This is a genomic window from Rhodococcus sp. F64268 (genome assembly GCF_023015605.1).
Lineage (GTDB): Bacteria > Actinomycetota > Actinomycetes > Mycobacteriales > Mycobacteriaceae > Rhodococcus.
This window is the reverse complement of sequence record NZ_JALKAI010000002.1, coordinates 572585-685285: the sequence shown is the minus strand read 5'-3', so window position 1 is coordinate 685285 and position 112701 is coordinate 572585. Positions and strand designations below refer to the sequence as shown.

Annotated in this window: 112 protein-coding genes, 1 tRNA gene and 4 pseudogenes (1 of these 117 running past the window's edge); 65 read left to right on the top strand and 52 right to left on the bottom strand. The window is 65.0% G+C overall.

The window, feature by feature from the left end:
* The first annotated feature begins 93 nt into the window (after positions 1-93).
* The 3 genes from MWU77_RS07540 to MWU77_RS07530 all read left to right on the top strand — a co-directional run bounded on the left by MWU77_RS07540 (position 94) and on the right by MWU77_RS07530 (position 4243).
* Positions 94-1116, top strand: coding sequence for a beta-ketoacyl-ACP synthase III (locus tag MWU77_RS07540; protein ID WP_169687256.1), 1023 nt, complete (start codon positions 94-96; stop codon positions 1114-1116).
* A gap of 3 nt (positions 1117-1119) precedes the next feature.
* Positions 1120-1845 (top strand): HNH endonuclease family protein, encoded by a 726-nt coding sequence (locus MWU77_RS07535; protein ID WP_308198775.1) that lies wholly within the window; start codon positions 1120-1122, stop codon positions 1843-1845.
* Positions 1846-2005: 160 nt separating this feature from the next.
* On the top strand, positions 2006-4243 hold the full coding sequence (locus tag MWU77_RS07530; protein WP_247273334.1) for an NADP-dependent isocitrate dehydrogenase: 2238 nt from the start codon (positions 2006-2008) through the stop codon (positions 4241-4243).
* 108 nt (positions 4244-4351) lie between these two features.
* Here MWU77_RS07530 and MWU77_RS07525 read toward each other — a convergent pair whose 3' ends face one another.
* Both MWU77_RS07525 and MWU77_RS07520 read right to left on the bottom strand, forming a co-directional pair.
* Positions 4352-6460, bottom strand: coding sequence for a thiamine pyrophosphate-dependent enzyme (locus tag MWU77_RS07525; RefSeq protein ID WP_247273333.1), 2109 nt, complete (start codon positions 6458-6460; stop codon positions 4352-4354).
* A 21-nt stretch (positions 6461-6481) separates the two neighbouring features.
* Positions 6482-7828 (bottom strand): cytochrome P450, encoded by a 1347-nt coding sequence (locus tag MWU77_RS07520; RefSeq protein WP_374229835.1) that lies wholly within the window; start codon positions 7826-7828, stop codon positions 6482-6484.
* A gap of 160 nt (positions 7829-7988) precedes the next feature.
* Here MWU77_RS07520 and MWU77_RS07515 point away from each other — a divergent pair, with 160 nt between their 5' ends.
* Positions 7989-8897, top strand: coding sequence for an alpha/beta fold hydrolase (locus MWU77_RS07515; RefSeq protein WP_240958968.1), 909 nt, complete (start codon positions 7989-7991; stop codon positions 8895-8897).
* A gap of 18 nt (positions 8898-8915) precedes the next feature.
* On the opposite strand, the gene aroD is transcribed toward MWU77_RS07515, so the two are convergent.
* From aroD to MWU77_RS07495, 4 genes are all read right to left on the bottom strand, one after another.
* Positions 8916-9686 (bottom strand): type I 3-dehydroquinate dehydratase, encoded by a 771-nt coding sequence (aroD, locus tag MWU77_RS07510; RefSeq protein WP_169687251.1) that lies wholly within the window; start codon positions 9684-9686, stop codon positions 8916-8918.
* A gap of 62 nt (positions 9687-9748) precedes the next feature.
* Positions 9749-11401, bottom strand: coding sequence for an MDR family MFS transporter (locus MWU77_RS07505; protein ID WP_169687250.1), 1653 nt, complete (start codon positions 11399-11401; stop codon positions 9749-9751).
* On the bottom strand, positions 11398-12012 hold the full coding sequence (locus MWU77_RS07500) for a TetR/AcrR family transcriptional regulator (RefSeq protein ID WP_169687249.1): 615 nt from the start codon (positions 12010-12012) through the stop codon (positions 11398-11400). Before MWU77_RS07500 ends, MWU77_RS07505 begins: the two co-directional genes overlap by 4 nt.
* A 92-nt stretch (positions 12013-12104) precedes the next feature.
* Positions 12105-12428, bottom strand: coding sequence for a hypothetical protein (locus MWU77_RS07495; RefSeq protein ID WP_169687248.1), 324 nt, complete (start codon positions 12426-12428; stop codon positions 12105-12107).
* Between the two features lie 98 nt (positions 12429-12526).
* On the opposite strand from MWU77_RS07495, the gene MWU77_RS07490 reads away from it, so the two are divergent.
* The 6 genes and pseudogenes from MWU77_RS07490 to MWU77_RS07465 all read left to right on the top strand — a co-directional run.
* Positions 12527-14107, top strand: coding sequence for a hypothetical protein (locus MWU77_RS07490; RefSeq protein WP_169687247.1), 1581 nt, complete (start codon positions 12527-12529; stop codon positions 14105-14107).
* Positions 14108-14220: 113 nt separating this feature from the next.
* On the top strand, positions 14221-14652 hold the full coding sequence (locus MWU77_RS07485) for a YciI family protein (RefSeq protein ID WP_169687246.1): 432 nt from the start codon (positions 14221-14223) through the stop codon (positions 14650-14652).
* 18 nt (positions 14653-14670) lie between these two features.
* Entirely contained in the window at positions 14671-15975 is a 1305-nt protein-coding gene (locus MWU77_RS07480) for an RNA polymerase sigma factor (RefSeq protein ID WP_374229834.1), read from the top strand.
* Between the two features lie 126 nt (positions 15976-16101).
* A complete protein-coding gene (locus tag MWU77_RS07475; protein ID WP_247273330.1) occupies positions 16102-17010 on the top strand; it encodes an IS5 family transposase in 909 nt (302 codons plus the stop codon).
* Positions 17011-17152: 142 nt separating this feature from the next.
* A complete protein-coding gene (locus MWU77_RS07470) occupies positions 17153-17857 on the top strand; it encodes a DUF3800 domain-containing protein (protein WP_247273329.1) in 705 nt (234 codons plus the stop codon).
* 175 nt (positions 17858-18032) lie between these two features.
* Positions 18033-18262: pseudogene (locus MWU77_RS07465) on the top strand (IS630 family transposase); the annotation flags it as partial.
* Positions 18263-18273: 11 nt separating this feature from the next.
* Here the strand turns inward: MWU77_RS07465 and MWU77_RS07460 are convergent.
* From MWU77_RS07460 to MWU77_RS07440, 5 genes and pseudogenes are all read right to left on the bottom strand, one after another.
* The gene (locus MWU77_RS07460; RefSeq protein WP_169687242.1) at positions 18274-18654 is read right to left on the bottom strand and encodes a hypothetical protein; all 381 of its coding nucleotides are present in this window, start codon (positions 18652-18654) and stop codon (positions 18274-18276) included.
* A gap of 122 nt (positions 18655-18776) precedes the next feature.
* Positions 18777-19181, bottom strand: a complete 405-nt coding sequence (locus MWU77_RS07455; RefSeq protein WP_169687241.1) for a hypothetical protein — start codon at positions 19179-19181, stop codon at positions 18777-18779.
* Between the two features lie 38 nt (positions 19182-19219).
* Positions 19220-19630 carry a hypothetical protein gene (locus MWU77_RS07450; protein WP_169687240.1) on the bottom strand — a complete coding sequence of 137 codons (411 nt, stop codon included), beginning with the start codon at positions 19628-19630 and terminating at the stop codon, positions 19220-19222.
* A gap of 173 nt (positions 19631-19803) precedes the next feature.
* Positions 19804-20256, bottom strand: a pseudogene (locus tag MWU77_RS07445) (glyoxalase); the annotation flags it as partial.
* An 18-nt stretch (positions 20257-20274) separates the two neighbouring features.
* On the bottom strand, positions 20275-20547 hold the full coding sequence (locus MWU77_RS07440; RefSeq protein ID WP_169687238.1) for a DUF2510 domain-containing protein: 273 nt from the start codon (positions 20545-20547) through the stop codon (positions 20275-20277).
* A gap of 140 nt (positions 20548-20687) precedes the next feature.
* On the opposite strand from MWU77_RS07440, the gene MWU77_RS07435 reads away from it, so the two are divergent.
* Both MWU77_RS07435 and MWU77_RS07430 read left to right on the top strand, forming a co-directional pair.
* The gene (locus MWU77_RS07435; protein WP_169687237.1) at positions 20688-21029 is read left to right on the top strand and encodes a metalloregulator ArsR/SmtB family transcription factor; all 342 of its coding nucleotides are present in this window, start codon (positions 20688-20690) and stop codon (positions 21027-21029) included.
* A gap of 3 nt (positions 21030-21032) precedes the next feature.
* Positions 21033-21521 carry an SRPBCC domain-containing protein gene (locus MWU77_RS07430; RefSeq protein WP_247273328.1) on the top strand — a complete coding sequence of 163 codons (489 nt, stop codon included), beginning with the start codon at positions 21033-21035 and terminating at the stop codon, positions 21519-21521.
* Here MWU77_RS07430 and MWU77_RS25100 read toward each other — a convergent pair.
* Positions 21419-21877, bottom strand: coding sequence for an FCD domain-containing protein (locus tag MWU77_RS25100; RefSeq protein ID WP_374229822.1), 459 nt, complete (start codon positions 21875-21877; stop codon positions 21419-21421). The genes MWU77_RS07430 and MWU77_RS25100 overlap by 103 nt on opposite strands.
* A 14-nt stretch (positions 21878-21891) precedes the next feature.
* Here MWU77_RS25100 and MWU77_RS07425 point away from each other — a divergent pair, with 14 nt between their 5' ends.
* Positions 21892-23106: a winged helix-turn-helix domain-containing protein gene (locus MWU77_RS07425; protein WP_247273327.1), complete on the top strand. Its 1215-nt coding sequence runs from the start codon at positions 21892-21894 to the stop codon at positions 23104-23106.
* A gap of 72 nt (positions 23107-23178) precedes the next feature.
* Here the strand turns inward: MWU77_RS07425 and MWU77_RS07420 are convergent, their stop codons facing one another.
* Entirely contained in the window at positions 23179-23346 is a 168-nt protein-coding gene (locus MWU77_RS07420; RefSeq protein ID WP_169687233.1) for a hypothetical protein, read from the bottom strand.
* Between the two features lie 92 nt (positions 23347-23438).
* Between MWU77_RS07420 and MWU77_RS07415 the strand changes: the two genes are divergently transcribed.
* Positions 23439-23993, top strand: a complete 555-nt coding sequence (locus tag MWU77_RS07415; RefSeq protein ID WP_169687232.1) for a signal peptidase II — start codon at positions 23439-23441, stop codon at positions 23991-23993.
* A 448-nt stretch (positions 23994-24441) separates the two neighbouring features.
* Positions 24442-24735 (top strand): hypothetical protein, encoded by a 294-nt coding sequence (locus MWU77_RS07410; protein WP_247273326.1) that lies wholly within the window; start codon positions 24442-24444, stop codon positions 24733-24735.
* On the opposite strand, the gene MWU77_RS07405 is transcribed toward MWU77_RS07410, so the two are convergent.
* The 4 genes from MWU77_RS07405 to MWU77_RS07390 all read right to left on the bottom strand — a co-directional run bounded on the left by MWU77_RS07405 (position 24728) and on the right by MWU77_RS07390 (position 28620).
* Positions 24728-25132 (bottom strand): helix-turn-helix domain-containing protein, encoded by a 405-nt coding sequence (locus MWU77_RS07405; RefSeq protein ID WP_169687231.1) that lies wholly within the window; start codon positions 25130-25132, stop codon positions 24728-24730. The two genes, MWU77_RS07410 and MWU77_RS07405, sit on opposite strands and share 8 nt — an antisense overlap.
* Before the next feature lie 135 nt (positions 25133-25267).
* A complete protein-coding gene (locus MWU77_RS07400) occupies positions 25268-25522 on the bottom strand; it encodes an ATP-binding domain-containing protein (RefSeq protein WP_169687230.1) in 255 nt (84 codons plus the stop codon).
* A gap of 269 nt (positions 25523-25791) precedes the next feature.
* Positions 25792-27936, bottom strand: coding sequence for a copper-translocating P-type ATPase (locus MWU77_RS07395; protein WP_169687229.1), 2145 nt, complete (start codon positions 27934-27936; stop codon positions 25792-25794).
* A 48-nt stretch (positions 27937-27984) separates the two neighbouring features.
* Positions 27985-28620, bottom strand: a complete 636-nt coding sequence (locus tag MWU77_RS07390; protein WP_169687228.1) for a DUF305 domain-containing protein — start codon at positions 28618-28620, stop codon at positions 27985-27987.
* Positions 28621-28870: 250 nt separating this feature from the next.
* Here MWU77_RS07390 and MWU77_RS07385 point away from each other — a divergent pair, with 250 nt between their 5' ends.
* Complete coding sequence (locus tag MWU77_RS07385; protein WP_247273442.1) at positions 28871-29560, top strand: response regulator transcription factor; 690 nt, start codon at positions 28871-28873, stop codon at positions 29558-29560.
* Positions 29557-30708: a cell wall metabolism sensor histidine kinase WalK gene (locus MWU77_RS07380; protein WP_247273325.1), complete on the top strand. Its 1152-nt coding sequence runs from the start codon at positions 29557-29559 to the stop codon at positions 30706-30708. Before MWU77_RS07385 ends, MWU77_RS07380 begins: the two co-directional genes overlap by 4 nt.
* Before the next feature lie 518 nt (positions 30709-31226).
* On the opposite strand, the gene MWU77_RS07375 is transcribed toward MWU77_RS07380, so the two are convergent.
* The 7 genes and pseudogenes from MWU77_RS07375 to MWU77_RS07345 all read right to left on the bottom strand — a co-directional run bounded on the left by MWU77_RS07375 (position 31227) and on the right by MWU77_RS07345 (position 37004).
* The gene (locus MWU77_RS07375) at positions 31227-32366 is read right to left on the bottom strand and encodes a Fic family protein (RefSeq protein WP_247273324.1); all 1140 of its coding nucleotides are present in this window, start codon (positions 32364-32366) and stop codon (positions 31227-31229) included.
* A gap of 1231 nt (positions 32367-33597) precedes the next feature.
* Complete coding sequence (locus tag MWU77_RS24940; RefSeq protein ID WP_247273456.1) at positions 33598-33948, bottom strand: helix-turn-helix domain-containing protein; 351 nt, start codon at positions 33946-33948, stop codon at positions 33598-33600.
* A 177-nt stretch (positions 33949-34125) separates the two neighbouring features.
* Positions 34126-34404, bottom strand: a pseudogene (locus MWU77_RS24935) (Fic family protein); the annotation flags it as partial.
* Between the two features lie 198 nt (positions 34405-34602).
* The gene (locus MWU77_RS07360) at positions 34603-35193 is read right to left on the bottom strand and encodes a hypothetical protein (RefSeq protein ID WP_169687226.1); all 591 of its coding nucleotides are present in this window, start codon (positions 35191-35193) and stop codon (positions 34603-34605) included.
* A gap of 280 nt (positions 35194-35473) precedes the next feature.
* Positions 35474-35704 (bottom strand): hypothetical protein, encoded by a 231-nt coding sequence (locus tag MWU77_RS07355; protein ID WP_169687225.1) that lies wholly within the window; start codon positions 35702-35704, stop codon positions 35474-35476.
* Between the two features lie 319 nt (positions 35705-36023).
* A tRNA-Gly gene (locus tag MWU77_RS07350) sits at positions 36024-36097 on the bottom strand.
* Positions 36098-36182: 85 nt separating this feature from the next.
* Positions 36183-37004: an oxygenase MpaB family protein gene (locus MWU77_RS07345; RefSeq protein WP_247273323.1), complete on the bottom strand. Its 822-nt coding sequence runs from the start codon at positions 37002-37004 to the stop codon at positions 36183-36185.
* An 89-nt stretch (positions 37005-37093) separates the two neighbouring features.
* Here MWU77_RS07345 and MWU77_RS07340 point away from each other — a divergent pair, with 89 nt between their 5' ends.
* Both MWU77_RS07340 and dcd read left to right on the top strand, forming a co-directional pair.
* Complete coding sequence (locus tag MWU77_RS07340; RefSeq protein ID WP_247273322.1) at positions 37094-37717, top strand: TetR/AcrR family transcriptional regulator; 624 nt, start codon at positions 37094-37096, stop codon at positions 37715-37717.
* Between the two features lie 32 nt (positions 37718-37749).
* A complete protein-coding gene (gene dcd / locus MWU77_RS07335) occupies positions 37750-38340 on the top strand; it encodes a dCTP deaminase (protein ID WP_169687222.1) in 591 nt (196 codons plus the stop codon).
* A gap of 225 nt (positions 38341-38565) precedes the next feature.
* On the opposite strand, the gene MWU77_RS07325 is transcribed toward dcd, so the two are convergent.
* On the bottom strand, positions 38566-38763 hold the full coding sequence (locus MWU77_RS07325) for a hypothetical protein (protein WP_247273455.1): 198 nt from the start codon (positions 38761-38763) through the stop codon (positions 38566-38568).
* A 1113-nt stretch (positions 38764-39876) separates the two neighbouring features.
* Between MWU77_RS07325 and MWU77_RS07320 the strand changes: the two genes are divergently transcribed.
* The 12 genes from MWU77_RS07320 to MWU77_RS07265 all read left to right on the top strand — a co-directional run bounded on the left by MWU77_RS07320 (position 39877) and on the right by MWU77_RS07265 (position 51861).
* Positions 39877-40620, top strand: a complete 744-nt coding sequence (locus tag MWU77_RS07320) for a GntR family transcriptional regulator (protein WP_247273321.1) — start codon at positions 39877-39879, stop codon at positions 40618-40620.
* Positions 40620-41057, top strand: a complete 438-nt coding sequence (locus MWU77_RS07315) for a phosphonate C-P lyase system protein PhnG (RefSeq protein ID WP_169687219.1) — start codon at positions 40620-40622, stop codon at positions 41055-41057. Before MWU77_RS07320 ends, MWU77_RS07315 begins: the two co-directional genes overlap by 1 nt.
* The gene (gene phnH, locus MWU77_RS07310) at positions 41054-41656 is read left to right on the top strand and encodes a phosphonate C-P lyase system protein PhnH (RefSeq protein ID WP_169687218.1); all 603 of its coding nucleotides are present in this window, start codon (positions 41054-41056) and stop codon (positions 41654-41656) included. Before MWU77_RS07315 ends, phnH begins: the two co-directional genes overlap by 4 nt.
* 1 nt (position 41657) lies before the next feature.
* The gene (locus tag MWU77_RS07305) at positions 41658-42767 is read left to right on the top strand and encodes a carbon-phosphorus lyase complex subunit PhnI (protein ID WP_169687217.1); all 1110 of its coding nucleotides are present in this window, start codon (positions 41658-41660) and stop codon (positions 42765-42767) included.
* Positions 42767-44632, top strand: a complete 1866-nt coding sequence (locus MWU77_RS07300; protein ID WP_247273320.1) for an alpha-D-ribose 1-methylphosphonate 5-phosphate C-P-lyase PhnJ — start codon at positions 42767-42769, stop codon at positions 44630-44632. Before MWU77_RS07305 ends, MWU77_RS07300 begins: the two co-directional genes overlap by 1 nt.
* Positions 44633-44634: 2 nt before the next feature.
* Positions 44635-45387, top strand: coding sequence for a phosphonate C-P lyase system protein PhnL (locus MWU77_RS07295; RefSeq protein ID WP_247273319.1), 753 nt, complete (start codon positions 44635-44637; stop codon positions 45385-45387).
* Positions 45384-46613 (top strand): alpha-D-ribose 1-methylphosphonate 5-triphosphate diphosphatase, encoded by a 1230-nt coding sequence (locus tag MWU77_RS07290; RefSeq protein WP_169687215.1) that lies wholly within the window; start codon positions 45384-45386, stop codon positions 46611-46613. Before MWU77_RS07295 ends, MWU77_RS07290 begins: the two co-directional genes overlap by 4 nt.
* Positions 46614-46823: 210 nt before the next feature.
* Positions 46824-47786, top strand: coding sequence for a phosphate/phosphite/phosphonate ABC transporter substrate-binding protein (locus tag MWU77_RS07285; RefSeq protein ID WP_247273318.1), 963 nt, complete (start codon positions 46824-46826; stop codon positions 47784-47786).
* A 36-nt stretch (positions 47787-47822) separates the two neighbouring features.
* The gene (phnC, locus tag MWU77_RS07280; RefSeq protein WP_247273317.1) at positions 47823-48653 is read left to right on the top strand and encodes a phosphonate ABC transporter ATP-binding protein; all 831 of its coding nucleotides are present in this window, start codon (positions 47823-47825) and stop codon (positions 48651-48653) included.
* Complete coding sequence (gene phnE / locus MWU77_RS07275) at positions 48650-50365, top strand: phosphonate ABC transporter, permease protein PhnE (RefSeq protein ID WP_247273316.1); 1716 nt, start codon at positions 48650-48652, stop codon at positions 50363-50365. The genes phnC and phnE overlap by 4 nt, the downstream gene beginning before the upstream one ends.
* A gap of 111 nt (positions 50366-50476) precedes the next feature.
* The gene (locus MWU77_RS07270; protein ID WP_169687211.1) at positions 50477-51271 is read left to right on the top strand and encodes an inositol monophosphatase family protein; all 795 of its coding nucleotides are present in this window, start codon (positions 50477-50479) and stop codon (positions 51269-51271) included.
* A 35-nt stretch (positions 51272-51306) separates the two neighbouring features.
* Entirely contained in the window at positions 51307-51861 is a 555-nt protein-coding gene (locus tag MWU77_RS07265) for a sugar O-acetyltransferase (RefSeq protein ID WP_169687210.1), read from the top strand.
* A gap of 9 nt (positions 51862-51870) precedes the next feature.
* On the opposite strand, the gene MWU77_RS07260 is transcribed toward MWU77_RS07265, so the two are convergent.
* Complete coding sequence (locus MWU77_RS07260) at positions 51871-52221, bottom strand: PLDc N-terminal domain-containing protein (protein WP_169687209.1); 351 nt, start codon at positions 52219-52221, stop codon at positions 51871-51873.
* 317 nt (positions 52222-52538) lie between these two features.
* On the opposite strand from MWU77_RS07260, the gene MWU77_RS07255 reads away from it, so the two are divergent.
* The gene (locus tag MWU77_RS07255; RefSeq protein ID WP_169687208.1) at positions 52539-53576 is read left to right on the top strand and encodes a beta-ketoacyl-ACP synthase III; all 1038 of its coding nucleotides are present in this window, start codon (positions 52539-52541) and stop codon (positions 53574-53576) included.
* Here the strand turns inward: MWU77_RS07255 and MWU77_RS07250 are convergent.
* Positions 53508-54326: an MHYT domain-containing protein gene (locus MWU77_RS07250; protein WP_169687207.1), complete on the bottom strand. Its 819-nt coding sequence runs from the start codon at positions 54324-54326 to the stop codon at positions 53508-53510. The two genes, MWU77_RS07255 and MWU77_RS07250, sit on opposite strands and share 69 nt — an antisense overlap.
* Positions 54327-54415: 89 nt before the next feature.
* Complete coding sequence (locus MWU77_RS07245) at positions 54416-55336, bottom strand: alpha/beta fold hydrolase (RefSeq protein ID WP_247273315.1); 921 nt, start codon at positions 55334-55336, stop codon at positions 54416-54418.
* Between the two features lie 78 nt (positions 55337-55414).
* On the opposite strand from MWU77_RS07245, the gene MWU77_RS07240 reads away from it, so the two are divergent.
* Both MWU77_RS07240 and MWU77_RS07230 read left to right on the top strand, forming a co-directional pair.
* A complete protein-coding gene (locus MWU77_RS07240) occupies positions 55415-56098 on the top strand; it encodes a TetR/AcrR family transcriptional regulator (protein ID WP_169687205.1) in 684 nt (227 codons plus the stop codon).
* A gap of 425 nt (positions 56099-56523) precedes the next feature.
* Positions 56524-57654 (top strand): Rieske 2Fe-2S domain-containing protein, encoded by a 1131-nt coding sequence (locus MWU77_RS07230; RefSeq protein ID WP_169687204.1) that lies wholly within the window; start codon positions 56524-56526, stop codon positions 57652-57654.
* 39 nt (positions 57655-57693) lie between these two features.
* On the opposite strand, the gene MWU77_RS07225 is transcribed toward MWU77_RS07230, so the two are convergent.
* Complete coding sequence (locus tag MWU77_RS07225) at positions 57694-58281, bottom strand: TetR/AcrR family transcriptional regulator (protein ID WP_169687203.1); 588 nt, start codon at positions 58279-58281, stop codon at positions 57694-57696.
* 109 nt (positions 58282-58390) lie between these two features.
* Here MWU77_RS07225 and MWU77_RS07220 point away from each other — a divergent pair, with 109 nt between their 5' ends.
* Entirely contained in the window at positions 58391-59161 is a 771-nt protein-coding gene (locus MWU77_RS07220; protein WP_169687461.1) for an SDR family NAD(P)-dependent oxidoreductase, read from the top strand.
* On the opposite strand, the gene MWU77_RS07215 is transcribed toward MWU77_RS07220, so the two are convergent.
* The 4 genes from MWU77_RS07215 to MWU77_RS07200 form a co-directional block, all read right to left on the bottom strand.
* Complete coding sequence (locus MWU77_RS07215; protein ID WP_247273314.1) at positions 59143-59883, bottom strand: IclR family transcriptional regulator; 741 nt, start codon at positions 59881-59883, stop codon at positions 59143-59145. The genes MWU77_RS07220 and MWU77_RS07215 overlap by 19 nt on opposite strands.
* An 86-nt stretch (positions 59884-59969) precedes the next feature.
* Entirely contained in the window at positions 59970-60602 is a 633-nt protein-coding gene (locus tag MWU77_RS07210; protein ID WP_247273313.1) for an IclR family transcriptional regulator, read from the bottom strand.
* Between the two features lie 177 nt (positions 60603-60779).
* Positions 60780-61688: a biphenyl-2,3-diol 1,2-dioxygenase gene (gene bphC / locus MWU77_RS07205; RefSeq protein WP_247273312.1), complete on the bottom strand. Its 909-nt coding sequence runs from the start codon at positions 61686-61688 to the stop codon at positions 60780-60782.
* A gap of 29 nt (positions 61689-61717) precedes the next feature.
* The gene (locus MWU77_RS07200; protein ID WP_169687200.1) at positions 61718-62890 is read right to left on the bottom strand and encodes an acyl-CoA dehydrogenase family protein; all 1173 of its coding nucleotides are present in this window, start codon (positions 62888-62890) and stop codon (positions 61718-61720) included.
* A gap of 204 nt (positions 62891-63094) precedes the next feature.
* Between MWU77_RS07200 and MWU77_RS07195 the strand changes: the two genes are divergently transcribed.
* The 3 genes from MWU77_RS07195 to MWU77_RS07185 all read left to right on the top strand — a co-directional run bounded on the left by MWU77_RS07195 (position 63095) and on the right by MWU77_RS07185 (position 64731).
* Positions 63095-63580, top strand: coding sequence for a nuclear transport factor 2 family protein (locus MWU77_RS07195; RefSeq protein WP_169687199.1), 486 nt, complete (start codon positions 63095-63097; stop codon positions 63578-63580).
* Between the two features lie 52 nt (positions 63581-63632).
* Positions 63633-64490 (top strand): alpha/beta fold hydrolase, encoded by an 858-nt coding sequence (locus tag MWU77_RS07190; protein ID WP_169687198.1) that lies wholly within the window; start codon positions 63633-63635, stop codon positions 64488-64490.
* 94 nt (positions 64491-64584) lie between these two features.
* Entirely contained in the window at positions 64585-64731 is a 147-nt protein-coding gene (locus MWU77_RS07185; RefSeq protein ID WP_169687197.1) for a hypothetical protein, read from the top strand.
* 93 nt (positions 64732-64824) lie between these two features.
* On the opposite strand, the pseudogene mhpB reads toward MWU77_RS07185, so the two are convergent.
* From mhpB to MWU77_RS07170, 3 genes and pseudogenes are all read right to left on the bottom strand, one after another.
* Positions 64825-65025 (bottom strand): annotated as a pseudogene (mhpB, locus tag MWU77_RS07180) (3-carboxyethylcatechol 2,3-dioxygenase); the annotation flags it as partial.
* A 96-nt stretch (positions 65026-65121) separates the two neighbouring features.
* On the bottom strand, positions 65122-66975 hold the full coding sequence (gene nhaA / locus MWU77_RS07175; protein ID WP_247273311.1) for a Na+/H+ antiporter NhaA: 1854 nt from the start codon (positions 66973-66975) through the stop codon (positions 65122-65124).
* Positions 66930-67721 carry a 1-acyl-sn-glycerol-3-phosphate acyltransferase gene (locus MWU77_RS07170; RefSeq protein ID WP_247273310.1) on the bottom strand — a complete coding sequence of 264 codons (792 nt, stop codon included), beginning with the start codon at positions 67719-67721 and terminating at the stop codon, positions 66930-66932. The genes nhaA and MWU77_RS07170 overlap by 46 nt, the downstream gene beginning before the upstream one ends.
* A gap of 43 nt (positions 67722-67764) precedes the next feature.
* Between MWU77_RS07170 and MWU77_RS07165 the strand changes: the two genes are divergently transcribed.
* The gene (locus MWU77_RS07165; protein WP_169687194.1) at positions 67765-68304 is read left to right on the top strand and encodes a TetR/AcrR family transcriptional regulator; all 540 of its coding nucleotides are present in this window, start codon (positions 67765-67767) and stop codon (positions 68302-68304) included.
* A 45-nt stretch (positions 68305-68349) separates the two neighbouring features.
* Positions 68350-68793: a hypothetical protein gene (locus MWU77_RS07160; RefSeq protein WP_169687193.1), complete on the top strand. Its 444-nt coding sequence runs from the start codon at positions 68350-68352 to the stop codon at positions 68791-68793.
* An 11-nt stretch (positions 68794-68804) separates the two neighbouring features.
* Here the strand turns inward: MWU77_RS07160 and MWU77_RS07155 are convergent, their stop codons facing one another.
* Complete coding sequence (locus tag MWU77_RS07155; protein WP_247273309.1) at positions 68805-70004, bottom strand: flavin reductase family protein; 1200 nt, start codon at positions 70002-70004, stop codon at positions 68805-68807.
* A 25-nt stretch (positions 70005-70029) separates the two neighbouring features.
* A complete protein-coding gene (locus MWU77_RS07150; protein ID WP_247273308.1) occupies positions 70030-71451 on the bottom strand; it encodes an MFS transporter in 1422 nt (473 codons plus the stop codon).
* Positions 71452-71640: 189 nt separating this feature from the next.
* Here MWU77_RS07150 and MWU77_RS07145 point away from each other — a divergent pair, with 189 nt between their 5' ends.
* The 3 genes from MWU77_RS07145 to MWU77_RS07135 all read left to right on the top strand — a co-directional run bounded on the left by MWU77_RS07145 (position 71641) and on the right by MWU77_RS07135 (position 73999).
* Positions 71641-72933 carry an amidase gene (locus MWU77_RS07145; RefSeq protein ID WP_247273307.1) on the top strand — a complete coding sequence of 431 codons (1293 nt, stop codon included), beginning with the start codon at positions 71641-71643 and terminating at the stop codon, positions 72931-72933.
* Between the two features lie 92 nt (positions 72934-73025).
* Complete coding sequence (locus MWU77_RS07140; RefSeq protein WP_247273306.1) at positions 73026-73346, top strand: hypothetical protein; 321 nt, start codon at positions 73026-73028, stop codon at positions 73344-73346.
* Positions 73346-73999, top strand: coding sequence for a response regulator transcription factor (locus MWU77_RS07135; protein WP_247273305.1), 654 nt, complete (start codon positions 73346-73348; stop codon positions 73997-73999). Before MWU77_RS07140 ends, MWU77_RS07135 begins: the two co-directional genes overlap by 1 nt.
* Positions 74000-74007: 8 nt before the next feature.
* Here the strand turns inward: MWU77_RS07135 and MWU77_RS07130 are convergent, their stop codons facing one another.
* From MWU77_RS07130 to MWU77_RS07100, 7 genes are read right to left on the bottom strand one after another with little or no spacing between them, the layout of a single operon-like run.
* Complete coding sequence (locus MWU77_RS07130; RefSeq protein WP_169687188.1) at positions 74008-74958, bottom strand: PDR/VanB family oxidoreductase; 951 nt, start codon at positions 74956-74958, stop codon at positions 74008-74010.
* A gap of 26 nt (positions 74959-74984) precedes the next feature.
* The gene (locus MWU77_RS07125; RefSeq protein ID WP_247273304.1) at positions 74985-75734 is read right to left on the bottom strand and encodes an SDR family NAD(P)-dependent oxidoreductase; all 750 of its coding nucleotides are present in this window, start codon (positions 75732-75734) and stop codon (positions 74985-74987) included.
* Between the two features lie 9 nt (positions 75735-75743).
* Positions 75744-76238 carry an aromatic-ring-hydroxylating dioxygenase subunit beta gene (locus MWU77_RS07120; RefSeq protein WP_247273303.1) on the bottom strand — a complete coding sequence of 165 codons (495 nt, stop codon included), beginning with the start codon at positions 76236-76238 and terminating at the stop codon, positions 75744-75746.
* Positions 76231-77511, bottom strand: coding sequence for a Rieske 2Fe-2S domain-containing protein (locus MWU77_RS07115; RefSeq protein ID WP_247273302.1), 1281 nt, complete (start codon positions 77509-77511; stop codon positions 76231-76233). Before MWU77_RS07115 ends, MWU77_RS07120 begins: the two co-directional genes overlap by 8 nt.
* A 41-nt stretch (positions 77512-77552) precedes the next feature.
* The gene (locus MWU77_RS07110; RefSeq protein ID WP_247273301.1) at positions 77553-78050 is read right to left on the bottom strand and encodes a nuclear transport factor 2 family protein; all 498 of its coding nucleotides are present in this window, start codon (positions 78048-78050) and stop codon (positions 77553-77555) included.
* Between the two features lie 4 nt (positions 78051-78054).
* The gene (locus tag MWU77_RS07105; RefSeq protein ID WP_169687183.1) at positions 78055-78414 is read right to left on the bottom strand and encodes a hypothetical protein; all 360 of its coding nucleotides are present in this window, start codon (positions 78412-78414) and stop codon (positions 78055-78057) included.
* 33 nt (positions 78415-78447) lie between these two features.
* Complete coding sequence (locus MWU77_RS07100; protein WP_169687182.1) at positions 78448-79620, bottom strand: acyl-CoA dehydrogenase family protein; 1173 nt, start codon at positions 79618-79620, stop codon at positions 78448-78450.
* A gap of 161 nt (positions 79621-79781) precedes the next feature.
* On the opposite strand from MWU77_RS07100, the gene MWU77_RS07095 reads away from it, so the two are divergent.
* The 6 genes from MWU77_RS07095 (at position 79782) to MWU77_RS07070 (ending at position 84877) form a co-directional block, all read left to right on the top strand.
* The gene (locus MWU77_RS07095) at positions 79782-81260 is read left to right on the top strand and encodes an ATP-binding protein (RefSeq protein WP_206039678.1); all 1479 of its coding nucleotides are present in this window, start codon (positions 79782-79784) and stop codon (positions 81258-81260) included.
* 174 nt (positions 81261-81434) lie between these two features.
* Complete coding sequence (locus MWU77_RS07090; protein ID WP_169687181.1) at positions 81435-81575, top strand: CopG family transcriptional regulator; 141 nt, start codon at positions 81435-81437, stop codon at positions 81573-81575.
* A 30-nt stretch (positions 81576-81605) separates the two neighbouring features.
* Entirely contained in the window at positions 81606-81980 is a 375-nt protein-coding gene (locus MWU77_RS07085) for a glyoxalase/bleomycin resistance/extradiol dioxygenase family protein (RefSeq protein ID WP_169687180.1), read from the top strand.
* Positions 81970-82827: a class I SAM-dependent methyltransferase gene (locus MWU77_RS07080; RefSeq protein ID WP_247273300.1), complete on the top strand. Its 858-nt coding sequence runs from the start codon at positions 81970-81972 to the stop codon at positions 82825-82827. Before MWU77_RS07085 ends, MWU77_RS07080 begins: the two co-directional genes overlap by 11 nt.
* Before the next feature lie 194 nt (positions 82828-83021).
* On the top strand, positions 83022-84032 hold the full coding sequence (locus tag MWU77_RS07075) for a 3-carboxyethylcatechol 2,3-dioxygenase (RefSeq protein WP_247273441.1): 1011 nt from the start codon (positions 83022-83024) through the stop codon (positions 84030-84032).
* Positions 84029-84877, top strand: coding sequence for an alpha/beta fold hydrolase (locus MWU77_RS07070; RefSeq protein WP_247273299.1), 849 nt, complete (start codon positions 84029-84031; stop codon positions 84875-84877). Before MWU77_RS07075 ends, MWU77_RS07070 begins: the two co-directional genes overlap by 4 nt.
* 6 nt (positions 84878-84883) lie before the next feature.
* Here MWU77_RS07070 and MWU77_RS07065 read toward each other — a convergent pair whose 3' ends face one another.
* Positions 84884-85585, bottom strand: a complete 702-nt coding sequence (locus tag MWU77_RS07065; protein WP_247273298.1) for an IclR family transcriptional regulator — start codon at positions 85583-85585, stop codon at positions 84884-84886.
* Between the two features lie 162 nt (positions 85586-85747).
* Here MWU77_RS07065 and MWU77_RS07060 point away from each other — a divergent pair, with 162 nt between their 5' ends.
* The 4 genes from MWU77_RS07060 to MWU77_RS07045 all read left to right on the top strand — a co-directional run bounded on the left by MWU77_RS07060 (position 85748) and on the right by MWU77_RS07045 (position 91543).
* On the top strand, positions 85748-87397 hold the full coding sequence (locus MWU77_RS07060) for a bifunctional 3-(3-hydroxy-phenyl)propionate/3-hydroxycinnamic acid hydroxylase (RefSeq protein WP_308198774.1): 1650 nt from the start codon (positions 85748-85750) through the stop codon (positions 87395-87397).
* 137 nt (positions 87398-87534) lie between these two features.
* Positions 87535-89943: a CaiB/BaiF CoA-transferase family protein gene (locus tag MWU77_RS07055; RefSeq protein WP_247273297.1), complete on the top strand. Its 2409-nt coding sequence runs from the start codon at positions 87535-87537 to the stop codon at positions 89941-89943.
* A gap of 27 nt (positions 89944-89970) precedes the next feature.
* Positions 89971-90930, top strand: a complete 960-nt coding sequence (locus MWU77_RS07050) for an enoyl-CoA hydratase/isomerase family protein (RefSeq protein WP_247273296.1) — start codon at positions 89971-89973, stop codon at positions 90928-90930.
* A gap of 34 nt (positions 90931-90964) precedes the next feature.
* Positions 90965-91543 (top strand): TetR/AcrR family transcriptional regulator, encoded by a 579-nt coding sequence (locus MWU77_RS07045; protein WP_247273295.1) that lies wholly within the window; start codon positions 90965-90967, stop codon positions 91541-91543.
* 2 nt (positions 91544-91545) lie between these two features.
* Here MWU77_RS07045 and MWU77_RS07040 read toward each other — a convergent pair whose 3' ends face one another.
* Positions 91546-92952: an alpha/beta hydrolase gene (locus MWU77_RS07040; protein ID WP_247273294.1), complete on the bottom strand. Its 1407-nt coding sequence runs from the start codon at positions 92950-92952 to the stop codon at positions 91546-91548.
* Between the two features lie 176 nt (positions 92953-93128).
* On the opposite strand from MWU77_RS07040, the gene MWU77_RS07035 reads away from it, so the two are divergent.
* Positions 93129-94955, top strand: a complete 1827-nt coding sequence (locus tag MWU77_RS07035) for an NAD(P)-binding domain-containing protein (protein ID WP_247273293.1) — start codon at positions 93129-93131, stop codon at positions 94953-94955.
* 59 nt (positions 94956-95014) lie between these two features.
* On the opposite strand, the gene MWU77_RS07030 is transcribed toward MWU77_RS07035, so the two are convergent.
* The gene (locus MWU77_RS07030) at positions 95015-96598 is read right to left on the bottom strand and encodes a class I adenylate-forming enzyme family protein (protein ID WP_247273292.1); all 1584 of its coding nucleotides are present in this window, start codon (positions 96596-96598) and stop codon (positions 95015-95017) included.
* Entirely contained in the window at positions 96595-98220 is a 1626-nt protein-coding gene (locus MWU77_RS07025; protein ID WP_247273291.1) for an FAD-dependent oxidoreductase, read from the bottom strand. The genes MWU77_RS07030 and MWU77_RS07025 overlap by 4 nt, the downstream gene beginning before the upstream one ends.
* Before the next feature lie 130 nt (positions 98221-98350).
* Between MWU77_RS07025 and MWU77_RS07020 the strand changes: the two genes are divergently transcribed.
* The 5 genes from MWU77_RS07020 to MWU77_RS07000 all read left to right on the top strand — a co-directional run bounded on the left by MWU77_RS07020 (position 98351) and on the right by MWU77_RS07000 (position 104777).
* Positions 98351-99994, top strand: coding sequence for an FAD-dependent oxidoreductase (locus MWU77_RS07020; protein WP_247273290.1), 1644 nt, complete (start codon positions 98351-98353; stop codon positions 99992-99994).
* Between the two features lie 130 nt (positions 99995-100124).
* The gene (locus MWU77_RS07015; RefSeq protein ID WP_247273289.1) at positions 100125-101435 is read left to right on the top strand and encodes an NtaA/DmoA family FMN-dependent monooxygenase; all 1311 of its coding nucleotides are present in this window, start codon (positions 100125-100127) and stop codon (positions 101433-101435) included.
* A gap of 34 nt (positions 101436-101469) precedes the next feature.
* On the top strand, positions 101470-103296 hold the full coding sequence (locus MWU77_RS07010; RefSeq protein ID WP_247273288.1) for an NAD(P)/FAD-dependent oxidoreductase: 1827 nt from the start codon (positions 101470-101472) through the stop codon (positions 103294-103296).
* 40 nt (positions 103297-103336) lie between these two features.
* Positions 103337-103531, top strand: a complete 195-nt coding sequence (locus MWU77_RS07005) for a ferredoxin (protein ID WP_247273287.1) — start codon at positions 103337-103339, stop codon at positions 103529-103531.
* Between the two features lie 7 nt (positions 103532-103538).
* Complete coding sequence (locus MWU77_RS07000; protein WP_247273286.1) at positions 103539-104777, top strand: cytochrome P450; 1239 nt, start codon at positions 103539-103541, stop codon at positions 104775-104777.
* Positions 104778-104806: 29 nt separating this feature from the next.
* Here the strand turns inward: MWU77_RS07000 and MWU77_RS06995 are convergent, their stop codons facing one another.
* Both MWU77_RS06995 and MWU77_RS06990 read right to left on the bottom strand, forming a co-directional pair.
* Positions 104807-105616 carry an SDR family NAD(P)-dependent oxidoreductase gene (locus tag MWU77_RS06995; protein ID WP_247273285.1) on the bottom strand — a complete coding sequence of 270 codons (810 nt, stop codon included), beginning with the start codon at positions 105614-105616 and terminating at the stop codon, positions 104807-104809.
* Positions 105617-106105: 489 nt separating this feature from the next.
* Positions 106106-106525: a MarR family winged helix-turn-helix transcriptional regulator gene (locus MWU77_RS06990; RefSeq protein ID WP_247273284.1), complete on the bottom strand. Its 420-nt coding sequence runs from the start codon at positions 106523-106525 to the stop codon at positions 106106-106108.
* A gap of 75 nt (positions 106526-106600) precedes the next feature.
* On the opposite strand from MWU77_RS06990, the gene MWU77_RS06985 reads away from it, so the two are divergent.
* The 3 genes from MWU77_RS06985 (at position 106601) to MWU77_RS06975 (ending at position 109994) form a co-directional block, all read left to right on the top strand.
* On the top strand, positions 106601-107695 hold the full coding sequence (locus MWU77_RS06985; protein ID WP_247273283.1) for an acetylserotonin O-methyltransferase: 1095 nt from the start codon (positions 106601-106603) through the stop codon (positions 107693-107695).
* Complete coding sequence (locus tag MWU77_RS06980; protein WP_247273282.1) at positions 107692-108090, top strand: DUF1304 family protein; 399 nt, start codon at positions 107692-107694, stop codon at positions 108088-108090. The genes MWU77_RS06985 and MWU77_RS06980 overlap by 4 nt, the downstream gene beginning before the upstream one ends.
* Positions 108091-108386: 296 nt before the next feature.
* Complete coding sequence (locus tag MWU77_RS06975) at positions 108387-109994, top strand: AMP-binding protein (protein WP_247273281.1); 1608 nt, start codon at positions 108387-108389, stop codon at positions 109992-109994.
* A gap of 86 nt (positions 109995-110080) precedes the next feature.
* On the opposite strand, the gene MWU77_RS06970 is transcribed toward MWU77_RS06975, so the two are convergent.
* Entirely contained in the window at positions 110081-110467 is a 387-nt protein-coding gene (locus MWU77_RS06970) for a hypothetical protein (RefSeq protein ID WP_169687178.1), read from the bottom strand.
* A gap of 177 nt (positions 110468-110644) precedes the next feature.
* Here MWU77_RS06970 and MWU77_RS06965 point away from each other — a divergent pair, with 177 nt between their 5' ends.
* The 3 genes in view from MWU77_RS06965 to MWU77_RS06955 are tightly spaced (at most 46 nt apart) and all read left to right on the top strand, a layout consistent with a single transcriptional unit that may run on beyond the window.
* Positions 110645-111445: a HugZ family protein gene (locus MWU77_RS06965; RefSeq protein ID WP_247273280.1), complete on the top strand. Its 801-nt coding sequence runs from the start codon at positions 110645-110647 to the stop codon at positions 111443-111445.
* Between the two features lie 11 nt (positions 111446-111456).
* Positions 111457-111858, top strand: coding sequence for a TIGR03668 family PPOX class F420-dependent oxidoreductase (locus MWU77_RS06960; protein WP_169687176.1), 402 nt, complete (start codon positions 111457-111459; stop codon positions 111856-111858).
* 46 nt (positions 111859-111904) lie between these two features.
* On the top strand, positions 111905-112701 hold the 5' portion of the coding sequence (locus MWU77_RS06955; protein ID WP_169687175.1) for a Gfo/Idh/MocA family protein. It continues 262 nt past the right edge of the window; 797 of the gene's 1059 nt are visible here — the first part of the coding sequence; it begins with the start codon at positions 111905-111907; the stop codon falls past the right edge of the window.

The following is a 112701-nucleotide window of genomic DNA, read 5'->3' as shown; positions in this document are numbered from 1 at the left end:
GGGTGTCGCGGACGGTTTTCTCGACCCGCGATACCGTGTCCCGACGGCGATGCTAGGGCAGCAGCGCCACGACGATGTAGAGGAGTTTTCGGGATGGGTGCACAGATCGCCGCTCCAGCGCCGTTGCGGAACAGTGTGCTGCTCGGGCTGGGTGTCCACCGCCCGGAGCGTGTCGTCACGAACGAGGAGATCTGCCGGCTGATCGATTCGAGCGACGAGTGGATCCAGTCGCGCTCCGGCATCAAGGAGCGTCGATTCGCGAAGGCGCACCCCGAGGAAACGATCGTCGAGATGTCGGTCTCCGCCGCAGAGAAGGCTCTAGAGGCCGCGAAGCTGACCGGTGCGCAGATCGATACCGTGATCGTCGCGTGCTCCACCTACGGTTTCCAGACTCCGCAGGCCGCTGCGCTCGTCGCCGACAAGATCGGCACGAACGGCGCCGCGGCGCTCGATATCCAGGCAGGCTGTGCAGGCTTCTGCTACGCGTTGGGTGTCGCATCCGACCTGGTCCGCGCGGGATCGGCGACGAACGTGCTCGTCGTCGGCGTCGAGCGGATGAGCGACGCCACCAACCCCACCGACCGCTCCGTACGATTCATCTTCGGTGACGGTGCGGGCGCCGTGGTCGTCGGCGCGTCCGACGAAGTGGGCATCGGCCCCACCGTGTGGGGATCCGACGGATCCCAGGGCAACGCGATTCGGCAGGAACCCGACTGGGTCGACTTCGCACAGAACCCCACCCAGCCGCGTCCGTGGATCATCATGGAGGGCACCGCGGTGTTCCGCTGGGCCGCCTTCGAGATGAGCAAGTACGTGCGTCAGGTCGCCGACAAGGCAGGTGTCGCGCTCGCAGATCTCGACGCCTTCGTGCCGCACCAGGCGAACCTGCGGATCAACGACGTCATCGTCCGTCAGCTCGAACTGCCCGACAGTGTGGCCGTCGCCGACGACATCATCGAGACCGGCAACACCTCGGCGGCCTCCATCCCGCTCGCCATGGAGAAGATGCTGCGCACCGGGCAGGTCGAGCCGGGCGCCACCGCGCTGCTGCTCGCCTTCGGCGCAGGTCTGTCCTTCGCGGGCCAGGTCGTCAAGATGCCGCCACTGGCCCAGTAGTCCATGGCGGGTAAGAAGAAGCCATCGATCCCTCGGTGGCTCTGGTTGCTGTGTTTCGTCGTGGTCTCCGTGGCGATGGTTCTTCTCGAACCGTACGACTCCGACTCGTCGGGGGCTGTCACCTCGCCGGGTGGCCCAGGTCCATCCTCGACCTACAGTGCTTCCTCCGCGCTGCAGGCGCTCGCCGCGCTTCCGGTGCGTGATGCAGCCTCGCAGTCCGGCTACGAACGGGAAGCGTTCGGCTCCGCGTGGACCGACAGCGTCACCGTCGAGTTCGGCAAGAACGGCTGCGACACGCGCAACGACATCCTCAAACGCGACCTCGTGCACATCTCCCTCGAGCCTGCCACCAAGGACTGCACCGTGCGCACGGGCACACTCCACGACCCGTACACCGGCAACGAGATCTTCTTCCGGCGCGGTAGCGACACCTCGTCGCAGGTCCAGATCGATCACGTCGTTGCGCTGTCGAACGCGTGGAAGACGGGCGCGCAGCAGCTCGATGAGCAGCAACGTCGCAATCTCGCCAACGATCCCCGCAATCTGATCGCGGTCGACGGCCCGACCAACCAGTCGAAGGGCGACGCCGACGCCGCACAGTGGCTCCCGCCCAATGCGGGCTACCACTGCGACTACGTGGCGCAGCAGATCGAGGTCAAGAGCGTCTACAAGCTGTGGGTCACGCCCGCCGAGCACGAGGCGATGTCGAGGGTCCTTTCGGCCTGCTGAATCGGTCGCCGGCAAGGGGGGGAGCGCAGACGGCCCTGAACCACGTCAACGGCTCTTGAATATCATCGTTGTGTCGCACGTAACCTGAGACGCGACGCGATTCCGGTGGCCACACCCGGTGCTGTTCGGAATCGGACCGATACGACGTGGGAGAACCGCCATGAGCGCCGATAAACCGAAGATCATCTACACGTTGACAGACGAGGCGCCGCTACTCGCGACGCACGCCTTCCTGCCCATCGTGCGCACCTTCGCCGGTGCCGCGGGCATCGAGGTCGAGTCGAGCGACATTTCGGTGTCGGCGCGGATCCTGGCCGCGTTCCCCGACCGCCTCACCGAGGAGCAGCGCGTTCCGGACACCCTTGCAGAGCTGGGACGTCTGACGCAGCTGCCCGAAACCAACATCATCAAACTGCCCAACATCAGCGCCTCCGTGCCGCAGCTCCTCGCCGCGATCAAGGAACTGCAGGGCAAGGGATACGCGATTCCGGACTTCCCGGAAGACCCCAAGACCGACGAAGAGCGCGACATCCGCGAGCGCTACGGCAAGATCCTCGGCAGCGCCGTCAACCCGGTCCTGCGTGAAGGCAACTCCGACCGGCGTGCACCCCGCGCGGTGAAGGAATACGCCCGCAAGCACCCGCACAGCATGGGTGAGTGGTCGATGGCGTCGCGCAGCCACGTCGCGCACATGCAGCACGGAGACTTCTACCACGGTGAGAAGTCCATGACGCTGGACAAGGCACGCAAGGTCCGCATGGAGCTGGTGACCAAGGGTGGCGAGACCATCGTTCTCAAGCCCGAGGTGAGCCTCGGCGAGGGCGACATCATGGACAGCATGTTCATGAGCAAGAAGGCTCTGCTCGAGTTCTACGAGGCGCAGATGGAGGATGCACGCAAGACCGGCGTGATGTTCTCCCTGCACGTCAAGGCAACGATGATGAAGGTCTCGCACCCCATCGTCTTCGGTCACGCAGTGAAGGTCTTCTACAAGGAAGCCTTCGCCAAGCACCAGGCACTGTTCGACGAACTGGGCGTCAACGTCAACAACGGCCTCGTCGACCTCTACGACAAGATCGAGACGCTGCCGAGCACTCAGCGTGAAGAGATCATCAAGGACCTGCACGAGTGCCACGAGCACCGTCCCGAGTTGGCGATGGTCGACTCGGCCAACGGCATCTCGAACTTCCATTCGCCCAGCGATGTCATCGTCGATGCTTCGATGCCTGCGATGATCCGTATGGGCGGCAAGATGTACGGTGCCGACGGCCGGCCGAAGGACGCAAAGGCAGTGATGCCGGAGTCCACCTTCGCGCGCATCTACCAGGAGATCATCAACTTCTGCAAGACCAACGGTGCGTTCGACCCCACCACGATGGGTACCGTCCCCAACGTCGGGCTCATGGCGCAGAAGGCCGAGGAGTACGGCTCGCACGACAAGACCTTCGAGGTCCCGGAGGAGGGCGAGGCCAACTTCGTGGACGCCGACACCGGCGAGGTGCTCCTCACCCAGCACGTCGAGGCAGGCGACATCTGGCGCATGTGCACCGTCAAGGACGCGCCGATCCGCGACTGGGTCAAGCTCGCGGTCACTCGTGCACGCAACTCCGGCATGCCGGTGCTGTTCTGGCTCGACCCGTACCGCCCGCACGAGAACGAGCTGATCAAGAAGGTCGAGCTGTACCTGAAGGACCACGACACCGAGGGCCTCGACATCCAGATCATGTCGCAGGTGCGCTCGATGCGGTACACGCTGGAACGGGTGATCCGCGGGCTGGACACCATCGCCGCGACCGGCAACATCCTGCGCGACTACCTCACCGATCTGTTCCCGATCCTGGAACTCGGCACCAGCGCGAAGATGCTGTCCGTAGTCCCGCTGATGGCAGGCGGCGGTATGTACGAGACAGGCGCGGGCGGCTCGGCTCCCAAGCACGTCAAGCAGCTCGTCGAGGAGAATCACCTGCGTTGGGATTCGCTCGGTGAGTTCCTGGCGCTTGCTGTCAGCCTCGAAGACCTCGGCATCAAGAACGACAACGAGCACGCCAAGATCCTGGCGGACGCACTCGACGCCGCGACCGGCAAGCTGCTGGACGAGAACAAGAACCCGTCCCGCAAGACCGGCGAGCTCGACAACCGGGGCAGCCAGTACTACCTCGCGCTGTACTGGGCACAGGAACTCGCTGCGCAGACCGAGGACAAGGAGCTCGCGGAGCGCTTCGCTCCGCTCGCCCGGACCTTGGCCGAGAACGAGGACACCATCGTGCGCGAGCTCCTCGAGGTACAGGGTTCCCCGGTCGACATCGGTGGTTACTACCAGCTCGACCGTGAGAAGGCAGACTCTGTGATGCGGCCGAGCAAGACCCTCAACGACGCGCTGGCGTCCGTGCAGGTCTGATCTCCTCCGGCAGAACGAACTGTGACACCCATTGCGGACCTTTCGCAGTCCGCGATGGGTGTCTTTCGTTCAGGGCCGCTACCGGTTGCCTCCCGAGCCGGGCCGCGATCAATCGAGAAGCGCGTCGACGATCTCGTCCTCCGACAGCAGCACATGTGTAGCCGCCGGACCCAGCGGCACGAAACTGTCGCGGCTCGTGACGCGGGTGATCTTTCCGGGATAGCGCGCGTCGATGAGCGCCGCGATCACCGATTCCGAGACCGATCCACTGCGACGCGTCTCGTCGACGACCAGGACTCGCGGGAACCGCATCGCGTGCTCGGTGAGCGCTGTCAGAGGCAGCGGCGCAAGCCACTGAAGATCGAGTACCGTCACGCAGATCCGCGGCGTGCGGCGTGCGGCGCGCAGGCTCATCCGCACACCGTTGCCGAATGTCACCACCAGGACGACCCGGCCATCACCGTAGGTCCGCACCGTGCCCGGCGCGATCGGTGCGGGGTCGGGGAACTGCTGCCACAGTCCGTCGTTCTCGTCGTACAGGTCGCGCTGATGGTAGAGCGCAATCGGTTCGACGAACACGCACACGCGATCTTCTGTGCGAGCCAAGGAGATACAGGCGCGCAGCAGCCCGCCCGCCGTCGCGGGATCGGACGGAACCGCGAGAACCAGGCCCGGAATGTCGCGCAGCGCCGCGACGGAATTGTCGTTGTGGAAGTGGCCGCCGAATCCGCGCTGATACGGCAGACCGGCGATACGCACCACCATCGGATTTCCGAAACAGCTGTCGGAGAAGAATTTCAGGGTTGCTGCCTCGCCGCGTAGCTGATCCTCTGCATTGTGTAGATAGGCGAGATACTGGATTTCGGGGATCGGGAGCATCCCGGCCACCGCGAACCCGAGTGCGGTGCCCAGGATCGTCTGTTCGTCGAGCAATGTGTCGAACACCCGGACCGCACCGAAATGCTCCTGCATACCGCGTGTCACCCCGTACACACCGCCCTTGGTACCCACATCCTCACCGAACACGCATGCCTGCGGGTGTTCCTCGAGGATGTGTCCGAGAGTGCGATTGACGGACTGTGCGAGCGTGAGCGGTTCCGGTGGCAGCGGGTGCGGGTCGTCGACCGTGTGCCCCCGCCCGTGGATGTGCAGCGGCCGCATCACCTGTGCTGCGGATTCGAGGCGCGGGGGATGGTGCAGTGTGTCGGCGACCTCGGCAACCTCGGCGCGCACCGATTCGTAGCGTTCTACGATCTCGTCGGAGGTGAAGAGATCCCGGGCGATGAGTTCGGCGGCGGTCGCGAGTAGCGGGTCGCGTGCGTAGTCGGCGACGATCTCGTCGCGACTGCGGTAGGCGCTTTCGACGTCCGATCCGGCATGGCCGAGGAACCGCACCGTTTTCAGGTGCAGGATCGCGGGGGAGCGTGTCGCGCGGACCTGCTCGACGAGTTCGCCGACGGTGACGAGTGTGGAGACCGCGTCGGCGCCGTCGACCGCGCGGTACTCGATGCCCGGATACCGCGAGAGCGCTCGCTCGATCCATCCGTCGGGGCTGCGCACGCTGATTCCGAGGCCGTTGTCCTCGCACACCAGCAGCAGCGGCACCGGCAGGCCGCGATACGTGCAGTACGCGGCGGCATTGACTGCCCCCGTCGCCGTCGAGTGGTTCGCCGACGCGTCGCCGAAACTGCACACCACCACCGAGTCCGTCGGCCAGGGGCAGCCGAGGCCGAGTTTCTGCACGCGTCCCAGTGCCAGCGCGAGGCCGAGGGAACGCGGCAGATGCGACGCGATCGTCGAGGTCTGCGGCAGGATGCTCAGCGAGGGATTGCCGAACACCTTGTGCCGTCCCGCGGAGATCGGATCGAGAGTGGATGCGGCGCACCCCGCGAGCACGTCGCGGATCGGCGTCGTGCCGTCTTTACGCGACGCGCGCGCAGCATAGAATCCGCCCGAACGGTAGTGCAGCAGAGCGGGATCGGTGAGGCGGGTGAGCAGGCCGAGCGCGGCATTCGATTCGTGCCCCGCGGAACCGATCGTGTAGAAACCCGCACCGCGCCGCTGCATCTCGCGTGCCGCGAAGTCGAGGTGCCGCGACTGCAGTTGCGCGTCGAAACAGTCGAGCACCAGCGCGTCGTCGACCCTGCGATCGGGAGCCCTCGTCGGGAGAGCCCGGAGCGCCGTGAGGAAATGGTCGTCGAGCGGCTCTGCCGTCATGCCTTATGTTCTACGCCGACCTCAGCGCGCTCGGAGGTCGATCGGTTGACCGTCGTTAGGAAAGGGCAACGACGTGAAGTTCATCGGCGCGACGTAATCGGCGGGCACATGCCATCGGTAGCGCAACAACAGGTGATGCAGCACCGTTTTGATCTCGGCTCCGGAGAAATGCATGCCGAGGCAGCGGTGGGCGCCCCCGCCGAACGGCGACCACGCGTACTTGTGTACGCGATCCTCGCGGCGCTCCGGGGAGAACCGTCCCGGGTCGAAGTGTTCGGGATCGGGCCACAGGTCGGGCATGTGGTGGCTGTAGTGCAGGCCGACGTTCATCAGCGTGCCCTTCGGAATGAAATGTCCGAGGATCTCGGTGTCGGCGACCGCGCGGCGCACGATGCCGGGCACGGGGGTGACGAGACGCTGACATTCCTTGATGACGAGATCGAGCGTGGTGAGCTGGTCGAGTTGCTCGAATGTCGGGGTCCTCGTGCCGAGGGCTTCCGACTCGTCGCGGCACGCCTGCTGCCACTGCGGGAACTGACCGAGATATTGCAGTGCGGTCGACAAGGTGATCGTCGACGTGTCGTGCGCCGCCATCATCAGAAAGATCATGTGGTTGACGACGTCGTCGTCCGAGAACCGTTCTCCGTCTTCGGATTCGACGTGGCACAGCACCGAGAACAGATCGTCGCCCGCATCTGTGCGCCGCGCGGGCAGGTAGCGTCGGAAGAACTCTTCGAGTCGTGCGCGGCCCTGGACCCCTCGCCGCCACCGGCTGCCGGGCAGCGCATAACGCACGATGGCCGTCGATGCCTGGACACACCCGATGAATGCCTTGTTGACCTCGTCCATCTCGCGGGCCGACGAGCCTTCGGCGCCGCCCATGAAGATCGACGTGGCGAGGCCGAGAGTGAGTTCTTTGATGGCGGGATAGGCGCGGAAGTCCTCTCGGGGTGTCCAGGTGTCGAGTGTCTTCTCGATTGCCGGGTGCATCGCCTCGGTGTACCGGGCGATGCGGTCGCGAGTGAAGGCCTGCGACATGATCCGTCGGTGCGCGGTGTGTTCGTCGCCGTCGAGCAGCATCAGACCCCGGTCGAAGAATGGTCCGATGAGCACGCGCCATCCGGCACCGTTGACGAGCGCGCGGTCGCGGTTCTGGAGAGCGGCGCCGCACGCGTCGGGCCCGAGGAGCACGACCCACGGGTTGCCTGCGAAGTGGAACCACGACACGGGCCCGTGCTCGCGGTAGCGCTTGTCGTACGCCTTCAGCGGGTTGCGCATGTAGTCGAGGGCGTACCCGATGTACGGCAGTCCTTTGTCGCCGGGGACGGGCGTGAGGCCGGGAGGTGCGGGGGCAAGCGTCTTGGTCACGGTCGACTCCACGGTTGGCATCTGACATAGCATGTTGTCAGATAACTGTAACTCGAATCACATCTACCTGAGGGCATTTGCTCGCCATCGGAGATGCAGCACGAGCGACAGGCGCGCCCCGTCGCATCCGTGATGCAGGGCACATGACATGCTGACCGGCATGGTCGACGTCGCACGTCCGAAGCTGGAAGGCACCGTCGCGGTTGGGGGAGGACGCAGGCTCGGCTTCGCAGAATTCGGGTCCCCGCAGGGCCGTGCCGTGTTCTGGCTACACGGCACCCCGGGTGCACGCAGGCAGATTCCGATCGAGGCCAGGGCATACGCCGAACGGGAGAACGTACGGCTGATCGGGTTGGATCGTCCCGGAATCGGCTCGTCGACACCCCACACCTACGACCGCGTGCTCTCGTTCGCCGACGACCTCCGGATCGTCGCCGACACCCTCGGTGTCGACCGCATGGGCATCGTCGGTCTCTCCGGCGGTGGCCCCTACACACTCGCGTCGGCCTACGCGATGCCCGAACGTGTCGTCGGGGTCGCGGTGCTCGGCGGGGTCGCGCCGGTCGTCGGTCCCGACGCGATGTCGGGTGGTCTGATGCAACTCGGCTCCCTCCTCGCGCCGCTGCTTGCGAGGGGCGGGGTGCCCATCGGCGCGGCGACGAGCGCCGCGATCCGCGTTGTCAGACCGTTCGCGTCGCCGATCATCGACCTGTACGGGCGGCTGTCGCCGGAAGCCGATCGACGGTTACTGGCACGCCCCGAGTTCAAGGCGATGTTCCTCGACGACCTGCTCAACGGCAGTCGGAAGCAGATGGCGGCACCCTTCGCCGACATCGTCGCGTTCACCCGTGACTGGGGCTTCCGGGTGCCCGACGTGAAGGCTCCGGTGCGGTGGTGGCACGGCGACACAGACCACATAATCCCCTTCGAGCACGGTCTGCACATGGTGGATCTGCTGCCCGATGCCGAGTTCCATCATCTGCCCGGCGAGAGTCATCTCGGTGGGCTCGGTGCGTCGGAGGAGATCCTCACGACCGTGCTGAAACTGTGGGACGCCGCCGAGCACTGATCCGCTGCGTCGCCCGCCCTACCGCGACCGATCGAGCAGAGCGAGCACCGCCTTCAGTTCGGTGGCATCGACCTGCCCGGGCGCTGACGGCGTCCCCACCATCCCGAACGTCGCGGCCGACCCGAACACTTGACCCGCCAGCCGTGAGATCACGCCGAGCCCACCCATCGACATGGTGATGATCGGGCGGTTCGCGTGCTTTTCGTGCATGAGCCGGGTGGCGTCGAGCAGCGTCAGGACATCCGCGGTGGACGTCGGCATCACCGCCATCTTGCAGATGTCGGCGCCCAGATCCTGCATTGCGCACAGTCGCGCGACGATGTCGTCGCGCTCGGGGGTGCCGTCGAAGTCGTGGTTCGACGCGACCACCGCGACACCGCGCGCGTGGGCGGCCTCGATGACCCGTCGCACGGCGGCAGGGTCGCGGCGATACTCGACGTCGACGAGATCGACCGCCCCCGACGCCGCGAGCGCGACATTCAGTGCCGAGTAATCGTCGTCGCTGATCGCGGCCTCACCACCCTCGTGCGCGGTGCGGAACGTCGCCAGCAGCGGCATGCCGTCGAGTTGTTCGGCGAGGGCACGTGCCTGCGCGACGACGGCATCCGGATCTTCGAAAGCGGTGAAGAAGTCGACACGCCACTCGACGAGGTCGGTGCGGCCGGTGAGGGCGTCGACCTGGCCGCGGAGCGCATCGGGGGCGGATCCGGTGATCGGCACGAACACCTTGGGGGTGCCTTCGCCGATCGTCACACCTTTGACACGGACCGGTGTGATCGCTTCACCCATCATCGACTCCTGCGCTGGTTGCCTGTGACGGAAGCCTAGTTCGGCCGCAGGCAACCGGGACGTCAGGGTCTGCGCTCCTGCACATCCGTGTCGTGGGCGGTCCGCGCAACCTCGGTGTGCACGGTTTCCGCCGCAGCACCGGGGGCATGGACCTTGTTCGGGTCGGCCACGGCCTCCCCGCGCGCGATCATGCCCGCCTCGTCGGACAGCGGGATCTCCTTGATGAGCCACGCGAGCAGGAACGCGATGACCAGGAACGGCACCAGGTACCAGAACACGGGTGCCAGCGAGTCGGCGTAGGCGCTGACGATGCCGTCCCTGATCGGCTCGGGAAGCTGTTTCATGATCGCGGGGTCGAGCGTTGCGGTGGCCTGACCTGCCTGCTCGGGGTCGGCGCCGGCCTCGGTGAACACTGTGGTCAGGTTCTCCGCGAGCTTGTTGGTGAAGATCGTGCCGAAGATCGCGACACCCAGCGCGCCGCCCACCTCGCGGAAGTAGTTGTTGGTGCTGGTGGCGGTGCCGATCTCGTCGACGGGCACGGCGTTCTGCACGACGAGCACCACGACCTGCATGACCAGGCCCAGGCCGACGCCGAAGACGAAGAGCATTGCGCACACGACCCACAGCGGGGTGTTGCCCTGCAGGGTCGTCAGCCACAGCATCCCGCCCACCATGACCGCGGTGCCGACGATCGGATAGATCTTGTATCGCTGAGTCTTCGTGATCGCGAGACCCGACGCGATGGTCGTCAGCATCATGCCTCCCATCATCGGAAGCAACAGCAGGCCTGACACCGCCGCAGAGGTACCGGACGACATCTGCAGGAACGTCGGCATGAATGCGAGCGCCGCGAACATGCCGAGGCCGATGACGAATCCGATCGCCGTGGCGTTGACGAAGATCGAGTTGCGGAACAGCGACAGCGGGATGATCGGGTCTTCTGCGCGCGACTCGATGAGCACGAACAGGCACACGGCGATGACGAGGCCGGCCCCGAACATCCACGTCATCGGATCGGTCCAGCCTCGATCTGCGCTGCCGCCGAAGTCGGTGAAGAAGATCAAGCAGGTCGTCGCGACGGAGAGCGCCACGATACCGGGAATGTCGATCTTCTTGGTGGGCTTCTTGACAGGCAGAGTGAGCATGAACCACGAGATGAGGAACGCGATGATGCCGATCGGGATGTTGATGTAGAAGCACCACTCCCATGACAGATGGTCGACGAAGAACCCGCCGAGCAGTGGTCCGCCGACAGCGGCGAGACCGAAGATCGCGCCGAGGGGGCCCATGTACTTGCCGCGTTCGCTCGCCGGAACGATGTCGGCGATGATCGCCTGCGACAGGATCATCAGACCGCCGCCACCGAGCCCCTGCATGGCGCGGAACACCACGAAGGTCCAGAAGTCGTCGGTGAACGCGCAACCCACCGAGGCGAGTGTGAAGACCGCGATCGCAATGAGGAACAGGTGGCGGCGACCGAAGACGTCGCCGAGCTTGCCGTATACGGGCATGACGATCGTGGTGGCGAGCAGATACGCGGTGGTGATCCACGCCTGGTGCTCGACTCCGCCGAGTTGACCGACGATCGTCGGCATCGCGGTGGAGACGATGGTCTGGTCGAGGCTCGCCAGGAGCATGCCGGCGATCAGCGCGCTGAAGATGATCCAGATGCGTCTCTGGGTCAGAACCAATGGTTCGTCGGTGGTGGTGGTCACGGGGTTCCTGTCGAATCGGCGAGGTCGAGCGGTTGTCCGAAGAGCTGTGCGGCAATGGAGATGTTGTGTAACAGCAGTTCTTCGAAAGATCGGGTGTTGTCGTCGCTGAAGAATTCGTCGACGGTATTGAAGGTGAGTGAGAGGGTGACGCCCACGATCGCGCGGGGGAGCGGATCGTCTGGCAGGAGGCCTTCTCTCCGGGCCACGAGAAGTGCGAACTCGCGCTGCTGCGTTTCGCTGACGGCCAGGAGCTTGGCCAGCAGTTGCGGCTCGGTGCGGACGATGTCCCGGAACAGCTGGTGTCTTTGCCGGGTGAAGTCGTTGTGGCGGGCGCGGGTGAGTACGAGCCGGGTGATGTCACTGAGCAGGGTCGGGGACAATCCGGTGTGATCGCCTGCCCCGCGTGCGACGAAGCGGTCCTGCTCCTCCTCGGGGAATCCCACTTCGTGTTCGCCGAAGACGGCGTCTTCTTTGGTGGGGAAATAGTTGAAGAAGGTGCGCCGTGAGATACCGACGTGATCGCAGAGTTCCTCGACCGTGAACCCCGAAAGACCTCGGTCGGCCGTGAGTGCGCGTGCGTGTGAGACGAGGGCGTCGTAGGTCCGTTGCATACGCGGGCTCCGCGGACCGCTCGTCAATGTTGCACCTTCGCTCACAGGGTGCAATTTTGCACTCACTTGCTATGGAGTGCAAAAAGCGGACATCAGGTGAACCACGACCGGGTCGGAGGCTTGACCCACATGATCCGTTCGTCGAGATGGTCGCGTGCCGCCGACGGATGATCCGCATGCGTCCGAGCCCACGCGGCTTTCTCGTCGAGCAACGCCGCCACCAGTGTCCACGTCTCCATCGAGCGCGGCGGATGCGCCTCGGCGGCACGGGCCAACCTGCGGCGGTTGTCGTCGGTCATCGCGAGCAGGTCGGCGCCGGTGATACCCCGATGCCACGCGAACCGCGCGAGCCCCAGCGCCTTGTCCCGACGATTCTTCTCCGCCCGATCGGTGTGGGCGAAGTCGGCGTCGTTCATGTCTGCACCTCCTGTGTCCTTCACCATGATCCGTCGTCGGCGCCTCGATCCGCCCACCGACCGTTGACACAGCCCGCTGGACCGCTCACGCTCGTGGTGTGGGGTTTCCCGAGGGAACACCGAAAGAGGTTGTCTCGCAGGCAACCGAACCGCCGCGTGTGCCCGAATTCGATCCCACCGTCGGAGTGTCGGTGAGCGGCGCATTCCATGGCACGCCGCCGCACAAGTTCGTGGCGATCGGCGACTCGCTTCTACAAGGATTCCAGAGCGGTGCCGTCTACCGGACCGAGGTGTCGGTGCCCGCGATCGTGGCATACGAACTCGGAGTCCTCGACACCTTCCGATACCCGCGATACGGCGGACCGGGCGGGCTGCCGCTGAACATCGAACTCATGTTGCGCCGCCTCGAAGAACGTTACGGCCCGCAGTTGAAGCCGTGGGAGATTCCGCCAGCACTGTTCACACTGCGTAGTTTCATGGACGAGGTCGAGGACTACTGGGAACGCGGTCCGGGTGCGATCGCGCCGGTCATCGGCACCTACAACGACAATCTGTCGTGCTACGGGTGGGATCTGCGCGACGCCCTCGAGAAAACCGCAGCCTACTGTGCAGCCCGCATCGCGACACCCAGCGACAGCTTCCTCGACGAGATCGTGGAGAACAACGGTGACCGCGCCGCGATGCGGGTCTACCCGCACTGGGCGTCCGAGCAAGAATCGATGACGTTGTTCGATGCTGCCACAGCCCTCGGTGACGACCACGGCGACGACACCGACAGCGGTATCGAAACACTCGTCGTCTTCCTCGGTTCCAACAACGCTCTGGGTACCGTCACCGAACTGCGTGTCGCGTGGAGCGACGCCGATTACAAGGACCTCGACCGCAAGAACTCCTACACGATCTGGCGTCCCGAGCATTTCGACGCCGAGTTCGCGGCGGTCGTCGAGCAGGTGCGCCGCATCTCCGCGCGACACGTCATCCTCTGCACGATTCCGCACGTGACGATCGCGCCGATCGCACGGGGCCTCGGCGGCAAGAGCGGCTCACGTTACTTCACCTACTACACGCGCCCGTGGATCGACGAGAAACACTTCGACGCGGCACGCGACGAACACATCACCGGCGAACAAGCATGGGCGGTCGACACCGCGATCGACCACTACAACAACACCATTCAGCGGGCTGTTGCCGATGCGCGACGAGGTGGGCGCGATTGGTACCTGCTGGATGTCGCGGGTGTCCTCGAACGTCTCGCCGCCCGCCGCTATCACGACGACCTGCAGGCTCGGCCCGCCTGGTGGACGCCGTACCCGCTTCCCCCGGTCCTCGCGGCGCTCGACCCTGTGCCCGACACCCGTTTCCTCACCGCCGACGGGAAAGGCGGGCGAGCGACCGGTGGGTTGTTCTCACTCGACGGCGTCCACCCCACCACCGTCGGGTACGGAATCCTCGCGCAGGAGATCGTCTCCATCATGGTTCGCGCCGGAGTCGAGTTCCGCCATCCGAACGGGGCGGTGCGCACCGACGCGGCGGTCGATTTCGAACGCCTCATTCGTCAGGACTCGCTGGTGCAGAGTCCGCCGCAGAACATCGACAGCGCGCTGTCGATCCTCGGGTGGGCAGACGAGATTCTCGACGTGTTCCGCCACCTTCTCCGCGGTGGTGTGTCCGTGCCCTGAAAACTTTCTCGAAGTTTTTTCGCTGTCGTGTCGATCGGTGTCTGCGTTGTTCGACGTGTAGGTATAGGGACCGAAACGCGGGCCCGGGGATTCACGGAACGAGGGAGATTCTCATGAAGTACATGCTGATCATGCGCGACACCGACGCCGCCATCGAGGCGTCGAAGAACATGGATTTCACCGAGATCATCAACGCGATGGGCCGGTACAACGAGTCGCTCATCAAGGCAGGCGTCCTGCTCGGTGGTGAAGGGCTCACCGAGGCGGAGGAGGGCTTCGTCGTCGATTTCGACTCCGAGACACCGCTCGTCACCGACGGTCCCTACGGTGAGACGAAAGAACTGTTCAACGGATTCTGGCTCATCCAGACCTCCACCAAGGAGGAAGCTGCCGAGTGGGCGAAGCGGTGTCCCCTCGGTCCGGGCAGCAAGCTCGAGGTACGTCGAGTGCACGAGACCGCGGAGTTCGACCAGGACAACGAGTACGTCCAGAAGGAGCACGTCTGGCGCGAGGAACTCGGCACCGATCGCCCGGTCGTCGGCTGAGTGACGACCGGCCGAATGATGGCGGATGAGGCGACGCTTCGCGCACGACGTGCGGTGGACGCGGTGTGGCGGATCGAATCGGCGAAGATCATCGCGACTCTCACCCGCAAGGTCGGGGATCTCGATCTCGCCGAGGATCTCGCGGGGCAGGCCCTGCTCGAAGCAATCGAGCAGTGGCCCGCCGCGGGAGTGCCACGTAACCCGGCCGCGTGGTTGACCTCCGTCGCCACTCGTCGCGCCATCGACACGTGGAGACGACAGGAACGTCTCGACGAACGCCACGCGCACATGGCGCGGGAACTCGAGAACGATGCGTCGCACTTCGACGATCCGTCGTGGGATCCCGATCGGATCGACGACGACGTCCTGCGCCTGATGTTCATGACGTGCCACCCGGTACTGGGACGGAAAGCGCAAGTGGCATTGACGCTTCGTCTCGTCGGCGGTTTGACGACCGAACAGATCGGTAGCGCGTTCCTGACACCGACGTCGACGGTGCAGCAGCGGATCGTCCGCGCGAAGAAGACACTCACGGCCGCGAAGGCCGCGTTCGAGGTGCCGGGACGCGACGAATTCGCGACCAGACTCTCGGCGGTGCTCGGCGTGCTGTATCTGGTGTTCAACGAGGGATACGCGGCCAGCTCGGGCGACGAATGGCTCCGCCCCGACATCAGCGCGGAGGCGTTGCGGATCGGCAGGATCCTCGCCGAGCTCGTCCCGAACGAGCCGGAAGCCCACGGACTGGTCGCGCTCATGGAGCTCACCGCATCGCGGTTCCCCGCACGAACCACGACGTCGGGAGAACCGATTCTGCTGGCGGATCAGGACCGCACCAAGTGGGACCGCGGGCAGATCACCCGCGGTCTCGCGGCATTGGACCGCGCCGATGCGATCGGTCGTGGTCGCGGACCCTACGGCCTGCAGGCGGCGATCGCGGAATGCCACGCGCGCGCGGCAGAATTCTCGGAGACCGACTGGAAACGGATCGTGCTGCTGTACGAGGCGCTGCAGCGTCTGGCGCCGTCGCCGGTGGTGGATCTCAACCATGCGGCGGCGGTCTCGATGGCGTACGGGCCGGGGCCCGCGCTCGAGTACGTCGACAAGATAGTTGCGTCGGGGAAACTTGCTGGATATCACCTGCTTCCGAGCGTGCGGGGGGATCTTCTCGCACAGCTGGGGAGGACTACGGAGGCCAGGGCAGAACTGCTCGCTGCGGCCGAGGCAACGGGGAACGAGCGCGAACGCGCCGTGCTCCTGGCGAAGGTGGATGATCTGGACCTGAGGTCGCTCGGGTCCGGGTCGCCAGGTGGAGGTAGCTACTAGGCCGTGTTTCAAATGTGGATCTGCCGAGGGATTCACTGCCCCGTCTGGCGTGTCATGACAACTGAATGAGCGAGGTCTCCGGTAGAGGGTTAATCGACCAAGACAAACCTGAATACCGGAGACCTCGTGCCCAGCGTAGCGGTACCGGGGCGGGCGGATCTGACCGACGCGCAGTGGGCGCGGTTGGAGCCGTTGCTGCCTCGCGGAAAGAAGGCGGGCCGGCCGCCGAAGTGGACGAAACGCCAGCTCATCGACGGGATCCGGTGGCGCATCCGCACAGGATGCCCGTGGCGGGACATTCCGGACCGATACGGACCGTGGCAGACGGTGTACGGACTGTTCCGGCGCTGGCAACGCGCAGGGGTGTGGGCGCAGATGCTCACCCGAGTGCAGGCGCTCGCCGACGCGGCCGGCGCGATCGTGTGGGATGTCAGCGTCGATTCGACCATCGCCCGGGCACACCAGCACGCAGCCGGTGCCCGCACAGACGGTGATCAGCAGGCCGAGCCACCGGGCGGTGTCGACACCGAGCCCGATGATCGTGCGTTGGGACGTTCACGCGGCGGTTGGACAACCAAGATGCATCTGGCATGCGAGCAGGGCCGCAAGGTCCTTTCACTCATCGTCACTGCAGGTCAGTGCGGTGACAGTCCGCAGTTCGAGGCCGTGCTCGACGCGATTCGGGTGCCGCGGCGCGGTCGTGGTCGACCGCGCCGCCGTCCTGATGCGGTCCTGGCGGATAAGGCGTACAGCAGTGCCGCCAACCGCGCCTACCTGCGCACGCGAGGAATCAGGGCGACGATCCCGACCAAGACCGACCAGGTTGCGAATCGGAAGAAGAAGGGCTCGTCCGGTGGTCGCCCACCCGTCTTCGACGCCGAGCACTACAAGCAGCGCCACGCCGTCGAGTGCGGCATCAACCTGCTCAAGCAGAACCGTGCTGTGGCAACGCGATACGACAAACTCGCGGTCCGCTACACCGCCACCGTGCGTATCGCCGCTATCAATCTGTGGCTGCGATCAGCCACCTTTTGAAACACGGCCTAGTGTGCCGCGCCGCTAATTCGTTGCAATAGTCGCCCGATGGATTCGAGCAGATCTCGTCTGCTGTCTCGGCCCAGGCGACGCGAAAGGACCTGCCGGGGTGCGTGTCCGAGGCGTGCTCCATCATCAGCTCATGCCCCCGCATCTCGATCGCATGATCTATGTCGACGACTCCGGTCATCCACAGTCCGGACTGGCGGTCTACGGGTGGATTGAGTTCCGTCCGGACCAGTGGCGCTCGGTGCTGCGCGCATGGCTCGACACCCGTAAGGCGTTGTGGCGCGAATTCGGGGTGCCGGTGACCCGAGAGCTGCACACCACCGAGTACGTCAACGGGCGCGGCCGGATCTCGAAGAACATCCCGCAGCGGCACATCCATGACGGCCGCGAGTACTGGAAGGACTTCGGCCGCGAAGTCGCGCATGATTGTCTGGAGACGCTGCGCTGTACCGAAGGCTTGATCGTCGGGTCGGTCTATCGGCGGGGTAAGCCCAACGAGCTGGCGCGCACCAAGATGGAGTTGTACGCCGATCTCGTTGCCCGGTTCGAGACCGAACTGGCCGACAGCGATTCGCTGGGGTTGATCTTCATGGACGGGGATGGCAGCGACAGCTCGTATCGCAGCACCCACCGCGGTTTGGCCTTGGCGCAGCGGCGGGTGATCGAAGACGCCATTCACCTCGACTCGTCCGGTTCTCAGTTGGTGCAGATGGCCGATCTGGTGGCGTGGTCGGCCACCGCCATGATCGATCAACATCCGAAGAACGAATTCGCTGCCCAGTGGTATCGCGACTATTTGGCCGAGCGGGATCCTCGTCGGGCACCGTGGGAACTGTAGGGAAACCCCTACAAACAGCTAGACCCCCTGATCCACGGGTGTGGGGGGGTCTGCGCCGACAGCTTAGCACGCTCTCGGACTCGGTGAGATGGTCGAGAGGGCACGGTTGTTCTCCCGGCCCGCGAGAAAACAGGCGCGAGGCGCTCCCGCCGATAACGGTTCACCTACGGGGACGCTCAGTGTCGACGAGAAGAGTCAGATGCAGGCGTTGGACCGCTCGCAGCCGGCGTTTCCGATGATGCCGGGCATGCCGGAAAAGCGCACCCACGACTACGTCCGGCACGGCACCACCAGTTTGTTCGCCGCGATGAACGTCGAGGACGGCACCGCGAGCGCCTCTCCCATCGCCGTCACCGGGCGGGGGAGTTCACGAAGTTCCTGGCCAAGATCGACCAGAACGTCCCTGGGAATTACGGCTAGGTCAGGGTGACGATGTGTTCGTGCCCCGCGACTGCAGTCTGCAGCTTCTTGCGAGAGAGTGTGCGCGGCCCACATCCGCAGCCTGCGGGAAGTTCGTCGTCCTCGAACTGGGTGGCTTCGACGGTGTCGACGAACTTGTCGTCGAGTGAGTCGTTGCCACGGTTGTTGGCTTCGCGGTCGCGGGAGCCGTGGCCGCCCGGTCCGACTCCGCACACCACCACTGGGCCTTCGTCCGTCTTGTAGACGGCGGCGACGGTGTGGCTCTTGGGGCATCGAACCTTCAGGACAGCGTGATCGCTGCGTTGTCGCCCGAGTTCCTTGATGGCCTGGAGTGCCTTTCGGCGTCGTTCGGTGGGAGGCGTTTCAGCGATGTTCATCGCTCCATTTCACCGTAGATGGAGACATTTAACCACCGTTCCGCAGAACCGATCTTGATCGATATCCGGACGTAACCAACGATCCTCTGAAAGTGCTGCAGCGGTGACACTTTCGATCAGTATTACTTCCGGATCCCGTCGAGGAGCAGGGTCAGCCCGGCGCCGAGCAGCCAGGAGTCCTTCGCGAGTGCCGTACCGTCCTGAGTGGGCTTCGGAGAGCCGTCTTCGTGCATGCCCGGCGTCCGCCAGTACATCGTCATCATCCCGCCGCCGAATGCAGTCAGTGCGGCGCCGGCAACGAACGGCGGCACGACCGGAGCGAGGAGCGCGGCACCGATTCCGATTTCGGATGTACTCAGAAACGTACCGAACGTCTTGGAATCCATCTGCTTCAAGAACGGAAATGCATTTCCTGCCATGTTCTGCAGGGCGGTCGCGTTCTCGGCAGGGAGGTTCCGTTTACCCAGACCCGAGTTGAGGATGAATGCTCCCGTCGCAACGCGGAGCGGAATGTGGTGCAGTCGCACGTTGTACCTCTTTCGACCCTTGGCTGGTTCAGTGACGGTCAATCGATGATGGCGTGCTGGGTACGGACCAGATGCCACTTGTCCGGGCCCGGCAAGTGGAAGAGGATGCGTCCGACACTACGCTGACTTCCGCTCTCGTTCTCGCACGTTGCACTCACGGTGTGGGTCCCCTCGGTGACCCCCGTGAACTCGACCGTGCCGTACGTGACCGCATTCATGTCGACGGATTGTTTCGTTCCGACGATGTCGGCTATGCATGTGTAGGGCGCGTCCCGGTCGGGGGCATCGTGATAGTTGAACCGCACCAGTACCGAGTCGTTTCTGGTGAAGACCGACCAGCTCACGGTCGTATCGTCGTCATCCGCGGTTGCGATCGGCGCCATGCTCGCCAACAGTGCACAGGGTGCAATGAGCGTGATCAGTCCGCGCAGAATCCGTCGTGCATCCATGGTGTTCCTCCGGTCCGGCTTGCTCCGACCCGTTTCCATCATGGGTGGTGCGACCGGAGGCCGGTGTTGCGAACTCGTGGGTTCGCAAGGGACCTGTGACCGGAGGGCCTGCGCGGTGTCTCTGCTGTGATCCCGCGGGTTACGGAAGTGCAACGACGGTCACGGAATTCCAACTACGGGGATTCCCAGCAGAACCCGTCGGGGTCGGTGAAGGGCGCGGCTGCACTGCGGATGGCGACACGGTGCGATCCGGTCCCCTCGAGGGAGACGCCTGCGTTCTTCGCCAGCGCCTTGCGTCCCAGCAACGTCAACGTCGCTGGTGTACCGGGCATATCGAATTCCACGTACTTGCCACCGAAACTCTTCGCGACAGTGAGGCCTCGGTCGACATAGAACTGTTTGCTCGCCTTGACGTCTTCGACTCCGAGTTGCAGTACAAGTTCGTCGACTTTTCGTTCGGCCGAGCCCGTGTCCTTCTTCGAAGACGCCGCCAGCGTGCAGATCGTCCCATCCGGGGCTTGCACGACTCCGCCGTAGCCCCAGAGGCTCTTCTTGACGGGTTTCACTTCCGTCGCTCCGGTGTCGAGTGCGTCGGCGACCAGGTAGTCGACGGCACTCGGCTGTGCCTGGCGCGCGACAGGCCGTCAGGGAATCGTGAGAGGGCCGAGGGTGAGGTTGTCGCACGCGGCAAGAGTCAGGTACATGACGAAGAGCCCGCCGACGAGCTTCGTGGCCGTGATCAGCCAGCCACGAGGGTTGTCGTCGATGGTCGGCGGCGCTTGCGTCTGGACCACTGCTGCCGGCGGCCCCGAACTGGTGGCGAGGTGCGTATGAGCGGTCCACTGTTCGCCGTCCCACCAGCGGATGAGGCGTGCGGTCTCGGGGTCGGAATACCAGCCGGGCGGCGGGGTGGTCATGGGCTCTGGATCCTTTCGTCCGATAACTATCCGGTCTCGATCCGGCGGCGTTACACCGAAAAATTGAGGTGTGCGTCACTCCCCGAACGGGCCGTCAGGACCCTTGACGACGTACAACCAATTGATTGTATATTGGGGTCGTGAACGGAGATGACGAGGACCGGGCCGACGCCCTGTTCCATGCTCTTGCCGACCGGACGCGACGCGACATCATGCGCCGGGTGCTGGCGGGGGAGAGCTCGGTTTCCGCGCTCGCGGCGAACTACGAGATGAGCTTCGCTGCGGTTCAGAAGCACGTTGCCGTGCTGGAGAAGGCAGGGCTGCTGACCAAGCGACGCAGTGGTCGCGAGCAGTTGGCGAGCGGCGACGTGGAGGCGGTGCGATCGGTGGCGTCCATGCTCACCGAGCTCGAACAAGTGTGGCGTGGCCGCATCGCGCGCATCGACGAACTCATCGCATCCGACTCGACCAAGGAGGGCTGAATCATGCCTGTTACCGACGTCAAGCAAGATCTCGACAACCTGACCCTGACCATCATCGCCGACTTCGCCGCACCCGTGGAGCGCGTATGGCAGGTCTACGCCGACCCGCGTCAGCTGGAGAAGATCTGGGGCCCGCCCGGATACCCCGCGACCGTGGTCGACCACGATCTGAGGCCCGGTGGCCGGACGACCTACTACATGACCGGCCCCGAGGGCGAGAAATACGCCGGGTACTGGCAGGTCACGGCAGTCGACCGGCCGCGGAGTTTCTCGTTCGCCGACGGATTTGCCGACGAGGATTTCAATCCGACTCCGGATCTGCCGGTGTCCGAGAACCACTACACCTTCGTCGAGCACGAAGGCGGCACCCGAGCGACGTACGTGGGCATCTACGAATCGGCAGATGCATTGCAGAAGGTGCTGGACATGGGTGTGGTCGAGGGGTCCACGTCGGCGATCGGCCAGATCGACGAGCTTCTCGCTTCCTCGTAGCGGCGCGCGAGTGGAGGCGGTCGGGCCATCAGCCGGGTGGCACGGCCGCCTTCACCGACTCGATCAGCTTCGGCCACCGCGGCATGGAGGCGAGCGAGTAGCGGATTTCCGCTGGCGTGGACGACCGCACGGTGAAAGTCGGTGTCGGCCTTGGTGTATGCGTCGAGATCGCCGACCTCGTGCGCACGTGTGCGTGCACCCGAGTGTCGCTGACATTGCCGCGCGCGCTTCGGGCGTGGAGTGTTGTGCGGCCAGCCGCGCACTGATGGGCCTCGAGTCCCGCTCGCGCGCCTCGATGCAGTACTGCGTTCGGCTCGGGCTGGACCGACACCAGAGGACGGCTGTCGGTGGCGCATGGCACGGTTGGTCCATGCTCGAGATGACTGCCGTAGCGGCACGGCGCACCGCCGTTGCCGCCCAGGGCTTTGCAGACCCGCATCCAGCCGGGTCGACCACCCGACGGCACGTGCTCCGGACCGTCGACCGGACAGCCCTCCTGCAGATCGACTCCGTCTCCGTGGCTGTTCGCGCGCACTACATGCCGGTGTTCAGCCGGATCGGTGCCTACGACCGCGAGGTCCTCGACGCCGCAGCATGGCGCCACAGTGCGCGAGCGCCGCGAGCTCTCGTCGAGTACTGGGCGCACGAAGCAGCGCTGATCCCGGTCGACGATTGGCCGCTGATGCGGTGGCGGATGCAGCGTTACTCCGGGGGCCGATGGGCAGGCGAACGTCGTGTTCTCGAACGCAACCCCACCCTGGGCAGAGACATCCTCGACGTGATCACCGCGGTCGGTGCCGCCTCGGCGGGCGAGATCGAGAAGCACCTCCGGATCGAACCATCGGGCGGCCGCGGACCCTGGTGGGGACGCAGCGACGTGAAGGTGGTCTGCGAGCAACTGTTCGCAGTGGGCGAGTTGTCGGTGGACCGGCGGGTCGCGTTCAGCCGCTACTACGACCTCGCCGAGCGGGTGCTGCCGGCCGACGTGCTCGCCGCACGAATCGACGAGGAGGATGCCGTCCGGGAGCTGCTTCGCAGATCTGCGCGGGCGCTCGGCATTGCGACAGCCGCCGACCTGCGCGACTACTACCGGCTCTCCGCCGATCAGACGAAACCCGCTGTGGCAGACCTCGTCGACGAGGGAACTCTCGTCCCCACCACGGTCCGTGGATGGAAGGACCCCGCCTACCTGTACGCGGGTACGTCCATCCCGCGCCGCGCACGCGGCACCGCGCTTCTGTGCCCGTTCGACCCATTGGTGTTCTACCGGCCCCGCACGGAGCGGATCTTCGGCTTCCGGTACCGCCTCGAGATCTATACTCCGGCACACAAACGCGTGCACGGCTATTACGTCTTCCCGTTTCTCATGGGCGGTGAACTCGTTGCGCGCGTGGATCTCAAGGCCGACAGAGCAAAGGATGCGCTCTGTGTTCCAGGTGCCTTCGCCGAGGAAGGTGTGGAGTCCGGCGCCGTGGCAGAGGCGCTCGCGGTCGAGTTGCGCGCGATGGCGAACTGGCTCGGGCTCTCCGACGTCGTGGTCGGGGAGCGCGGCGACCTGGCCCCGAAACTCACAGCTCAGTTGTGAGGCCGATACCGTCCTGCTGTGTCGGCGGCCGACTCATGGTTCATCACCCGCACTGGCAGGACTGATCCGCCTTCATCCGGCCAGCTCATCCGGACCGATCGGATCGGTCTCCCATTCGACGGCACCGACTGCCGGACCGGAATCGAGCCGTTGCCGTACCCACGCCCCGACTACCAGCAGAGAGCCGAACGCCGCGCCTGCGACGATCTTCGCGACGGTACTCCACTTCCTCGTTGCCATCCGAAGATGATGGCACGTGCCTGCGAAGCAATCTCGGCCGGGAGAAAGCGGTCCGATCGCTAGGACAGTCGGAGTTCGGGGACCATGGCTTCATGACCTCTGCATGCCCGTCCGGTAATCCGGTATCACCACCTCGACGCCGGTATCTGCCGTGGATTCTTGCGGTGGCTACCACGACGGTGGTGCTGGATCAGCTCACCAAGTGGTGGGCCGAGTCGACCTTGAACGACGGCCGGACGATATCGGTTGTCGGGGAGCTCCTCCAGTTCGGACTCGTCTACAACCCGGGGGCCGCCTTCGGTATCGGCGGGCAGTTCACGTGGATTCTGACCGCGATCGCGGCCGTAGCCGTCGTCGCGCTCTGCATTCTTGCCACCCGGGTGCTCAATCCGCTCTGGGCGCTCGGTGTCGGAGCACTTTTAGGAGGCGCAATCAGTCATCTCGGCGACCGCGTGTTTCGCACACCAGGGTTCGCGAGAGGACACGTCGTAGATTTCATCGATTACAACGGATACTTCGTCGGCAATGTGGCCGACATAGCCCTCGTCGGAGGCGCGGGACTACTGATCGTGCTGACGTTTTCGGGGGTCGACGTCCGACCCCGAGCCGATACCGGCGCCCCTGGGGAGGGCGAACCCCCGGCCTGACGGCACGGCCCCGGCCGAGGCGGCAGCGATGCACAGTGCCGAGGAGTGGCAACCCGGCTGCGTTCTGGTGAACTGGACTTATATCGAAATTAGGTGCGGTGCGATACAGGAAGGAGAAGCGCAATTTTGACGCAGATACGCCGAGGGTGGACGAGCACGCCTGGACTGCTCCGGCAGAGTGGGTCCCTGTGCGACGGCCGGCGCCGCCCCAATCTACGAGTCGGCACACAATCGCAGGAGCGGATGGAGAACAATGTCGCCCGATAAGCGATCGCGTCGCAGTCGTACGCCCAGGTCTCGCGATATTCTCCCTGCGCAGAGTCGACCGTCGTCCGATGATCCTCACCGCATCGTCTACTTCCGTCGATCCGATGGATCCGGCTCGAGTCCGGGCCGCGAGTTTCTTCGAGGACTGCCGCCCAAAGTCCGCGCGACGATGAACGCGTGTGTGATCGCCGTTGCGAAGGCGCCGCCGAAACGGTTTGCCGGCGGCGGTTATTGGGAAGCTATGCATGGCGAGATGACCGGATGGTTCGAGGTGCGCGTCGATGGGCCCGGTCGCGTCCATCACCGGTTGTTCTGCCGTCTGGACTATGAGGCCGAGGACAGCGATCAGCCCTTGCTCGTGATTATCACAGGGATGAGCAAGCCGTTTCGAACGACGTTCAGTGACAAGGACTATGCGGTTGTACGGGCGCTGGGTGAGGAATACTTTGCCAAGAATCCACGCTCGATCATTTGACGCCGATTCGACCGAACTCGTTGATGGCAGCATGAAGTGCGGGAAGGTCCTGGACTTCGCCCGCGACCAGGGTGCTCGCCAGTGCTGAGCCGTGTCGGTCATCGAGAGGTTCGAGGGTCAGTCGGAAACCCAGTGCAGCGGCTAATTCGGACACTGTTCCCAGCGTCGGGTTCGAGCCCGTGGTGCTCAACAGGCGACGCACGGTCGCAGGCTCTGTGGACACTGCCCTGGCTAGAGCTGCCTTGCTCAGATGGGCAGCTTCGCGCGCCTCGTCGAGCTCGTTGATGATCGAATCAACGGTCGTGATGCGCACGGATTCCAGTAGGAATGCGCGTAGGAACTCGGGATCTTCGAGATCCTCTGCCAGGTCGTCCCAGAAGACGCTGTCGGCTCCCATGGGTGCCTCCCATCCAATACAGAAAACGTATCATTTATGTTACACAGGATGGGCTTCGTGCGCCAAACTACGACACGGCATATCGGTCGACATGATGTGCCTGGGAGATGTGCTGCCGCGCATTTGTGCACTCCGTCATGCTGGCGGCGTTAACAGCAGCACACCGATAGGGCGGACCAGCACCACTAGATGGCGCGCCCGGGTGATTGCCACCCGCAACAGGCGCCTGTCGGCCTCCTTGGTTTTGGAGGCAGGGTCTGGATCGAGAAGGGGGAGGCCATGTCGTGGCTCCACGATCACGACTGCGTCGTATTCATTGCCTTTGGATTGGTCCATGGTCATCAGCGGTCTTGCCCCGAGGCCGTCGAAGGCTTCATTGCCAACAGACAAGGATCCCTGAGGATCTTCGACGCTGGTGCGGTCCCCGGAACCACCGCGAGGTCACACCCGCCCCCGGTCGGGTCCGGGATTCACTGCCAATTCCGAGTCCTTCACGACAACCTCTCGGGCCCGCGGATTCTGTGCCTCACGCGGCAGCCGCGGAAACCCTTGTGGCCGGCGTTGCCGCCGTTGGCGATCCCGCATCGGGGCACCTGATCGATTCCGCGAGCCGTGGATGCGCGGCTGGTCCGTCGGATCCACCGGCTCATCCGACTTGCCTACGCCCGAGAGACCCCCGCCTGCCCCAGCTGGGCAGGATCGAGGTCGAGGCGACGCAGCAACTGTGCATTGAGCGCGACGACGATGGTGGACACCGACATGAGCACCGCCGCGACAGCCGGGGAGATCGCGACACCGGCGAATGCCAGCACCCCGGCAGCCAGCGGCACAGCGACAATGTTGTAACCGGCGGCCCAGATCAGGTTCTGCCACATCTTCCGGTAGCTGGCATGCGACAACTCGATGATCGACAGCACCGCCCGCGGGTCGTTCGCCGCGAGCACCACACCGGCGGATTCGATAGCCACATCGGTGCCCGCGCCGATCGCGACCCCCACATCTGCACGGGCGAGCGCGGGAGCGTCGTTGACACCGTCACCGACCATCGCGACTTTGTGGCCGCGGTCCTGGAGCGCGGCGACTTCGGCGTCCTTGCGTTCGGGCAGCACCTGCGCGAAGACTTCGTCGATACCCAGATCGGCGGCTACAGCGTCCGCCACCTGCTGAGCGTCACCGGTGATCATCGCGACCTTCACACCTCGGGCGTGCAGAGCGTCGATGGCCTGACGGGACTCCTCGCGGACGGCGTCCTCGAGCGCAACCGCGCCGAGCACCCGACCGCCATGGGCAACATGCAGCACGGATGCGCCGCGCTGCACCCACCCGTCGGTAACAGCGGTGACGTCCTCGGGTGCAGACAATCCCAGCTCGCTCAGCATGGTGGGGCCACCGACCGTGGCGTCGGAGCCGTCGATGGTTGCGCGAACCCCGCGCCCGGGCAGTGATCGGAAGTCGGCGGCGATGAGCTGCTGATCGCCGGGCACACGTGCCTCGGCCGCAGTCACGAGGGCGTGCGCGACCGGGTGCTCGCTGTCGCTCTCGACGGCCGCCGCGACGGCCAGCAGATGCGTTTCGCTGACCTCGGCGGTGGCGGCGACACCGGTGACCTGGTGGCGACCTCGGGTCAGGGTGCCGGTCTTGTCGAAGAGCACCACATCGACGGTGCGCATGCGTTCGAGGGAGAGTCGGTCCTTCACCAGCACACCGGCTTTGGCGGCGCGTTCGGTGGAAATCGCGATCACCAGCGGGATCGCCAACCCGAGCGCGTGGGGGCAGGCGATGACCAGCACGGTGACGGTGCGCACCACAGCCTCGTCGACATTTCCGAGTGCCGACCACACCGCGAAGGTGAGGATGCCCGCAGTCGCCGCGAAGTAGAACAAGAACGCTGCGGCCTTGTCGGCCAACGCCTGCGCACGCGAGGAGGAGGCCTGAGCGTCGGCGACCATGCGCTGGATTCCGGCCAGAGCGGTGTCCTGCCCGACCGCGGTGACCCGCACTCGCAGCGTGCTGTCGGTAGCGACGGTGCCCGCCACCACGGTGTCGCCGCTCTCGCGGGTGACGGTCTTCGATTCTCCGGTGATCATCGCTTCGTCGACCTCGGCGCGGCCGTCGACGACGGTACCGTCGGCGGGCATCCGCGCCCCGGCGCGGACGAGTACCAGGTCCCCTCGGGACAATTCGGTCAACGGCACTTCACGGTTGCCTTCGTCGGTGATCTTCTCGGCGGTGTCCGGCAGCATCGCGGCGAGTGCGTCGAGGGCGCCGGAAGCCGAGCCGAGCGCCCGCATCTCGAGCCAGTGGCCGAGCAGCATGATCACGATCAGCAGCGCCAGCTCCCACCAGAAGTCCAGGTCGAAGCCGCCGAGCTCGAGGGTGGTGATCCACGAGGCGACGAACGCAACAGTGATCGCCATCCCTATGAGCAGCATCATCCCGGGCTGCCGGGATCTGAGCTCGGACCAGGCGCCGGTGAGGAAGGGACTGCCCCCGTAGACGAAGATCACCGTGCCCAGCACGGGCGGGATCCACATGGAGCCAGGGAAATCCGGGATGTGGTAGCCGAGCAGATCTGCGACCATGTGGCTGAACGCGACGACCGGGATGGACAGGATCAGACTGATCCAGAATCGGCGGCGGAACATCTCCCCGTGCGCGCCGTGTCCGGCGTGCTTGTCGTGGCCGTTGTGCTCACCCGGCCCGATGCGCGGATCACGCTCGTCGTAGCGCCGACTCTGGGTGAACGTGGCGTGGTCGTGCCCGGCCGGTGACGGACGGGAGTGTTCGTGCTCCGGGTGCGACATCGAGAGAGCTCCTGACTACGGCAGGCCGACTGGGGCGAGGGCGGGCGATTACAGGGTGGTCTGCAACTGGTGCATGGTGTCGATCTCCTGCTGCTGGGTTTCGACGATGGTACGGGCCATGCTCACGGTGTCGGGGTACTGTCCGTCGTCGATCTCGGTCTCGGCCATGGCGACTGCGCCTTCGTGGTGGGCGATCATCTGGGTCAGGAACAGCCGGGCCGCCTCAGTGCCCTGCGCATCCGCCAGAGCGTGCATGTCCTGCTCACTCATCATCCCTTCCATACCGGCCATGTTGTCGTCCATGCCGGGCATGTCGTGGTCTTCGTGCGGCATCAGGGTAGGTTCGCCCCACTGTTCGAGCCAGGACTCGAGCTGCTCGATCTCCGGGCCTTGAGCGGCCTTGATCTGCTCGGCAAGCGCGGTCACCGCGGTCGGGATGTCCGCTTTGGCCAGCATCATGTCGCTCATCTCGATGGCCTGAGCGTGGTGCGGGAGCATCATCTGCGCGAACATCACGTCAGCGTCGTTGTGCGCTGCTGCCTCTTCGGCGGCGGAAGTGGTGGCCGAGGACGTGGCGGGAGACGATGTGGCTGTGGCGTCGGTACCGGAGTCGCTGCACGCGGCCGCGGCGAATACCACCGCGAGCGCGGTTGCGCCGACGGCAAGAAACTTCTTGGGATCCATGAAATGTGTTCCTTTCTCGAACGGTCACATACCGCCGTACCCCATGCTTCGCGGCACAGCATCTCCAGCTTCGCGCGCGCACCGCCGGGTTTCGGTCGAGGTCGTATGAAGATTTGCTCAAGAAGCCACACCGCGGCGCGAAGGCAGGGAGGCACTGGCGATGATGGATGCCATGGTGCCCTCTACACACACCCCTGTCGCGGACGGCGATCCGGTGGTGCCGCGACGACCACCGACCGGATTGCGAGCGATGGTCGTCGAAGACGAGGCGCCGCTGGCCGCTCTGGTGGGCACCTATCTCGAACGCGACGGATTCGAGGTCGCGATCACCGGCGACGGATCCGAGGCCGTCGCACTTGCGCGGCAGGTCGACCCTGACGTCGTGGTCCTCGATCTGGGCCTACCCAGCTTGGACGGGGTGGAGGTATGTCGGCAACTGCGCACCTTCTCCGACGCCTACGTGGTGATGCTCACCGCCCGCACCGAGGAAGTCGACACCCTCATAGGGCTGTCCGTCGGCGCCGATGACTACCTGACCAAACCGTTCAGCCCCCGCGAGTTGATGGCCCGCATCCAGGCGATGCTGCGCCGCCCTCGTACCACCGCCGCGCCGGCCGATCCGGTCCCGCCCGCGCTGCCTCGCAGTTTCGGGGGCCTGGTTCTCGACATCGACGGCCGTGAAGTCACCGTCGACGGAGCACCGATAGCACTGACCCGCACCGAATTCGATGTTCTCGCCGCGTTGGCACGTGACCCGGGTGTGGTGCTCACCCGAGCGCAACTGATCGAGACGGTGTGGGGGCCGAACTGGATTGGCGACGACCACCTGGTCGATGTCCATGTCGGTCATCTGCGCCGCAAGCTCGGCGACGACGCCGCTCGCGGCCGTTATGTGCGCACCGTGCGTGGTGTCGGTTACCGGATGGGCACCGGACGATGAACGGCCGAACCCGCGAGTTCCGGCCGTCGCCGCGACAGGTCCTGACCGCTTCGAGTTTCGGGACCCGTATGTTTGTCGCGCTGACCGTGGTGGTGGTCGGCTGTGCAGTCAGCGCCTGGCTTGTCGCTTCCGCGCTTGCGCCCGGTATCTTCCACGATCATCTGGGTCAGGCAGGCATCGGCCACGACTCCAGCCAAGCCGCTCATGTCGAGGAGGCCTTCACCTGGGCGATCATCTTGGCCTGGGGCCTGGCAATCGCCATCGCGGTGCTGCTGGCGCTCGCGGTGAGCTGGTACATCGCTCGCCGAGTCCAACGTTCGGTCTCCGCCGTCACCGCCTCCACCGCGCGGATCACCGGCGGCCGGTACGATACCCGTGTGGCCAGTCCGGGTCTGGGCCGCGAATTCGATGAACTCGCCGCCGGGGTCAACGAGCTCGCCCGCCGTCTCGGGGACACCGAGATCACCCGCAGGCGCATGCTCGCCGATCTCGGCCACGAGATGCGTACCCCCCTCGCTACCCTCGACTCCTATCTCGAAGCACTCGAAGACGGTGTTCGCAGTCTCGACGACCCCACTGTGCAGGTCCTGCGCGCTGCCACCCACCGGCTCGAGCGACTCGCGGCGGACATCGTGACCGTGTCGCGCGCAGAGGAACGCCTCACCAGTCTGCGGCCCGTGCCGTCGGCTACGGGAGCGCTGGTCGCAGAGGCTGCCCGCAGCGCACGCGAGCAGTTCGACGACAAGGGTGTGGAACTGCGCGTCCACGTCGATGATTCGGTGCCGGTGATGGTCGATCCCGACCGGCTCGGGCAGGTGCTGGGCAATCTGCTCGACAATGCGCTGCGGCACACCCCCCGGGGCGGGACGGTCACCGTCACCAGTGCGCTCGCAGGCCACAGCCGGGTGGAGATCGGCGTCGCCGACACCGGGGACGGCATCGCACCCGAGCACCTGAGCCATGTGTTCGATCGGTTCTACCGGGTCGACACCGCCCGCGACCGTCGCAACGGCCGCAGCGGCAGCGGCATCGGGTTGACCATCACCCGCGCGCTCGTCGACGCACACGGTGGCCGAATCCAGGTGGACAGCGAGGGACTCGGTCACGGTGCCCGCTTCACCATCGACCTTCCCGTCGTCACACTCTGATCCCGGCATGTCGAAGCTTATGTGCCTGCGTTCAGGATCGGAGTTTCGTGCGGCCTCTCCGATGGTTTCGTGACGAAACTCGATGCACGAGAAAGAACCAGATGATGAACCCGCGGGACGCACGTTGTGCACTGGGCGACAGGCGTAGGGCGCTGACAGTGGTCGACGAGGACGCGAGGGGGTTGTCTTTCACCGCGATCGACACATGAGATCTATCGCAGCGTCATGACAGACACACTGTGCCGACGCGATAAGAAGTATTTCGTCAGTGGAGGATTGGTACTTCGGGCCGTACCGGAGTGGTCCGGCGGGATCGGTACCGGCTCGGCAAACGGATCTCGTTGCAGACTTGCGCCGGTCTACTCCCCAACCTACCCGAAAAGGCAAAGTGCACAGTTGTATTCGAGCGTATTTGCTCATGCCGATAGATGCACGGTGTGCGCTGCTCTACTTTCGCTGCAAGGCAGGAGATTCGGAAGGAAGCGGCATCAGATCCGGGACGCTTCACCTGGCGAGAATCACTCCCCGTCCATTTCGAGGAGCGAAACGCCCCGCCCTGTGAGCCGGAAACGCAGCGGTTTCCTCGTAACCGTCTCAATGATCCCGGCATCGTCCAGGCGCCGAAGTCGCGGGCGGACGAACTGACTGGATCGGCCCACTGCGTCGGCCAGGGTGTTCAACCTGACGGCGCGGTTCGCATCGAAGTGGTGGGCTTGACCCAAGGTGAAGAGGACTTTACCGATGTCGTCGCCATCAACCGGCGGTGCCGACTCGCGATCAAGTCCCACGTTCAGCGGAAACTGCTCATCCTCCAACAGGACCTGGATTCGCGTCGCGAGTGTCTCGATCTTCCGCCGACGCTTGGACAAGTCTAGCAGCAGGCGATGTTGCGCCTCGGCGATGATCTCCAGCATGTCGACCAGATAGGGCGTCAGATCTCCGCGATTCAAAGTATTCTCCGCGTCGGAGAACGCTCGGTAGTAACGATCCTTGTTGTCTGCGACCGTCGCCGACAATGCGAGGCTCGCATAAGGAGCCAACACCTGTCGAAGGTCCAGTGCGAGAAGATAGCGCCCGGTTCGACCGTTGCCGTCGTAGAACGGGTGTGTGTACTCAAAGATGAAGTGCGCGACCACTGCTCTGATCAGCCGGGGAATCGAGTCGTCGCGGACCTGGCTCAGCATGAGCGTCAGCGCGTCGTCGATCGCTGATTCGGGATACACGCCGGTGTGCACGACCTTGATTCCTGATGTGATCGACACCGGTCCTTGCCGGAAGCGCAGCCCGTCGGGGGCGTCTTCATCGTGAATCTCGCCCCGAGTTACCGCGTCGTAGACGGCCCTGATGTCGTCGAGCGTTTGCGGACTCTCGGCCTGGTCGCTGCCGATGTCGAGGTAGAGTCGCACCATCTCCGCGAACCGCTTGGTCGCGAGGGGCTGTTCCGACCGCACCACTTCGATTGCCTCGCTGATCTCCTTTCGAGTCGAGCGGACCTGTTCGATCTCGTTCGTTGCCTGGATCTCGTCGATCACCATGCGATGCAGGTAGTGGCGGCGCGCGCGGCCCGGAAGGCCGTCCCACTCGGCCCGAATCTTGGGCTCGAAGCTCATGATCCGTTCAATCAGCCCTGCGACTTCGGGTGTCATCAGCGCGAACATCGAGTGTTCGCCGATCGGTAGGTCCCAGTGGACGGCGGCGGGAGACTCTCGTCGCGCTCGTTCCTCAGCGTCGGCACCAGCACGATCTCGTTGGTAAAAGATCGATTTCAATGTCCTGTACGCCATCTGGTGTTTCCCTGCCTCCACGCCATATAGCGGCCTCGCCTGTCACGTCTATTTTATCCAGAATGGGATCTGGATAAAATAGGGCCGCGGCGCGGGTGTCATTTCATGACCAACGTGGGCTGCACGAGCAGATGTGGCAATAGCTTCCCGAACGGGGACCAGGGCGTCGGCGGGCCACCTCGGAGTCACGCAGCAGCCTTCCGATGTGGAGCACTGCGCGGCCGGTGAAGAAGGCGATGCGAGAGGCGGAAGTGGGGGCTTTGGTTCCACGCCAGGTTGTCACCGGGGCCGCGTTCGCGGAGGCTTTCGACAAGCTGCGCCACGACATCAACGGCAAGGCGGTGGAGGTCATCCGAAGTCGGAGAGCTCCTGCGGCAGGCTCCTGCCACCCGCTGCCGCTGACTGCGCTGCTGAAGGCTGCACTGGAAGCGGCCCAGTGGCGTCAAAGCGCGAACGGTTCGCGCTCGGTCCGGACTACGGCTCAGGGGAGTACGTCGTCAGCAACGAGGAGGGGCGAGCCGTACAACCCTTGTGGTCCTCTCGCGCTATTGGGCACCACCTGTGGGGCGTCCCAGTCGCTGTGATTGCGGCGTGGATTGGCATGCCGATGCGTCGTTCACGATGAAGGTGTACGCGCACAGCCAGAACGACGCCCTGAAGGATGCGGTGAGCGTTCGTGGGGCGGTAGTGACATCGTCGTGACATGGCGGCGCTGATCGAACCACTGTGCGATAGCAGAAAACCTGCTCCGATGCTGGTCGGAATGGGTCCTGTGGGGGGAGATATTGACGCATTGATTGAATTGGGAGATTGAGATTGATCGATCGATCGGGAGAGGTGGGTGGAAGGGTGTTCACCTATGCAGTATTGCCCCGGTCCGAACACAGGTTCGCGAAGCTGACCAGTCGGTGGTCACAACGAGCCACACCACCGATCGCGTAGATCCGAACGCTGTCGTCGTAGCCCGGTCGGTCGAGAGCTCACGAGCCGGCGGATGCGCCGGAACGGCACTCCCAGCAGATCGGTCGCCATCTTGCGGACCTACTCCGGTGGTGTTGCTGGAGACTTGCAGGCGCTCGACACCTCAGCGCGCAACTTCGCCCCACTATCCTCTGCGGCGTTTGGCGCGAGCAGCAAACTCGTCCAGGACGCGGACCACGTCTTTGGCTTGCCAAATCCGGTTCCGGCGGCCACCGGTGATCTGGTCGAGTATCTCCGCGTCCACCAGCCGATCGATCGCGATCTGCGCGTTGGCGCCGGTGACCTCGAGGGTCGAAGCGACAAGCTTGCTGTCGACGACCGGTTGACGAAGAAGGAGGTCGACCAGCCGGTGCACAGCTGAGTCGCGCCGCGCAGCTACGCGGGTGCGCCAGTCGGCACGAACAGTTTCCAGGTCTCGGACGAGGTGACGACCATTGGCGATCGCAGCAAATGATGCGTCCACTATTGAACGCACGATCGGTTCGACGTTACCCGATCGGTACTCGCCGAGCGCCTCGAAATACTCTGCAGTGTTGTGGAGTAGACCCGCGGAGACCGGAACGGTAACGCTGCGCGTGAGTCGTCCACCACGAAGCATCGTCTGAATCAGTGCACGACCGACACGTCCATTCCCGTCAGGGAAGGGGTGGATGGTTTCGAACTGCGCATGCGCGATCGCTATTTGCACCATTACCGGCAGATCGACTCGATTGGCGAAGACGATCAAGTCGTCGATCAGTTCCGAAACATGGTCATGATGCGGGGGCACGAACTGTGCGGTGTGTGGCCCGAGATTCCCGCCGCCGATCCACACCTGCTCCCGTCGCCAATGACCGGCTATGGTCGGATCGTCGTGCTCGAGCAGTGCCCGATGAATCCGCAAAACCGCCTGGGCGTCAATGGAATCGGACAACTCCAACGCGGCATGCATGGCCCTGGCGTTTCCGACTATCAGACGGGCATTGCGGGAAGCACGCTCACCGAGTTCGGCTAACGCGATCTGCCGCGCTCCGCTCGTGAGCCTCCGGCCCCTACCGTGCGGCAGTGCGCTGAAGGCCTCGGGCAACTTGAATTTGACGCTCGTGGGGCGTCCTGCAGGGAGCCGTACGCGGTCCGAAGGCTGTTTCCGTCAGTAGCCCAAAGCTTGTCGGACAATGGTGGCCTGCTCGAGGTCGGAAGTGGTGGGGGTTCCGTTGAGCTGGATGTAGCGACCGCCGTCTCCTGAGGTGATCTCGATTGCGTGGGCGCGGAGTGCTGTTTCGTCTAGCGGGATGTTGTCCTTGACGTAGGTGAGCCAGCCGGCGCAGATCTGTCCGGGTTTGCAGCCGATCGACCGACGGTGCTTCTTGGGGGCGACATAGATGTAGTCGGGTTCCCATGCACGGACCAGGATATGGAGATGGTCGGCAACGAGTGCTGGGTCGATTACACCGGAAGCGTCGTCCGCGGGATCGTCGAGGGAGAAGTGGACATGGTTCTTCAATCCTGTCCCGTCGAATCCCACACGCACCGAGTACTTGCGGTAGCTACCCTCGCACATCCGGATTAAGTCGGGTGTGTACCCGGTCTTGACCATGGCCAGTCCATCGTCTCCACGGAGGATCGAGTCGGCTACTACCTGTTCGATGCCGTCGATGTCATTCGGGAGATGCACGAAGGTGCCGTCGTCCTTGACCCCGTTGAGAAGCCAGGGAGAGTAGAGATGGGACAGGTCGGGCATCTCCTGTAGCGAGCGCTGTAAGCGATCTGCACCGTCGCGAGGCGATTCGACCCGTCCGCCCCAGCCACCAATGAAATCCAGTACCACCGTGTTCCTCCCTGTCTACCTGTGGTTGCCTGCTACTCCGGCGGGACGTACTTGACCGTAATGTTCTCGTATCCAGCTTCGTCGATCATGTCCTCGATGGCTTCAGCTACTCGCTCTTCGGCGACACGCCACTCGATCTCGGTAACGCAACGGTGCCGCCACGAGTCGTTCCTCTGTGCAGGGTTCAGATCTTTCAGGTAGATACGAATGCCCCGTCACGCACACCGTGCTCGTCTCCCAATGCCAGGCTGAAGGCGTTGGCTGCTGATTGGTCGACAACAGTGATCGTGGCAATCCCTGCGACCTGTCGTGCGGTCAGATTTACAATGTCATCAAAGGAGTATGTACTCGGTGAAAAGGCGGCAAAACGGCTTGGATCGTCCACGAACACCACAATGGGTACAAGCCTGCTGAAGTCACTCACGGTCTCGGCGAGAGCTGTACCTGCGTCCGAGCCGCAATGACGCGTCGGCGTTGTCGATTACGGCATGTCGCCGAGCATGTCGCCGAGCCGGATATTGGTCCAGAGTCGATCAACCGACGGGCGAGTCGAGGCGCAGCAGGCGATAGGCGCTGGACATGCCCCCGGCGAGTGAAGTGAACCATGGCCTGAATGTCCGGAGTAGTCGTACGGGACGTACCGGGCCAGGAGTTGTACCTGACTCGTACCTGCAGTGCTGACCGGTGCCGACAGTAAAGGCCCCAGTCGGTCCGAATCCAATCGGTGACCAGGGCCTTTTGTGTGGAGCCGATGACGGGAATCGAACCCGCGTATTCAGCTTGGGAAGCTGATGTTCTACCATTGAACTACATCGGCACGCTGGGCTTTTGCCGATTCTCACCGGCTCCGGCCCACGCTCGGAGCAAACTGTAGCAGACTCTCCGGCGACTACCGCACACCGCTATACCAATGCGCGTCCGGTCTTGATTCGCCACCGCATGTCTGCCAGGAGCAGCCGGTACGGCGCTTCGCGCACCGCGAGCGGAAGTCGCTTGTTGACTTTGCCGATGGCGCGCATCACGCGGTCGAACCGACGCTGGTCGCGAGGTGTCCACGCCAGCATCATCTCGTCGCGGAATCGCTGCGGCAGGAATCCTGCGGTCAGGAACATGTTGATCGGCCCTGCCACCAGCGACACGGGCTTGGGGAGGAACTCCATCCGTGCGATAGAAATCAGGTGTTCGCGGATGACGTCGTCGATGTGGACTTTGGCGAGACCTTCATTCCAGTACTCCTCGAACAGTTCGCGGTCGGCGGGCCACATGTCTGGTTTGACCTGCAGTGTTGTGCCGAAGGTTGCGCCGCGCTGATAGAAGTAGTCGATGGCATGTTCGGGGATCGGCCCGTACAGCGCGCGATGCACGTCCTCGAATCCGCGGTAGATGCACGCGGCCACCCACAGTTGGAGTTCGGGATCGAACGCGTTGTATTTGACGGGGCTCGCTCCGGTCGAGCGAACCTGGGCGTGCGCTTTGTTCACGCCGTTTCGGAACAGCCGTTTCTCTTCGTCGGTGCCCTTGGCTGCGACAGCGAGGTAGCCGAGGGTGGTGCGGCTCCGCTTGTACGGGTGGTCGAACAGGCGACCCGACTCGACACGGCTTTCGAAGACGCCGTAGCCGACACCCGGCCACGACAATTGCATGATGATGTTCGCGGCGCCTGCGGCAAGGCCGATGCCGTCCATCGCGTCGTCGAGACCTGTGGGTTTTTCGATCGTGGTCATGCTGGGCTCTCCTCCGAGATCGCAAATTGCTTACGACTGTACTCAGATGAAAGTCGGGCGTAAAGGACCTTTGCTGGGATGATGTCTGCATGGCGACAGGACGGATCTACGGTGGACGCGCGGGCGACGAACGGTTGGCAGACCGAAGGGCCAAGCTGATCGACGCCGGCCTCGACCTGCTCGGAGCTGCCGACGGCGACGCGACCCTGTCCGTCCGCGGCGTCTGCAAGCTCGCAGGCCTCGCATCGCGGTACTTCTACGAGAGCTTCGCCGACCGCGACGAGCTGACCGGAGCGGTGTACGACTACGTTGTCCAGCGCATCGCAGAAAGCACGCTGGCGGCAATAGCCGCGGCGCCCCGTGAGGACCGGGCGCTCGTCCGAGCGTGTGTCGAGAACATCGTCCACGAGATCGGCGAGGATCCCAGGCTCGGCCGCATGCTGTTCTCCGTCAGTCAGGCCAACCCCCAGCTCGCAAAGCGGCGACTCGACTCGACCCGGATGTTCGCGGGCCTGGTGATGCTGCAAGCCGAGGACTTCTACGAGGTCGAACCGAGTCCGCGCCTGGATCTGGCCGCCCACTACGTCGTCGGTGGTCTCGCCCAAGCGCTTACCGCGTGGCTCGACGAAACCGTGCCGTTGAGCCGGGACGACGTGATCGAGGAGTGCACCGAGCTGCTCCTCGCGATGGCCTCCCACCTGAACAGGAGCTGAGCTCCCACAAGCGAGGTTGTTAACCTCTATCCGTGCTGCTCTCCGATCGCGACATCCGCGCCCAGATCGCCTCCGGACATCTGGGGATCGACCCCTACGACCCGGACCTCGTGCAGCCGTCGAGCGTCGATGTGCGCCTGGACAGTCTGTTCCGCGTCTTCAACAACACCCGCTACACCCACATCGACCCTGCAAGACAGCAGGACGAGCTCACCTCGCTGGTCGAGGTTCCCCAGAACGAGTCATTTGTGCTGCACCCGGGGGAGTTCGTCCTCGGTTCGACGATGGAACGCTGCTCGCTGCCGTCCGATCTCGCGGGCCGGCTCGAAGGTAAGTCGTCGCTCGGGCGCCTCGGCCTGCTCACGCACTCGACGGCCGGATTCATCGACCCGGGCTTCGACGGCCACATCACCCTCGAGCTGTCGAATGTCGCGAACCTGCCGATCACGTTGTGGCCGGGAATGAAGATCGGGCAGTTGTGTCTGTTCCGGCTGACGAGTCCGGCCGAGCACCCGTATGGCAGCGCGCAGGTGGGCTCGAAATATCAGGGCCAGCGGGGCCCGACGCCGTCGAAGGCGTACCTGAACTTCGTGCACGAGCATCCCGACGCGCGTCCCAGCTGAGTACGGCGGCGCCGGCGTTCGTCCGGGCAGGATCTCTCACCGCGCCGGTCTCCTCCGGAAGGTTCGAGGGTTGCGGTGCTCAGGTCGACCCGGATGCCTTCTTCGGTTCACTTCCGCCGAGTTCGTTCACTCGCTTCGACGCGTTTCAGTCACACGCCATCCATCGCGACACGGGACGGTCGACTTCACGGCGATCGACGCGGTCTTCGATGCCGCTGCGCGCCATCACCCGATCACACTGGGAGCAATCGGCGGAAACCAATACGGCACAGCGGGGGAGGGATTCGTTGTGGCGGCGTCGGATTCAGGCGCGGCCGGATCCTGTGCGCATGCGAGAGCCGGGCACGCGAGGAGAATCATCGCCGTCGATGCGGTCGCGAGCGCGGGCCGCATGCCGAGCCTGCGGGTGTTGTCAGCCGTCACAAGTGCCACATAAGCAGACCCGGGCTCGGTTCGCTGCCCGAGTGAAAGATCTTGTTTCCGGTTGGTGACCCGGTTTCGGGCACTCCACGCAGACCGGACGACTTACCTGCCCAGTCGGGTAGTTTTCCGGTAATACTCGCGAGTAGCAATCTTGGTCGATAGACTCCGAAACGAGTCGTCCTCCTGTCCCCCCTGCGAGGACGACCGCGCGGGCCGGTACCCCCCATCTCCGGCCTGCGTCGAAGCCCCGCCGATCCCCACCACGATCGGCGGGGCTTCCTTCATTCGCGAAACCTCGTCTCCAGGCTGTTGCCGGAGTTCGGATCGACGACGTGACGGCGTGGGATCGCGTACGGGGCAGGGTTTTTCCTGATGTCGGCACTCTGGAGCGTCGTGTCCTGACTCTGGTGGATCCCGCATGCGGCCCCGGAAACGCCACGTGCGGGTGACGCTGCAACGATCGAACGTATGATCGATAGGTGAAGCTGTATCGAACTGCCGGTGGATGGGCGGAGCCTGCGCCTTCGCGCTGTCCGAACGGGCATGAACTCGGCCCCGATCGGGTGCTGGTGGGATCGCAAGCGTGTAATTGCGGCAGCAGACACCGCACACATACCTGCCGAGCGTGCGACGCAACCATCTACTCGCCGCCGATGGGATCGACATGCCGCCTCCGTGCATTCGACGAACGATGACCGCTATTCAGTGCACAAGAGTGAGCAGATTGTTTTATGGTCGAACAGCAGTCGCCGCCAGTGGCCGGTTCGGAGTCGGGGAGGTTCAGAGCCGCTGCGCAGGCCGTCGGGGAGGCCGGGCGACTGGTAGGGGAGCCCCGCCGGCGAATTGAGGGGGAGGAGCCGGCGGGGCCCTGAACTGCATCTCCTGTGTCGGGGAGGACTTCCAGGAAGAAGCGTCGCGTCAAAGCGACGGGCGCCACTGTATGGGAGCGTGGCCGACCCCGTCCACTTCCGATGCCGAAATGATATTTAGCGCCACAACTATTCGTGCCTGCGTCATCGGCGCGAACAACTGACCCAGTCGTTCAGCTGCGTTTCCATTCCGGTTACCTGACGTGAAGTTGCCCGTACAACTTGCTCGACCATGGTCGATAGCGTGACGGAGCGCAACGGTTACCACAAGATCGCCGGTGAGCTCGCAGACGAGATCGCCCAGCTGGAACCGGGCACCAAACTCGCGAGCGAGCACGAGCTGATGGCACGGTTCGGCGTGGGACGGGCATCTGCCCGCTCGGCGGTCCAGGAGCTGGAGCGTCGCGGACTCGTCCGCAGGCTCCGCGGCTCGGGCACCTACGTCAACCGCCGCATCGACTACGTCGTCTCAAAAGAGAAACGACCGTCGTGGCATCGGACCGTCGAAGCGGCAGGAGCGGTGCCGCGTTCGACCGTACTGCTGTCCGAGGTCCGCCCGATTCCGGAATCCAGCGCGCACTACCTCGGAATCGAACCCGGAACTCCCGCCCACTACATGCGCCGGCTGCGTTACGTCGACGACCAGGTGGCCGCGCTCGGAGAGGAGTGGGTGCGGTGTGAGGCTGTCACCGAGCTCGGTTCCGCCATGCGCGTGGAGGAGTCGCTCGACGAACTCCTACGTCAGATGGGCAGATTCGACGTCGTGCGGTCGTGGTGCCGCACCTCGATGGAACTGCCGCCACCCGAGATCTGCACAGCGCTCGAGATGACCTACGTCGCTCCCATCTGGATCATCGAAAGCATCAACCGTGACGCCGAAACCGGCGTCGCCGTCACCTACAGCTCCTCCTGGACGCGCGCCGACATGATCCGCGTGGTCATGGAGATCGGCGACCATCCTCCCGTTTCGACCTGTGAAGGAAACTGATGACGACCCACACCTACACCCGGGAGCGGCTCGCCGAGCTGCTCGCCGCGGCCCCCGAGCAGGATCTGGTGGGTGCAGCCGACATGTGCCTGTCCGATGGTGCGGCGCTGACCGTCCTGACCACCCCGGAGATCGGGTGCATTGCCACCCAGGTTCGTGAACCCATCGGTCACGCCCGCTTCTTCCTCGGCAATGTCCTGGCATGCCACGCAGAAGTACGGCTCGACGACACCCGCGGCTGGGCCATGCGCATGGGCGACGACCGCGCCGCGGTCCTCGCCGCCGCCGTGTGCGACGCCGAGGTCGCTGGAAACCGGCCGAACGCCGATCAGGTACTCGAGCTGTGCGCCCGCATGGAAGCCGAGCTCGCTCGCGCCGACGCCGAGGAATGGGCACACATCGCCCCCACCATCGTTCAATTCGAGGAGCTGACGTGACCCTCTCCGCCACCGACAAGGTCTTGGGTATCGGGCTCGACCCCGTTGTTGCACAGCAGGTCTACCGTGCGATGCTCCAGGCATTCAGTCGCCCCGGCCTGCCGCAGACGTTTCCGTCGACGGACTTTCCGCCCGCCCTGCTTCCCGCACTCGCCCTCGCCGACCTCGAAACCGGCGTCGCCGTACTCGAAGACGGATCCGATTGGCTCAAGGTACTCACCGTCGCGACCGGCGCCCCCGTCGCGGTTCTCGGCGAGGCGAAGTACATCACCGCGCTTCGTCCCCCCACCGCCGACGAACTGCTCTCCGCCGCACGCGGCACCGCATTGTCACCGGAATCCGCTTCGACGGTGATCTGCTCGGTGCCTTCCCTCGAGGGGGGAGCGCCCGTCGAACTCACCGGGCCCGGTGTGAACGGCACCGAGACCATCGCACCGCTGGGCTTCGACGCAACACTGCGCGACGCCCGCTCTGTCGCCGTCGCCGACTTCCCCGCAGGCATCGACATTCTGCTCGTCGCCGACGACGGCACCGTCCTCGGGTTGTCGCGCACCACCCGCACCAGCACCCCGAGTTCGCGCACCGCACAGGAGAACTGACATGGGATACTCAGGAGCCCGCGGCGGACTCGACGCAATCCTCGCCGCCGAAAGCCTCGTCCGCACTGCGCGCGAAGCCGACAACTCACCACGCCTGACCACCGAACAGATCACGGGCCGCATGCGCCTCGCCGTCGACCGTGTGATGGGTGAAGGGTCGCTCTACGACCCCGAAACCGCAGCCGACGCGCTCCGCCAGGCGGAAGGTGACGTCATCGAGGCCACCCATCTCGTCCGCGCCCACCAATCGACCCTTCCGCGACTGGCAGTCAGCGAACCCGTCGACCCCGACGAGATGACAGTGCTGCGCCGCATCGTGCCTGCGTGGCGCACCCCGGACGGGCCTCAGTTGCTCGGCCGCACCAGCGATTACACCGGCCGCATGCTCGTCCGCGACGACGCGACCGTGCCGCCGACCGTCATCGACGAGGCCCCCACCCCCGACCGGACCGAAGCAGAGCGGCACCCCAAGCGCTTCTCGGAACTGCTGCGTGAAATGGACCTGCTCGCCGACAGCCGCCCGACCGACGGCTCCGACCCCGAACCGTTCGACATCTCCCGACACCCCGCTGCGCCTCCCGCGCCGCGCTCGGCGGTGCTCGCGTCGATGGCACGCGCCGAGACAGGTTCGCTGATCGGCACGTGGTACCGCTCGATCCGCGGCACCGAAGGCAACCTGCACGAGGTCACCCTCGGCGAGGTTCGACACGGCCGCGTACCGGTGCGCGTGCGCCACCCCCATACCGGAACCGCCTTCGCGGTCGGCGATGTTCGCGTCACCGAATGCGAGGCGATCGAAGATCTCAACGGCCCCGACGAGGACCGCGGCCGCTTCGACGTCGGCTACGGATTGTGCTTCGGACACAACGAACGCAAAGCCATCGCGATGGCGAACCTGGATATCGCATGCCGCCGCTTCGGCGACACCGCCGGTCTCGAGCAGACCCTGCTGCTCACCACCGACGGCCTCGACTCCTGCGGCTTCCTCGAACATCTCAAGCTTCCGCACTACGTCACCTTCCGCTCGATGATCGACCGGAAGCTCGCCGTGCAGGCCGGCGCCGACGACGCCGCGGACCGCAACACCGAACCTCTCGGAAGGACCTGCTGATGACCGACCTGCTCACTACCCGTAATACTCTGCGGGACAACGCCTCGCGCGTCACCCACACCCTTGACGCGATCGACGCCGCCACCCGTGAACGCGGCATCCTCGACGAAGGATCCAAACGCGAGATTCGTCGCGCGACACTGACCGCGGTGTGTGTGCCCGGTTACCTGACCCCGTTCGGTTCCCGCGAGATGCCCGTTGCCCGCGGCTGGGGCTCCGGCGGCCTACAGGTCACGCTCGGCGTCGTCGGCGGTGCCGATGTCGTCAAGGTCATCGATCAGGGTGACGACGACGGCGTCAACGCCACGAACCTGCGACGCCTGATCGAGGCGAGCGAGAAGTGCGCTTCCACCAAGGACACCCGCGAGTCGACGATCATCCAGTCGCGTCACCGCATCCCCGAGGAGCCGATGACCGAGGAGCAGATCCTCGTGCTGCAGGTCCCCAACTCGGAACCTCTTCGGGCCGTGCAGAAATCGGTCACCGAGTGTGCCCGTATGCACGCCGAGGCCGACTATTCGATGATGTGGGTCAGCCTCTACGAGGACCTCGTCCGCAACGGCGTCATCACCAAGACCACCGGCTACCCGGTGCTCGTCGACGGCCGGTACGTGATGATCACGTCGCCGATCCCGCGATGGGATGTCCCGCGCCTGCATAATTCACCGCATCTGACGCTGCTCGGGGCCGGACGCGAGAAGCGCATCTTCGCAGTCCCGCCCTACACCCCGGTGCAGCCGCTCACATTCGACGACGTCCCGTTCGAGGTCGAGGGCAGCGACGATCAGGCCTGCGTACGTTGCGGTTCGTCCGACACGTTTCTCGTCGAGGCATCGCCCGGGCGCATGATGTGCAGCGACGTCGAGTGGTGCACTCGCGTCATCGACGCGGATATCGACGAGGCGCTCCACGGTGCGCACTCCCCGTTGCAGTTCCTTCCCGACCCGCAGCGCCGCGTCCGCGCCGCGAACGCGGTGACCCGCCGCGATCCGGCCGAACTCACCGATCGACCCGTCCCCGCGCAACCCGACGGCTGGACCCTGGCCGTCCGGGACGTCGGCAAGGTGCACGGCCCCGGTGGTGCCGACGCCGTCCCGGGAACCGGCCCCGAGACCGGCACCGCGATCAGCCCGGTCACCGGTGCCGTCGTCGCGGCGTGGGATGTCAGCTTCGACGTCGCGCCCGGTGAGGCGCTCGGCCTGATCGGCGAGTCGGGGTCGGGCAAGTCGACGGTGCTGCGCTGCCTGATCGGCGACGACAAGGCCACCAGCGGCTCGATGTTCCTGACCACCGTCGGAGGCGGGACCACCGACGTGTTCACCCTCGACGACACCGAACGCCGCGCGCTGCGCATCGACACCCTCGGTCTCGTGCACCAGAATCCCGCCGACGGACTGACGATGACGGTCTCCGCGGGTGGCAACATCGCCGAGCGACTCACCGCCGCGGGCTGGCGCAACTACTACGAGATCCGCGACCGTGCCGCGTATCTGCTGGAGAAGGTCGATGTGCCTCTCGAGCGTATGGACGATCCCGTCCACACGTTCTCCGGCGGGATGCGTCAGCGCGTGCAGATCGCGAAGGCCCTTGCGACCGATCCGCGCGTACTGCTGCTGGACGAGCCCACGACAGGGCTCGACGCGTCGGTTGCGGCCGGTGTGCTCGATCTGCTGCGGAATCTACTCGCCGAACGGGACACCGCCGCCGTGGTCGTCAGTCACGACTTCGCGGTCATCGAGGCACTCACCGACCGCACGCTCGTGATGAACGTCGGCCGCGTCGTCGAGAGCGGGCTCACCGACCAGCTGTTCCAGGACCCCCACCACCCCTACACCCAGCGGCTCGTTGCAGCCGCACGGAGGTGACCATGTCTGAGCCCGCTACCGCAGATCCGGTTCTCACCGTCCGCGACCTGCGCAAATCCTTCACCCTCCACACCATCGACGGTCGCACCGTCACGTCGCTGCACGGCGTCGAGCTCGAGGTCGGCCGCGGTGAACACGTCGCGCTCGCAGGACCGTCGGGTGCCGGAAAGTCGAGTTTCCTGCGTTGTGTGCACCGCAGCTACCTGCCCGACTCAGGCTCGATCGTGCTGCACACCGACGAAGGCCCCGTCGAACTCACCGAGCTGTCCGACCGGGAGATGGCCCGGCTGCGCGGACGCGAACTCGGCTACGTGTCGCAGTTCCTGTCGGCGCCGCCGCGCACAGCACCCTTGGAGGTGGTTGCGGCATCCGCTCGTCGCCGCGGAATGAACCGCGTCGATGCCCGCGACGCCGCTGCCGAAGCACTGCAGCGACTCTCGCTCGACGAAGCATTGTGGGACGTCGACTGCAGTGTGCTCTCCGGTGGTGAACGTCAGCGGGTGAACATCGCTGCCGGCACCGTCCACCCGCCGCGGCTGCTCCTGCTCGACGAGCCGGTGTCGGCCCTCGACCCGGTCAACCGCGAGCGTGCACTCGACCTGATCGCGTCGCTGTCGGCGTCCGGTGTCGCGGTGCTCGCAGTGTTCCACGATCTCGATGCCATGCACCGTCTCGCGACACGTGTCGTGCGGTTCGCCGACGGTCACATTGCCCGAATCGGATCCGCCGCAGATGTGTTGGGAGATGCAGCATGACCGGAATCGAAACCGCACCCGCTACCGCAGCATGGACGCTGCAGTGCGCACCGCAGAACTATGTGGTCGGCCACGTCCGGGCGGTGCTGCCGGACCGCATTCTCGACGACGCACGCATCGTGGTGCGCGACGGCATGATCGAGGAGGTCGGCCCGTCCACCCCCGGAGTGCGGTCCGACGTCGACGGCGGCGGGCTCCTGTGTGTGCCGGGCCTCGTCGACGTGCATTCCGACGGACTGGAGAAGGAGCGTCTCCCGCGACCGGGTGTCGAACTGCCGTGGGCGTTCTCCCTCATGTCGTTCGAGGGCAAGGTGCGGGCGGCGGGTGTGACGACCGTGTTCCACGGTGCATCGTTCTCCGATCGCGCCACCGCGACGACGGGGCGCAGCGTCCATGTCGCGCAGCAGATGTGCGAGTCGATCGAGGACTGGAGCACCCGCGACACCGACGCACGACTCGTCGACCACCGGGTCCTGCATCGCCTCGACGTGCGGTCCGCGGCCGGATTCAAGGCCATGCGTGAGGAATTCGACCGGCTGGTTGCGGCGGGTGTCGTCACCACCACAACCCCCGCGGTCATCTCACACGAGGACCACACGCCGGGGATCGGCCAATACGCCGACCGAACCTACTACGAGAACCACATCGCCGGCGTACGCGGAATCTCGGTGGAGGATGCACGCAAGGTGGTGGACGGCCTGGCGGCCGAGCGCGAGGCCAACGCCGGTGTCCGCGACGAGACGATGGGATGGCTTGCAGAACAGTCGCGCAGCGGTCTGGCCCGCGTCTTCGGGCACGATCCCGAATCGGCCGTCGAGATCGCGGATCTGGCCGCACGCGGAGGCAACGTCGCCGAGTTCCCCACTACGGTCGAAGCGGCGCGGGAAGCGCGTGACCGCGGCATGTCCGTGGTGATGGGCGGCCCGAACGTGCTGCGTGGACGCTCCCACTCGGGCAATGTCTCCGCCGGGGAACTGGCCGAGCTGGGGCTGGTGACGGCGCTGGCGTCGGACTACCTGCCGTCGTCGCTGCTCGGTGCCGCGTTCGCTCTCGCGGAGCGCGGCATGGCGTTGCCCGCGGCGGTCGGACTCGTCACGAGCGGTCCCGCGACCGCGGTCGGGCTTGCCGACCGAGGTGCGCTGACCACCGGTCAGCGCGCCGACCTCGTCCTGGTCTCGCTCGAACACGGTCACCCGGTGACCCGCGCGGTACTACGCGCATCGTGAATCCTCGGCCTCGCACCCATTCGGTTGCGGGGCCGAGGTGCATTGATCGCACAACACACCGTGAACGTCGTCCGGTCGAGGGGAGGAGTTCACCTCGGGTTGGGAGATTCGATGCACCATACAGACAGTCTGGACTCCAACGATGCCGGTAAGGTGTCGCCCCCTCGTGCCCCGACTCGCTTCCGCGTGTTCGACAAGGAGTTTCCTCTCATGCGTATTACCTCTTCCCGTACTTGGTCTGCGGTGGCTGTGGCCGCGGCGGCCGTGCTCACGCTGTCCGCGTGTGGTTCCAGTGCCGACGAAGACAGCTCGGCGGGCGCGACCGGAAGCGAAGGCGCCCCGGAGACCTTGGTGCTCGCCTCCATCCCGAGCGAGGACAGCACCAGCCTGGCGCAGGAATTCTCGCTGATTCAGCAGGTCATCGAAGACGAGACGGGTATCCCGGTCGAGTTCCAGAACGCCACCGACTACGCGGCCGTCATCGAGGCCCAGCGCGCAGGCAAGGTGCATATCGGCCACTACGGCCCCTTCTCCTACGCCACCGCGAAGGACGGTGGCGTGCCTGTACAGCCACTGGGGGTGTTCGCCGACAGCCCCGACGAGGAACCCGGCTACCAGTCGTACGCGATCGTGCCTGCGGGATCCGACATCCGATCGCTCGAAGACTTCCGCGGCAAGCCGGTGTGTTTCGTCGACCCCACCTCCACCTCCGGGTATCTCTACCCGTCGGCGGGTCTGCTCGAGGCCGGCGTCGACCCCGAGAAGGACGTCACCCCGGTCTTCGCGGGCGGCCACGACGCTTCCGCACTCGCGGTCAAGAGCGGCCAGTGCGACGCCGGTTTCGCATTCGACACGATGGTGACCGAAACTCTCGTCCAGAAGGGCGATCTGGCCGAGGGCGACCTCGACGTGATCTGGGAGTCCGAGATGATCGCGGCCAGCCCCTCAGCGGTGCTGACCACGCTGCCGCAGGACCTCATCGACCAGCTCACCGACATCTACGCGACGAAGCTCAACCGCCCCGCACTCGTCGAGGCCGGCTACTGCGCCAGCGAGCAGGAGTGTGAGCTTCCCGAGGGCACCGAATACGGATTCATCCCCGTCGCCGACGACTTCTACGACGGTGTCCGCAAGGTCTGCGAGATCACTCAATCCCCCTCCTGCACAGCCTGACCCGAATCCGAAATCCCTCGACATCTGGAGTCCGCCATGACCGACCCCGACCATGCGCGCCTCGGCGCATCCATCGACAAGATTCTCCGGCCCACCATCGAACTCGACCACGTGAGCAAGGTGTTCGCACCGGATCTCCGCGCGCTCGACGACGTGTCGCTGACGGTCTACCCCGGTGAAGTGGTTGCGCTGCTGGGCCTGTCGGGGTCGGGTAAGTCGACTCTGCTGCGTCTGCTCAACGGTTTGCACCCGTCCACATCGGGTGCCGTGCGGGTCCTCGGGCACGAGGTGGGCGCTGCCCGCGGCCGTGAACTGCGGGAACTTCGACGCAAGGTTGGATTCGTGTTTCAGCAGTTCCACCTCGTCGGCAACATGTCGGTGCTCGAGAACGTGTGTTCCGGTGCTCTCGGCTCTTTGCGTGGACCGAGGTTCGGTCTCCCGATGTACCCGAAGTCGGTGCGTCTGTCCGCCATGGAACAACTCGACCGCGTCGGTCTCGCAGACCGTCCGTTCCAGCGCGCCGACACGCTCTCCGGTGGGCAGCAGCAGCGAGTCGCGGTGGCGCGCGCACTGATCCAGAAGCCGAGGATCCTCCTCGCCGACGAACCCGTCGCCTCGCTCGATCCCGAGTCGTCGGCGCAGGTCATGGCGCTGATCTCCCAGATTGCGTCAGAGGACGACCTGACGGTGGTGTGCAGCCTGCACCAGGTCGATCTCGCATTGTCGTGGGGGCACCGACTCATCGGTCTGCGCGGCGGACAGGTGGTGCTCGACAAGCCGGTGTCGACGATCGACCGGAGCGAGACGATGAGCATCTACTCGGCGGTCGAACCGGTCGCGTCCGCTCAGGCCACCGCGAACCGATGACGATTACCGCGCCACCGGTGAAGACGCTGCCACGCCCCACGTGGCAGACCATCAGCGCGCAGGTCATCCTGTTCGGCCTGTTCGCGGCGGCCCTGTGGTCGATCGCATCGCTGAAGATCAATTTCGCGACGATCGTCGACAGTATCGGCAACGCAGCCGAGTTCCTGTCGCGGATCTTCCCACTCGATTTCCCGCCCCTCGGTGAGCTCGCCGCGACGACCGGGCAGACCCTGGGGATCGTGCTCCTCGCCACCGTATTGGCTGTGGTGCTGAGCATCCCCGTCGCGCTCGGAGCTGCCCGCAACACCGCACCCCGCACGGCGCTTCGGATGCCTGCGCGCACCATCATCGTCGTCACCCGTGCCATTCCCGAACTGGTGCTGGCGATCTTGTTCCTGCGTCTGTTCGGCCTCGGCGCGATCGGCGGCATCCTCGCACTCGGCATCCACTCGATCGGCATGATCGGAAAGCTGTACGCCGACGCGATCGAAGACACCGACCCCGGTCCGCGGGACGCACTGCGCGCCGCGGGCGCCACGTGGTGGCAGCAGATCACCGGCGGAGTGCTGCCGCAGGTCATGCCCGCGATCGTCGCCACGGCCCTGCACCGGTTCGACATCAACCTGCGTGCCTCTGTCATCCTCGGCTACGTCGGTGTCAGCGGCATCGGTCTCGAACTGTCGAGTGCGTTGCGCACCATGAACTATCAGCGCGGCATGGCGCTGGCGCTGTTCATCGTCGCGCTGTGCGTCATCGTCGAGCTGATCTCCGGCGCCCTGCGCAGGATGGTGCTCGGCGACAAGGCCCCCGCGCGGCGTGGCTTGTTCTCGCGTCTCCGCGACCGTGTCTCGAATGCTCAGGGCGGCTGGGTGGATCGTGAGCCGGGTGAGAAGCAGTCCCCGACTGCACTGCGGACTTCCGACGGCCGGTATCGCATCAGTCGACCCTGGACGGGGGAGCGGATCGTCCGTACTTCCTACGTCGCACTCTTCGTGCTGGCGCTGTTGGCCTCCGTCTGGTCAGCGAACATCGACTTGTCCCGTATGGCCGAGGGTTTCGGCTCGATGTGGAATACCCTCTCGCTGTTCTTCCCACCCGGAACCGGCGGTATCGGCGACGAACTGTGGAAACAGCTGATCGTCACTCTGCAGATTGCTCTCGCGGCAACTCTGATCGGCCTGATCGTGGCGGTCCCCGTCGGTCTCCTCGCAGCCCGCAATGTCGCACCCACTCGGGGGGTCGCGAAGGGATTCCGCGTCTTCATCGTGATCGTCCGCGGTATCCCGGATCTGATCCTGGCGATTATCGTGATCGTCGTGACCGGTCTCGGTGCCACAGCCGGCGCAATTGCGCTGTCGGTCGGCGCAATCGGCCTGTTCAGCAAGCTGATCGCAGACTCCGTGGAGGAAACCGACATCCGCGTGCAACAGGCGGTGATTGCCGGCGGCGCGACACGCATGCAGGTCCTCATCGCCGCGACGATCCGCCAGTCCGGGCCCGCGATCATCGCGCACATCTTCTATCAGCTCGACACCAATATCCGTGCCGCGACACTGCTCGGTGTCGTCGGCGCAGGCGGACTCGGCTTCTACCTGATGAACGCGGCCCGAGTCATGCAGTTCGACGTGGTCACCATGATCGTGCTGATGATCTTCGTGGTGGTCATGATCGTCGAGGGTCTGGCGATCTGGGTCCGCAAGGTCGTGTCCTGATTCCCGCTGCCAACTGACCGAACGTCACCTTCATCTACTCGAGGTGACCAAAGGTGACATTCGGCCACGCCATGCCGTGCCATGCCACGCCACACCATCTGGAGTACCCATATGACTCTCACCGACTCCGACCACACCACTGCCGGACGCATGCTGACCGCGGCGTCCGATGCCGCCCTCACCGCGTACCGCGACGCCGTCGCGAAGTATTCGCGGGAGAAACTGAAGTCGATCGCGATGGAGGGTGCCGACGGCACACCGACGATGTTCATCGACGTCCTCGTCGAGGACGCCATCATCTCCGCGGCAACGGCGGCCGGTGCGAACGTGCTCTCGGAGGAGCGGGGCTGGATCGATGTCGGATCTGCCGTCACCCTCGTCGTCGACCCCGTCGACGGCTCCGCCAACGCGGCCGCGGGTATCCCGCTGGCATGTTTCAGCGCTGCGGCGGTAATCGACGGTGACTTCACCGAGGCGTCGACGACCTGGCTGCACACCGGACAGACCTGGTGGGCCTCGCGCAGTAGGTCCGCGTTTCGCACCAGCGGCTGCACGTCTCTGTCGTCGGCCGCGGTCTCGATGCTCCGTCCGCACGAACGCAACCGCGACGCCTGGTGGCGTGTCGCGGAGAAGGCCACGCGCATCCGCATACTCAGCTGCAGCACCCTCGAGTCGGTGTTCGTCGCGACAGGGTCGACCGACGCGTTCGTCGACGCAGGCAGCGACACGCACCGTTTGATGGACATCGCCGCCGCGGTCGTGCAGGTCGAGGCATCCGGTGGTGCAGTGATCGACGCGTACGACCGTCCCATCGTGTTCGACACCGACCTGACGAAACGGTGGAGCGGCATCGTCGCCGCTACCGACGACCTCGCAGCCGAACTGCGCGAAGCCGTTCGCGGGTAGTCTTCGCAAGGACATCGAAACCGACGGGAGTGTTGATGTCCGGACAGAAGGCCCGCATGCTGGCCGGCGAACTCTACCGTGCCGACGACCCCGAACTTGCGGCCGATGCACTGCGCGCGGCCACGCTGAGCGAGAAGTTCAACGCCACGAGCGCCGCAGACCCGGATGCGCGACGCGCACTCCTGGCCGAACTGGTCGGCGGCCTGGGCGAGCGGGCCGAGATCCGCCCGCCCCTGTACGTCGACTACGGATACCAGGTCACCATCGGGGCAGGTACCTTCGTCAACTTCGGGGCCGTGATGCTCGACGTAGGGCGCATCACCATCGGCGCCGACGTGCAGATCGGTCCCAACGTGCAGTTGCTGACGCCCACCCATCCGATCGACCCCGAACTGCGCCGCGCCAAGTGGGAATCGGCCGAACCGATCACCATCGAAGACAATGTGTGGCTCGGCGGTGGCGTCATCGTCGGGCCGGGTGTCACGATCGGGGAGAACACCGTCGTCGGTGCGGGCGCGGTCGTCGTGAAGGATCTTCCGCCGAACGTCGTTGCCGCGGGGGTGCCCGCCGCGGTCGTCAAACGTCTCTGACCCGGAGAGTCAGCCGGCGTTCTCGTTGCCGTCGTCGAGCTGGCGCTGCTCCTTCGCGAGGCGCCGCTGCTCTTCGACGCGCGCACGGAAGCGGCGCTGGAAGTCCTCGTCGTGCTCGGGATCGAGCACAGGGCGGGTGGGTCGGGGGTATTCGGGAGCGGACTTGGACGTCAGAGTTTCCACGATGCCCTGAGGTCGGCCGAGGATCAGCCAGAGCACCGACCCCGCCAGCGGCAGCAGAAGCACGATCATCAGCCACAACAATTTGGGCAGGTGCCGGACTCGATCTTCGTCGGAGCAGATCACATCGACGAGGCAGCCCAACCACAGCAGTGTCACGATCAATCCGAGGTATGGCACTCCCGCAAGTTAGCAGGCGTGGTGCAGGGTGCGTAGGCCCGGTGGCCGACCACCAGGCCTACCTGCATTCGACCTGCGGGGGCACGGTGCGGGCCGGCACACGGGGTTGGAGCTCGTCGAAGCCCAGCTCGACGGCGGACCGATCATCTCACCGCGTGTCACCTGAGCAACCTGGACCAAAAGGTGACAACGTGAACCTTCCCGAAGAAAATGGGCGCCGGACGCAGGCTGTCGGCATTGTCGGGGTGCGGAACGCCGTTCACTGCACACAATTGAATACGAGGGTGAACCCACCAGGTTCATGTGGAGAGGAAGTCATGCCCGCTCAGATCGCCACCGCCGCACCCGTCACCCACGCTGCTCTGTTGGGTTTGGGGGTGTACCGACCGCGCCGCGTCGTGCCCAATGCCGAGATCGTCGACCAGATCGATTCCTCCGACGAATGGATCAAGACACGTTCCGGCATCTCCTCGCGACGGTGGGCCGACGAGGATGAATCGATCGTCTCGATGAGTGTCGCCGCGTCCCGCGACGCGCTCGCCGCGGCCGGTCTCGAGGCCGATCAGATCGACGCGGTCGTCCTCGCCACGTCGTCGCTGATGGTGCTGGGGCCGTCGGCGGGAGCTGTGGTGGCCACGGAACTGGGGATGAAGGACACCGCCGCCTACGACATCTCGGCCGGCTGCGCGGGCTTCTGTTACGCGCTCGGCAATGCTGCGGCACTCGTTCGTGCCGGACAGGCCAGGAACGTGCTGGTCATCGGCGTCGAACGGTTGTCCGATCTGCTCGAGCCGACCGACCGGACCTGCGCGTTCATCTTCGCGGACGGTGCCGGTGCGGCCGTGGTCGGCCCATCCGATTCGGAGGGGATCGGTCCGGTCGCCTGGGGTTCGGACGGAAGCCAGACCGACGCCATCAAGCAGGACAAGGATTTCATGTCCTACTTCGACGAAGTCGAAGCAGCGGCCGCGGGTGGAGCGCCGGCAGTGCGCCCGTACATCCGGATGAACGGATCGGCGGTGTTCCGCTGGGTGGTGAGTTTCCTGGGGAAGGCGTGCACCGACGCGTTGGAGAAGTCCGGCGTCAACGCCGCCGACCTCGACGCCTTCGTCCCGCACCAGGCGAACAGCCGTATCACCGACGCACTCATCAAAGGGCTGCATCTGCCCGAGAGCGTTGCGGTTGCGCGCGATATCGGAGAGACCGGCAACACGAGCGCCGCATCGATCCCGATGGCCATGGAGGAGCTTCTTCGGTCCGGCGTATCCAAACCGGGGGATACCGCGCTACTCGTCGGTTTCGGTGCCGGGCTTGCCTACGCGGGACAGGTTGTTCAGCTGCCCCCCATCGTCTAGGTCATGGTCGCTCTCGGTGCTGACCAGCAGCGCCACGATCGGCACCGCAAGGAGGACGATGCCGATGACGAACGCCGGGAACAGCAGCGATAGCACCGTCATTCCCTCGGGCGCCTGTGCCTCGAGGTCGACCTGTGCACTCATGCCGACCATGCCGGTGTAGTGCAGCGCTACCACGCCGCAGGCAAGCAGCAGGGTCGACGCCACGCGCACGTGAAGTTTCCCGGGGCTTTCGAACATCCACATCGCAGCCGCAGACCCGAGGATGCCGACGGCAGCGGAGACCGCAACCATCTTCGGATCGTGCTCGATGGTGCCCCGTATCCTGATGGCGGCCATGCCGGTGTAGTGCATGAGGACGATGGCCGTGCCCATCACTGCGCCGCCGAGCGTGATCGACGCGGAGCGAGACAATCGCTGGGCGGCGGAGAGACGAGCGTTCGAGATCAACAGCCCGAACAGTGTCGCCCCTACCGCAAGTACCACCGAGAACAGGGTGGCGCCGAGGTCGTAACGGACGGGGGAGGTCGGGACCGAGAAGCCGGACATCCCGATGAAATGCATCAGCCAGATGCCGACACCGCCGATCGACAGGGCAGCCATCACGAGCCAGCCCACACCGGCAGTGGACGTCAGGTGTTTGCGGGACTGCTGCACGCAGCACAATCCGACGTAGCAGCCGACCGCGGCGGTGACGAATGCCAGGTACGGCACCCACAATCCCATCGTGAAGTGCTGTTCGTGCGGCATCCGATCCCCTGTGTCCAGCTACTGCACCTTCTGTGGTCCAGCGGCCCGACCATATCCCACACGCGGAGACTTACCCGACTGCTGAACGACTACGGAGAAAGATGTCTCGTGGGCGTGTCGGCGAGTTCGCGGATCGCGGTGACGAGCGGAGCCCACGCATGCTCGGGGAGGTCATGTCCGACTGCGGGAAGGAACAGTGTGCGAGCCGCAGGGATCTTGGACGCGATGGCATGGGCCGCCTTGGGGGCGATGAGGGGATCGTCTTCGCCGTGGACGATCAGGGCGGGGCACGCGATCGTGTCGATCGTCGGACCGCTCCACTGTGCGCCGATCTGCCTACTCTGCGATTCCTGGTCGTGGACGCCGCTGTCGGGATTGTCTTCCAACCTTGCTCGAACCGACATCTCGTCGAATATGGCACGAGGTGACGACAGAAGCTCGGCAACGGCGAGCCCCGCCTCGATCGCACCCTCGCGGGTGTCGGGGAACTTCAGCTTTGCGAACTTGCCGAGTGTGCGCACCCGGATGAAGCGGAGTGTGCGCCACCCCGCCACATCACCGGGGACAGCCGCGACCGTGGTGAGCGACCGGACCCGCTGCGGATGCCTGAGGGCGACGCGCTGGGCGACCGCACCACCGAGCGAGACTCCGAGCAGGTGTGCCGAGCCCCAGCCGAGTTCGTCGAGCACTGCTGCGGCGTCGTCTGCCATGTCTTCGGCGGTGTAGGCCCCACCACGCCTGCCCAACAACGCGGTGATCGGGTTTCGTGTGGGTGTCGGCGGAAAGTGGGTCGACTCGCCGCCGTCCCGCTGGTCGTATCGCACGACGGCGAATCCCTGCTTCGCGAGCTCCCGGAAGAACCCGTCAGGGATCGAGTGGCGGTTGACACCCAACCCGGTCGCGACGAGAAGTGGGTCGCCGTCGCGCTCGGGCATGAACCGGTCGAACGCGATGCGCACCGACCCGTTCTGTGCCCATTGTCGCGGTCCCCATGAATTGTCGGACGGCATCTTGCCCCTATCCTAAACTGCGTTCGGTGAACTCAGTTTAGGATAGGGCAGAACGGCGACGAGCGGAAGGGGATTCGTGTGGCGAAGAAGGTGCAGATCGTCTGGGACCGTGCCGACGGCACACGCGGCCCGGCCCCGTCGCACAGTAGGAGCGACCTCGCCGCTGTTGCGATGGAGCTTGCGTCGGAAGGCGGCTTGCCGTCCGTCTCCACCCGCCGGATCGCTCAGAAACTCGGCGTCAGCCAATCGGCCGTGTATCGGTACGTTTCCGGTTCGGACGACATCTTCGACATCATGGTCGATGCCACGGTCGGCGAGATCGACCTCGACGTGCCCTTACGAGGCGAGCCGATCGACGATCTCATCGCACTGGCCCGACGCGCGAAGATCGTCCACGTGAAATACCCGTGGCTGCTCGATCTGCCGGTCGAGTCGATGCGTATCGGGCCACGCACCATCGACTTTCTCGAGTACTCCCTCCGTGCGATGGCATCTGTCGACGTGCCCGGCCACGTGAAGATGCAGGCGATCGCGGTGCTGAATTCTCTTGTCCAGCAATTCGCTCGCGCCGAGGTGAGTGGGGGCGAGTCCCGGCGGATGCGCCTCACCGCGCAGGTCGCGTATCTGCACAAGATCGCCGAACAAGGAGACCACCCGTTCGTCGCGGCAGCGTTGGCACACCCCGGTGCCGACGACGCCCCCGGGGACATGTTCGATCAGGTGCTGCGCCGAGTCCTCGAGGGCGTGCTCGCGGGGGCCTGACGCCGGACGAACTTCCCGCTGGGCTGAAACATTGTGGTTGCTGCCACATCCCCTTCGTAGCCTCGGGTCATCCGAGGAAGGGAACGGCCAGAATGCAGTCGCTCGATTGCCACACCTGTGGCACCCGCGTACTCGTCGCAAAGTACAGCCCAGCCCACACGAGTATCCAATGGTGCGAATCGGCTTCCGATGCGTGTCGAGAATTCGCCGCTGCTCGCGAGATCGACCCCCACACGTATCTCCTGCGCTGTGCGGCGCTGGACCGCACGGTCGATGCGGCTGTCGCCGAGGGTGAGATTCTCCAGACCACGCGGGTCGAGCCACCCGTGCGGCCCCTCTCATCCCAGGAATGTCCGACTTCCGAGGAAGCCGTCACCGCCTCGCGGTGACCGCCGTTTTCAGCCAACTCAGCCCTGGAGGACTCCATGACCGTCGAACAGGATCGCATCGAGATCCGCACAATCGAAGCCGGTAGCAATCCCACCCGGTTCGCCCGCGGGTGGCACTGCATCGGCCTTGCCAAGTCATTCCGTGATGGAAAGCCGCATCAGGTCGAAGTCTTCGGGACCAACCTGGTGGTCTTCGCCGACACGAAGGGAGAACTCCACGTTCTCGACGCATTCTGCAGGCACATGGGTGGCAACCTCGCCCGCGGCGAGATCAAGGGTGACACCATCGCATGTCCCTTCCACGACTGGCGCTGGAACGGCCAGGGTCGCTGTGAGGAGATCCCCTACGCTCGCCGCACCCCGAAGCTCGCGCGCACGAAGTCGTGGACCACCATGGAACGCAACGGGGTTCTCTTCGTCTGGCACTGCCCTCAGGGCACGACCCCACCGGAGAACGTGACGATCCCCGAAATCGAGGGATACGAGGACGGCGAGTGGACCGAGTGGACCTGGACGACCATCCACGTCGAGGGCTCGCACTGCCGCGAGATCGTCGACAACGTCGTCGACATGGCGCATTTCTTCTACGTGCACTTCCAGATGCCCGAGTTCTTCAAGAACGTCTTCGACGGGCATGTGGCGGGCCAGCACATGCGCTCGTACGGCCGCGACGATATCAAGACCGGTGTGCAGATGGACCTGCCTGAAGCCCAGACGATTTCGGATGCGTTCTATTACGGACCGTCCTTCATGCTCGACACGATCTACACCGTGGCGGAGGGCACGACCATCGAGTCGAAGCTCATCAACTGCCACTACCCGGTGACGTCGAACTCGTTCGTGCTGCAGTTCGGCACGATCGTCAAGAAGATCGAAGGCATGTCCGAGGAACAGGCCTCCGAGATGGCGACGATGTTCACCGACGGTCTCGAAGAACAGTTCAAGCAGGACATTGCGATCTGGGAACACAAGTCGCGCATCGAGAACCCGCTCCTCACGGAGGAGGACGGGCCGGTCTACCAGTTGCGCCGCTGGTACAGCCAGTTCTACGTCGACGTCGAAGACGTCACACCGGACATGACGCAACGTTTCGAGTTCGAGGTCGACACCACCCGTGCCCGTGAGTCGTGGCACAAGGAGGTCGAGGAGAACCTGGCTGCACGGTAGTGAGGTCGGGCCTGTTCCGTCCGGGTCGGGCGGAACAGGTCATTCGGGTCGGTTGCGCATCCCGTCGATGAACACGGTGATGATCGTGTGTGCGAGCTCGGCCATCGATTCACCCGGTTCGGGGTGGTGCCAGCGCGTCGCATGCCACAAGACGTCGTAGAGCATCTCGCGGAGGATCTCGGAGTCGATGTCGGTGCGCAAGGTGCCATCGGCCACGCCGTCGGCGATGGTGCTGCGCCACGCGGCTTCCATTTCGTCGGCGGTTGTGGCCATATCGGCTTCCACAACGCGTTCGCGCATGTAGTCACCTTCGCGTCGCCAGATCGATGTGGCTCCGTGATACTGCACGTTGGAATCCAGCGCTATCTCGGCCAGGGCTTCCATACGCTCGAGGGGTGAGAGCGCCAGCGCCATCACCTCACGGCAACGTTCGGAGATGTCGTCGATGTACTCGCGGATGAGTTCGGTGACGATGGCTTCCTTCGACGGGAAGTAGTGATACAGCGCCCCGGAATGGACGCCTACCGCTTTCGCGATGTCCCGGATCGTGGTGGCGTTGATTCCCTTGCGGGCGAAGATCTCGGCAGACCGATCGAGGATCTGCCTGCGGCGTTGCTGCGGATCCATTGCAGCCTTTCTGCTGAGCGTCGGCGCCGGTATGGCCGGGGTCAGTGTGCCACACCCATTGATCAATTGATCAATGGGATTCGACGTTCGATAAGGAGTATGTGTGACCATGGTCCGAGACGCGCAGGCAGTACTCGCGGGTGATACCGCGATCGTGACCGGCGCCGGTCAGGGTATCGGTAGAGGTATTGCGCTGGCCCTTGCAGCCGCGGGCGCGCAGGTCGCGGTGGTCGGGCGTACTTCGTCGGCCATTGCGGCGGTCGCCGACGAGATCACCGATCGTGGCGGTAGTGCCGAGCCCTTCGTCTGTGACGTGACGGACGCCGCGGCGGTCGAGGATGTCGTCCCAGCGGTGGTCGAGAGGTTCGGCGCGCTCACCGTACTGGTGAACAATGCCATGACTGCGGCGCACGGGCTTCTCCTCGAAGTGGACGAACAGACCTACCGCGGAGCGATGGAATCAGGACCGACGGCAACATGGCGGATGATGCGGGCCGCCCACCCCCACCTCCGCGGAGGTGGTCGCATCGTCAATCTGGGTTCGGCGGCAGGGATTCGGTGGGACCCGTCGGGCACCGGAGCGTACGCCGCAGCGAAAGAGGCGGTGCGGGTGCTGACGCGCACCGCGGCGTGTGAATGGGCCGACGACGGGATCCGGGTCAACGCGATTCTGCCGCTGGCGGATTCGGACACCATGAAGGACTGGTTCCGTCTCGAACCGGATGCGGCTGCGGGCTACCTCGCGACCGTGCCGCTGGGCAGGCTCGGAGATCCCGAGACCGATATCGGGCCGGCGGTGGTCTTCCTGTGCGGGGCTGCATCGCGGTACATCACCGGGCATACTTTGGCAGTCGACGGAGGTCAGGCGCTCGTGCGCTGAAATCCCTTGTGATTGTGAGAGAGCGCGCGCCACACCGCGCGCGCCGCAACCCGGACGGGGGTGGCGAGCGACACGACGTCCACGGTGTCGACGGCTCCCGTGACGGACAGCGCGCCGGCACACGTGCGCCCGTCTCCGATCGGGGCTGCAACGCACGCGACCCCTCGCACGGTTTCCTCGCGCTCCTGAGCGACGTGTCGTTCGCGAACCTGGGCGATCTCGCCGCGTAGCCGTGTGGAGTCGGCGCCGGGCAGCGCGGGGGTCGAGGGACTTAGGTGCGTGTGCGCGAGCAGGGCTTTCCCCAGGGCGGTGCGGTATGCGGGCTGGCGGCCGCCGACGCGTGAGGGCAGCGGAACCGTCTCGCATCCGACCTTGTCGAGATATCGCACCTCGTGCCCCTCGAGGACGGCCAGGTGCGCGACGAGGCCTGTGGCGGAGTGGAGTTCGTGCAGAACGTTGTGTGCGGCGCGGTGTAGTTCGTCGTGATGTTGCGCAAGGGCGCCCCACTCGAACATGCTGCGCCCCAGCGCGTACCTGCGTCCTTCTCGTCGAACCCACCCCGCTTCGATCAGCTGATTCAGGAGTCGGTGGACGGACGACCGGGGCACCCCGGTGCGTTCCGACAATTCGGACAGGGTGAGGTGACCGCCGGCGTGGAATTCGTCGAGCAGGCCTGCGACGCGGTCGATGACTGCGGCGGGGGAGTCGAACTCATGTCTCATTCAATCCTCCATTGATCAACCGATCAATCAGTACGACAGAACTGTAGCAGCCCGTTCTCGATGAAGGAAGGGAACTTTGCGAGAGGTCAGTGTGTTGCGCGGGCGGACACGGTGTCGGCGGCATCGCGGATGCGTTGAACCAGATCCGCCGGGGCGTGTTCGCGCGGACCTGCCACCGACAGTGCGGCAATCTCTCCCCGACCGGCATCGAATGCGGCTGCGGCGCAACGTATGCGATCGTCACCGCAGGCCACAGTCCGGTCTGCGCGCTCCCGGAACGCGAGCATGGCGGCACCTTCGATCGTCTCGCGCGCGGGCCGCCGCTCACCCGCGCGGGTGCGCAGGCCGGTGGGCCAACGGCCACCGATCTTCTCGAGATAGAGCAGGCTCTCGCCTTCGAGGACGGCGAGGTGGACGACGAGGCCGGTGTCGCGTCGGAGGGAGTACAGGGTCGGGAGCGCGGCTTGGTGGACGCGATCGTGGTTGCGCGCCAATGCTCCGAGTTCGAGCAGCTTGGGGCCGAGAGAGTACGTCGTTCCGTTGCGGTGGACCAAGCCCACCTGGACCAATTGGAGCAGCATCCGATGCGTCGACGACCGCGGGAACCCCGTGCGGCCGGCGAGTTCGGTGAGAGTGAGGCTTGCGGTGTCGCGAAAGGGTTCGAGTAGGGCGGTGACCCGTCCCATGACGGTGTTGGGGTTCTCGCACGCGATGTTCACGAAGATCTCCTCCGGGGTTCGTCGGGGGTATTGATCAGACGATCAATGGAGCGGCCGTGACGAATCTAGCGCCGTGGAACCCGAATTGGAAGAGGGGATGAACGAGCCGTGAACGAAACGGGTAGGTGCACCCTCGGTGGGTGCACCTACCCGTGTACCAAGTGAGACGTCCCGGCATCAACCGGCCGGGATGAATGCCTTCAGTGGCTCCGACCCGGTCTGGTCATGGCCCCAGTACGCATCGGCAGTGATCTCCTCCGACGTGTAGTGCCGCTCGTCCACGAGCATGCCCTCGGTGCCGAACTCGAGATCCCATCCGCCCGGTGCGCGGACGTAGAACGAGATCATCTTGTCGTTGGTGTGCCGGCCCAGCGTCGACGAGATCGAAAAATCCATCCGGTTGACGCGATCGAGCGCTTGCCCCACCGCATCGAGACTGTCGACCTCGGTCATCAGATGCACCAGGCCCGGCTCCTCGGTCGGCGGCGCCGGACAGAGTGCGAGAGCATGGTGCCGCTCGTTGATACCGAGGAACCGCACTCGGTTCAGGCCCTCCTCGTCGAGCCGGATCGAGCCGCGAGGAAGGAAACCCAGTACCTGCGTGTAGAATTCGTACGCCTCATCGAAATTCGTCGCAGGCAACACCACGTGGCCGAGACCGAGCCCGCCCGTCACCCAGCGTCCCGCGAACGGCGTCACGACCGGGCTGTGGTCGAGCACCGGACCGTAGAACACCTCCAGTCGGGTCCCCGCAGGGTCGTCGAAAGCGATAGCGCTTTCTGCATCGAGGTAGGTCGCCTCCTTCCGCGACAACACCTCGACCGCGCGTCCCGACTTCTCGACGGCCTCACGGACCCGCTGCAACGCGAACTCGTCGCGCACCTCCCAGCCGACGGCGAGAGCTTTGTCCGAGTCGCCGGGCAGCACCGCGATGCGAGCGCGACGCTCGTCGACCCGCGCGTAGAGGGCATCGGTCTCAGGGCCCGAGCCCACCGCCATGCCGAGGCCGTCGATGAGGAGTTCGCGCCAGCGCGGGACGTCCTGGGTCTGGATGCGGAGGTACCCGAGACCTCTCAATTCGGTCATAGTCTTCTTCCTCGAAAGCGAAAGGGGGATCAGATCATTGCACGGTAGGCACCCTGCGGGTCGCCACCGAGCTGGGTGAGCGCCGCAGAGTGATAGATCATGCCGGGCACGTGGATGGCGTGGGTGAGGCCGACGTGCGCGTCGCGCCAGAAGCGCTGCATGGGTGTCTTACGATGCACCGCGGCTCCCCCGGCGCGGGCAAAGATCTCGTCCATCGCTCGCACCGCACGCCAGGCAGAAGAGATCTGGGTGCGTCGGCCGATGGCACGCTCTTCGAAGCTGATCTCTTCGCCGCGGTCGGTCTTGTCCCAGAATCGGTCGACCGTCTCGAGCAACGTGATGCGTGCGGCTTCGATCTCCGACGCGGCCTCGCTGATCGCGTAGAGCACGTACGGGTCTTCCTTGATCGGGACGCCCGTGACCTGCACACGCTCCTTCTGTGCGGCGATGTAGCAGGCCAGCGCACCTTCGGTCATGCCGATCAACGACGACGTGATACCCAGCGGGAAGATGTACGAGAACGGGAACTTGTACAGGGTTTCGTCCCGGCCTGCGTGACGCCACCCGTTTCCGCTCAGGACGATATCGGCATCGATCGTGCGGTACTCGGGAATGAACGCATCCTTGACGATCAGATCCTTGGAACCGGTGCCCCGCAGCCCGATGACGTCCCAGCTGTCGGGGTCGATGTCGTAATCGGAACGCGGCAGCAGGACGTGCAGGACCTTGTCGGTGCGGTTGCCGTCCTTGTCGCCGACAGCGGCGCCGATCATGATCCAGCCGCAGTGATCCGTCCCCGACGAGAACGCCCAGCGGCCGTTGAGCACGTAACCGCCGTCGACCGGCACCGCGACACCCATCGGCGCATACGGCGACGCCATCCACATGTCGGAGTCCTCGCCCCAGATCTCCTCCTGGGCTCGCTTGTCGAAGAACGTCAGCTCCCACGGGTGGACGCCGACGATGCCCGCGACCCAGCCGGTCGCGCCGTCGAGGCCGCCGATGGCCATCACCGTCTCGGCGAACTCGCGCGGGTGCGCTTCCTGACCGCCGTACTCCTTCGGCTGGAACATGCGGATGACGCCGGATTCGCGCAGGCGCTTCGCGGAGGTGTCGGGCAGGCGCATCAGCGTGTCACCTACTGCGCCGTCAGCGCGGATCTCGTCCGCGTGCTGCATGATTCTGTCCAACGTGACGCCCATGAGGAAACCTTCCGGGGAACTCGACAATATGGCTTACGCATCTGGCCGGATGTGCTTGCTCGAACAGTCCCAGGAGTTGATGTGACGGCGCTCCTACATTTCCGTTGAACGGGACGTGCGACACATCGTGATCCGACGGCAGGTAGAACGGGGTTCGCCCTCGCATCGCTGCCCGCGATGTGCCCTCAGCCCGGACGGAGCGACATGACCGACACTGCAGAACTGGTGGCCTCGCTGCTCGAGCGCGTTCAGCTCCTCGAGGACAAAGCAGCGATTCAGGAAGTGCTGACGGCATACGGCCCCGCCGTGGATGCCGGCGACGCGGACGCCGTCGGCGAGCTCTGGGCAGAGGACGCGGTCTACGACATCGACATCCGGGTGATGGAAGGCCGCGACGCGATCACCGAGATGGTGCGCACGCGCCCCCACCAGGACTACATCAACGAAGGGTGCGGCCACCTCCTCGACCCCGTTCACATCCGCGTCGACGGCGACACCGCCGCCGCGACGTGCCACTCGCTGCTGCTTCGCCGCAACCTCGATTCCGACTCCTACCGGGTCTGGCGCGTGACCGCGAACCGTTTCGACCTCGCGCGCATCGACGGAAAATGGAAGATCAAGCGTCGTACCGCGCGTGTCCTCAACGGCAGCGAGGAAGCCCGCGAGCTGCTGGCCCGGGCGTCGCGCTGACTTCTTCGTCGGTCCGGCAGCGGAGCGTGGACGAACCTTCTAGATTGTGTGCATGGCGATGTGCATGGTCGAGATGGACGACGATGCCACGCTCTGCACCTGGACGACCGGATTGCGTAGATCCGCGCCGCCGGTAGTCCTGCTCCACGGTGGCCCAGGGATCCCCGATTATCTGCAGGCGGTTGCGCAGATGCTCGACGACGTCACCGTCGTCCACCGCTACGACCAGCGTGGCACGGGCAAGTCGCGCTGGGACGGCCCGCACACCCTCACCCGACACATCGCAGACCTGCTGCGTCTCCTCGACGGATGGCGTCACGAACAGGTCGTGCTGGTGGGGCATTCGTACGGTTCCGACCTCGCCAGCTATTTCACGCTCGCACACCCCGAGCGCGTCGCGCGGCTCGTGCACCTGGCCGGACCGTTCACAGGTGATTGGCGTGAGCCGTGCAGGGCGACCGAAACGTCGCGGCGGACGTACACCCAGCAATCCAGATTCGAAATCCTCGACGCCATGGAGACCCGGTCCGAGGCGGAGGAGATCGAGTTCCTCGCCCTGTCGTGGTTCACCGACCACGCCGACCGGCGTCGCGCGTGGCGGTGGGCGCTGGAGGCCGCGCGCGTCCGGCGTCCGATCAACTATCGGATGAACCGTGAGCTGGGAGTCGAGAAGCGGGCCGACCCGCTCGATTCACACGTCGACGTACTGCGAGAACTGGTGCCTGCGGGGTCGGTGATCATCGGCGGTGCGGGCGACCCTCGGCCCGCGGAGGCGTTGACCCGCTGGGGCGAGCACCTCGAATGCAACGTCTCGATTCTGTCCGACGCCGGCCATTTTCCGTGGCTGGAAGCCCCCTCCCGATTCAGGGCCTTGCTCCGTTCTGCTGTCGAAGAGTCCGTTCTCCGATAGGTCGCCGGTGCCCCGCGCCGTCGGCGGTGTGGTCCCCGAAGCCCCGTATCTTGGAAGTATCGAACTTTCGCGAACAACGACGGACGGGTGCACGATGGGAATGCTCAGCAAGGTCATCAAGAGTGGCGTCGCGATCAAAGCCGTCCAGGTCATCAAGAGGGAGGCCTCCAAGCCCGAGAATCAACGCAAGGCTCAGGAACTGTTCACCAAGTTGAGCCAGAAGCGTCGCGGGTCGCGCTGAGCGGTTGGTCCGGCCACGGAGGGTTCCGATGATGAACCCGATCCGTGGCCGGAGCGCTCGCTCCGATCTCGACCGTCATGAATCGGTCAGGCGTCAACCCGCCAGGAGCGCCGTGGTCACGGCGAACCCGGCAATGTATTCCTTGATGGGCCTGTAGAACTCATAGGTCACGTCGTAGTCGCCGCAGGCGCTGAGCGCGGAGTATGCGGCAACGTCCTCGACGCGTCCGGACCTGCACACGTCGAGAAACGCTCGGTCCCACTCGGGATCGAGGTCCATGATGTCGGCCTCACCGGCCGCGACTCGACCCCTCTGACGTCGTGGCTGAATAGCTGGGGGACACACAATCTCGCGCTGCCGTTCAGCGCCCCACGCGGAGGATGTGCCGATCTACAGACCACGGATCTCCTCGAGTTTCCGGATCAAGGTCGCCGCGTCGAACGGGCCGGTGTGCAGGGTGAGATCCGAGCCGGTGGCGCCTACGTAGAACGTCGGGGTCCCGTGCACATCGCTCGACGCGGCGTCGAGGTCGTCGTCCTCCACCCGATGCCGGTATCGTCCCAGCCGCATATCTTCGGCGAACCGCTCCATGTCGAGCCCCAACTGCTCGGCGTGTACGTAGATTTCGTCTTCGGTGAGGGCATCGCTGTTGACGAAGAGATGATCATGCATATCCCAGAACCGGCCTTGCGCCGCCGCGGCCTCGGCGGCCTCGGCTGCGAAACGCGCGTGCGGATGTGCCTCGTCGAGCGGCAGGTGCCGGAAAACATAACGGAGTTCCTCGCCGAAGTGCGCGTGCACCTCTCGGATGCTTCCGGTGGCTTTGCTGCAGAACGGACACTCGAAGTCGCCATACTCGACGAGAGTGAGCGGTGAGTCCACCGGTCCGCGCAGGTGATCTCTGTCCGGGTCGACCGGCCGCAGCAACACGTGTCCGGTGACGCCTTCCGGCGGGTGGCGGCGATCTGCGAGCCTGAACAACACCCAGCCCAAGCCGGTCGCGAGAACGGCTGCGACGAGCACGCCGATGCGGGCATCGTTGGCAGCGTCCGGAGATTCGAGGGCCAGATCCACGATGAACAGCGATATGGTGAAACCGATTCCGGCGAGCGCCGCGCCCCCACTGACCTGTGACAGAGTGAGGCCCGGTTGGAGGCTGCCGGGGCGCAGCCGGGAGAACGCGGCGGTGGCGGCGGTGATGCCGACCAGTTTGCCCACCACCAAACCGAGAATCACGCCCCAGGTGATCGGCGACCGAATCGCGTCGCTCACGGTCTGCCCGGTCACCGCGACTCCGGCGTTGGCGAGTGCGAAGATCGGTACCACGAGAAACGCGGTGTACGGCTGATAGAACCGCAACAGCCGCTCGTTGACGGAGACTGCTCGGAGCACGCTGAGCTGTGCGGCGCGCGCATAGTCGGAGTTGGGCGATTGACGGAAAGCCCGCGTGAGTTCGCCCGCACGTTCCACTTCGCTGCGTCTCGGCGGGTAGACGGGAAGGATCAGCGCGATCAGCACCCCGGCGAGGGTGGGATGCACGCCCGACTCGTAGAACGCCACCCAGGTCCCCGCCGCAACGATGAAGTAGGCGATGCCACGCCACACCTCGAGCCGGCGGAACTGCAGGATGAGAAGCAAGCCCACCCCGCCCAGCAGCAGATAACCCAGCCGCAGTTCGTCGGTGTAGAAGAGGGCGATGATTGCGAGTGCGCCGATATCGTCGGCTACTGCGAGGGTCAGGATGAACACGCGCAGTCGGGCGGGGCACCGAGGTCCGACCAGCGCGAGTGCGCCCAACACGAATGCCGTATCGGTGGAGACCACCACGCCCCACGCACCGGCGGCCTCCCCGCTCGGGTTGAGCAGGAGGAAGAGCGCAGCGGGTAACGCCAGACCGGCGATCGCGGCAACGAGCGGCACCGCGGCCCGCGCGCGGTCGGTGAGTTCTCCGATCGTGAGTTCGCGCTTCACCTCGAGACCGACGACGAAGAAGAACAAGGTCATCACTGCGTCGTTGACCCAATGCTTCAAGTCGAGACCGATGCCGTAGTCGCCGATCCGAATACTCAACGGAGTGTGCCAGAACGCCTCGTACGAGTCGCCCACGTTGGCCCAGATCAACGCCACCACGGTGGCGACGAGCAGGAATCCGGCCGCCAGTTTGTCGTCGTCGGTGCCGTCGCGAATCCCGGCGAGGATCAGCGATATCCGGCGAAGTCCTCCGGGGTGTTCGTCGACTGCCATGTGCCCTCGCTCCGAAGCCGGCTCTCGATCGTCGGCAAGCCTATCGCCGCTGGAGGACGCCCGGGCCACGTCTCGACCTCCTTCCATTCTCGCGCGTACGCGTCGACGTACTCCTGCCCTGTTCGAGCGGCGAGTTCGAGCATCAACACGTCCGTGGCGGCTCGTGCACCTGCCGCTCCGGTGCCACGGTAGGGAGTCAAGTCCAGTGGTTCGAGGATCTCAACCGAGACTCTGCGGCGCCACCACGGAATGGAGCGATCCGGCCGGGTCCCCGTAATGGCCACTGGCACAAGCGGAGTTCCGGTCTGCAGGGCGACTCGGGCAGCGCCGGTCCGCCCTCGATAAAGGCGTCCGTCGGGCGACCGCGTGCCTTCCGGATGGATACCCCACGCTCCGCCTTGCTCGACGATCCGGATCGCGGCCTCGAGTGCAGAGGCTGCCGTCGATCCTCCTCGTCGATCCACCGGAATCTGACCCATGGCCGAGAAGAACCACCGCTGGAGGCGTCCGACGACGCCGCGTCTGTCGAAGTACTCGCGCTTCGCCAGGAAGGTGATCTGCCGCCGGGCGGCCAGCGTCAGGTAGAACGAGTCGAGCACTGCGAGATGGTTGGCTGCCACGATGACCGGCCCGTGGCGGGGGAGGTTCTCGCGACCAACGATCTTCGGACGCCTGGGTAGATGCAGGACCGGGCCGATCAATACGTGCCGGCACAGCCGGTAGAAGCACGCACTCCAGAAACGCATAGACAGTGTCTACACGAAGATGGGAGACACTGTCTACGTGAAGATGGAAGATACGAGATCGGCCCTGGTGAGGGCGGGCATCGAGTTGCTGGAGGAGACAAGGTCGGCAGAGATCGGTCTGCGAGAGATTGCGCGGCGAGCAGGTGTCTCGCACGGTGCGCCGCGACGATGGTTCCCCACCCACAGGAGTCTGCTCGCGGCGATCGCCGAGGTCGGCTTGAAAGACCTCTCGGCGGTGCTCGCCGCGGCGGCGGGAACAGACGGCAACCTCGCCGCACTGGCCGTTGCCTATGTCGACTTCGCCCGCCGTCGGCCGGCGATGTTCACACTGATCTTCCGGCACGACCTGCTCGAAGGCTCCGGCGCCGAGCTGCGGACCGTGTCGCAACCGCTGTTCACATGGCTGGTCACGATGGTCGAGCAATCGGCAGACGTGGAAGACGCGGCACAGAGCGCGGCTGCGCTGTGGGTCGGGGTCCACGGGATAGCCGTACTCTCGTCGACAGGCTCGCTGGGACTTGCAGCATCGAACGTGAACGAGGCGGAACTGATCGACCGCGTCGTACGCGACAGTCTTCGCTGAGCCGAACGGCTGACCACACCGAGTGCCCAGGTAGCGTTCGTGCCCATGAGCACCCTTCAGGAAGTCGGCGACCGCGAGTCGTGGAGATGCTGGTTGTGCGACGAACCAGTGGACTCCGATATGTCGGTCAACGACCCGCGCGGCCCCAGCATCGACAGCATCAATACAGCCAAGAAGGGCGCCAAGGGGAAGGGCGGGGTCGAGCGGCTCGCGCACCGCGCCTGCAACACCAAGAAAGGTGCCGTGAAGCCGGTCGTACCGTGGCCCGATCAGCTGTTCGTCGTCGACCCCGCACCAATCATCGGCGTGGTCGAACAGCTGAGACGGAAGGGCGGGCGCGTTGCCGTCGCCCGGTGCCCCGCGAAATCCGATGCCGAAGACGCTTCCGCGTGGTTGCTCGACAGACTGTCGCGGCTGGAACCCGACATGCGGTTCGACACCCAGATCGATGCCGGCGGTGGTGGTTTCCTCCTGGTGCTGAAGGCGTAGCGCAGCGACACCTACTGCCCACCGGATCGCCCTTCCAGCACCGCGACAACTGCCTTGGCTCGGGAAATCCATTCCGCGACCGCCGCTCCGGATGCATCCGTCGGAAGCTGGGCCAGACGTAAGGTTCGTGTGTGGCTCCCGTCCCGGTTGCGGACGGGCAGCACGACAGACCCCACGTTGTAGCGACACTCGGGATCGAGTTCCCGCGGACGGTAGTCGACCGTCGATTCGACGATCGATGCCCGAATGTCACGCTCCTGCACGGGCGTCAGGCGCCCGCACTCGTATCGGCGCGTGGCCTCGCACATCGAATCGTAGGCAGCGATCCCCTCCTGCGGAAGCAGTGAGAGCACGTATCCGTGGGTGCGGAGGAATGCTGTCCGCTGCCGGTAGTGTCCCTTCACGGATTCGTCGACGCCGTGGGCCTTGGCCAGCCATCGCTCCTGCTCGTCGTCGGCCCGGTCGAAGACCACGCTGTCGCCGATGGGCGGCACGATCGGTATTCGTCGTGCCAGCCCGTTCTCCCGATCGACCCCTGGCCCGACTGCCGACAGGACCGTCGCCATCTCGTCCCTGCTGATTGCTGTGTAGAGGATGACTTCGCATCCGACGGCCCGGGCAAGGGCCTCGACGTCGGGGCGTGCGATCTCCGCGTCGTGGATCTCATCCATGATCTCGTGGTCCATCCGGGCCATCAGGGAGGTGCTGACGAAACTGCCGTAGCCCCCTTGGAAATAGATCAGCGGCGCAACAGGATTGGTGACGGCCATGTCGTTCACGCTGCAGAGGACGATCCAATGGTCACCGGCGTCCAGTGTGTTCGTGATGCGGGCATCGATCCACGCGACGGACTGTTCGAGCACGGGGTCGCCGGAGGGCGAGCCGAACCAATCGATGCCGTCGAACTTGTTCTCCCAACGTCGTGCGATCGTGGAGACAAGGTCTTCCTGCTCGCCGCCGAGAATATTGATGCATACCGAATTGCATCGGCGGAGCTTGTCGAACGACTTGGATGTCTTCATCGGCATGAATGAGACGAGTGGAGGCTCGAGAGACACCGAGCTGAATGTGCCGACGACGAGAGCGAGCAGCTCGCCGTCGTCCGCGCGACCCGTGACTACCGCGACGCCGGTGGGATAGTGGCCCATGACCTCGCGGAACAGACCCTTATCGATGTCACTGTCGATGTCGATGGTGGTATCGGTGGACATGAGTGCCCTCCTTGCTCGGGGGAGATTACTTGCTGTAGCCGGCCTGGAGCTTGCGTCCGAGGGCCTCGGGGCGGAGGAACAGGATGCACAGCACGCCGCCGACGAGGAGGACGACACCGGTGATCGTGAATGCCTGGTGCACACCGGCGGCCATGTTGTTCGCCATCTCGGGGGTGAGTTCCGATCCGGATGGCGGCGAGACATACCCGGCTCGGGTCATCAGCCATCCGACGAGCGTGGGCGAGATGATCGCTCCAACGGAGGCGACACCACCGAGCGTGGCCATCATGATGGGCCGCTGTTTCTTGCCCACGGAGAACGCCAATGCTGATGCGGTCATGGGGTAGGCGAGGCTGCAACCGGCTGCGATGCAGAGCAACGCCACAGCGAAGACGCCTGATGCTGTCTGGACGAGGATGAAGCAGATACCGGCGACGAGTGCCGCGATCCCGAAGGGGACAGCGATGGAGCGGTGCGAATCGAAGCCCTTCTGCATCAGCCGGTGGCCCAGGTAGCCGAGGAACAGCAGGACGATCGCGCCGAGGATCCACGGAATGGTCGTGACCGTTCCGACCTGAGGGAGGGAAAGCCCGACGACGGTGCCGAGATACTGCGGAAGCCACGTCGTCACGAAACCCTGGACCCAGAAGTTGGAACCGCCGCCGATGACCGCGGCGAGGAAGGTCAGGCTGGCGAATGCGCGCCAGAGAGCGATGGGCTTCTGCTTGTCGACGTCTTCGGTGTCCATCTCGGCGGTAGCCTCGGCGGACACACCGTCCTCGCCCTCGCCGAGCTTTCCATGACCCGAGTGGGGGCCGTCGCCGGCGAGCAACACCCATGCGACCACCCAGACGAATCCCACGATACCGAGGGCGCCGAAGGCCCAGCGCCAGCCCCACTCGCCGATGACCCACGCCAGTGCGGGCGCGGCGAGAACAGGGCCGAGGGTGGAGCCGGCAGCCACGAGATTCGACGGCAGGGCACGGCGACGCGGCTCGAACCACGAATGGACCGAGGTCAGCGACATCGCCGTGGCCGGTCCTTCGGCGCCACCGAGCACGATGCGGGTCACGAGCAGGATCGCGGCACCGCCACCGAGCAGCATGGGGAACTGCATGACCGCCCACACGACGCCCATCGTGAGGATGATCCACCGCACCGAGAACCTCGCTGCGAGAAATCCGGTCACGACAGATACCACGGCGTACAGGAAGAAGAAGGCGCTGCCGATGAAGCCGAATTCGACCGCGGAGATCCCCAGATCGGGAATCGCCTCGGACGCAACCAGTCCCAGCACTGCCTTGTCGGCGAACGCGACGATCTGGAACAGGACGAGCAGTGCTGTGACGAGCCAGGCCTTGCGGTTCATTCTGCCGAAATCGATCTTCTTCGAGGTCTCCGGTCGGGGAGAGTCGATGATCGTGTCCGGCGCCACGGACGAAGCCATGTGCAGCCGCCTTTCTTGTGGGCTGGGAAGGGGCGTGGTGCGTGCGGGAAGTGTTGGACGGGCACCATCGGACCGACGGTGTGGAAAACATATTTGCCGTTCCCTCGCTCGGGTAGGAGGGAAACCTTTACTGTCGGCGACTGCGCTCACTGGGCAGAATGGTGAGGTCAGCGAACGTAGGAGGAAGATGTGAACGCGCCCGCGGTTGGTTTGTCGGTTTCGGATCAAGTGCGGTCGATCGGAGCGGGCGAGACGACCGCGACGGAACTCGTCTCGCAGTTCAGAGCGGCGATCGAGGCCAGGGAGTCGGAGTTCGAGGCGTGGGTGCAGCTCTCGTCGACGGCAGCCGCCGAGGCCGCGGATATCGACAACGACCCACGCGACCTCCCCCTGCGCGGTGTCTCCGTCGGCGTGAAAGACCTCATCGATGTCGCGGGTATGCCCACGCGTGCCGGCTCGTCCGTCACTCCTTCCTCGGCGGCCACTTCCGATGCGCCCTGCGTTGCCCGGCTTCGGGCGCTCGGCGCTGTCGTCCAGGGCAAGACCGTGACGACGGAGTTCGGCTATTTCCGTCCCGGCCCCACCCGTAACCCGCACGCACTCGATCACACGCCGGGTGGGTCGTCGAGCGGTTCCGCGGCAGCGGTGGGTGCAGGCACTGTGCCGCTGGCTCTCGGCACGCAGACTGCTGGATCCTTGACTCGCCCCGCGTCGTACTGCGGTGCAGCGGGAATGGTCCTTCCGCACGGCAGCACCGATATGTCGGGAATCATCGGCCTGAGCGAATCACTCGATTCCCTGGGGTTTCTGACCCGCACTGTCGCCGACCTCCGATACGTGCACGAGGCGTTTTTCGGTGCGCAATCGAGCGATCCATTCGGCAGCGCTACGAGCGTGTTCGTCTGGGGTGGTAGCTACCTCGACTATCTGGACCCCGCGATGATTGCACTGCTGGGCCGAATCCCCGCCCTCCTGGTCGATCTGGGGTTCCGGTCGGAGCCACTCGACTGGGACGATCACGTCAAGACGCTCGCGGATGATCACCTCACGGTCATGGGCTATGAGGCCGCGCGGGAGCGTGCCGGTGAGTTCGACGAGCACCGTGACGAGCTGAGCCCTCAGATTCGAGACCTGCTGCAGCAGGGCCGCGAAATTTCCGGTTCTGCATATTCTTCCGCCCTGATCCGTCGCGATCGATCGCGCGAACTTCTGCGCGAGATCCTCGACGGTCCGGCTGTGATCGTCGGCCCCGCCGCGACCGGTCCGGCACCGAAGGGGTTGTCCGCGACCGGCTCACCGATTCTGAGCCGCCCGTGGCAGCTGCTCGGCGTGCCGGTGGTGGTTGTGCCGGGTGCCCGCACGGTGCAGGGGCTCCCGCTGGGGCTGCAGGTGATCGGATCGGCAGGCGACGAGGGGTATCTGCTCGACGTGGGGGAGAAACTCGAAGCGGCACTCCGTGATCTGCCGCCGGTGGCCGGATGACGATGACTGCACCACTGAAAATTCGGGAAAGCGCAGTGATTTCGGGAGGCGCAGTGAATTCGGGCGACACAACGACTTCAGGAGATACCGGGATGCTGACACCTCGACCGGTCAACCATCATCGGATGTTCCTCACCTGCTACGAGGACACCTTCAACTACGGGTGGCATCACGTCGACCTGTTCGTGCACGACGAGTACGGCCGCGAGGTCAACTGGGTGCACTGGACGGTGGAGGCGGACGGTCCGGAAGCCGCCGACGAGTCGGTGCGCGGGGAGGAACCGCTGCTGAGGCGCACCACGCCGTGGGAGCCCAAACTCAGTGCGGTGGGAGCGCGGTACTGGACTGCTGAGGCCGGGTGGGGCGACAGCACCGGGGCGGACAGCAACGACGGGGTGGGAGGCGACGCCTGATGACCACCGCGCGCGCCACCGAAGATGCGCCGGAGACAACTGTGTACGTCGTCGACGACGACCCTGCGCTGTGCGATTCCGTCGACTGGATTCTCGAGAGCATCGGTATCAAGCCGGTGATCTGCCACAGTGCCGATGCCTTCCTCGACGTGTACGACGGTTCGTTACCGGCCTGCATCGTGCTCGATGTGCGGATGCCCGGTATGAGCGGGACGCGCCTGCAGGAGAGAATCAACGAATTCGCCCCGCATGTCGTGATCATCTTCGTCTCTGCACACGGCGACATCAGGATGTCCGTCGGGGCGCTGCAGAAGGGGGCGATGGATTTCCTCGAGAAGCCCTACGACCCGCAGCGACTGCTCGACGCCGTGCAGTCCGGTGCGGAGAGAGCCAGAAGCCGGTTCGCCGAGCATGTTTCGCGTACGGTCGTGCAGGAGAAGCTCGAGTGCCTGACTCCGAGGGAGCGGCAGATCCTCGCCCTGGTCGTCGAAGGACTACCCAGTCAGAACATTGCCCGCAGGCTGGGGATGAGCGTGAAGACGGTCGATGTCCATCGCGCCCGAATCAAGAGCAAGACCGATTCCGACAGCATCGGAACCTTCGTCCGGGACCTTCTCCGGTATGGAGTGGAAGTCCCGGACGCCGATCGGTAACGGTCCGATCAGTAGTAGTCCAGCACGAGCCGTGGGCTCTTTGTGCGCGACACGCATACCGCGATGACCTCACCGGATTCCTTCTCGGCCTTGGTGAGCACGTTGTCGCGGTGCTCGGGCGACCCTTCCAGTACCTGCATGATGCAGGTGCCGCAGATCCCTTCCTGGCAGGAGGTGTCGACGTCGCAGCCGTTCTCCTGGAGCACCTCGACGATGCTCTTGTCGGCGGGGATCTCGTAGGTCTCGCCTTCCAGTTCCACTTCGAAGGCCGCGTTCTCGGACGTGTCGGGTTGTTCGGCGGCATGGAAATTTTCCAGGTGGACGGCATCGGGCGGAACATGCCGGCCCGCGACCGCGACGACCTTGTCCATGAATCCGTCCGGTCCGCATGTGTAGACGTGCGTACCTGCCGGCAATGTCGTGAAGGCCGCGTCGAGTACCTGCTCCTGACTGTCGCGGGACACTCCGATGTGTGCGTGGAGCTTGTCGGGGCAGCGGTCGTTCAGCAACGGCAGGAACGCCGCTTCGGCTTCGGTGCGGGCGAAGTAGTGCAACTCGAAGCTGATGTCGTGGACATCCATGTAGCGGGCCATGCTCAGCATCGGGGTTATGCCGATGCCCGCGGCGACGAGTACATGGTGTCGTGCGTCGGTTGCGATGCCGAGGAGATTCCGGGGCTCGCTGATGCGGAGTCTGTCGCCGACCGCGAGTTCGTGCAGGGCGGCAGACCCGCCGCGGGAGTTCGCCTCACGTTTGACGGCAAAGGCGAACGAGTCCGCGGAGTCGGGGGTGCTGCAGAGCGAGTACTGGCGGGTGATGGCCGTCGGCCCTTCCACGTCGATGTGCGCGCCCGGAAGATATGTACCCAGCGGCGACCCGTCGGGCTTCTCCAACCTGATCGACTTGATGGTCGGCGTTTCCTGGGTGATATCGGAGACGATGACGTCGATGAGTGCCATGTCCGTTTCTCCTTGTGTAGCAACAGTCAGCGGACGTACAGTCCGCCGTTGACGTCCCAGCAAGCGCCGGTGACGAAGTAGGCGTCGTCGGAGGTCAGCAACGCGACCGTGTCGGCGATGAACGACGGGCTTCCGAGGCGCCCCACAGGGATCCCCGCGATGATGCCTTCGAGCTTGTCTGCGGGCACCGTCCTGCGCACCACGGGTAGGTCGTGCGGGCCGGGGGAGACGGCGTTCACCGTCACGCCCCGGCTCGCCAGCTCGCGTGCGAACACCTTGGTGGTGGTGAGGATGGCGCCCTTGGACGCGGCGTAGTGGCCGCCGGTTGCCGTGCCGCCGTTCTGACCCGCGAGAGACGCCATGTTGACGATCCGTCCGAAACCCTTGTCGGCCATGGCAGCCCCGAACACCTGGCATCCGAAGAAGATGCTGTTGACGTTTGTGTTCAGGACGCTCGTGAAATCGTCCTCGGCGAGCGTCATCAGGTCGGCGGCCTGGGTGACCGCGGCATTGTTGACGAGGATCGTCGGCGTGCTCCAGAGCTCTTCGCACACCGCGAGTCCCTCTTCGAAGCCGGTCTTGTGACCGACGTCGAGCTTGACTCCGCGCGCGGTGGATCCGTCAGCGGACAATTCCGATGCGAGTGCGTCGACCGCGCCGCCGTCGAGGTCGGCAAGAAGGACGCGTCGGCCGCCGGTGTGGAGTTTCCGGGCGATGACGGCGCCCATTCCGCCGGCGGCGCCGGTGACGACCGCGATGCCATTGGTGGTGGTCATACCAGCTCCTTACAACAGGTAACCGGAGGCGCTGACCGCGTCCTCACTGTCGACGAGACGGATCACCTTGAGGGAGATCTTGTCGTCACCCTCGTCGCCGAAGACGACGGTGTGCGTCAGGTTCGCGCCGAGGGTCAGGAACTCGTTCCGCTTGAACGCGTTGAGAATCTGGGCCGAGCGAATGGTGACGGACGTGTCGGTGAGCTCGCGCACGGTGAAGCGGGAGATGACCCGGACGGTGCGTGCCGCCGCCACTGCAGACGGCGAATAGCCCTGCAGCATGCGCTCGACGCGAAGCCGCCGCATCCGCTTGTCGTCGTACACCAGGTTGAGCGACGACCCGAAATCGTCGGTATCCGGGTCGATCGGGACGACGTAATGGGCATCGTCGGAGTACATCTGCTCCCACGACTTGTAGTCCTTGTCGTCGAGCGCTTCGGCTTCCTTCCAGATGAGCTCGATCGCGCGCAGGACGCGGGGGTCCGTCAGGGTGAGGTCAGTCATCGCTCATCAACTTCTTCCACATTGCGTAGGCCTCACGCATTCCCGTTTCGTCGGTGACATGTGAAGTGGGCCAGCCTTCTTCGGTGAGATGTTCGCGTCCCTCGCCGCGGTTGACAAGGATCGGCATGTTGGGATTGCCGCCGGCGCCGATCTGCACCCGGGTCCAGCCTTCGGCATCGTCGGGGCTACCGAAACCGAACGGTCCCTGGAAATGTTCGTGGATGCGCAGCCGCTCCCGGTTGACGCTCTCGGGTCCGCCGTCCATGCCGATGGCCATGTGCCAGATCTCGGTTTCGTCGACGGAAATGGGGATGAGCACGCGGAAGAACGACGACGACATCGCCACGTTCGGGAACGTGTTGAGGTTGAATCCGCATCCGTGCATCGAGCGCATGTAGCGGCGGATCCGCTCGGGACTTTCGCCGGCTTCGGCGAGTTCGTCGACGAGATGCTGGAATCGAGGCTGGATTTCTTCGGTGCCGTCGTCGACGTCGAGGTCCATGTGGGCGGCTGCCATGATGGCGACACTGTGCCCGTTGCCGAGCGAGTGTGTTTCAGCGCTCGGATCGTCCATGAACGACATCATGTTCGCGGTTTCCGCATCGACCGAGGCCATCCACGACTTGTGGACCATCGGGAAGTGGTAACCGTCGGTGGTGTTCTCGAGCTGGATCTTCCAGTTCCCCTTGAAGCGGAACTTGTGTACGCCGATGACCTTCGTCGGTAAACCGTTGCTCTGTTTGAAGAACCGCTCCATCCAGATCTTGGCGTCGCCCAGGAAATCCTCGAGCGGCTCGGCGTCCTGGTTGAACGTCGCCCAGATCATTCCCATGTAGCTTTCGGTGCGGAGGGTCTGGAGCGGGTAGTCCTTCTTGTCGATGACACCCTCGTACCCGTCCGGGTACGGGATGCCGCGCAGGCGACCGTCGAGTGCGTACGACCAGTTGTGGTAGGGGCAGGTGAAGCCGTTCGCCTTGCCGCTGCGCTGGTCGCACACGGTCGCGCCGCGATGCCGGCACCGGTTGAGTAGCGTGTTGAAATTGCCTTTGCGATCGCGGGTGACGATCACCGGCTGATCGCCCACCTGCGTGGTTTTGAACGATCCGGCCTCGGGGATCTCGCTCTCGTGCGCGACCCACACCCACGTGCGGTAGAAGATCTTCTCCATCTCCACGCGGAAGATTTCCGGATCGGTGTAGAGCCGGCCGGCGACACGATCGGTGCCGACGAGGTCGCCGTAATTCTCCTGGATCGAATGCTCGACCGTTGTCATGGTGCTCTTCTTTCAGAGTTCGTGTTGTGCGGGCGTCCGCATCAGTGCAGGTGGGCCATTGCTTCGGTGGGCAGCGGTGTCGCGAACATCCGCTGCGTACGGAACCGGCTCATCCGAGCGGTGGGATGGGGGAGTTGTTCGATCTCGAAGTCGATTTCGAGTCGGGCGCACAACAACTCGGCGGTGCCATCGGCGTAGAGAGAGAGTTGCTGCATGATCCAGCGGCCCCGAACACCGTCACCGTCCACCTGGATCTGCTCGCTGCCGAGCAGATGTGCATTGCGGACGAAGTGCTTTGCCGGTGGAAGATACCGCGAGACGAGCGCAACCACCTCGGCGCGGCCTCGGGCGATTCCGAACTTGCCGGCGTACTCGGGGCCTACCCCCTCCCAGGTCGCCTCCGCGGTGAACAGCAGTCCGATCTCGTCGGTGCTCTCCAATGGCCCGGGCACGTCGCACAGGTCCATGTAGCGGGTCAGGCAGTCGCGGACGGCGTCCTTCGCTTCGAGGACGGCCAGACGGCGTTCGAGGGCGGTCATCGGATCACAACCCCACGTCGTCCCGAATGGTCAGCTCACGACCCATCCGCGCTTCGATCTTGAAGTACTTCCACAGTGCGTATTCGCCGATCATGGTGGTGCGCAGCAGGTTGCAGGCGTTCTTCACAGTCTCCTGATCACGAGCATCGGCGAGGACGTAGCAGGTCCACGGCCACCCATCGGACGGCCCGACCATGTGGGCGTCGTCATCGAACGTGCCGATGATGTCGATGCCGTCCATGTTCTTCAGGTTCGAGAGCATGGTGGAAATTCCGACCCAGACCGGGCCGATCTCGGCCTTGGGCAGATCGAAGAAATTCTGGTTGTTGCCGATGCAGAACAGTGTGCGCAACGGTTCGGCCATGACGGCGTCCTTTCGGTTGGGGTGCGAGCCCGGTCAGGGGAAACTGGGGATACCGGCGTCGAGCCCGAGCAGAATCGAACCGGCGGCCTCGAAGGTGTTGGTCTGGAGCATCGCGTGCTGGGCAGGAACGAGTGCGTCCTGCAGGTATCGCTGGAGCGGATGGCTCTCGTAGATCGCCCCGGTGCCCGCGAGATCGAATGCGGTGAGCACCACATTGCGGCCTACATGCGCAGCCTGGGTTGCACCCAATCGGAGCAATGCCTTGTGTTCGTCGGTGATGGCGGCGCCCGATACGGCGAGCTCCCAGACCTCGTCGGTGACCTCGTAGAAGAACGCCCGCGCCGAGCGTAGATCGGCCTCGGCCTGCGCGAGGCCCGTCTTGTATGCGGGCCGGTTCCCCTTGGCTGTGCCGCCGGTGATGCTGGAACGGGCCGAACCCACCTCACGCACGTAGTCGAGGGCACCGCGCGCCGCCCCGAGTGTCACCACCGCAAGGACCTGTGCCGCGTACGGGAGCATCGGGTAGCGGGTGATCGGCTCGTCTACCTGCGGGACTCCGCCACGCACGAAGGTCATCTCTTCGGGCACGAAGAGCCTGTCTGCGCGGACGGCGTGGGAGCCGGTGGCCTTCATTCCGGCAACATCCCAGTTCTCCACGATCTCCACGTCGGCCGGATCCACGAGTGCGGTGAGAGGCATCCCGTTGGAATCCGGCCCGCCGGCGAGGCCGATACCGAGAATGTCAGCACCGCGGCATCCGCTGGCGAACTGCCATAGCCCACTGCACAGGTAACCGCCCTCCACCTTCTCGGCTTCCTGCATCGGGAAAAGGCCACCGGCGTAGGCGAGATCCGGCCCATCGGCGTAGATCTTCGCCTGCGTCGCGACCGGCAGAGCAGAGAAATAGACCAGAGACGACCCGAAGCTGGCGACCCAGCCCGTGGCAGGGTCCACCGCGGAAATCCGCTCGACGAGCTTCATGAACGACGACGGATTCATCGGCTCACCACCGAACTGCGCCGGTGTCGACGCCCGATACATCCCGGCACGCTTGAGCAGGGCAATGTAATCGGGCGGGACGAAGTGTTGCTTGTTGAACTCGTCGCGTCGGTCGCGCAGGACTTCGAGCGCATCGTCGAATGCACGGTCCCGTGCCGCGCCCACAGGCTCGGCCGCGATCCGTTCGGTGGTGCTGGGGATCGTCATGTCGTCTCCGTTCGCTCGTGTTCGCGCTGATGAACACGCTATGGACGAGGCGGCTACGGCGGTATCGGGGTTTTCTCCCGAGGTCATAAAGTAATTACCGATGGCGGTGGTGACGGACTGCGTTCCATGATGGACCGTCCTGTTCTCGGAGGTGCTGATCGATGTTCCCGACCCGACGCGACTTCCAGGCGATGGCGGAACACACTCGGACGGGCATTCTGATTCATGAGGCCGCGTCGAAGAACATTCTGTGGGCGAATCCTGCAGCGTGCCGGATGTTCGGATTCACGCTCGAAGAGCTGCGTCCGCTCAAGGCGCACCACATGAGCAGCCAGGAACGGCAGTACCGTCGAGCGCTCGGTGTTGCGTGGTTGCAGTCCGCCGTTGTTCACGGATCGAGCCGTCGGCAGTGGAAGTATCGGACCAAGGCCGGCGTCGATTTCCTCACCGATGCCACCGCGTCGCACATGCAGTTCCAAGATGGTCCGGTGGTGTTGGTCGAGTTCCGCAACATCTCCGAGGAGGTCGAGATCCAGCAGGAACTCAGCTGGGTGTCGCAGTCCTTGCAGCGGATCATGACACACACGTCGGCCGGAATTCTGGTGCTCGACGACGACAATTGCATAGAGGACATCTCTCCGCTCGCCGCGCGACTGTTCGATTCCACACCGGATCGGTTGACGGGGGTTCATCTCGAAGACCTGGGCCGGTGCGACCCAGCGCTGGACTCCGAACAGGTGGTGGCCAAACTCGCGTTCGGACACGGATCCGTCAAGATCACGCAGAAGATCACGAAGGCGGACGGGAGTATCACGTGGCTGGCCGGTGAGCTGGAGGACGTCGTGCACGACGGCATCGTCTCGCGAGTGCTGGCCTTCCGGGACGTCACCGAACGCGTCGAACTGGAACTGCGGCACGAGTACCAGGTGGCCAATCTCCAGTATTTGAGCCGCTACAACGCGATGGGCGACATGGCGATGATTCTGGCCCACGAGCTCGGGCAGCCCCTCGCGGCGTCGTCGAACTACTTGAGCGGACTGAAGGCGCGTGTCGCGGGAGGAACCCTCGACCGCGAGCAGCTCTCGTACGGATTGGATATGGCGGAGAGACAATTGAGCCGCGCCGCGGAGATCGTGGCGTCCGTCAAACGGTATGTGCGACGTATCGAATCGACAATGTCTGCACTGGATCTCAACGAGGTGGTCGACGAGAGCCTGTATTTCGTGCGGCTGCGTGCGGCCGAGCGCGGTATCCGCGTCGATGTGCATTCCGCGCCGGAATCCCTGCCGGTCCAGGGCGAGAGTGTGCTGATCGGACAGGTGATCATCAACCTGTGCTTCAACGCGATCGACGAGATCGTGCTGCCGAGCACTGAGGTCAAAGTACTGACGGTGAGCACTTCGCACGACGGGGAGTGGGCCTGTGTCTCGGTCGCGGACCGAGGTCGGGGGATGGAGACCGCACCCGAGAACCGCCTGGCGTCAGGAGTGTTCTCGGCGAAACAGGATGGGTCGGGGCTCGGGTTGATCCTGTCGGAACACATTGTCGAACGGCATGGCGGCGACATCCGGTTCCTCGCGAACGAACCGCGCGGCACCGAGGTGCGGTTGCGTCTGCCGATCACGAGAACGAGTCGGTGACTCATGTTCGGCTGCGGCCCGCACGGCCGGCCTCGCCCGTCCTGCGATGTCCTTCCCTGAGTCTGTGCTGACCTGACCGGATGGTGTTGTACTCGGCACCTGCCTGCCGAGTGGACGTTGCGGCGCGAGGAACCGCTTTACGACCCGGTAGCTAGATTGCTGGCATGCTTTCTTGTGGGTGACGTCAAGCAGTTCAACGTGTACTTGCCGGTCGATCTGATCAAGCAGGTCAAGCATCGCGCCATCGAGGATGAAATGTCCTTGTCCGCGTTGGTCACCGAGGCCCTGCGTGCCTACCTCGACACCCACGAGTAGTTCTCGTGTTCCTCCGGAAGGGAGAGAGAAATGGCAACCGACGGCATCGAGGCCGTGTTTCTGACGACCCACAACTGGGGCAAGTCGGCGAAGTTCTTCCAGGAGTTGGGTTTCACCCTGGAGTTCGAGACCGATCATGCGTCCGGGCAGCTCCGCGCGGGCGACGGTCCTTACATGTTCATCGCCGAGGTTCCCGAGACCGAGCAGCCACAGACTCGGCTCGTTCTGGGAGTGCCTGATGCTCATGCATTTCGTCCGGATCCCGTCGTCGAGGTGGTCACCCCGTTCGAGGACACCCACTTCGGAACTCGTGAGATGACGGTTCGTGATCCCGACGGACGTATCTGGAGCATCCAAGCTCCCGGCGCTGGGCGACACGGTGAGGCGGACCATCATGGCCGATGAGCAGATCGAGGCGCCGGAGAACACGGCCGAACGTGTCGCACTGTGGCGTGCGATGCACGTCCGGGTGGATTCACCGCCGCACGTACTCGAAGATGAGGTCGGCCTGCAGCTTCTTGCGCCTGACAACGACTGGTCGAGGCGCCCGGACATGGACCCGCAGACGACCGCCGGCTTCCGGGCGGCCATCGTTGCTCGCGCTCGATTCATCGAAGATCTCGTGATCGAGCAGGCGGAACTCGGCGTGACCCAGTACGTGATCCTGGGCGCGGGCCTGGACACGTTCGCCCAGCGCAGGCCGGATGTTGCCGCGAAGCTGCAGGTGTTCGAGATCGATCAACCGGGGCCGCAGGCGTGGAAGCGTCGGCGCCTGATCGAACTCGGGTACGGCGTTCCGGACCGGCTTCACCTCGTGCCGGTCGACTTCGAGGACGACGAGAGCTGGCGGGAGAAGCTGTCCGGCGCAGGCTTCGACCCGAATCTTCCGGCGATCGTCGTCTCGACAGGTGTGTCGCATTATCTGACCAGGGACGCCACTGCGGCGACGCTTCGTCAGGTCGCCGGGCTTGCGGCCGGGTCGACGCTGGCAATGACCTTCCTGCTACCCGCCGAGTTGGTCGACGAGACCGACCGCGGCGGCCTCGACACGAGCGAAAAGGGGGCCGCGGCCTCCGGAACTCCGTTCGTCAGCTTCTACACCCCCTCCGAAATGCTGGCTCTCGCCGAGGATTCGGGCCTCACTGATGTCCGTCACGTCGCGGGAACATCGCTGGCTGCACGCTACTTCGCCGACCGGACCGACGGTCTGCGCCCGTCGAGCGGGGAAGACATTCTGGTGGCCACCCTGTGACGGCCGCTCTCATCGTGAGCGGGTGAACCTGTCGTCTCATCCGTCGTACCCGACTCGGCGGAAGCGACGGACGAACCAATGGGGATTCGTTGAACCTCCACGGGGCGAGTGTTACTGTCTCGCGTGTATATACCGAGAGGTGATGTGTAAATAACGCAACGCCGCGGCTCGCTCGGCCGATGAACGGAGTGACCATGCCGCTTGCCCTCTGCGCTTCGTCGCACTCGCCGCTGATCGGGCTGCACGACCCTGCGGCGGACATCGCGGACGAGGTGCACGCCCAACTCGCAGGTGCGCGCGCCTTCGTGGAGGAATTCGATCCGGAGCTCGTCCTGGTCTTCGCCCCCGACCACTACAACGGATTCCTGTATGAGCTGATGCCGTCGTTCTGCGTGGGTGCGGCAGCCACATCCGTGGGCGACTACGGGTTGCCGAAGGGGCCGCTACCGGTCGACCGCGACGCCGCCTATGCCCTTGCGCGACACGCACTCGAGTCGGGCGTCGATGTGGCGCTGTCCGAGGCGATGCAGGTCGACCACGGCTTCGTTCAGCCGCTGCTGTTCCTGTTCGGTTCTGTAGAGAAGCTTCCACCCCTGGTGCCGGTGTTCATCAACTGTGTGGCCGAGCCGCTCGGCCCCGCAAGTCGAGCGCGTCTACTGGGGGAGGCTGCAGGGCGAGCCATGGCGGAGTCGGGGAAGCGAGTGCTGATCGTCGGGTCGGGTGGCCTCTCGCATGACCCGCCGGTGCCCCGCATGCAAAACGCTACTCCGGAAGTGGCCGAACGAATTACACACGGGCGCAATCCCACGGCCGAGCAGCGTCGGGTTCGGGAATCTCGCACGGTCGCCGCGGCGGGCGAGTTTGCGTCGGGATCAACCGACTTCCACGACCTCAACCCCGAGTTCGATGCCTTCGTGCTCGACGCGTTCGAATCCGGCGACACCACTGCGTTCGACGAGAGATCGACCGACTGGTTCGTCGAGGAGGGCGGCCATTCCGCCCATGAGATCCGCACCTGGATCGCCGCCTACGGCGCGTTGTCCACGCAGGGCGACTACGAGATGACACGCCGCTACTACCGACCGATAAAAGAGTGGTTTGCCGGATTCGCCGTCACCACTGCACTACCGAAGGACACTGCACAACCGAAGGACACTGCACAACCGAAGGACACTGCACAACCGAAGGAGTTGGCTGCGCAATGACGATCTGGGACGACCTCGGCACGGTGGCACACACGATCGAGTACCGCGAGATCGACGGATGGCGGACCCGCGTGCTGCGTGCGGGTTCCGGGCCCGCGCTGGTGCTCATGCACGGCACGGGCGGGCATCTGGAAGCGTTCTCGCGCAACATTCCTGCGCTCTCCGAGCATTTCACCGTCATCGCATACGACTTCCCCGGGCAGGGTTACACGACCCAGACCGATCGCGATCTCGAGATCGACGCCTACGTCGGGCATCTCGCCGCGCTACTCGATGATCTGGATCTGGATCGTGTGCATCTGTCCGGCGAGTCGCTCGGTGGTTGGGTGGCAATAAAATTCGCTGTGAAGCACCCTGGGCGACTGGACCGCGTCGTGCTCAACACACCCGGCGGAACCATGGCTGCCCCGGAGGTGATGGCGCGGATCAGGGACTTGAGCCAGGCCGCCGCCGACGACCCCTCGGAGGAACGCATCCGGGCGCGTCTCGAGTGGCTCATGGCCGACCCTTCGAGTGTCACAGACGAACTCGTCGGGTGTCGTCGCGCTATCTATTCGCAGCCCGGGTTCGCCGAGTCGATGCGACACGTCCTGTGCTTGCAGGATCCCCAGGTGCGGCGGCGCAACATGGTCACCGACGCCGACCTGGCAGCGGTGACTGCACCTGCGTTGGTGATCTGGACCAGCGACGATCCGTCCGGCCCTGCGGGTGCAGGCATGGACATGGCCGACAAGATGCCGAACGGCCGGTTCCTCTTCATCGACGGTGCCGGGCACTGGCCGCAGTGGGAACAGCAGGAGATCTGCGACAAGGCCGTGATCGGTTTCCTTGCCGGCGACGTGTGAAGTCGGTCAGCCCTCGAGTACTGCCGCGGCGATCTCACCTGCCGCCCGCACGACATCCGGCGCTGCCGTGGCCAGCTGATTCTCGCGATGGCTCATGAGCGTCAGGCACGCCGCGGGGTGTGAGTTCGCGATCGGGGCCGCGACGGCGTAGGCACCGGACTCGACCTCGCCGGAGCTCGTTGCGTATCCGCGCCGCCGCGCTTGCGCGACAGCTTCGGGCTCGTCCGCAAGTGTGGGGCCCGCTGCCAGCAGTGCGTAACCGGCGGCTCCGCGATCGAGCGGCGTCCGCATTCCGGCGCGGAAAGCGATGTGCTGAAGCACGGTCACGGGCTCCACCACCTCGATCGAGACGGCTTCCTCACCCTCGACGACAAACAGGTGCACGGTGCACCCGGCCTGGTCGGCGAGGCGCCGCATCACCGGGGTGGCGATCTCGCGCAATGCCGGAAGGTAGGACGTCGAGAGGGCGGCGAGAAGCGCTCCGGGACGGTAGCTGCCGTCGGATCCGTGTGTCACGAATCCGAAGTCGCGCAATGTCTGCAGGATTCGGTATGCGATGGAGCGGTGGACGTCGAGCTCAGCGGCGAGGCGCGCAACGGTCATGCCGTCGGGGGAGTCCACCACGGCGAGAAGTGCGGTGAGTCCGCGAGCCAGTGTCCGGCTTCCGACTTGGGGTGCAGGCTGCTCGCGCCCGTTCGGGGGAGTCATTCAGCGCACGCCTGTGAGCAAGAAATACAACATGGAACTCAGTATATGCAGCTTCAGCTGCGTCGGCGGTGTTGACACTACAGCGCCGTGTTCGACATAGTACGTGTGTATATAGAAGCTCGGCGTTCGATAATTACAACACACTGATGCAAGGGAGTGTCCGTGATCGACGGTCGAGAACGATCCGCGTCGGAGTTGGCTGCCGTCGATGTGCTCATCGTGGGAGCAGGGCCCGTCGGGCTCACCTTGGCGAACATCCTCGGTGCCCGAGGCCTGCAGGTTCTCATCGCCGAGGAGCGCGATGTCCTCATCGACTACCCGCGCGGAGTGGGCCTGGACGATGAGTCCATGCGTGCCTTCCAGGGCATCGGTCTGGCAGGAAAAGTCGAACAACACCTGATTCCGAATCAGATTCTGCGATTCGTCAACGGTGACGGTGATCTTCTCGCCGAAATGGCACCGAGTCAGGCGCAGTTCGGCTGGCCGCGACGCAACGGCTTCGTCCAGCCCCTCGTGGACGCAGAACTCCTCGAAGGCCTCGGACGTTTCGACGCCGTGGAGGTGCGCTGGTCCACTCCGATGCAGTCCCTGCGCGAAGACGACGACGGAGTCGTCGTCGAACTCCTCGACGGCGGTGCACTTCGCGAGGTGCGTGCGCGATACGTGGTCGGCTGCGACGGCGGGAAGAGCAGAACCCGCCACATCATCGGAACCGCATTCGACGGCGTCACCTCGTCCACACGCTGGCTTGTCGTCGACCTTGCTCATGATCCCCTCGGTTCGCCGAACAGCTATGTCGGCGCCGACCCCGAGCGGCCGTATGCCTCCATCTCGATTGCCCACGGCATCCGGCGCTTCGAGTTCATGCTCATGGACGACGAACGCGACAGCGAGGTCGACGACATCGGATTCGTGCGCACACTTCTGGGTGTGCACATCCCCCGCCCGGAGGACGCCGAGATAATCGCGTACCGCATCTACACCCACCACTCGCGGATCGCGGGTGAGTTCGGCCGCGGACGTATCTTCATCGCGGGCGATGCAGCCCATCTGATGCCCGTCTGGCAAGGGCAGGGATACAACAGCGGTGTGCGCGACGCGGTCAACCTCGGCTGGAAGCTGGCTGCGGTGTGCTCCGGGCAGGCCGACCCCGACTTGCTCACCACTTACGATGCGGAGCGGCGTGGGCATGCCCGAGCCATGATCGACCTGTCGACCATGGTCGGACGGGTGATCTCGGTGCGCGACACGCGCCTTGCCTGGATTCGCGACCGGGTGCTTCGCGCGGCGGCGGCGCTCCCCACGCTGAAGCGCTACGTCCTCGAGATGCGATTCAAGCCGATGCCGCGATACGAGACGGGGGCGGTGGTGCCGCTTCCCGACAAGGATTCGCCGGTCGGCCGGATGTTCATCCAACCCGGGGTCGTCACCGAGAACGGACGGTGCCTGCTCGACGAGGCGCTCGGAAACTGGTTCGCGGTGCTCTGCTGGAACAACGATCCCACTGCCGTGCTCGACAAGCCGAGTGTGGAGGCGTGGCGCAAGATCGGCGCGCGACTCGTCGCCGTCGTTCCTGCCGCCCAGGTCGGGCAGACCTCGTACGACGAGAGCGTGACCGTGGTCGGCGACCCGGGGCAGCTCAAGGCGTGGTTCGACGTACATCGCGAGTCGGTCCTGTTCTTGCGGCCCGACCGCTTCGTCGCTGCGGCAGGCATTGCGCAGGATGCGAGTCTGCTGTCGACGAGACTGTTGAGCGCATTGCGCATGGAGAAATTCGTGACCGACAGCCCGTCGGGCGCCCCCGCCAGCTAACGAGCGCCGACATTTCGGTAGAGAGTCCGACTATTTGCTTGACGGTGACGCCTCTGTTGAGGAACAGTGTCCAATTACAAGACACATTGTCTATCGAGCTGAGTGGCCGCTGATCCGACGGGCGTGAGGAATCGGGAATGAACAAGGGTCGGGACAGCCGCACCGAACAGCTTCCGCTCGAGGACTTCGTCGTCGTCGACCTGTCCGTCGGTGTCGCCGGCGGATACGGGACCCGGCTCCTCGCAGATGGCGGCGCACGGGTTCTGAAAGTGGAAGCCTCGGAGGGCGACCCGCTGCGGCGCTGGTCCGCTTCGGGTGCCGAGATCGGGGACGACGAGAGCGGTCCGCTTTTCCAGTTCCTGGCGGGCGGCAAGGAAAGTCTCGTCATCGACCCCGAGGGGGCGGAGGCCGCAGAGCGGGTCATGCGTCTGCTTGCGAGCGCCGATGCGGTCATCTGGTCGTCCGACTCACCGTTCGCGGGCCTCGCCGCACTGCATCCGAGGCGGCTGCACTCCGACCACCCGCATCTCGTCGTCGTGTCGATCAGCCCCTTCGGGCTCGAAGGTCCGTGGAGTGACAGGGCTGCAACCGAATTCACGCTCCAGGCGTGGTCCGGCGCGATCGTCGGCCTGGGCCGTGGCGCGCCTGATCGCGCGCCGGTTCAGGTGGGTGGCCGGGTGGGGCAGTTCGTGACCGGCACCTACACCGCCATCGGGGCACTGACCGGACGCGTGAATTCACGTCTCACGGGCCGTGGGTGCCTCATCGACCTGTCGATGCTCGAGGCGATCGTGCTGAGCCTGACGTACTATCCCGTCACCTACCACGACGTGATGGACCGGCCGTGGCGCACCGAGCGTGCGCTGGTGCTCCCGGGCGTGCAGCAGGCTGCCGACGGTCTGGTCGGAATGGCTTGTGGCACGCTGCAACAGCGCCAAGATCTCTACGTGATGATGGATCATGCGGAATGGATCGAGGACGACGCCATCATGTCCCGCCCGGCCGAGGTGGCTCCCCTGATTGCGGAATGGGTCGCCGCGCGCACCGTCGACGAGATCCGAGAATTGGCGATCGCCTTCCGGATCCCGCACGCTCCCGTCGCAGATCCCGGCAACGTTGCCGCACTCGACCACTTCGAAGTGCGCAAGGTATTCGTCGAGAACCCGTACGGAAAGTTCCTGCAACCTCGCCAGCCGTTCCGGATCTCGTCGTTCACTTGGTCTGCGCCACAACCGTCTCCGGATCTCGGCGCACACGACGACCTGACCGGTCGAATGCGCACACACCACGACGGCGGCAGTAGCGACTTGCCGTTCACCGGGCTGCGGGTGCTCGATATGACGGCCTTCTGGGCAGGCCCCACCTCGACCCATCTGCTGGCGTTGCTCGGCGCCGACGTCATACACCTCGAGTCCGTTGTGCGACCGGACGGCGGCCGACTCGTCGGCGGGGTGTCGGGCGACACCGAAATGTGGTGGGAACATTCACCGATCCATCTCGGCGGAAACGCAGGCAAGAAGAGCGTCACGATCGACTTCACCACCGATGAAGGGCGCACGCTCCTCGAGCGGCTCATCGAAACCTGCGATGTCCTCGTGGAGAACTTCACACCGCGGGTGCTCGATCAGGCCGGACTGAACTACGAGCGGGTGCGGGAGATCAGCCCCGACATCGTGATGGTGCGTATGCCGGGTTTCGGACTCGACGGCCCCTGGCGCGACATCGCCGCATTCGCCTACTCGATCGAGGACGCCGGGGGCCTGACCTGGATGACGGGCTACCCCGACAGCAACCCTCTCGAACCCTCCTGCATCGGAGACCCGAATGCCGGTATGCACGCGGTGTACGGCCTGTTGCTGGCACTCGAACACCGCGCGGCCACCGGCGAGGGCGCGCTCGTCGAAGCGTCGATGATCGATGCGGCACTGAGTATCACCGCCGAACAGATCATCGAGTACACCGCGACCGGGTCGATCCTGACGCGACAGGGCAACCGGGGTCCGGACGCCGCTCCGCAAGGGCTGTACCGGACCAAGGGCGTCGACGAGTTCGGCCGGCCCGACAATTGGATTGCGCTCGCCATCGAGAACGACACCCAATGGGGTGCGCTCGTCGAAGCGCTCAGCGAGGTCCCGGAACTCGAGGATTCCCGTTTCTCCTGCCGTGCGGGGCGTTTCGAGCATCACGACGAGATCGACAAACTCGTACAGGCGTGGTGCGAGGAACGGGACTCCGAGTTCATCGTCGACCTCCTGTGGAGTGCAGGCGTCCCTGTCGCGCGGATGATGCAACCGCACCGCCAGGCGGAGATCGAGCAGTTGAGTGCACGGAGATTCTTCGAGGACATGGAACATCCTGTCGTCGGCCGCTACCGGCAGAGCACCCTGCCGTTCACCATGACAGGACTGCCCGACCGCCTCACCCAGCGACCGGCACCGCTGCTCGGGCAACACAACGAAGACGAACTGAAGGCGCTGGGAGTCACCGACGACGACCTGCGCGTATTGGAACAAGACGGAGTGATCGGCCGGGCTCCCGCTCGGTGAACCAAGTACTGAACTCGAGGAGCGCACATGTCGAACAGTGAACCGCCGTCGGCCGAAGAGATCATCCTCTACGAGAAGGACCCGGCTTCGAAGATCGCGACCATCACGTTCAACCGGCCCGACCGACTGAACGCTCCGACCGTCGAAGCGCGACTGCGTTACGCCGACCTTCTTCACCGGGCGAGCATCGACGACGACGTGAAAGTCCTGGTGGTGCGGGCCGAGGGAGACGATTTCGGCAGTGGGGTCGACCTCCCGGACTTCATGGCAGGTGTCGAGGACGGAGACTCGGAGGAGCGCCTCAAGGAGTTCCGGATAGACGACCCCGACGTCGTCTATCCGCCGAAGGATTCGTACCGCAACATGGGCAACTACGGGTCGTGGTTCGCGGATGCCCAGTCCGGTTGCCGGAGCCTGCAGGAGTTCAACAAGATCAGCATCGTCGAGGTCAAGGGCTACTGCTACGGGTGGCACTTCTACCAGGCGGCCGACGCCGACCTCGTCATCGCATCCGACGACGCACTGTTCGGACACGCGGCGTTCCGTTACGTCGGTTGGGGCCCGCGCATGTGGACGTGGGCGATGACAATGGGAATACGGCGTTTTCAGGAGATGGTGTTCACCGGCCGGCCGTTCACCGCCGGCGAGATGCACGAGTGCGGCTTCCTCAACAAGGTCGTGGCCCGCGAAGATCTCGAGGACGAGGTGCAGACGTACGCAAAGGCGTGCGCGCGCAACCGTCCGACCGACACCGTTGTCATCCAGAAGATGTTCTTCCGGATGATGAAACAGCATCAAGGCGAGTACATGGGGAGCCTACTCACCGGTATGGTCGAGTCCATGGGGCGGCTCGTCCGTCCGGACGAGCACGAGTTCCATCTCGATGCCGAGATGATGGAGGCGGGGCTGACGAATTCGGTGAAGGCGAACGACGAGAATTTTCCCCCCGAGTTCAGGCTCAGCAAGGCCGCACGGCTGCGCCCCTAGTCACTGTTGCGGTCCCAGTTAGGATCACCGACTCATGAGCACAACTCCACGACTGTCCATGCGCGAGCGTCAACGCAACCTGACCCGGCAGAGCATCCTGGATGCCGCCTTGGAGGCATTCGCCGACCGCGGCTACTTCGCCACCACGGTCGACGACATCGTGCAGCGGGCCGGTATCGGGCGAGCAACCTTCTACCTGCATTTCGACGGCAAGGCCACTGTGCTGCGCAATCTCCGCGACGCCCGGATGGTCGAGTGGCAGGCCCAGGACGGCTTCAACTGGGGGCACAAGCAGGCGGCATCGGTGCGGAAGTTCTTCGAGCGGATGGTCGACTTCTATCTCGAAGCGCCGATTCTCTACAAGACGCTGCACGAGGCGCGCGCAGCCGATCCGGAGTTCGCCGCGGAACACATGCGCACGATGGAGGAGTTGGTCGTCGAATGGTCGCGCACCAAGACGTCGGCAACCACGGAGCAGCTGCGTCTCAGTGCCGCGATGCTGTACTCGATGCTCGACTACTTCATGCATCTCTGGCTGATCCAGGGGTGGGAGATCGAGCGTGAGCGCGCGATCGACGCGATGTCGGATGCGCTCCTGGCCGCGATGCGCTGAGGTCAGGCGTCGGTCTCGAAGACCGTGCGCAAAGCGGCGTAGACGTCGTCGAGGAAACGCTGCGTCTGGCGTGTGCGAGGGCGGGCGACGAACCCGCCGTGGATCACCCCGGGGTAGACATGGAGTTCGACGGGCGTGCCGGCACGGGACAGTTGCGCGGCATAGTGCAGGTTGGAGTCGAGCAGCGCGTCCACATCGCCGATCCCGATGAATGCCGGTGCGGTACCGCGCAATTCGTCTGCTCCGGCTCGGCCCGGTGCGGCTGTTGCCGGTGGTGTCGTGCCGGAGAGTTCGCCGAGATACGCCCGCCACGAGTGACGTTCGGCCTCGAGTCGCCACAGACCCCAATGTCCGGATCCGCCTTCGAGTGCCAGGAGGGAACCGTGCTCCCGGTCGTCGAGCATCGGATAGACCAAGAGTTGGAGCGCGGGCTGGGGCAACCCCACCTCGGCGAGGCGGATACACAGTGCAGTGGCGAGTCCGGCGCCGGCACTCGCGCCCGCGATGACGAGACGGTGCGGGTCGACACCGAGCGCATCGGCGTTCGCGAGAAGATGTCGCCAGACCAGCTCGGCATCGTCGAGGCCCGCGGGATACGGATTCTCCGGTGCCAGACGGTAGTCGACCGACACGACCGCGCAACCGATGTCGGTGGCGAGGAGGTCGAGTCGATCATCGTTCTCGTCGAGGCCGCCCATGATGAACGCACCGCCGTGGAAGTACACGACCGCGGGGAGCGGGCCTGGAGTGCCCCGAGGGCGGTACCAGCGGACGGGGATGCCCGGTCGCTCGGCGGTGCCGGGGATGACGTCGTCGACCCGCTCGACTCGGTCCTTCGCGGGGACGGTGACGGGAGTGACCTTGGCGTAGGAAGCGCGGATGGTGTCGATGTCCGTGGTGTCCCACCGGGTCAGGTGGTCGAGCTGTGCGAGTGTTGACGGTTCGACCCTGCGATGCACCGCGACGGCCGGCTCGGCGGGGCCCTCGAACGCCGGAAGCGAGGAGATGCGGGCGTGCAGGCTCGTCGCGAATCCGGTGAGTTCGGTACGGGGGAATGTGTCGACGACCAGTGCTGGCTCATGTCGGGCCAGTACACGCTCTGCGAGTTCGGCGGCCAGAGGCTGCGTTTCCGGCGTGTCGAGGACAGCGATGCGGCTCGGATCGGCATCGAAGAGATCGGTGGCCACGGAGCGGGCCCATTGCAGGGCGCGGTCGCCGTCGTCGAGCGCGCTGCCGGGGCGAACGGGGACCTCGACGACCACGAGACCGTCGGTGGCGAATTCGCGACAGGTGTGCGACGTGTCGCCGGTCAGGATCAACACCGGAAATCGGCGCGTGGCAGTGTGCGGCGACGCGAAGGTTCGGACGATCAGCCCGGCCCCCACCTCATGGGAGTCGTTGCCGGTCATCCCTCTCCTGTCTCGGATAGTGCACACGGATGTGTAGAGAATGCATTTCGACGGTATCTGATGGCTATTGGGCGCCACAAGGTTTCGCTCCCAACTCTTGACGGAGAGCGGACCACTCGACCAGTATGTGTGTATATAGAATCAAAGTGTTCGGTAAATACACAAGCCTTCGGATCATGCATCAGACCGAGAAGGAGCCGCACCTCATGACCGACGCTCGGCGCAACTCAACCCCGGAGATCGACGCTCGGAACGCGACGGAAGTCTTCACGGCGTGGCTCTCGGAATTCGCGGCCGCGCTCGAGAAGGGCTCGGAGGTCGAACTGGGGGCATGTCTGCACCCCGATGCCACGTGGCGCGATTTCATGGCTTTCCCGTGGGACTTCCACCACGCCGTCGGCGGCGAGCAGACTGCAGCACGATTGATCGAGCTCGCCAAAGAATGGGGCGCGTCCGGTTTCTCGGCAAACAGCGAACAGCAGCCCTTCCTCTCCGGCGACGATGTCATGGGCTTCTTCGATTTCACCACCAACGACCGGATCGACCGGGGATTCGTCCGGCTCGTCCGCGACGGATCGCGGTTCGTCGCGTTCACGCTGCAAACCCAGGTCGAAGCGCTCAGCGCATTTCCGGAGGCCACCCGTCACCGCCGCCCCGAGGGCAAGGTCTACGGCGTCGTCCCGGGTCGCACGCGCTGGGCCGACGATCGTCGAGGCGAGACGTCGTTCGAGGATCGCGACCCCACCGTCCTCGTGCTCGGCGCAGGCCACAACGGCCTTGCCCTCGCGGCGAGGCTGGGTGCCCTCGACGTCGATACGCTGGTGATCGACAAGGAAGCGCGCATCGGCGACACGTGGCGCAAACGCTACGCATCGCTCGCGCTGCACAGCACCGTCTACGGCGACCACCTGCCGTATCTCCCGCTTCCCGCGACCTGGCCCGCGCACACGCCGAAGGACAAGTTCGCGAACTGGCTCGAAACATACGCCACCACACTCGACCTCAACGTGTGGACGAGCACGACCTTTCTGAGCGGTCACTACGACGAGGAAGCCGAGCGGTGGACCGTGCGTGTGCAACTGGGCGACGGCTCGATCCGCGCATTGCACCCGCGCCACTTCATCGTCGCAGGAGGCATGTTCGGTTCACCACGCATCCCCGAGATCGAAGGGCTCCAGGAGTATCGCGGTGTCGCAGTGCATTCCGACGAGTTCCAGGACGGCGCATGCTATGCAGGCAAGAAGGCGCTCGTCATCGGGTCGGGGGTCAGCGGACACGAACTCGCACACGATCTCTGGGAGCACGACGCCGACGTCACCATGGTGCAGCGCACTTCGACCTACGTCGTCACCTACCCGAGCTACCACAAGTACTGGTCGACGCTGTTCACCGAAGACATGACCCTGACGCCCGACTTCGCCGATCAGATGACCTACGCCCTGCCCAACGAACGGGTCGACGAGTTCAACAAGGAACTCGTGCAGCTCGCGAAGGCGGCCGACAAGGAACTGCTCGACGCACTCGAATCCCAGGGATTCAAACTCAACTGGGGACCGGACGGCACCGGTATCATCGGAGCGCACATGTCGGGCAAGGACAGCTACCAGATCGACATCGGAGCATCCCAGCTGATCGCCGACGGTCGCGTCCGCCTGAAGCAGGGCGTCGAGGTAGCAGAAATCAAGGACGGAACGACGGTGGTATTCACCGACGGGTCACAGATGCACGACGTCGAGTTGATCGTCTTCGCGACCGGCTACCACCAGTTCTGGGGTCATCTGAAGCCGGTTCTCGGATCCGCGGCAGCGAAGATCGACAAAGCGTACGGCCGCGCCGCTGACGGCGAGTACGCGAACACCTGGCGCCGATCGGCGCAGCCCGGGCTCTGGTTCGGCACCGGATTCATCCGGATGGCGCGTTTCTACACCCGATTCACGGCTTTGCTGATCAAGGCGATCGAGGAGGGCATCGAGCCGATGGACCCGGAGGCCCGCAAAGCGTAGAGCCCGACCCGAACTTCGGTGTTCTCGACAGCGATATACGCCGCTGAGAACACCGAAGTTCAGTGTCCGCGCAATGCGCCTCGCTGGATCTTGCCGGTCGCGGTTTTCGGGAGCGCGTCGAGCACGTGGACCACGCGGGGCCGCTTGTATGCGGCGAGACGTTCACCCGCGAATGCGACCAGTTCGGCCGGATCGGTCGTCTCTCCCTCTCGCAGCGACACATACGCGACCACCGCTTCACCCCGGTACTCGTCGGGCGCACCTACCACTGCGACTTCGAGGACCGAAGGGTGTTCGTAGAGCACGTCTTCCACCTCACGCGGCCATACCTTGTAGCCCGAGGTGTTGATCTGATCCTTGATGCGATCGACGAGATAGACCCAGCCTTCGTCGTCGATGATGGCGACATCGCCGGTGTGCAGATGCCCACCCGGAAGCGTGCGCTCGGTTGCTTCTTCGTTCTGCCAGTAGCCGGGAATCACCTGCGGCGCGGTGACGACGAGTTCGCCCTCCTGCCCCGGTGGTTGCGGACGTCCCTGAGCGTCGACCGTGACCACCTCGACGCCGCGAGTCGCGACGCCGACGGAGAGCGTCCCGCTCGGACCGTGCACGGGGGCCGCGACACCGGGCGGCACAGCGATACCCCCGCCGGTCGTCTCGGTCATGCCCCAGATGTTGTGGAGATACACGCCGAACCGGTCGCGGAAGGCGTCGATCGTCGCAGGTGGGATCGGGGCCCCGCCGGAGTAGATGCGCTTCGCGCTCGCGAAATGGTCGGCACCTGCGTCGGGGACGCCGAGGAAGGCGTTGAACGCGGTGATCGAACCGACCGTCGTGGTGACCTCGTGTTCGCGGATCGTGTCGAGCGCGACCGACGCCTCGAACCGTCCGCTCATGCTCAGGGTCGCATCGCTCAGGAGTGCGATCCCGGCGTTGAGTGAGAGCCCGGTGATGTGGAACATCGGAGCGATCGCGTAGGAGACGTCGCCGGCAGCGAACCGGATCCACTCGGCGTAACCCGCCACCGCGCACAGAAAATTGCGGTGGGTGTTGAGCGCGCCTTTCGGTGGCCCGGTTGTGCCGGAGGTGTAGGTGATGAACGCGATGTCGTCGCCGTCGTGCATGATTCGTGTCGGCCGCTGACCGCGTCGGGCAGCGAGAACGGTGGTGAGGTCGCCGTCGGGGGAGGGCACGAGATCCGGTTCGGTGAACACCCGAGGGTCGTTCTGCGTCTGGAAGTCGCGTGACGACGCCGAGAGCAGCCACCGCACCGAGGTTCCCGCCAACGCGTGGCGCGTCGCCTCGTCGGTACCGCGGGCGACGATGATCCCCGTGGTGCCGGAGTCCTCCACCAGCCGCCGTAACTCCTCGCCCCGGTACATCGGGTTGAGGGGCACGGCGATGGCCCCGGCCTTCCACACGGCCAGCAGACTCAGCGGGTAGTAGGGGACGTTCTGCAGATAGATACCGATCCGGTCGCCCGAGCGCACACCCCGCGCTTGCAGCTCGGCGGCCAGCGCATCGGTCAGCGAATCCAGGGTGGCGGCATCGATCGTGCCGTCGAAGTACCGGATCGCTGCGCGGCCCGGTCCGGCGGCGACCCGCTCGCACCACGCCTCGACGATCGAGCCGGACACGGTCACCGGTCTGCACCGACTGCGTGCCGGCCGGCGATCCAGGCGAATGTCATTCCGGGGCCGAGCGTTCCGCCGGGGCCACCGTACGAGGCGCCGGTCGGCGACGAGACGTTACCCGCCGCATACAAACCGGCGATCACCTCGCCGTCGAGGTCGACGACGCGGGCATGCTCGTCGACCTTGGGTCCGCCCTTGGTGCCGATGACGCCTGCGGTCAGTTCCATGGCGTAGAACGGTCCGTCGGTGATCGGGCCGAGGGTGCCTTCGATGCTGCCCTTCTTGTACGGGTCGCCCCACCACCGGTCGTGAGCGCTCTCGCCCCTGCCGAAGTGCGGGTCCTTGCCCGCCGCGACGTTTGCGTTCCACTGTTCGACGGTGCGTTCGAGTTCGTCGCCGGGGATGCCGAGTGTCAGGGCGAGATCGCGAAGGGTGGGTGCCTCCGTCAGCCACGGGGGTGTGGTGCCGGTGTAGGGCCGACCGGTGGATCCGTAGGTGGTGAGGTAGGTGTGGTCGAAGATCAGCCACGCGGGCAGGTTGGCGTACCGGAATGCGGTGACGTCCTCCTGGTGGAAGGCGCCCACGACCGAGTTGTAGCTGACGGCTTCGTTGGTGAAGCGCCGCCCGGTGCGATTCACCATGATGCTGCGTGGTCGTGTGCGGTCGCCGTTGATCATTTCGAGGTTCATCGAGTTGATGCCCGCGGGGAGTTCGGTGATGGGGATCCACCAGGCTTCGCGCATGTTCTGGAGTGCGGCTCCGGCACGCATGGCCATGCGCAGGCCGTCGCCGGTGTTGGTGGGGATCGAGGCGGGCTTCGTGACGTGGCCGCGCAGGAATGTGGCGCGGTATTCCTCGTTCCACTCGAATCCGCCGGTCGCGAGGATGACAGCCTGGGTGGCACGGAGGGTCTGCCGTCCTTCGGCGGTCTCGACGACCACACCCGTCACGCGACCGTCCTCGAGGACCAGGTCGTGTGCCGCTGTCGACAATTCGAACGTGACGCCGACGCGTAGGCACGCGTTCAGGAGATGGCCGACGAGACCCCCGCCCATGCCGCGCAGGTCTTCGGCCTCGCGATGCGCTTTCTCGTCGTCGGTGGGGGCCTTGGGGACTGCGCATCCGATCGCGGTCTCGTCCATCCGAAGATAGGGGGAGTAGTACGGGGTCACTTCGACCTTGTCCTGCCATTCGCCGAGGGTGGGGAAGGGGAACAGTTCCTGCCCGAGCGTCCGGCCGCCGTCGGGTCTACCGCCGGGATTGGACGGGTGGTAGTCGGGAAGTCCTGGCACGGCGAAGAACTCGACACCCCCCTGGTCGGCGAGTGCGCTCACCATCTTCGGTCCGGCGTTCACGAAGGCGCGTGCGAGGCGTTCGTCGAGGATGCCGCGTCCGAGCGACATCAGGTAGGTCATCGCGTCGTCGGTGCTGTCCGTGGCGCCGATGCCGGGCATGTACGGGTTGTTCGGGATCCACATGTGGCCTCCGGACCACGCGGTGGTGCCGCCGATCCGGTTGTTCTTCTCGATGACCGTGACCTGCGCGCCTTCGTGTGCTGCAGTGAATGCGGCGGTGAGTCCTGCGGCGCCGCTGCCGAGGACGATGACATCGTATGTTTCGGGTTCGGACACTCCGGCCTCCGGTTCGAGTGGACTCTTGTGGGGTGGTGTGATCCCGCTTACCATAGCGAACGTGCATCAATAGAGACCAGGTGTTCAATAATTACAACACGATGCGATGAGATGGTGGGGCGAATTACCTATGCGGGAAACGTACGACGTAATCGTTCTCGGGTCCGGAGCCGCCGGTCTCACTGCGGCGCTCGCCGCCGCGCTCGAGGGTGCCGACGTCGCGGTGTTCGAGAAGTCCGACCTGATCGGCGGCACCACCGCCCTCTCCGGTGCAGGAATCTGGGTGCCCGGAAACCCCGTCGCGGCACGCAAGGGCATCCAGGACTCGCTCGAGGAAGGCATGACGTATCTGTCCAGCCTGTCCAACGGCATGATCCTGCCCGAGCTGGCCGAAGTATTGATCTCCGGTGGCCCCGGCTTCGTCGAATTCCTGCACGAGAACACCGATCTACGACTTCAGCTCGTCGAGGGGTATCCCGACTACCACCCTGAACATCCCGGTGGGAAGCCCGGCGGGGGGCGGACCCTCGAGCCCGGGCTGTTCTCATTCGCCGGGATCGAGGAGTGGATCGACCGTATTGCCGGCGACATCCAACGCATCATGCTCGTCGAAATGCCGCTCGGCGGCGGGACGGGCGTCATTGCACCCGAGATTCTCGCTGCCCGCGCAGAAGCCGAGGAAGAAGGTCTGGGTCGCGCACTGGTCGGCGGCCTCCTGAAAGCGTGTCTCCAGCGTGGGGTCGACGTCCGAACCGGGGTTCGCGCGATGAAGCTGCGCACCGGCGGGGGTGCTGTCGACGGTGTCGAAGTCGAGACCGCCGACGGAGTCCGTGCAATCGGAGCTTCCGCTGTCGTCCTCGCGACGGGAGGGTTCGAATACGACCCGGACCTCGTGCGCGACTTTCTGCGCGGGCCGCTGACGCGTCCCATCGGTGCACCGACCAATACCGGTGACGGCCTGCGCATGGCCATGAGAGTCGGTGCTCGCCTGGGTAACATGCGTGAGGCGTGGTGGTCTCCGTCGGTGCAGTGTCCCGGCATCCGGCGCGACGGTGCTCCGGTCGCGATGCTGTCGTCACGCGAGCGTGCGCTGCCCGGCTCGATCATGGTCAACCGTTATGGTCGCCGTTTCGCGAACGAAGCCGCGAACTACAACGCCTTCGGTGGTGCCTTCCACCATCTCGACGAGTCACGGCTCGACTACCCGAACCTTCCGGCGTACATGATCTTCGACCAGTCCACCGTCGACCGGTTCGGCGTATTCGGCGCCCGCCCGGGGGCCCCCGTGCCCGAGTGGGTCACCCGTGCCTCGTCCATCTCCGAACTCGCTGCAGCACTGAATCTTCCGATCGACGCGCTCACGGATACGGTCGCGCGGTTCAACCACCATGCGGCACAAGGCGCGGACCCGGATTTCTCGCGGGGCAACAGCGCATTCGATCGCTTCCCCGGTGGGAGGATGGGCGACCCGGATTCTCCCGGTGCGACGTTGGGGCCGGTCGATGTTGCGCCGTTCTACGCCGTCGAAGTGATCAGCTCGGCACTCGGCACGAAAGGCGGACCCCGCACCGACGTCGAGGGGCGGGTTCTCGATGTCGACGGCGACGTGATCGAAGGCTTGTATGCCGCGGGCAATGTCATGGCCAACCCGAGCGGAATGGTGTACGGCGGTGCCGGTGCCACACTCGCGGTCGCGGGAGTGTGGGGAATCGCGGCGGGTCGTGCCGCTGTCGCAGACCGGGTCCCGGCACGTCCCGAAGCGATGCAGACCTGAACGCGCAGGCAGGCCAATTCGTTCAAAAGATGGACGCATCGTCTATTGACTTGCCGAACCATCCATCTATAGCGTGTGGCTGGGATTACAGGACGACTCTCGACGCCACCTCTGATCTGAAGGACGGGCTATGACGACTCGGCGCTATCTCCACCTGAACCTCGTCGGCAACGACGTCAACCTCCACATGGGAGCTCCTGCGTACGAGCAGCAGCACCACGCCGACACCGCCCTCGTCGATCCATTCGAACGGCTCATGACCTACGGGCACCTCGGGGACGAAGGGCTCTTCACCGCGATATTCCTCGGCGACGTACCCGGCATGCCGAACTCGCCGGCCTTCGACGGTGGGCCTGCCGAGCCGATCACCGCGCTGACCGCGATGGCCCGCGAGACCAAGCACGTCGGGCTCATCGCCACCGCGTCGACGACGTTCTACGACCCGTACACACTCGCGCGTCTCATCGCCTCTCTCGACCAAGCCTCCGACGGCCGGGCCGGGCTCAATGCAGTCACCACCGTCGGCGACGCACTCGCGCTGAACTACAGCAAGACCAGCCACCCCGACCGCGAGACCCGATACCGCCGCGCTACGGAATTCCTCGACGTGACCGAAGCGCTCTGGGCCAATCGTGAGGTGCGCCGCGACCCCGACGGTGTCACGCGGTACTACGCCTCGCCGATCAATCACAAGGGCGAATCCTTCAGCGTGATCGGCCCGCTCAACGTTGCGCCGAGCCGGCAGGGCCGACCGCTGGTCGCGCAGGCGGGCGGGTCCGGACCGGGCATCAAGGTCGCCGCACGGCACGCCGACATGGTGTTCACCGCGGCATCCAACCGGGAGCGCGCAGCCGCCTACCGCGAAGACCTCGACAAGGCACTGGCCGACGCGGGACGCCCCGTCGGAAGTGTCCCGGCCGTTCCCGGCCTCATCCCCTACGTCGCACGCACCGCGAAGGAAGCCGAAGAACAGATGCTCGCCCTGGACGAGTTCGTTCCGTGGGAACTCCTCGCGCCGAAGGTGCTGGTGCAATTCGGGTTGGAACCGGTCTCGTTCGACAGCGTCGAAGATCGGTTCCCCTTCGAGCAGATGCCGAAGCCCGCCGACGTCGAGAAGACCATCAAGAGCACCTTCGGGAACTACGTCGGTCTCTACGACTGGATCGAGGCACACCCCGGCGCCACCGTCCGCGAGGTCACGGCGCAGTCCCTCGGCCGGGGCGGTGCACAGCACCGCAAGTTCGTCGGCTCGTACGACGACATCGTCGACGATTTCGAGGCATGGTGGAACGACGGCAACGTCGGAGGTTTCAACCTCATGTTCCCCGTCGGCCCGGCGTCGATCCGCGAATTCATCGACGAGGTGATTCCGCGCATGATCGATCGCGGCATCTACCGATCCACCCCCGACGACCGGCCGCTGCGGGAGCGCTTCGCGTGAGCCGCACCCTGCCGCGAGGCGAAAGGAACCGAGCATGCCGGAGACGTTGACGCCGCCGGGCCCGAAACCCGAAGGCTTCGACCCGGATTGGGTGCGGGCCAAACACGCCTACGAGCGTGCCAAGCGGCTCCGGCGCGACGGAGTCGAGCAGTTCGTCGAAGTCACGGCCGAATTCTCGCACTGGGAGGACGATCCCTACGTCGAGCGGACCCCGCGCGATCCCGTGAACGACGAGGTCGAGATCCTGATGATCGGCGCCGGTCTCGGCAGCCTGATCGCTGCAGCGCGCATGCGCGAGGCAGGACTCGACGGCATCAGACTGCTCGACCGGGCGGGCGGCGTCGGCGGAACCTGGTACTGGAATCGTTACCCGGGCATCCAGTGCGACATCGAGTCGTACATCTACATGCCGCTCCTGGAAGAGCTCGGCTACATCCCCACTCAGAAATACGCGTACGGCACCGAGATCCGCGAACACCTCGCAGCGATCGCCCACCACTACGACCTGGCGCGCGACGCGCTCTTCCACACCACCGTCACCGAGATGGTCTGGGACGAGGCGGAACAACGCTGGAACGTGCACACCGATCGCGGCGATCGTATCCGCGCCCGGTTCGTGGTCGTCTCGCCTGGCTCGCTCGTACGTCCGAAACTGCCCGGCATCCCCGGCATCAACGAATTCGAAGGGCACACCTTCCACACCAGCCGATGGGATTACAGCTACACCGGCGGAAACGAATTCGGCGACCTTTCAGGGTTGCAGGACAAGTCGGTGGGCGTCGTCGGCACCGGCGCCACCGGACTGCAGGTGGTGCCTCACCTCGGCAGGTGGGCGCAGCAACTCTACGTGTTCCAGCGGACACCGAACGCCGTCGACGAACGCGGCAACAAACCCACCGATCCCGACTGGGCCGCGAATCTCGAGCCCGGTTGGCAGCGCGAGCGGATGGAGAACTTCACCCGTTACACCGCCGGCATGGAAAGCCACATCGACCTCGTCGACGACGGCTGGACCCGGGTGGCCTCCGAGGTCACCAAGACTGCGATCCAGCAGGAGAACGAACGCCGTGGCGCACCGATGACGCCGGAGGAGATCGGCGAGTTCCTGTTCGAGGCCGACTACAGGTCCATGGAACGGGTACGTGCCAGGATCGACTCCGTCGTCACCGACAAGGCCACCGCCGAAGCACTCAAGCCCTGGTACAAGCGGCTCTGCAAACGAGTCGGGTTCCACGACGAATTCCTGCCCACGTTCAACCGCGACAACGTCGAGCTCGTCGATACCGACGGCCGCGGAATCGAGCGGCTGACACGCGACGGGGTCGTCGTCGGAGGCACCGAATACAAGGTCGACGCGCTGATCTTCGCAACGGGATACGACGTCAGCAGCAGCTACACCCGCCGCGCAGGATTCGACATCATCGGTCGCGACGGAATCCACCTGAGCGACAAGTGGAAGAGTGGACCGCGCACCTTCCATGGGTTGCAATCCCACGGATTCCCCAACTGCTTCTTCCTCGGGTACACGCAGACCGGTATCGCGAACAACTACACGCACACTGCCGAGGAACGCGCCCGGCACCTCGTCTACCTGCTCACACAGTGCATCCAGCGAGGAGCCACCACGATGGAAGCCGATCTCGAAGCGGAGGACGGCTGGGTCGCCACCATGAAGGAGCTCGGCAAGGTGGGGCAGGCCTTCTACGCGGACTGCACCCCCAGCTATCTCGACAACGAGGGCGACAGCGGCAATCCCGACGGCCTCGTCGCAGCCAACTACGGCGGTGGCCCGATCCAGTTCTTCGACCTGCTGGCCCGATGGCGGGACAGCGGGCAGATGGAAGGCGTCACGCTCACCTAGTGCCCTTGGTCCCCAGTCACGGTTACGGAGTCGATTGTCAATGAGAGTCGAGATCAGCGAAGAGCGATGCGTCTCTGCGGGCCAGTGTGCCGCAGTAGCGCCCGGGGTGTTCGATCAGCGGGACGAAGACGGCGTCGTGGTCCTGATGGATGCGGATCCGTCCGACGAGCACTGGGATCCGGTTCGTCAGGCAGCAGCATCGTGCCCCGCAGTCGCCATCGCATTCGAGGAGTGAAACAGACATGCCGGAGAATTCTACGACCGACGTCGACGAGGCCGTTCTCAGCTTTCCCGTCGAACGCGACGCACGCTGCCCGTTCGACGTCCCTGCTGCACTCATCGATTCGGCGGCCGATCAACCTGTGCGACGAGTCCGTATCTGGGACGGCAGCACACCATGGTTGATCACGGGCAACGCCGAACTGCGTGTACTGGCACTGGATCCGCGTATCAGCACCGACGATCGCCTGACCGGCTTCCCACACTGGAATGCGGGCCGGGCGGCCATCGCCCCGATGCGGCCGGACAGCATCTTCAACACCGACGGCCCCGGACATCTGCGACTCCGCCGCATGATGACACGCACCTTCTCCTACAAGCGCGTGGAAGCGCAGCGCGAGAAGATCCAGCAGGTGACCGACAAGCTCATCGACGACATGCTCGCCGGGCCGAATCCGGTCGACCTCGTGCCCGCATTCGGTCTACCGCTTCCGTCGTTCATGATCTGTGAGCTGCTCGGGGTTCCCTACGACAATCATGACTTCTTCCAGGAACACGCCTCGGCCGCGATGGATCGGTACGCCACACCGGAATTGCAGGAGCGACTGTTCACGGCCATGCGCGGCTACATGCGGGAGGTCATCGAAGAGCGGCTTGCGTCGACGGAGGAGTCGACAGGGGTGATCTCGGAGTTCGCCGACAACATCCGGGCGGGCGAGATGACGATCGACGAAGGCGTTGCGCTTGCCAACGGGCTGCTGTCGGCAGGTCATGAGACGAGCGCAGGCATCATCTCGCTCGGAACGCTCGCACTCCTCCAGAATCCGGAACAGCTCGAGTACCTGCGCCACAACGACGATCCCAAGGACATCGCCACAGCGGTCGAGGAGCTACTGCGGTATCTGAGTATCGTCCACAACGGGCAGCGACGTATTGCTTTGGAAGACATCGAGATCGGTGATGTCGTGATCCGCGCCGGTGAGGGTGTCGTTCTCGACTATTCCGCCGGTAGCTGGGATGCCCGGACCTTCGAGGAGCCGCGGCACTTCGATGTGGCTCGAGTGTCGAACAAGCACCTCGCGTTCGGATTCGGCCCGCACGGATGCATCGGCCAACAGCTCGCCCGCGTCGAACTTCAGGTTGCTTTTGCCACGCTCATCCGCCGAATCCCGACCCTGAAGCTTGCCGTGCCGATCGAACAGATCGAGTTCAAACACGACCGGCTCGCCTACGGTGTCTATTCCCTGCCGGTGAGCTGGTGACCGGCAGGGAATAGACCTGTGGCCCTGAGTCAGCTCTGACCCGGCGTCGTCATCGTGCTGCCCGCGGCTGTGCCGCCGTCGACACGGAGGACGGCGCCGGTGACGTAGCGGGCGCGGTCGCTGGCCAGATAGACGGCGGCTTCGGCAGCGTCGTCGACAGTCCCCTCGCGGTTGAGGGGCCGCTTCTTCGACTGTGTGGTGCGCACGCTCGAAATCATCGCCTCGCGCTCCTCGCCCTCGAGTTCTGTGGTCGACGACGCGAGCAATGTCGTCGGGATGCTCCCCGGTGCAAGGCAGTTCACGCGGATTCCGTGGACGCCCAGGTCGATGGCCGCAGATTTCGTGAAGTGGATGACCGCGGCCTTCGACGCTCGGTACGTGATCACTCCTCTGCCTGCCATGATGCCGCCGATCGAGGAGGTGTTGATGATCGCGCCGCCACCGTGCTCGGCCATGTACTTGGCTGCTGCTTGCGTCCCCACCATCACCGCACGCAGGTTGACGGCGAAGATCTTGTCGAAGGCCTCGAGGTCGTCCTCGAGGAAACTGGCGTGGATCGGGCCGGAGATGCCGGCGTTGTTGACCAGCACGTCGAGGCCGCCGAACGTGTGCACCGCGAAGTCGACCAGCGCTCGCACCTCGTCGATGTCCGAGACATCGGTTTCCCGAAACACGGTGGCGGGGGCGAGGGAGTCGGCCAGGGCTTTACCTTCGTCGCGGTGCACGTCGGCAATCACCACCCGGGCGCCTTCGCGGACGAAATGTTCGACCGTCGCGCGGCCGATTCCGGTGGCGCCGCCCGTGACAACGGCGATCTTGCCGGTGAGTTCTGAAGACATGTAAGCACTCTCGCATCTCGAACGGTTCGACGTCATGGCATCCATCTACTGGACGCATTGTCTATCAGTGGGGCGTGATCTGCCAAGGGCTCGCAGACGAGGGTGGGCGGTGATGGCCGACGATGAGGGGCACACTGGTGGTCGACCGACGCCGGGATGTGGAACAGGGGAGGGCGCATGATCGGAGACAGGTGGGGTGTCACAGTGAAGGCTCGGCCGGAGGCGGTGTGGCCCTGGGTGACGCAGATCCAGTGGGCGCCGTACTCGTACGACTGGAGGCGATCTCGTGATGGCGCGACGCCAACTACTCAATCTCAGGCGGCTCGCGGAGCGCGATCCGTCGTGATGCGGCCGCACGCTCGGGTCTTCACCGGTCCACCTCTACGGGACCCCAGCAGGTCGGTAGCTTCCGGTTACGGGACCGCTTTCGGCACACGCCGGTACGGGTTCCGCTTGCGGTATTCCTATCCTCAGGGTGGTTGATTCAAATCACTGGTACGGATCTGCGATTTCGCGGAGTTTTGTGAGCGCCTCTCGAAGGCATCCTGCCAGTTCAGGGCCGAGGTGGTCGTTCCATTCTTGCTCGACGCCCATCACCACCTCGCGAGCCCGCGTCGACGCCGCCTGCCCCTTTCGGGTGAACCGGATGATCTGCGCCCGGCCGTCCTGCGGATCCGGGATGCGCTCCACGAGTCCTTCCCGTTCCAGTGCCGCGACCAGCAGGCTTGCGGTCTGCTTGGTGACCTGTACCTGCTCGGCGAGGTCGGTGAGGCGAGAGCCGTCCTCGGCGATCCGCTGGGCGAGCCGGGCCTGCGCAACGGTCACCTGGTAGCCGGCCTCCCGCATGGCGCGGATCACCCGGTCGTCCATCGCCCGGTAGGCAATGAACATGAGCGTGGCGACGTCCATCGATCCCCTTGACAATAGTCAGCATTGCTGACCATGCTTATAGTCAGCATTGCTGACGATCATAGGGGATCTGCGATGACCAGACTTCCTCCTACCCGCGTGGTCCGGGCAGCCACCGCCCTCCGGACCGCGCTGCAGTCACTGACCCGGCGGATGGCGCCGCCGGAGGTCTGCCTGCTCGAGTTCGCCTCCGGGTTCGTGACGACCCACGCCGTCTACGCCGCGGCACGGCTCGGCATCGCCGACGTACTGGCGGACGGCCCGCTGACCGCGGACGACGTCGCGGCCGAAGTGGGGTCGGATCCCGACGCCACGCACCGCCTCCTGCGTGCCTGCGCCACCTTCGGAATCTTCCGAGAGGACCCGCGGGGCCTCTTCCGCCTGACTCCCGTGGCCGAACGGCTGCGCTCGGACACCAGCGACTCGATGCTTCCCGTCGTCCTGATGCTCGGTGATCCGGCCTATCAGAGGCCGTGGGGCCGGCTGGCCCACTGCGTGGAGACCGGCAGGCCGGCCGTCGAAGAGATGTTCGGCATGCCCATGTGGGAGTACCTCGACGAACACCCGGAGTTCGCCGCCACGTTCAACGACGCGATGACCCGGTTGTCGGCCCTGGACTGGCCCACCGTGGAGGCGGCATACGACTTCACGCCGTACTCGACGATCGTCGACATCGGAGGTGGGCACGGACAATTGCTCGCGCGTATCCTCGGCGCGGCACCGTTGGCCAAGGGGGTGCTGCAGGAACGTGAGGCCCTCGCCGGTGACGCCGAGGAACACCTGCGTGCGGCGGGCGTGCTGCCCCGCTGTCGGATCGAGGCCGGGTCGTTCTTCGAGACCGCTCCCTCCGACGGTGACCTCTACGTGCTGCGGCGCGTGGTCCACGACTTCGACGACGGACAGGCCACCGCGATCCTGACCAACGTCCGACGCCACATGCCGAGGGGCGCCACCCTGCTCCTGATGGAGAGCGTGGTCCCGCCCGGCAACACGCCGCACTTCGCCAAGACCCTCGACCTCGACATGATGCTCTTCGTCGGTGGCCGGGAGCGCACCGAGCGGGAGTTCGCCACCCTGCTCGAGCGGGCGGGGTTCCGCATGACCCGGGTCGTACCAACGATTTCGACCATCTCGCTCGTCGAAGCCGTCAGCACCGGCGGGCAGTTGTGAACGCACTCGCGCAGGTTTGCGTCGGCCTCTCGGCACTCGTCCTGATCGTCGTCTTCCCGCTGGAGGCCTTCCTGGTCGACCGACCCTGGGTCCAGAAGTTCCTCGGCATCGAGCCCAACGGCATCGCGAATGTGCACCTGTGGTCGTTCTGCATCGGCGCCCGCAACGCACTCGCAGGAGTGGGCGCCCTCATCGGGCTCTGGATGGTGAACTTCGGCGACGAGTCGACCGGGACCACCGTTGTGGTCGTCAGCGCCATCTACATGCTGCTCACGTCGTTGTTCATGGGCGTCGCTGATCTGCTCGGGTACTGGCTGCCGCGCGGAGGGAGCGTCAGGGGGACCGTTGCGTCGTCCGTCCTGCCAGCGGTCGCGCTGATCGCCCTCGCCGCCTGACCCCGGCCGAGGTGGTAGGAGTGTCCTACAACAGTGCAGGTCTGCCCGTCGCCGATTGGCCAGCGGTCCCGGCTCAGTGATCCGCGTGACGCGGTTTCAAACCGGTGTCACAGTGGGGGACACGCTCATCCAGAGCGGAATCTTTCCTCCGCCTCCTCGGCTTGCCACTACCTCATGACCCGCGGAAACCCGGAGAGCCTGGGGAAGGTTTGCCCGATTCTGCGCGAACCCTTCCCCTAAGCTGGAACGTGTTCTAGATTCTGGGGAAGGGGTTCGTCGGAGTGGAGGTATGCACAGTGGAGTTCAACCTTGCGGATGTTTTCGAGACAACCGCGTCTGCGGTACCGGATCGCATCGCACTCACGTACGAAGATCTGAATCTCACGTATGCGGAGCTGGACGCGGAAGCCAACCGTGCCGGACAGCTCTTCTCCCAGGCAGGCATTTCCAAGGACGATCACGTCGCGATATTCCTCAAGAACTGCGTCGAGCATGTCACCAGCATCCTCGGTCTCATCAAGATCCGCGCCGTACCGATCAACGTCAACTACCGCTACACACCCAGCGAACTCGAGTACATCTTCACCAACTCGGATTCGGTGGCGGTCGTCGTCGAACTTCCCGAGCATCAGCAGGTCCTTGCGTCATTGCTCGATGCTTGTCCGCTGATCCGCACGGTGTTCGTCGCCGGCGAGGTAACGGAGGAGTTGAAGCAGGCCGCCGAGCAGCGCTCGGTTGCCGTGGTCCCCTTCGCCGATGCTCATGCTCTGCCCGCGACAGCAGAGTTCCCCGCGCGTTCGGGCGACGACCTGTATCTGCTGTACACGGGCGGAACCACCGGATACCCGAAGGGTGTCATGTGGCGGCACAACGATTTCTTCCGCAAGCCGCTCTCCGGCGGCAATCCCTATGGTGATGAGCCACGGAAGGATCTCGCCGAGGTCGCAGCCGCAGCGAAGGAGTTCCCGGGTCTTGCGTTCCTCATCGCCGCGCCTTTGATGCACGGTGCAGCCCTCTACTCGCTGTTCACGTTCTTCACGCTCGGCGCCCGGGTGGTCCTGAGGCGCGACTTCGATCCGAAGACGGTGGTCGAGGCTGTCGAGAAGGACAAGGTGCAGGTGATTCTCATCGTCGGCGACGGCATGGGGTTGCCCCTCGTCGACGAGATGGAACGACGGAAGGACGAGGCCGACCTCAGTTCGCTGTTCTCCATCACCTCCGGCGGTGCCATCTGGTCGACGAGCGTGCGCGACCGCATGCTTGCTGTGAAACCGGACCTGTTGCTGCGCGACAACTTCGGCGCTTCGGAAACCGGCAACGACGGCGCATTCGACGTCGACGAAGACGGAAACTTGCGAATGCCCCCGAGCCCCAACATGGTCCTCGTCGACGAAAGGCTCGAGCCGATTGCCCCGGGTTCCGACGACGTCGGCTACATCGCCCGTATCGGCAACGTGCCGCTGGGCTACTACAAGGACGAAGAAAAGACGGCCCGGACATTCCCGACACGTGCCGACGGTACGCGCTTGTCGATCCTCGGAGATATGGGTCGTGTGGAGGCCGACGGCACCATCGTCTTCCTCGGTCGCGGCTCGCAGTGCATCAACACCGGAGGCGAGAAGGTCTTCGCCGAAGAGGTCGAGTCGGCACTCCACTCACATCCGTCGGTCTCCGACGCTCTTGTCGTGCCCGTGCCGCACGAACGCATGGGGCAGGCAGTCGCGGCTGTCATCGCCACCTACCCGGAAGCTGGGGAACTGACCCTCGAAGAGGTGCAGGAACATTGCCGTAAATCGTTGGCGGGATACAAAATTCCTCGCTCGATCGTCGTGGTCGACGAGGTGAAGCGCACCCCCGCCGGCAAGGCCGACTACCGGTGGGCCACAGCTCGGGCTGCGCAGTAGGCGACGAACACAGCCTTACGACAGATGCACCTCTTCGGGAGGAGGGGTGCATCTGCGTAGGTGGTGCTCGATCGTCGCGGACGTGCTCAGGGCCGAGGGTTCCGGGTGCGACGCTCCGCCTCTGCGAGTGCGCGTCGGACAACGGCCGACAGTGCGACGAACGATTCCAGCTGGCTGGACCCAGAAGGCTTGACGTCGTCCAGTTCGGCTGCGATGGCTTCGCTCTCACTGCATAGTTCGGTAGCGAGGGCGCACTGATCGTTGAGCGACTTCAATTCTGCTACAGGCCAACTCGCATCGATGATCCGGTAGTCGCCGCGCTCCCTCAGTCGAACTCCGCGGGATGCAAGGGAGATTCGAAGAGCCTCGTTCACCTCGACGGAGCGGTCGGTGACCTCGATCCACCTCTGCATCGCGTCGAGCTTTGATCGCTCGCTACGCCGCTTGCCTGATCCGAACAATGACAGCTTCATTCGCGATTTCCCCCTTTTATCGACGTGAGTGTAGTCGCAATATCGTGATCTTGTAGCCGATTTGGAGAGGTACCCGACCGCCTTCGCGTTACAGGTTCGGCCGAGGGCGACGACGAGACCAGGCGTACACGGCGACCTCGTCGAACGGGGTGTTGTCATTCGGTACCGTCTCGTTTCATGACGAACTTGGATCACGGAGACCCTGGCGACGCCCCCACTGTGCCGCCGCCGTTGGCGGAGGTCGTGAACGCGACCCGGCCCTCTGCCGCCGAGGAAGCGCGGACGGTCGCGGCGTCGACGAACGCGGGCACTCTCGCGACCCTCACAAAGGAAGGCGACCCCTGGGCGTCGTTCGTGACGTACGGGCTCGTCGGAGGCTCGCCGGTGTTGTGCGTGTCGCACATGGCGGAGCATGGACGCAATCTGGCGCGCGATCCACGCGCGAGCATCGCGATCGTGGCACCGGACCCGCAGTCCGACCCATTGGCCAGCACTCGCATCACCCTCGCCGGGTATGTCGAACGTCCGGAAGGGGCGGAGCTGACTGCCGCGCGCGAGGCGCATCTGGCTGCTGTGCCTGCGGCGCGCGTCTACATCGATTTCAGCGACTTCTCGCTCTGGGTTCTTCGGGTTCAGCGCGTGCGCTGGGTGGGCGGGTACGGACGGATGGATTCGGCCACCGCCGAGTCCTATGCCGAGGCGTTACCCGATCCTGTGACCCCGGCGGCCGGTCGCGCGATCGCGCATCTCAACGACGACCATGCTGATGCGCTGCTGGCGATGGCCCGAAAGCTCGGCGGATTCCCGGATGCCACCGAGGCCACGTGCGTCGGAGCCGACCGCTACGGTCTGGATCTGATTGTCACCACGCCGCGCGGTCGGGCACCGACCCGCGCCGGGTATCTGTCACCGCTCGATTCTGCTGATGAGTTGCGTTCGGCCACAGTAGCTTTGACACGTGCGGCGCAGTCCTCGTAGGGGGTGCGATCATGGATGTCCGCCGACGCTTCGCCGACGCCCGCGTGGCCCGACTCGCCACAGCGGACGGGTCCGGCGTGCCGCACGTGATGCCGATCGTATTCGCTCTCGACGGCGACACGATCCACACCTGTGTCGACGACAAGCCGAAGACGACGCGGCAACTGCGACGCTTGGCCGACATTGCAGAGAATCCTCGGGTGAGCGTGCTCGTAGACCACTACGACGATGACTGGTCCCAGCTGTGGTGGGTTCGCGTCGACGGCATCGCCACTGTGCACGATGCCGACACGGACTCCGGTGCGGCCGGACTCGACGCGCTGGTCCGCAAGTACACGCAGTATCGGGTGCAGCGGCCGTCGGGGCCGGTGATCACCATCGACCGGCTGAGCTGGCGGTCGTGGTCGTCGTGAGCCGCGACGACGGGTCCCGATCGAGTGCGGTGGGTATACCTGTCACATGCGTATCGGAATCCTAGGTCTGTCGCGGGGCCTGCACATGGCCGGATTGGCACGCCGGATCGGCATCGAGGTGATCGCGGTCTGCGATGCCGACTCCGGACGTGTGTCCGACGCACGCGCAGAGTTTCCGGAGGCGCGGGCGACCGGGGATTGGACCGAATTGCTCGGTGCCGGTCTCGACGGCGTGGTGCTGGCCAACGACTTCGACGCGCACGCGGAATTGGCCATCGCGTTCCTGGATCACGGGATCCATGTGTTGTCGGAAACCGCGGCCTGCGCGTCCGAAGACGAGGGGCGCCGGCTCATCGCTGCAGCGGAGCGGTCCAGGGCGACCTATTCGTTCGCGGAGAACTATGTCTTCCATCCGCATACTCGGCTGCTTCGGGAGTCGGTGGATTCCGGTGAGCTGGGCGCACTCACGTTGGTGGAAGCCGACTATCTGCACAGCCTGTCGCCCCAGGACACAGCCGCTCTGATCGGCGACCCGACACATTGGCGTGGCCGTATACCGCCGACCGCGTACTGCACGCACACCGTCTCACCGCTACTCGACCTCACCGGAGCGTGGCCGGTGGAAGTCAGCGCCTTTTCCATCGGACCGGATGACGCTCGCCCCGCCGCCGTTGTTCTCGCCATAAGGCTCTCCGACGGCACCCTGGCCGTGGCCCGCCACGGTTTCCTCGCCGGCGAAACCGGAAGCCACTGGAGTTGGGTATCGGTGCGCGGTTCCCATGGCATGGCGGAGTCGGAGCGTGTCACAGGAGAAGACGCCTGGTCCGTGCGAGTACGTCTGGA

What these genes read in the sequence shown, in the direction of transcription:
- MWU77_RS07540 (WP_169687256.1), top strand. Translation starts at nt 94, where the DNA reads ATGGGTGCACAGATCGCCGCTCCAGCGCCGTTGCGGAACAGTGTGCTG.
- MWU77_RS07535 (WP_308198775.1), top strand. Translation starts at nt 1,120, where the DNA reads ATGGCGGGTAAGAAGAAGCCATCGATCCCTCGGTGGCTCTGGTTGCTG.
- MWU77_RS07530 (WP_247273334.1), top strand. Translation starts at nt 2,006, where the DNA reads ATGAGCGCCGATAAACCGAAGATCATCTACACGTTGACAGACGAGGCG.
- MWU77_RS07525 (WP_247273333.1), bottom strand. Translation starts at nt 6,460, where the DNA reads ATGACGGCAGAGCCGCTCGACGACCATTTCCTCACGGCGCTCCGGGCT.
- MWU77_RS07515 (WP_240958968.1), top strand. Translation starts at nt 7,989, where the DNA reads ATGGTCGACGTCGCACGTCCGAAGCTGGAAGGCACCGTCGCGGTTGGG.
- aroD (WP_169687251.1), bottom strand. Translation starts at nt 9,686, where the DNA reads ATGGGTGAAGCGATCACACCGGTCCGTGTCAAAGGTGTGACGATCGGC.
- MWU77_RS07500 (WP_169687249.1), bottom strand. Translation starts at nt 12,012, where the DNA reads ATGCAACGGACCTACGACGCCCTCGTCTCACACGCACGCGCACTCACG.
- MWU77_RS07495 (WP_169687248.1), bottom strand. Translation starts at nt 12,428, where the DNA reads ATGAACGACGCCGACTTCGCCCACACCGATCGGGCGGAGAAGAATCGT.
- MWU77_RS07485 (WP_169687246.1), top strand. Translation starts at nt 14,221, where the DNA reads ATGAAGTACATGCTGATCATGCGCGACACCGACGCCGCCATCGAGGCG.
- MWU77_RS07480 (WP_374229834.1), top strand. Translation starts at nt 14,671, where the DNA reads ATGGCGGATGAGGCGACGCTTCGCGCACGACGTGCGGTGGACGCGGTG.
- MWU77_RS07470 (WP_247273329.1), top strand. Translation starts at nt 17,153, where the DNA reads ATGCCCCCGCATCTCGATCGCATGATCTATGTCGACGACTCCGGTCAT.
- MWU77_RS07460 (WP_169687242.1), bottom strand. Translation starts at nt 18,654, where the DNA reads ATGAACATCGCTGAAACGCCTCCCACCGAACGACGCCGAAAGGCACTC.
- MWU77_RS07450 (WP_169687240.1), bottom strand. Translation starts at nt 19,630, where the DNA reads ATGGATGCACGACGGATTCTGCGCGGACTGATCACGCTCATTGCACCC.
- MWU77_RS07440 (WP_169687238.1), bottom strand. Translation starts at nt 20,547, where the DNA reads ATGACCACCCCGCCGCCCGGCTGGTATTCCGACCCCGAGACCGCACGC.
- MWU77_RS07430 (WP_247273328.1), top strand. Translation starts at nt 21,033, where the DNA reads ATGCCTGTTACCGACGTCAAGCAAGATCTCGACAACCTGACCCTGACC.
- MWU77_RS25100 (WP_374229822.1), bottom strand. Translation starts at nt 21,877, where the DNA reads ATGCGCCACCGACAGCCGTCCTCTGGTGTCGGTCCAGCCCGAGCCGAA.
- MWU77_RS07425 (WP_247273327.1), top strand. Translation starts at nt 21,892, where the DNA reads ATGCTCGAGATGACTGCCGTAGCGGCACGGCGCACCGCCGTTGCCGCC.
- MWU77_RS07420 (WP_169687233.1), bottom strand. Translation starts at nt 23,346, where the DNA reads ATGGCAACGAGGAAGTGGAGTACCGTCGCGAAGATCGTCGCAGGCGCG.
- MWU77_RS07415 (WP_169687232.1), top strand. Translation starts at nt 23,439, where the DNA reads ATGACCTCTGCATGCCCGTCCGGTAATCCGGTATCACCACCTCGACGC.
- MWU77_RS07405 (WP_169687231.1), bottom strand. Translation starts at nt 25,132, where the DNA reads ATGGGAGCCGACAGCGTCTTCTGGGACGACCTGGCAGAGGATCTCGAA.
- MWU77_RS07395 (WP_169687229.1), bottom strand. Translation starts at nt 27,936, where the DNA reads ATGTCGCACCCGGAGCACGAACACTCCCGTCCGTCACCGGCCGGGCAC.
- MWU77_RS07390 (WP_169687228.1), bottom strand. Translation starts at nt 28,620, where the DNA reads ATGGATCCCAAGAAGTTTCTTGCCGTCGGCGCAACCGCGCTCGCGGTG.
- MWU77_RS07385 (WP_247273442.1), top strand. Translation starts at nt 28,871, where the DNA reads ATGGTCGTCGAAGACGAGGCGCCGCTGGCCGCTCTGGTGGGCACCTAT.
- MWU77_RS07380 (WP_247273325.1), top strand. Translation starts at nt 29,557, where the DNA reads ATGAACGGCCGAACCCGCGAGTTCCGGCCGTCGCCGCGACAGGTCCTG.
- MWU77_RS07375 (WP_247273324.1), bottom strand. Translation starts at nt 32,366, where the DNA reads ATGTTCGCGCTGATGACACCCGAAGTCGCAGGGCTGATTGAACGGATC.
- MWU77_RS07360 (WP_169687226.1), bottom strand. Translation starts at nt 35,193, where the DNA reads ATGCCCGACCTGTCCCATCTCTACTCTCCCTGGCTTCTCAACGGGGTC.
- MWU77_RS07345 (WP_247273323.1), bottom strand. Translation starts at nt 37,004, where the DNA reads ATGACCACGATCGAAAAACCCACAGGTCTCGACGACGCGATGGACGGC.
- MWU77_RS07340 (WP_247273322.1), top strand. Translation starts at nt 37,094, where the DNA reads ATGGCGACAGGACGGATCTACGGTGGACGCGCGGGCGACGAACGGTTG.
- MWU77_RS07315 (WP_169687219.1), top strand. Translation starts at nt 40,620, where the DNA reads ATGACGACCCACACCTACACCCGGGAGCGGCTCGCCGAGCTGCTCGCC.
- MWU77_RS07305 (WP_169687217.1), top strand. Translation starts at nt 41,658, where the DNA reads ATGGGATACTCAGGAGCCCGCGGCGGACTCGACGCAATCCTCGCCGCC.
- MWU77_RS07300 (WP_247273320.1), top strand. Translation starts at nt 42,767, where the DNA reads ATGACCGACCTGCTCACTACCCGTAATACTCTGCGGGACAACGCCTCG.
- MWU77_RS07295 (WP_247273319.1), top strand. Translation starts at nt 44,635, where the DNA reads ATGTCTGAGCCCGCTACCGCAGATCCGGTTCTCACCGTCCGCGACCTG.
- MWU77_RS07290 (WP_169687215.1), top strand. Translation starts at nt 45,384, where the DNA reads ATGACCGGAATCGAAACCGCACCCGCTACCGCAGCATGGACGCTGCAG.
- MWU77_RS07285 (WP_247273318.1), top strand. Translation starts at nt 46,824, where the DNA reads ATGCGTATTACCTCTTCCCGTACTTGGTCTGCGGTGGCTGTGGCCGCG.
- phnC (WP_247273317.1), top strand. Translation starts at nt 47,823, where the DNA reads ATGACCGACCCCGACCATGCGCGCCTCGGCGCATCCATCGACAAGATT.
- phnE (WP_247273316.1), top strand. Translation starts at nt 48,650, where the DNA reads ATGACGATTACCGCGCCACCGGTGAAGACGCTGCCACGCCCCACGTGG.
- MWU77_RS07270 (WP_169687211.1), top strand. Translation starts at nt 50,477, where the DNA reads ATGACTCTCACCGACTCCGACCACACCACTGCCGGACGCATGCTGACC.
- MWU77_RS07265 (WP_169687210.1), top strand. Translation starts at nt 51,307, where the DNA reads ATGTCCGGACAGAAGGCCCGCATGCTGGCCGGCGAACTCTACCGTGCC.
- MWU77_RS07255 (WP_169687208.1), top strand. Translation starts at nt 52,539, where the DNA reads ATGCCCGCTCAGATCGCCACCGCCGCACCCGTCACCCACGCTGCTCTG.
- MWU77_RS07250 (WP_169687207.1), bottom strand. Translation starts at nt 54,326, where the DNA reads ATGCCGCACGAACAGCACTTCACGATGGGATTGTGGGTGCCGTACCTG.
- MWU77_RS07245 (WP_247273315.1), bottom strand. Translation starts at nt 55,336, where the DNA reads ATGCCGTCCGACAATTCATGGGGACCGCGACAATGGGCACAGAACGGG.
- MWU77_RS07230 (WP_169687204.1), top strand. Translation starts at nt 56,524, where the DNA reads ATGACCGTCGAACAGGATCGCATCGAGATCCGCACAATCGAAGCCGGT.
- MWU77_RS07225 (WP_169687203.1), bottom strand. Translation starts at nt 58,281, where the DNA reads ATGGATCCGCAGCAACGCCGCAGGCAGATCCTCGATCGGTCTGCCGAG.
- MWU77_RS07220 (WP_169687461.1), top strand. Translation starts at nt 58,391, where the DNA reads ATGGTCCGAGACGCGCAGGCAGTACTCGCGGGTGATACCGCGATCGTG.
- MWU77_RS07215 (WP_247273314.1), bottom strand. Translation starts at nt 59,883, where the DNA reads ATGAGACATGAGTTCGACTCCCCCGCCGCAGTCATCGACCGCGTCGCA.
- bphC (WP_247273312.1), bottom strand. Translation starts at nt 61,688, where the DNA reads ATGACCGAATTGAGAGGTCTCGGGTACCTCCGCATCCAGACCCAGGAC.
- MWU77_RS07200 (WP_169687200.1), bottom strand. Translation starts at nt 62,890, where the DNA reads ATGGGCGTCACGTTGGACAGAATCATGCAGCACGCGGACGAGATCCGC.
- MWU77_RS07195 (WP_169687199.1), top strand. Translation starts at nt 63,095, where the DNA reads ATGACCGACACTGCAGAACTGGTGGCCTCGCTGCTCGAGCGCGTTCAG.
- MWU77_RS07190 (WP_169687198.1), top strand. Translation starts at nt 63,633, where the DNA reads ATGGCGATGTGCATGGTCGAGATGGACGACGATGCCACGCTCTGCACC.
- MWU77_RS07185 (WP_169687197.1), top strand. Translation starts at nt 64,585, where the DNA reads ATGGGAATGCTCAGCAAGGTCATCAAGAGTGGCGTCGCGATCAAAGCC.
- nhaA (WP_247273311.1), bottom strand. Translation starts at nt 66,975, where the DNA reads ATGGCAGTCGACGAACACCCCGGAGGACTTCGCCGGATATCGCTGATC.
- MWU77_RS07170 (WP_247273310.1), bottom strand. Translation starts at nt 67,721, where the DNA reads ATGCGTTTCTGGAGTGCGTGCTTCTACCGGCTGTGCCGGCACGTATTG.
- MWU77_RS07165 (WP_169687194.1), top strand. Translation starts at nt 67,765, where the DNA reads ATGGAAGATACGAGATCGGCCCTGGTGAGGGCGGGCATCGAGTTGCTG.
- MWU77_RS07160 (WP_169687193.1), top strand. Translation starts at nt 68,350, where the DNA reads ATGAGCACCCTTCAGGAAGTCGGCGACCGCGAGTCGTGGAGATGCTGG.
- MWU77_RS07155 (WP_247273309.1), bottom strand. Translation starts at nt 70,004, where the DNA reads ATGTCCACCGATACCACCATCGACATCGACAGTGACATCGATAAGGGT.
- MWU77_RS07150 (WP_247273308.1), bottom strand. Translation starts at nt 71,451, where the DNA reads ATGGCTTCGTCCGTGGCGCCGGACACGATCATCGACTCTCCCCGACCG.
- MWU77_RS07140 (WP_247273306.1), top strand. Translation starts at nt 73,026, where the DNA reads ATGCTGACACCTCGACCGGTCAACCATCATCGGATGTTCCTCACCTGC.
- MWU77_RS07135 (WP_247273305.1), top strand. Translation starts at nt 73,346, where the DNA reads ATGACCACCGCGCGCGCCACCGAAGATGCGCCGGAGACAACTGTGTAC.
- MWU77_RS07130 (WP_169687188.1), bottom strand. Translation starts at nt 74,958, where the DNA reads ATGGCACTCATCGACGTCATCGTCTCCGATATCACCCAGGAAACGCCG.
- MWU77_RS07125 (WP_247273304.1), bottom strand. Translation starts at nt 75,734, where the DNA reads ATGACCACCACCAATGGCATCGCGGTCGTCACCGGCGCCGCCGGCGGA.
- MWU77_RS07120 (WP_247273303.1), bottom strand. Translation starts at nt 76,238, where the DNA reads ATGACTGACCTCACCCTGACGGACCCCCGCGTCCTGCGCGCGATCGAG.
- MWU77_RS07115 (WP_247273302.1), bottom strand. Translation starts at nt 77,511, where the DNA reads ATGACAACGGTCGAGCATTCGATCCAGGAGAATTACGGCGACCTCGTC.
- MWU77_RS07110 (WP_247273301.1), bottom strand. Translation starts at nt 78,050, where the DNA reads ATGACCGCCCTCGAACGCCGTCTGGCCGTCCTCGAAGCGAAGGACGCC.
- MWU77_RS07105 (WP_169687183.1), bottom strand. Translation starts at nt 78,414, where the DNA reads ATGGCCGAACCGTTGCGCACACTGTTCTGCATCGGCAACAACCAGAAT.
- MWU77_RS07100 (WP_169687182.1), bottom strand. Translation starts at nt 79,620, where the DNA reads ATGACGATCCCCAGCACCACCGAACGGATCGCGGCCGAGCCTGTGGGC.
- MWU77_RS07095 (WP_206039678.1), top strand. Translation starts at nt 79,782, where the DNA reads ATGTTCCCGACCCGACGCGACTTCCAGGCGATGGCGGAACACACTCGG.
- MWU77_RS07085 (WP_169687180.1), top strand. Translation starts at nt 81,606, where the DNA reads ATGGCAACCGACGGCATCGAGGCCGTGTTTCTGACGACCCACAACTGG.
- MWU77_RS07080 (WP_247273300.1), top strand. Translation starts at nt 81,970, where the DNA reads ATGGCCGATGAGCAGATCGAGGCGCCGGAGAACACGGCCGAACGTGTC.
- MWU77_RS07075 (WP_247273441.1), top strand. Translation starts at nt 83,022, where the DNA reads ATGCCGCTTGCCCTCTGCGCTTCGTCGCACTCGCCGCTGATCGGGCTG.
- MWU77_RS07070 (WP_247273299.1), top strand. Translation starts at nt 84,029, where the DNA reads ATGACGATCTGGGACGACCTCGGCACGGTGGCACACACGATCGAGTAC.
- MWU77_RS07065 (WP_247273298.1), bottom strand. Translation starts at nt 85,585, where the DNA reads ATGACTCCCCCGAACGGGCGCGAGCAGCCTGCACCCCAAGTCGGAAGC.
- MWU77_RS07055 (WP_247273297.1), top strand. Translation starts at nt 87,535, where the DNA reads ATGAACAAGGGTCGGGACAGCCGCACCGAACAGCTTCCGCTCGAGGAC.
- MWU77_RS07050 (WP_247273296.1), top strand. Translation starts at nt 89,971, where the DNA reads ATGTCGAACAGTGAACCGCCGTCGGCCGAAGAGATCATCCTCTACGAG.
- MWU77_RS07045 (WP_247273295.1), top strand. Translation starts at nt 90,965, where the DNA reads ATGAGCACAACTCCACGACTGTCCATGCGCGAGCGTCAACGCAACCTG.
- MWU77_RS07040 (WP_247273294.1), bottom strand. Translation starts at nt 92,952, where the DNA reads ATGACCGGCAACGACTCCCATGAGGTGGGGGCCGGGCTGATCGTCCGA.
- MWU77_RS07035 (WP_247273293.1), top strand. Translation starts at nt 93,129, where the DNA reads ATGCATCAGACCGAGAAGGAGCCGCACCTCATGACCGACGCTCGGCGC.
- MWU77_RS07020 (WP_247273290.1), top strand. Translation starts at nt 98,351, where the DNA reads ATGCGGGAAACGTACGACGTAATCGTTCTCGGGTCCGGAGCCGCCGGT.
- MWU77_RS07015 (WP_247273289.1), top strand. Translation starts at nt 100,125, where the DNA reads ATGACGACTCGGCGCTATCTCCACCTGAACCTCGTCGGCAACGACGTC.
- MWU77_RS07010 (WP_247273288.1), top strand. Translation starts at nt 101,470, where the DNA reads ATGCCGGAGACGTTGACGCCGCCGGGCCCGAAACCCGAAGGCTTCGAC.
- MWU77_RS07005 (WP_247273287.1), top strand. Translation starts at nt 103,337, where the DNA reads ATGAGAGTCGAGATCAGCGAAGAGCGATGCGTCTCTGCGGGCCAGTGT.
- MWU77_RS07000 (WP_247273286.1), top strand. Translation starts at nt 103,539, where the DNA reads ATGCCGGAGAATTCTACGACCGACGTCGACGAGGCCGTTCTCAGCTTT.
- MWU77_RS06995 (WP_247273285.1), bottom strand. Translation starts at nt 105,616, where the DNA reads ATGTCTTCAGAACTCACCGGCAAGATCGCCGTTGTCACGGGCGGCGCC.
- MWU77_RS06990 (WP_247273284.1), bottom strand. Translation starts at nt 106,525, where the DNA reads ATGGACGTCGCCACGCTCATGTTCATTGCCTACCGGGCGATGGACGAC.
- MWU77_RS06985 (WP_247273283.1), top strand. Translation starts at nt 106,601, where the DNA reads ATGACCAGACTTCCTCCTACCCGCGTGGTCCGGGCAGCCACCGCCCTC.
- MWU77_RS06970 (WP_169687178.1), bottom strand. Translation starts at nt 110,467, where the DNA reads ATGAAGCTGTCATTGTTCGGATCAGGCAAGCGGCGTAGCGAGCGATCA.
- MWU77_RS06965 (WP_247273280.1), top strand. Translation starts at nt 110,645, where the DNA reads ATGACGAACTTGGATCACGGAGACCCTGGCGACGCCCCCACTGTGCCG.
- MWU77_RS06960 (WP_169687176.1), top strand. Translation starts at nt 111,457, where the DNA reads ATGGATGTCCGCCGACGCTTCGCCGACGCCCGCGTGGCCCGACTCGCC.